This window comes from Aliivibrio logei (genome assembly GCF_001691055.1).
GTDB classification, from domain to species: domain Bacteria; phylum Pseudomonadota; class Gammaproteobacteria; order Enterobacterales; family Vibrionaceae; genus Aliivibrio; species Aliivibrio salmonicida.
On sequence record NZ_MAJU01000008.1, the window covers coordinates 1 to 115343 of the forward strand.

At 39.9% G+C, this 115343-nt stretch carries 109 protein-coding genes and 1 pseudogene; 72 read left to right on the top strand and 38 right to left on the bottom strand.

The window, feature by feature from the left end:
• Nucleotides 1-1938, bottom strand: a 1938-nt coding sequence (locus A6E04_RS04170) for a VCBS domain-containing protein (protein ID WP_244886242.1), incomplete at its 3' end; no start/stop codon positions are given.
• A 368-nt stretch (nt 1939-2306) separates the two neighbouring features.
• Between A6E04_RS04170 and udp the strand changes: the two genes are divergently transcribed.
• Nucleotides 2307-3065 (top strand): uridine phosphorylase, encoded by a 759-nt coding sequence (gene udp, locus A6E04_RS04175; protein ID WP_012550410.1) that lies wholly within the window; start codon nt 2307-2309, stop codon nt 3063-3065.
• Between the two features lie 152 nt (nt 3066-3217).
• On the opposite strand, the gene A6E04_RS04180 is transcribed toward udp, so the two are convergent.
• Nucleotides 3218-4369, bottom strand: coding sequence for a DUF1887 family protein (locus tag A6E04_RS04180; protein ID WP_012550409.1), 1152 nt, complete (start codon nt 4367-4369; stop codon nt 3218-3220).
• Nucleotides 4370-4564: 195 nt separating this feature from the next.
• Here A6E04_RS04180 and A6E04_RS04185 point away from each other — a divergent pair, with 195 nt between their 5' ends.
• A complete protein-coding gene (locus A6E04_RS04185) occupies nt 4565-5038 on the top strand; it encodes a DUF2947 domain-containing protein (RefSeq protein ID WP_012550408.1) in 474 nt (157 codons plus the stop codon).
• 63 nt (nt 5039-5101) lie between these two features.
• On the opposite strand, the gene A6E04_RS04190 is transcribed toward A6E04_RS04185, so the two are convergent.
• The 4 genes from A6E04_RS04190 to A6E04_RS04205 all read right to left on the bottom strand — a co-directional run bounded on the left by A6E04_RS04190 (nt 5102) and on the right by A6E04_RS04205 (nt 10931).
• Nucleotides 5102-5404, bottom strand: a complete 303-nt coding sequence (locus A6E04_RS04190; protein ID WP_012550407.1) for a hypothetical protein — start codon at nt 5402-5404, stop codon at nt 5102-5104.
• Nucleotides 5405-5523: 119 nt separating this feature from the next.
• Nucleotides 5524-8340: an Hsp70 family protein gene (locus tag A6E04_RS04195; RefSeq protein ID WP_065610074.1), complete on the bottom strand. Its 2817-nt coding sequence runs from the start codon at nt 8338-8340 to the stop codon at nt 5524-5526.
• 138 nt (nt 8341-8478) lie between these two features.
• Nucleotides 8479-10299: an Hsp70 family protein gene (locus A6E04_RS04200; RefSeq protein WP_012550405.1), complete on the bottom strand. Its 1821-nt coding sequence runs from the start codon at nt 10297-10299 to the stop codon at nt 8479-8481.
• The gene (locus tag A6E04_RS04205; protein ID WP_065610076.1) at nt 10299-10931 is read right to left on the bottom strand and encodes a DUF2760 domain-containing protein; all 633 of its coding nucleotides are present in this window, start codon (nt 10929-10931) and stop codon (nt 10299-10301) included. The genes A6E04_RS04200 and A6E04_RS04205 overlap by 1 nt, the downstream gene beginning before the upstream one ends.
• A gap of 250 nt (nt 10932-11181) precedes the next feature.
• Here A6E04_RS04205 and A6E04_RS04210 point away from each other — a divergent pair, with 250 nt between their 5' ends.
• Nucleotides 11182-12699: a sensor domain-containing diguanylate cyclase gene (locus A6E04_RS04210; RefSeq protein ID WP_026025519.1), complete on the top strand. Its 1518-nt coding sequence runs from the start codon at nt 11182-11184 to the stop codon at nt 12697-12699.
• Between the two features lie 92 nt (nt 12700-12791).
• The gene (locus A6E04_RS04215; RefSeq protein WP_023603466.1) at nt 12792-13322 is read left to right on the top strand and encodes a 3'-5' exonuclease; all 531 of its coding nucleotides are present in this window, start codon (nt 12792-12794) and stop codon (nt 13320-13322) included.
• A gap of 333 nt (nt 13323-13655) precedes the next feature.
• Here A6E04_RS04215 and A6E04_RS04220 read toward each other — a convergent pair whose 3' ends face one another.
• Both A6E04_RS04220 and A6E04_RS04225 read right to left on the bottom strand, forming a co-directional pair.
• Entirely contained in the window at nt 13656-15674 is a 2019-nt protein-coding gene (locus A6E04_RS04220; RefSeq protein ID WP_065610078.1) for a methyl-accepting chemotaxis protein, read from the bottom strand.
• 172 nt (nt 15675-15846) lie between these two features.
• Nucleotides 15847-17217, bottom strand: a complete 1371-nt coding sequence (locus A6E04_RS04225) for an L-cystine transporter (RefSeq protein WP_065610080.1) — start codon at nt 17215-17217, stop codon at nt 15847-15849.
• Nucleotides 17218-17473: 256 nt separating this feature from the next.
• Here A6E04_RS04225 and A6E04_RS04230 point away from each other — a divergent pair, with 256 nt between their 5' ends.
• The 4 genes and pseudogenes from A6E04_RS04230 (at nt 17474) to glpQ (ending at nt 21909) form a co-directional block, all read left to right on the top strand.
• The gene (locus A6E04_RS04230; protein WP_065610082.1) at nt 17474-18115 is read left to right on the top strand and encodes a thiopurine S-methyltransferase; all 642 of its coding nucleotides are present in this window, start codon (nt 17474-17476) and stop codon (nt 18113-18115) included.
• A 282-nt stretch (nt 18116-18397) separates the two neighbouring features.
• A pseudogene (locus A6E04_RS04235) lies at nt 18398-19157 on the top strand (5'-nucleotidase C-terminal domain-containing protein); the annotation flags it as partial.
• A 199-nt stretch (nt 19158-19356) separates the two neighbouring features.
• The gene (gene glpT, locus A6E04_RS04240) at nt 19357-20721 is read left to right on the top strand and encodes a glycerol-3-phosphate transporter (protein ID WP_065610084.1); all 1365 of its coding nucleotides are present in this window, start codon (nt 19357-19359) and stop codon (nt 20719-20721) included.
• Between the two features lie 129 nt (nt 20722-20850).
• Nucleotides 20851-21909: a glycerophosphodiester phosphodiesterase gene (glpQ, locus tag A6E04_RS04245; RefSeq protein ID WP_017022479.1), complete on the top strand. Its 1059-nt coding sequence runs from the start codon at nt 20851-20853 to the stop codon at nt 21907-21909.
• A 114-nt stretch (nt 21910-22023) separates the two neighbouring features.
• On the opposite strand, the gene A6E04_RS04250 is transcribed toward glpQ, so the two are convergent.
• Entirely contained in the window at nt 22024-22374 is a 351-nt protein-coding gene (locus A6E04_RS04250; RefSeq protein ID WP_012550323.1) for a DUF2750 domain-containing protein, read from the bottom strand.
• A 222-nt stretch (nt 22375-22596) separates the two neighbouring features.
• Here A6E04_RS04250 and A6E04_RS04255 point away from each other — a divergent pair, with 222 nt between their 5' ends.
• Nucleotides 22597-36507: a retention module-containing protein gene (locus tag A6E04_RS04255; protein ID WP_065610086.1), complete on the top strand. Its 13911-nt coding sequence runs from the start codon at nt 22597-22599 to the stop codon at nt 36505-36507.
• An 86-nt stretch (nt 36508-36593) separates the two neighbouring features.
• On the opposite strand, the gene A6E04_RS04260 is transcribed toward A6E04_RS04255, so the two are convergent.
• Entirely contained in the window at nt 36594-37784 is a 1191-nt protein-coding gene (locus A6E04_RS04260; protein WP_017021260.1) for a class I SAM-dependent methyltransferase, read from the bottom strand.
• Between the two features lie 194 nt (nt 37785-37978).
• Entirely contained in the window at nt 37979-39382 is a 1404-nt protein-coding gene (locus tag A6E04_RS04265) for a methyl-accepting chemotaxis protein (protein WP_017021261.1), read from the bottom strand.
• A gap of 85 nt (nt 39383-39467) precedes the next feature.
• On the opposite strand from A6E04_RS04265, the gene yccX reads away from it, so the two are divergent.
• Complete coding sequence (gene yccX, locus A6E04_RS04270; RefSeq protein ID WP_017021262.1) at nt 39468-39740, top strand: acylphosphatase; 273 nt, start codon at nt 39468-39470, stop codon at nt 39738-39740.
• 18 nt (nt 39741-39758) lie between these two features.
• On the opposite strand, the gene A6E04_RS04275 is transcribed toward yccX, so the two are convergent.
• A complete protein-coding gene (locus A6E04_RS04275) occupies nt 39759-40085 on the bottom strand; it encodes a TusE/DsrC/DsvC family sulfur relay protein (RefSeq protein ID WP_017021263.1) in 327 nt (108 codons plus the stop codon).
• 284 nt (nt 40086-40369) lie between these two features.
• Between A6E04_RS04275 and hrpA the strand changes: the two genes are divergently transcribed.
• Both hrpA and A6E04_RS04285 read left to right on the top strand, forming a co-directional pair.
• Nucleotides 40370-44296 carry an ATP-dependent RNA helicase HrpA gene (gene hrpA / locus A6E04_RS04280; RefSeq protein WP_280513398.1) on the top strand — a complete coding sequence of 1309 codons (3927 nt, stop codon included), beginning with the start codon at nt 40370-40372 and terminating at the stop codon, nt 44294-44296.
• 106 nt (nt 44297-44402) lie between these two features.
• Nucleotides 44403-44876: an outer membrane beta-barrel protein gene (locus A6E04_RS04285; protein ID WP_023603452.1), complete on the top strand. Its 474-nt coding sequence runs from the start codon at nt 44403-44405 to the stop codon at nt 44874-44876.
• Between the two features lie 109 nt (nt 44877-44985).
• Here A6E04_RS04285 and A6E04_RS04290 read toward each other — a convergent pair whose 3' ends face one another.
• A complete protein-coding gene (locus tag A6E04_RS04290) occupies nt 44986-46089 on the bottom strand; it encodes a phosphoribosylaminoimidazolesuccinocarboxamide synthase (RefSeq protein WP_065610088.1) in 1104 nt (367 codons plus the stop codon).
• A 192-nt stretch (nt 46090-46281) separates the two neighbouring features.
• Between A6E04_RS04290 and A6E04_RS04295 the strand changes: the two genes are divergently transcribed.
• The 4 genes from A6E04_RS04295 to A6E04_RS04310 all read left to right on the top strand — a co-directional run bounded on the left by A6E04_RS04295 (nt 46282) and on the right by A6E04_RS04310 (nt 49780).
• Nucleotides 46282-47028: a DUF2884 family protein gene (locus tag A6E04_RS04295; RefSeq protein WP_017021267.1), complete on the top strand. Its 747-nt coding sequence runs from the start codon at nt 46282-46284 to the stop codon at nt 47026-47028.
• A gap of 67 nt (nt 47029-47095) precedes the next feature.
• On the top strand, nt 47096-47383 hold the full coding sequence (locus A6E04_RS04300) for a glutaredoxin (RefSeq protein ID WP_026025374.1): 288 nt from the start codon (nt 47096-47098) through the stop codon (nt 47381-47383).
• 79 nt (nt 47384-47462) lie between these two features.
• The gene (locus A6E04_RS04305; RefSeq protein WP_026025375.1) at nt 47463-49145 is read left to right on the top strand and encodes a flagellar assembly protein A; all 1683 of its coding nucleotides are present in this window, start codon (nt 47463-47465) and stop codon (nt 49143-49145) included.
• Between the two features lie 251 nt (nt 49146-49396).
• A complete protein-coding gene (locus tag A6E04_RS04310; protein WP_012550311.1) occupies nt 49397-49780 on the top strand; it encodes a hypothetical protein in 384 nt (127 codons plus the stop codon).
• Nucleotides 49781-49783: 3 nt separating this feature from the next.
• Here A6E04_RS04310 and A6E04_RS04315 read toward each other — a convergent pair whose 3' ends face one another.
• On the bottom strand, nt 49784-50167 hold the full coding sequence (locus tag A6E04_RS04315; protein WP_026025376.1) for a SulA-like leucine-rich domain-containing protein: 384 nt from the start codon (nt 50165-50167) through the stop codon (nt 49784-49786).
• Between the two features lie 224 nt (nt 50168-50391).
• Between A6E04_RS04315 and miaE the strand changes: the two genes are divergently transcribed.
• Entirely contained in the window at nt 50392-51159 is a 768-nt protein-coding gene (gene miaE / locus A6E04_RS04320; RefSeq protein WP_065610090.1) for a tRNA isopentenyl-2-thiomethyl-A-37 hydroxylase MiaE, read from the top strand.
• Nucleotides 51160-51256: 97 nt separating this feature from the next.
• On the opposite strand, the gene A6E04_RS04325 is transcribed toward miaE, so the two are convergent.
• A complete protein-coding gene (locus A6E04_RS04325) occupies nt 51257-52021 on the bottom strand; it encodes a hypothetical protein (RefSeq protein WP_012550309.1) in 765 nt (254 codons plus the stop codon).
• 277 nt (nt 52022-52298) lie between these two features.
• On the opposite strand from A6E04_RS04325, the gene cysB reads away from it, so the two are divergent.
• Both cysB and A6E04_RS04335 read left to right on the top strand, forming a co-directional pair.
• On the top strand, nt 52299-53273 hold the full coding sequence (cysB, locus tag A6E04_RS04330) for an HTH-type transcriptional regulator CysB (RefSeq protein ID WP_017021271.1): 975 nt from the start codon (nt 52299-52301) through the stop codon (nt 53271-53273).
• Nucleotides 53274-53307: 34 nt separating this feature from the next.
• Nucleotides 53308-54498, top strand: coding sequence for a methyltransferase (locus tag A6E04_RS04335; RefSeq protein WP_017021272.1), 1191 nt, complete (start codon nt 53308-53310; stop codon nt 54496-54498).
• A 121-nt stretch (nt 54499-54619) separates the two neighbouring features.
• On the opposite strand, the gene A6E04_RS04340 is transcribed toward A6E04_RS04335, so the two are convergent.
• Both A6E04_RS04340 and purT read right to left on the bottom strand, forming a co-directional pair.
• Nucleotides 54620-55810, bottom strand: a complete 1191-nt coding sequence (locus A6E04_RS04340; RefSeq protein WP_026025377.1) for an amino acid aminotransferase — start codon at nt 55808-55810, stop codon at nt 54620-54622.
• Nucleotides 55811-56007: 197 nt separating this feature from the next.
• Nucleotides 56008-57183 carry a formate-dependent phosphoribosylglycinamide formyltransferase gene (gene purT, locus A6E04_RS04345; protein ID WP_012550305.1) on the bottom strand — a complete coding sequence of 392 codons (1176 nt, stop codon included), beginning with the start codon at nt 57181-57183 and terminating at the stop codon, nt 56008-56010.
• A gap of 218 nt (nt 57184-57401) precedes the next feature.
• Between purT and A6E04_RS04350 the strand changes: the two genes are divergently transcribed.
• Nucleotides 57402-58565 (top strand): amidase family protein, encoded by a 1164-nt coding sequence (locus A6E04_RS04350; RefSeq protein WP_017021274.1) that lies wholly within the window; start codon nt 57402-57404, stop codon nt 58563-58565.
• A 54-nt stretch (nt 58566-58619) separates the two neighbouring features.
• On the opposite strand, the gene cdd is transcribed toward A6E04_RS04350, so the two are convergent.
• From cdd to A6E04_RS04375, 5 genes are all read right to left on the bottom strand, one after another.
• Nucleotides 58620-59528, bottom strand: coding sequence for a cytidine deaminase (cdd, locus tag A6E04_RS04355; protein WP_023603444.1), 909 nt, complete (start codon nt 59526-59528; stop codon nt 58620-58622).
• Nucleotides 59529-59678: 150 nt separating this feature from the next.
• Entirely contained in the window at nt 59679-60353 is a 675-nt protein-coding gene (locus tag A6E04_RS04360) for a CidB/LrgB family autolysis modulator (protein ID WP_065610092.1), read from the bottom strand.
• The gene (locus tag A6E04_RS04365; protein WP_065610094.1) at nt 60353-60703 is read right to left on the bottom strand and encodes a CidA/LrgA family protein; all 351 of its coding nucleotides are present in this window, start codon (nt 60701-60703) and stop codon (nt 60353-60355) included. Before A6E04_RS04365 ends, A6E04_RS04360 begins: the two co-directional genes overlap by 1 nt.
• Complete coding sequence (sbcB, locus tag A6E04_RS04370; RefSeq protein ID WP_065610096.1) at nt 60700-62124, bottom strand: exodeoxyribonuclease I; 1425 nt, start codon at nt 62122-62124, stop codon at nt 60700-60702. Before sbcB ends, A6E04_RS04365 begins: the two co-directional genes overlap by 4 nt.
• Nucleotides 62125-62291: 167 nt before the next feature.
• Entirely contained in the window at nt 62292-62714 is a 423-nt protein-coding gene (locus tag A6E04_RS04375; RefSeq protein ID WP_023603441.1) for an Arc family DNA-binding protein, read from the bottom strand.
• A gap of 111 nt (nt 62715-62825) precedes the next feature.
• Between A6E04_RS04375 and A6E04_RS20890 the strand changes: the two genes are divergently transcribed.
• The 5 genes from A6E04_RS20890 (at nt 62826) to A6E04_RS04395 (ending at nt 67756) form a co-directional block, all read left to right on the top strand.
• The gene (locus A6E04_RS20890) at nt 62826-62984 is read left to right on the top strand and encodes an Arc family DNA-binding protein (protein WP_083198895.1); all 159 of its coding nucleotides are present in this window, start codon (nt 62826-62828) and stop codon (nt 62982-62984) included.
• 9 nt (nt 62985-62993) lie between these two features.
• Entirely contained in the window at nt 62994-64151 is a 1158-nt protein-coding gene (locus A6E04_RS04380) for a tyrosine-type recombinase/integrase (RefSeq protein ID WP_065610098.1), read from the top strand.
• A 118-nt stretch (nt 64152-64269) separates the two neighbouring features.
• Nucleotides 64270-65490 (top strand): hypothetical protein, encoded by a 1221-nt coding sequence (locus A6E04_RS04385; protein ID WP_065610100.1) that lies wholly within the window; start codon nt 64270-64272, stop codon nt 65488-65490.
• On the top strand, nt 65487-65924 hold the full coding sequence (locus tag A6E04_RS04390) for a three component ABC system middle component (RefSeq protein WP_065610102.1): 438 nt from the start codon (nt 65487-65489) through the stop codon (nt 65922-65924). Before A6E04_RS04385 ends, A6E04_RS04390 begins: the two co-directional genes overlap by 4 nt.
• The gene (locus tag A6E04_RS04395; protein WP_065610103.1) at nt 65921-67756 is read left to right on the top strand and encodes a DUF3732 domain-containing protein; all 1836 of its coding nucleotides are present in this window, start codon (nt 65921-65923) and stop codon (nt 67754-67756) included. The genes A6E04_RS04390 and A6E04_RS04395 overlap by 4 nt, the downstream gene beginning before the upstream one ends.
• 80 nt (nt 67757-67836) lie before the next feature.
• Here the strand turns inward: A6E04_RS04395 and A6E04_RS04400 are convergent, their stop codons facing one another.
• The 6 genes from A6E04_RS04400 to A6E04_RS04425 all read right to left on the bottom strand — a co-directional run bounded on the left by A6E04_RS04400 (nt 67837) and on the right by A6E04_RS04425 (nt 70758).
• On the bottom strand, nt 67837-68121 hold the full coding sequence (locus tag A6E04_RS04400; protein WP_083198897.1) for a helix-turn-helix transcriptional regulator: 285 nt from the start codon (nt 68119-68121) through the stop codon (nt 67837-67839).
• Between the two features lie 76 nt (nt 68122-68197).
• Nucleotides 68198-68581, bottom strand: a complete 384-nt coding sequence (locus A6E04_RS04405) for a hypothetical protein (RefSeq protein WP_065610106.1) — start codon at nt 68579-68581, stop codon at nt 68198-68200.
• Complete coding sequence (locus tag A6E04_RS04410) at nt 68578-68817, bottom strand: hypothetical protein (protein WP_065610108.1); 240 nt, start codon at nt 68815-68817, stop codon at nt 68578-68580. The genes A6E04_RS04405 and A6E04_RS04410 overlap by 4 nt, the downstream gene beginning before the upstream one ends.
• A gap of 148 nt (nt 68818-68965) precedes the next feature.
• The gene (locus tag A6E04_RS04415; protein ID WP_065610110.1) at nt 68966-69652 is read right to left on the bottom strand and encodes a hypothetical protein; all 687 of its coding nucleotides are present in this window, start codon (nt 69650-69652) and stop codon (nt 68966-68968) included.
• Nucleotides 69653-69684: 32 nt separating this feature from the next.
• Nucleotides 69685-69942 (bottom strand): hypothetical protein, encoded by a 258-nt coding sequence (locus tag A6E04_RS04420; RefSeq protein ID WP_060990846.1) that lies wholly within the window; start codon nt 69940-69942, stop codon nt 69685-69687.
• 159 nt (nt 69943-70101) lie between these two features.
• Complete coding sequence (locus A6E04_RS04425) at nt 70102-70758, bottom strand: helix-turn-helix domain-containing protein (RefSeq protein ID WP_065610112.1); 657 nt, start codon at nt 70756-70758, stop codon at nt 70102-70104.
• A gap of 95 nt (nt 70759-70853) precedes the next feature.
• On the opposite strand from A6E04_RS04425, the gene A6E04_RS04430 reads away from it, so the two are divergent.
• From A6E04_RS04430 to A6E04_RS04635, 43 genes are all read left to right on the top strand, one after another.
• The gene (locus A6E04_RS04430; RefSeq protein WP_065610115.1) at nt 70854-71078 is read left to right on the top strand and encodes a helix-turn-helix transcriptional regulator; all 225 of its coding nucleotides are present in this window, start codon (nt 70854-70856) and stop codon (nt 71076-71078) included.
• Nucleotides 71079-71143: 65 nt separating this feature from the next.
• Nucleotides 71144-71689 (top strand): toxin YdaT family protein, encoded by a 546-nt coding sequence (locus A6E04_RS04435; RefSeq protein ID WP_065610117.1) that lies wholly within the window; start codon nt 71144-71146, stop codon nt 71687-71689.
• A 12-nt stretch (nt 71690-71701) separates the two neighbouring features.
• Nucleotides 71702-71833: a hypothetical protein gene (locus tag A6E04_RS21540; RefSeq protein WP_280513399.1), complete on the top strand. Its 132-nt coding sequence runs from the start codon at nt 71702-71704 to the stop codon at nt 71831-71833.
• Nucleotides 71830-72069, top strand: a complete 240-nt coding sequence (locus tag A6E04_RS04440) for a hypothetical protein (protein ID WP_065610118.1) — start codon at nt 71830-71832, stop codon at nt 72067-72069. Before A6E04_RS21540 ends, A6E04_RS04440 begins: the two co-directional genes overlap by 4 nt.
• Nucleotides 72062-72682 carry an HNH endonuclease signature motif containing protein gene (locus A6E04_RS04445; protein WP_065610120.1) on the top strand — a complete coding sequence of 207 codons (621 nt, stop codon included), beginning with the start codon at nt 72062-72064 and terminating at the stop codon, nt 72680-72682. Before A6E04_RS04440 ends, A6E04_RS04445 begins: the two co-directional genes overlap by 8 nt.
• Nucleotides 72679-73386 carry a helix-turn-helix domain-containing protein gene (locus A6E04_RS21465; protein WP_083198900.1) on the top strand — a complete coding sequence of 236 codons (708 nt, stop codon included), beginning with the start codon at nt 72679-72681 and terminating at the stop codon, nt 73384-73386. Before A6E04_RS04445 ends, A6E04_RS21465 begins: the two co-directional genes overlap by 4 nt.
• Nucleotides 73387-73395: 9 nt before the next feature.
• Nucleotides 73396-74124, top strand: a complete 729-nt coding sequence (locus tag A6E04_RS04455) for an ATP-binding protein (RefSeq protein WP_065610121.1) — start codon at nt 73396-73398, stop codon at nt 74122-74124.
• The gene (locus A6E04_RS04460) at nt 74121-74315 is read left to right on the top strand and encodes a hypothetical protein (RefSeq protein ID WP_045102187.1); all 195 of its coding nucleotides are present in this window, start codon (nt 74121-74123) and stop codon (nt 74313-74315) included. The genes A6E04_RS04455 and A6E04_RS04460 overlap by 4 nt, the downstream gene beginning before the upstream one ends.
• Nucleotides 74312-74860, top strand: a complete 549-nt coding sequence (locus tag A6E04_RS04465; protein ID WP_065610123.1) for a hypothetical protein — start codon at nt 74312-74314, stop codon at nt 74858-74860. The genes A6E04_RS04460 and A6E04_RS04465 overlap by 4 nt, the downstream gene beginning before the upstream one ends.
• 95 nt (nt 74861-74955) lie before the next feature.
• Nucleotides 74956-75807 (top strand): phosphoribosyltransferase-like protein, encoded by an 852-nt coding sequence (locus A6E04_RS04470; RefSeq protein ID WP_065610125.1) that lies wholly within the window; start codon nt 74956-74958, stop codon nt 75805-75807.
• A complete protein-coding gene (locus A6E04_RS04475) occupies nt 75807-76163 on the top strand; it encodes a hypothetical protein (RefSeq protein ID WP_065610127.1) in 357 nt (118 codons plus the stop codon). Before A6E04_RS04470 ends, A6E04_RS04475 begins: the two co-directional genes overlap by 1 nt.
• 228 nt (nt 76164-76391) lie before the next feature.
• The gene (locus tag A6E04_RS04480) at nt 76392-77429 is read left to right on the top strand and encodes a reverse transcriptase family protein (RefSeq protein WP_065610129.1); all 1038 of its coding nucleotides are present in this window, start codon (nt 76392-76394) and stop codon (nt 77427-77429) included.
• Between the two features lie 152 nt (nt 77430-77581).
• Nucleotides 77582-77794, top strand: coding sequence for an HP1 family phage holin (locus A6E04_RS04485; RefSeq protein WP_065610132.1), 213 nt, complete (start codon nt 77582-77584; stop codon nt 77792-77794).
• A complete protein-coding gene (locus A6E04_RS04490; RefSeq protein WP_065610134.1) occupies nt 77775-78302 on the top strand; it encodes a lysozyme in 528 nt (175 codons plus the stop codon). Before A6E04_RS04485 ends, A6E04_RS04490 begins: the two co-directional genes overlap by 20 nt.
• Before the next feature lies 1 nt (nt 78303).
• Nucleotides 78304-78672: a hypothetical protein gene (locus tag A6E04_RS04495; protein WP_065610136.1), complete on the top strand. Its 369-nt coding sequence runs from the start codon at nt 78304-78306 to the stop codon at nt 78670-78672.
• Nucleotides 78665-78865: an Rz1-like lysis system protein LysC gene (gene lysC, locus A6E04_RS04500; protein WP_244886243.1), complete on the top strand. Its 201-nt coding sequence runs from the start codon at nt 78665-78667 to the stop codon at nt 78863-78865. Before A6E04_RS04495 ends, lysC begins: the two co-directional genes overlap by 8 nt.
• 6 nt (nt 78866-78871) lie before the next feature.
• The gene (locus A6E04_RS04505) at nt 78872-79348 is read left to right on the top strand and encodes a DUF1441 family protein (protein ID WP_065610140.1); all 477 of its coding nucleotides are present in this window, start codon (nt 78872-78874) and stop codon (nt 79346-79348) included.
• Nucleotides 79323-81410: a terminase gpA endonuclease subunit gene (locus A6E04_RS04510; protein ID WP_065610142.1), complete on the top strand. Its 2088-nt coding sequence runs from the start codon at nt 79323-79325 to the stop codon at nt 81408-81410. The genes A6E04_RS04505 and A6E04_RS04510 overlap by 26 nt, the downstream gene beginning before the upstream one ends.
• On the top strand, nt 81407-81625 hold the full coding sequence (locus A6E04_RS04515) for a hypothetical protein (protein ID WP_023603417.1): 219 nt from the start codon (nt 81407-81409) through the stop codon (nt 81623-81625). The genes A6E04_RS04510 and A6E04_RS04515 overlap by 4 nt, the downstream gene beginning before the upstream one ends.
• On the top strand, nt 81618-83096 hold the full coding sequence (locus A6E04_RS04520; protein WP_065610144.1) for a phage portal protein: 1479 nt from the start codon (nt 81618-81620) through the stop codon (nt 83094-83096). Before A6E04_RS04515 ends, A6E04_RS04520 begins: the two co-directional genes overlap by 8 nt.
• Nucleotides 83074-85059, top strand: coding sequence for a ClpP-like prohead protease/major capsid protein fusion protein (locus A6E04_RS04525; protein ID WP_065610146.1), 1986 nt, complete (start codon nt 83074-83076; stop codon nt 85057-85059). Before A6E04_RS04520 ends, A6E04_RS04525 begins: the two co-directional genes overlap by 23 nt.
• A gap of 57 nt (nt 85060-85116) precedes the next feature.
• Nucleotides 85117-85452: a DUF2190 family protein gene (locus A6E04_RS04530; protein ID WP_065610147.1), complete on the top strand. Its 336-nt coding sequence runs from the start codon at nt 85117-85119 to the stop codon at nt 85450-85452.
• Nucleotides 85453-85464: 12 nt separating this feature from the next.
• A complete protein-coding gene (locus tag A6E04_RS04535) occupies nt 85465-85767 on the top strand; it encodes a hypothetical protein (RefSeq protein ID WP_065610149.1) in 303 nt (100 codons plus the stop codon).
• A 1-nt stretch (nt 85768) separates the two neighbouring features.
• The gene (locus A6E04_RS04540) at nt 85769-86296 is read left to right on the top strand and encodes a hypothetical protein (RefSeq protein WP_065610151.1); all 528 of its coding nucleotides are present in this window, start codon (nt 85769-85771) and stop codon (nt 86294-86296) included.
• Nucleotides 86259-86714, top strand: coding sequence for a hypothetical protein (locus A6E04_RS04545; RefSeq protein WP_083198902.1), 456 nt, complete (start codon nt 86259-86261; stop codon nt 86712-86714). The genes A6E04_RS04540 and A6E04_RS04545 overlap by 38 nt, the downstream gene beginning before the upstream one ends.
• Before the next feature lie 6 nt (nt 86715-86720).
• Nucleotides 86721-87383 (top strand): phage baseplate assembly protein V, encoded by a 663-nt coding sequence (locus tag A6E04_RS04550; RefSeq protein WP_065610153.1) that lies wholly within the window; start codon nt 86721-86723, stop codon nt 87381-87383.
• Nucleotides 87383-88054, top strand: coding sequence for a DUF7217 family protein (locus A6E04_RS04555; protein WP_065610155.1), 672 nt, complete (start codon nt 87383-87385; stop codon nt 88052-88054). The genes A6E04_RS04550 and A6E04_RS04555 overlap by 1 nt, the downstream gene beginning before the upstream one ends.
• Complete coding sequence (locus tag A6E04_RS04560; RefSeq protein ID WP_023603408.1) at nt 88051-88383, top strand: GPW/gp25 family protein; 333 nt, start codon at nt 88051-88053, stop codon at nt 88381-88383. Before A6E04_RS04555 ends, A6E04_RS04560 begins: the two co-directional genes overlap by 4 nt.
• On the top strand, nt 88380-89357 hold the full coding sequence (locus A6E04_RS04565; RefSeq protein WP_065610157.1) for a baseplate J/gp47 family protein: 978 nt from the start codon (nt 88380-88382) through the stop codon (nt 89355-89357). The genes A6E04_RS04560 and A6E04_RS04565 overlap by 4 nt, the downstream gene beginning before the upstream one ends.
• Nucleotides 89341-89871, top strand: a complete 531-nt coding sequence (locus tag A6E04_RS04570) for a phage tail protein (protein ID WP_065610159.1) — start codon at nt 89341-89343, stop codon at nt 89869-89871. The genes A6E04_RS04565 and A6E04_RS04570 overlap by 17 nt, the downstream gene beginning before the upstream one ends.
• Nucleotides 89868-91001 (top strand): phage tail-collar fiber domain-containing protein, encoded by a 1134-nt coding sequence (locus tag A6E04_RS20900; protein WP_083198905.1) that lies wholly within the window; start codon nt 89868-89870, stop codon nt 90999-91001. Before A6E04_RS04570 ends, A6E04_RS20900 begins: the two co-directional genes overlap by 4 nt.
• Entirely contained in the window at nt 91001-91942 is a 942-nt protein-coding gene (locus A6E04_RS04580) for a hypothetical protein (RefSeq protein ID WP_065610161.1), read from the top strand. Before A6E04_RS20900 ends, A6E04_RS04580 begins: the two co-directional genes overlap by 1 nt.
• Before the next feature lie 72 nt (nt 91943-92014).
• A complete protein-coding gene (locus tag A6E04_RS04585) occupies nt 92015-92203 on the top strand; it encodes a hypothetical protein (protein ID WP_026469714.1) in 189 nt (62 codons plus the stop codon).
• Nucleotides 92203-93378: a phage tail sheath protein gene (locus A6E04_RS04590; protein ID WP_065610163.1), complete on the top strand. Its 1176-nt coding sequence runs from the start codon at nt 92203-92205 to the stop codon at nt 93376-93378. The genes A6E04_RS04585 and A6E04_RS04590 overlap by 1 nt, the downstream gene beginning before the upstream one ends.
• A complete protein-coding gene (locus A6E04_RS04595) occupies nt 93371-93862 on the top strand; it encodes a phage major tail tube protein (protein WP_023603401.1) in 492 nt (163 codons plus the stop codon). Before A6E04_RS04590 ends, A6E04_RS04595 begins: the two co-directional genes overlap by 8 nt.
• A 59-nt stretch (nt 93863-93921) precedes the next feature.
• Entirely contained in the window at nt 93922-94494 is a 573-nt protein-coding gene (locus A6E04_RS04600; protein WP_065610165.1) for a phage tail assembly protein, read from the top strand.
• A gap of 115 nt (nt 94495-94609) precedes the next feature.
• Complete coding sequence (locus A6E04_RS04605; RefSeq protein WP_065610167.1) at nt 94610-97315, top strand: phage tail tape measure protein; 2706 nt, start codon at nt 94610-94612, stop codon at nt 97313-97315.
• Between the two features lie 11 nt (nt 97316-97326).
• Nucleotides 97327-97692 (top strand): phage tail protein, encoded by a 366-nt coding sequence (locus tag A6E04_RS04610; RefSeq protein ID WP_065610170.1) that lies wholly within the window; start codon nt 97327-97329, stop codon nt 97690-97692.
• Nucleotides 97689-97892: a hypothetical protein gene (locus A6E04_RS04615; protein ID WP_065610173.1), complete on the top strand. Its 204-nt coding sequence runs from the start codon at nt 97689-97691 to the stop codon at nt 97890-97892. Before A6E04_RS04610 ends, A6E04_RS04615 begins: the two co-directional genes overlap by 4 nt.
• Nucleotides 97883-98860, top strand: a complete 978-nt coding sequence (locus A6E04_RS04620) for a hypothetical protein (protein WP_065610174.1) — start codon at nt 97883-97885, stop codon at nt 98858-98860. Before A6E04_RS04615 ends, A6E04_RS04620 begins: the two co-directional genes overlap by 10 nt.
• Nucleotides 98861-98868: 8 nt before the next feature.
• Nucleotides 98869-100098, top strand: a complete 1230-nt coding sequence (locus tag A6E04_RS04625) for a tyrosine-type recombinase/integrase (protein WP_244886244.1) — start codon at nt 98869-98871, stop codon at nt 100096-100098.
• A 75-nt stretch (nt 100099-100173) separates the two neighbouring features.
• The gene (locus tag A6E04_RS04630; protein ID WP_065610179.1) at nt 100174-100479 is read left to right on the top strand and encodes a MarR family transcriptional regulator; all 306 of its coding nucleotides are present in this window, start codon (nt 100174-100176) and stop codon (nt 100477-100479) included.
• Between the two features lie 73 nt (nt 100480-100552).
• Nucleotides 100553-101155 carry a hypothetical protein gene (locus A6E04_RS04635; RefSeq protein WP_065610181.1) on the top strand — a complete coding sequence of 201 codons (603 nt, stop codon included), beginning with the start codon at nt 100553-100555 and terminating at the stop codon, nt 101153-101155.
• 129 nt (nt 101156-101284) lie between these two features.
• On the opposite strand, the gene A6E04_RS04640 is transcribed toward A6E04_RS04635, so the two are convergent.
• A complete protein-coding gene (locus A6E04_RS04640) occupies nt 101285-103609 on the bottom strand; it encodes a hypothetical protein (RefSeq protein WP_065610183.1) in 2325 nt (774 codons plus the stop codon).
• A 632-nt stretch (nt 103610-104241) separates the two neighbouring features.
• Between A6E04_RS04640 and aqpZ the strand changes: the two genes are divergently transcribed.
• Entirely contained in the window at nt 104242-104931 is a 690-nt protein-coding gene (gene aqpZ, locus A6E04_RS04645; protein WP_012550297.1) for an aquaporin Z, read from the top strand.
• 93 nt (nt 104932-105024) lie between these two features.
• On the opposite strand, the gene A6E04_RS21100 is transcribed toward aqpZ, so the two are convergent.
• A complete protein-coding gene (locus A6E04_RS21100) occupies nt 105025-105195 on the bottom strand; it encodes a hypothetical protein (protein ID WP_012550296.1) in 171 nt (56 codons plus the stop codon).
• Between the two features lie 130 nt (nt 105196-105325).
• Complete coding sequence (locus A6E04_RS04650; RefSeq protein WP_017021279.1) at nt 105326-106342, bottom strand: J domain-containing protein; 1017 nt, start codon at nt 106340-106342, stop codon at nt 105326-105328.
• 192 nt (nt 106343-106534) lie between these two features.
• Between A6E04_RS04650 and A6E04_RS04655 the strand changes: the two genes are divergently transcribed.
• Nucleotides 106535-107143 (top strand): DNA-3-methyladenine glycosylase family protein, encoded by a 609-nt coding sequence (locus A6E04_RS04655; RefSeq protein ID WP_065610185.1) that lies wholly within the window; start codon nt 106535-106537, stop codon nt 107141-107143.
• Nucleotides 107144-107289: 146 nt separating this feature from the next.
• Here the strand turns inward: A6E04_RS04655 and dnaK are convergent, their stop codons facing one another.
• The 4 genes from dnaK to A6E04_RS04675 all read right to left on the bottom strand — a co-directional run bounded on the left by dnaK (nt 107290) and on the right by A6E04_RS04675 (nt 111120).
• Nucleotides 107290-109188, bottom strand: a complete 1899-nt coding sequence (dnaK, locus tag A6E04_RS04660) for a molecular chaperone DnaK (protein ID WP_065610187.1) — start codon at nt 109186-109188, stop codon at nt 107290-107292.
• A 214-nt stretch (nt 109189-109402) separates the two neighbouring features.
• A complete protein-coding gene (locus A6E04_RS04665; RefSeq protein ID WP_012550292.1) occupies nt 109403-109822 on the bottom strand; it encodes an Hsp20 family protein in 420 nt (139 codons plus the stop codon).
• A 483-nt stretch (nt 109823-110305) separates the two neighbouring features.
• Nucleotides 110306-110788, bottom strand: coding sequence for a hypothetical protein (locus A6E04_RS04670; RefSeq protein WP_023603386.1), 483 nt, complete (start codon nt 110786-110788; stop codon nt 110306-110308).
• Entirely contained in the window at nt 110785-111120 is a 336-nt protein-coding gene (locus A6E04_RS04675) for a DUF805 domain-containing protein (protein WP_023603385.1), read from the bottom strand. Before A6E04_RS04675 ends, A6E04_RS04670 begins: the two co-directional genes overlap by 4 nt.
• A 184-nt stretch (nt 111121-111304) precedes the next feature.
• Between A6E04_RS04675 and A6E04_RS04680 the strand changes: the two genes are divergently transcribed.
• Both A6E04_RS04680 and A6E04_RS04685 read left to right on the top strand, forming a co-directional pair.
• Nucleotides 111305-112366, top strand: a complete 1062-nt coding sequence (locus tag A6E04_RS04680) for a helix-turn-helix domain-containing protein (RefSeq protein WP_065610189.1) — start codon at nt 111305-111307, stop codon at nt 112364-112366.
• Between the two features lie 61 nt (nt 112367-112427).
• Nucleotides 112428-113099 (top strand): hypothetical protein, encoded by a 672-nt coding sequence (locus A6E04_RS04685; protein WP_065610191.1) that lies wholly within the window; start codon nt 112428-112430, stop codon nt 113097-113099.
• Nucleotides 113100-113182: 83 nt separating this feature from the next.
• On the opposite strand, the gene A6E04_RS04690 is transcribed toward A6E04_RS04685, so the two are convergent.
• From A6E04_RS04690 to A6E04_RS04700, 3 genes are all read right to left on the bottom strand, one after another.
• Nucleotides 113183-113665, bottom strand: coding sequence for a CIA30 family protein (locus tag A6E04_RS04690; RefSeq protein WP_065610193.1), 483 nt, complete (start codon nt 113663-113665; stop codon nt 113183-113185).
• A 23-nt stretch (nt 113666-113688) separates the two neighbouring features.
• On the bottom strand, nt 113689-113964 hold the full coding sequence (locus tag A6E04_RS04695) for a DUF3081 domain-containing protein (RefSeq protein WP_065610195.1): 276 nt from the start codon (nt 113962-113964) through the stop codon (nt 113689-113691).
• A gap of 167 nt (nt 113965-114131) precedes the next feature.
• The gene (locus tag A6E04_RS04700) at nt 114132-115259 is read right to left on the bottom strand and encodes a zinc-binding dehydrogenase (RefSeq protein ID WP_065610197.1); all 1128 of its coding nucleotides are present in this window, start codon (nt 115257-115259) and stop codon (nt 114132-114134) included.
• Nucleotides 115260-115343: the final 84 nt, after the last annotated feature.

Below are 115343 nucleotides of genomic sequence, written 5' to 3' on the forward strand. Positions count from 1 at the left end.
CGCTTGAACGGTTGGGTTAGTATTATCTAGATCGTATGTCCAATTACCATTATCTGTTAGGTGGAGAGTACCTAAAGTCCCAACAATGTTGGTATTAGAAAAGTGCGCTTCACCGGTATCGACATCCGTAACAGTCAGTGTTCCTGAAGCTTGAAGTTGTGATTCTTCGGTCACCGCGCCGGTATTTGATCCTGATATTACAGCAGCGTCATTAGTGCCATTAACGGTAATAGTAATTTGATGAGGAGTACTATCGACCGAATGCACGGTGATGGTATCGGTTGCTGTCGCGCCTTTACCTAACGCTTGAACGGTTGGGTTAGTATTATCTAGATCGTATGTCCAATTACCATTATTTGTTAGGTGGAGAGTACCTAAAGTCCCAACAATGTTGGTATTGGAGAAGTGCGCTTCACCGGTATCGACATCCGTAACAGTCAGTGTACCTGAGGTATGAAGTTGTGTTTCTTCTGTCACCGCACTAGTATTTGAGCCACCAATTACCGCTTTATCGTTAGTGCCATTAACCGTAATTGTTACTTGATGAGGTGTGCCATCGGCTGAATGAACGGTGATGGTATCGGTTGCTGTCGCGCCTTTACCTAACGCTTGAACGGTTGGGTTAGTGTTGTCTAAATCGTAAGTCCACGCGCCATTATCTGTTAGGTGGAGAGTACCTAAAGTCCCAACAATGTTGGTATTGGAGAAGTGCGCTTCACCGGTATCAACATCAGTCACAGTCAGAGTGCCTGAGGTTTGAAGTTGTGATTCTTCAGTCACCGCGCCGGTATTTGATCCTGATATGACAGCATTATCGTTAGTGCCATTAACCGTAATTGTTACTTGATGAGGCGTGCCATCGGCTGAATGAACGGTGATGGAATCGGTAGCAGTGGAGCCTTTACCTAATGCTTGAACGGTTGGGTTGGTGTTATCTAAATCGTATGTCCACGCACCTGAATCAGTTAGATGTAACGTGCCTAGTGAGCCGATAATATCTGTGCTTGAGAAGTGCGCTTCGCCAGTATCTATGTCAGTTACAGTCAACGTACCTGAGGTATGAAGTTGAGATTCTTCCGTCACTGCGCCAGTATTTGAGCCCCCAATCACTGCTTTGTCATTAGTGCCATTAACCGTGATTGTTATTTGATGCGGCGTGCCATCGGCAGAATGAACGGTGATGGTATCGGTTGCTGTCGAGCCTTTACCTAACGCTTGAACTGTTGGGTTAGTGTTGTTTAAATCGTACGTCCATGCGCCATTGTCAGTAAGGTGAAGCGTACCGAGTGTGCCGATAATATCAGTATTTGAAAAATGTGCCTCACCACGATCAAAGTCTATTATTGTCAGCTTTCCGGAAACATGAGTTGTCACATCTTCGGTTGTTGTCGCAGAGTCTTTTCCTGAAATAACAGCTTGCTGCTGTGAGTGTTGTGGTGGAGGGGTGCTTAATGTCGTAGGGTGTGTGACCAACATAGCAGGAGCTTGGTTAATTGTATGGTTTTGCACTGGCGTAGGAAGGATTCCAATGGGAGTTATTGCGTGCGAAGCTAAATGGGAACTACTTCGTGCGCTTGGAGTTACTATTGGTGTGTGCTCATTCGTATCATCTGGATTAGGTTGAATATTGCTCATTTTGTTTTCGACAATAGGATCTAAAGGTGAAATGAGTGATTCATTATGATGAGGATTTGACTCTTCTAATGTACCGCTTTCTATATTTGAGTATTTTTCTTCGAGGAATTCTTCTGGTGTAAATGTTTTAGAAAAAGAAAAACTTGGCAAAATTAGCATCAATTGAGGATAGAGAGAGATCCTTCTAGCTAAATAACGTTGGCTTTTATTTTTTTTATTTTTAATCGGTGATTTTTCTTTTCCCGAATCTGAAAATGATTTAGTTTTATTATTTGAGTTTGTTTTATCTGACTGCTTATTCATCCATGACCTCAATGCATAATATGTAACTTATTATAAGTTAAGGATATGAAAGGCTAAAAAGCCAATATTAAGGCTCATAATTATTTAAAAGTGGACTTCCATTTTAATAAAAATAGCCGTCATCAATTATATCGATTGAATTTGAAATGATTGTAAGGTCATGTAAGTCGCGTTAATCTTGAGTATAAGTTAACCAAAGGTCTCTATTTCTGTGATGCCAATCGGTTTTCCGTGCAAGAGTGTAATCTATCATCATTCCTTTCGGGATCTTAATCACACTAATGCTTTAACCGTTTGGGTAAAGTAACTTCATCGAATCAAATATAACTATTTAATCAACGCGACCCTACAATCGCAAGGAGTTAACCATGACAGCAGCAGTATTCCATTTAGGTGTTACCAAAGACGATCTTCAAGGCGCAGAAATGGCTATCATTCCAGGTGATCCAGCACGTGTTCAGAAAATCGCAGAACAAATGGAAAATCCTAAGTTTTTAGCAAGTCACCGTGAATACACTGTGTACCTAGCAGAATTAGAAGGCAAAAAAATTGTTGTTTGTTCTACTGGTATCGGTGGTCCATCAACGTCTATTGCTGTTGAAGAGTTAGCTCAATTGGGTGTGCGTACCTTCTTACGTGTTGGTACTACTGGTGCAATCCAACCGCATGTAAATGTAGGTGATATGATTGTAACGACAGGTTCAGTTCGTTTAGATGGTGCGAGCTTGCATTTTGCTCCAATGGAATTCCCAGCCGTTGCTGATTTTGATGTTGCAACAGCAATGCGTAAAGCGGTTGTTGACCAAGGTGCGACAGTACATACCGGTGTTACTGCATCAAGTGATACATTCTATCCAGGTCAAGAGCGTTATGATACGTTCTCTGGTCGTGTTGTTAAGCGTTTCCAAGGGTCTATGCAAGAATGGCAAGACATGGGCGTGTTAAACTTTGAGATGGAATCTGCAACGCTATTAACTATGTGTGCAAGCTCTGGTTTACGGGCTGGTTGTGTTGCTGGCGTTATTATTAACCGTACTCAAAAAGAAACACCTGATCACGTGACATTAAAAGAAACAGAAGCTCGTTCAATTAAAGTTGTGATTGAAGCGGCTCGTAATCTTCTATAATTACAGAAGCAAATAGATATAAAAAATGCCGCTGATTCTTAACGAATAAGCGGCATTTTTATCGCTATATATTGATGCAATTTAAAGTCCCGATAATAAAAAAGATCAGTTAATCGGTCTTTTTTATTATCGGGTCATTAATTACAAAGAGGTTAATGACCGCCAGCGGCTAAGAACCAGTTTAAGAGATGCTTTTTAAGATCGCCTAATTCATCAGGACCAATGATCGCTAAGCCTAAATCTTGTGCTCGCATAATGTCATTATTACGTAAAGGTCGGAAACTAACTAACATTGCTCGTGCTTGTAAGCCGCCAAGAAGGTCACGTAATGACTCTAATTTATAAAGCGTATCATCGCCATCATCACGCATGCCTTTGGTCTTACATTCAATGATATGCAGCTTGTTATTCACGATACTAACCACATCAAGTTCATTACGAACGTCTTTTGTGCCAATTTCACGGTGAACTTGTACATTCAATGAGTGATCTTGAAGCGTCGGTAAATATTGTTGAATATCGACGACGGTATTATGAACAAGAATTTCTAACCATTCTCCATTCGCTAAACGTCGAGCTTCTTCACAATCAAAAGTTAATGTGCCGTTTTCGTAGGTAGCTAATCCTGTTTCAACAAGATCAGTTAGCAACATATTAAGCTCTTTGTAGCTTTGTTGTTTCTCCGTAACTTCTACATCTAAACGTTGTTCTTTTCGACAGGTTGTTGCTAAATAGTTTAGCGTCGCAAGACCTGGGCCCAATTCAAGGGCGTTACTTGCCCAGCGTTGACATAATTCACGCAGACGCTTATCCATGCTTTCAGGAAGCTCTGTTTCAGAGAACTCACAACGAGCACCAAAAATAGCAAGATAATCACTTAATCGAATATTATCAGCAACGTGTTTTTGTTTGCGACCATCAGGATAAACCCAGCATAGTTTGTCACTGAAAGGTTCAACCACAAAAATAGGCCAATGGTATGAACGAAAAACTTCATAAGCAGAAAGAAGACGGTGACGAAGGCCACAGCTTGCGTTCAGTTTTACTTCGCTGTATCTATCTTTAATATCGGCCGCAAGCGCTTGTAGAGATTGCTTGATGAGATGAGTATCTACGATATTAGGGATTTCGTAAAACTCAGAGCTAATGCCTTTGTATTGAAGAATAGATTCTAAACGAACGAACATGTCTTTTTGATTTTCATCCCCAATGAAAATCATATGTTCGCCTTTTACAGAAAGGTCGAGAAGTGGAGTCACAAGACGGACAGGGTCTTGATCCATAATGCCAACATGAGTGATCATTTAATAATCCTTGTAATGTAATAACTACACATATAATGGTAATAAGAAGGCATGTGTAATTCATTTTTTCTATTTGATACAACAGTTATGAGGGGGGGGATGATAAAAATCAACCTATTATGAAATATTCTTATTTGGGCTTAAGTAAGAAAGACGATAGAATAGAGTCAATGTATGTAATTATAGAATGAATTTATGAGTTATTTACCGTTAGATGAATATAATCGCAAGTGGATATTCACTCATCAATCGATGCCTGTTAATGATGAACTGCTTCCATTGATCAAACCGTTTACTCAAGCGGAATCGGCTCAGGTTTGGAATAATTTTATTAGTGCGAATAGCCCAACAGCAGACCATTTTGACTCAAAAGAATGGCCGATGAAGAAAACCTCGTGGGTTAATGAAATTGATTGGCAACACCGTTGGGACAGTGATAATGAATCACTTCCTGATGAAGTACTCGAATTTATCGATTGGTCTGATGATGTGACAGTGTATTTCTGTTATGAAAAATACAATTTGATTGAAACATCATGGGGAACGTTTAAAAAAACGTGGAAGAATTTTTTATTCTATGATGATTTACCGATGCTGATCGGTAAGAAAAAATCACAAGCATTATGGTTTAACTCAAAAGGTAAAGTTAAGTTAGGCTCTCGCGGCTAAACCGTAATTTTAGATTGGTTAGATACAATAAAGGCCCGTTAAATGATAGCGGGCCTTTATCTTTTATGTGTAACTGATAGAAGAGACATGCTCAGGAGCATGGATTTCGAGATAGTGAGAAAAACGATCTAATTCAGTTTTTAAGTCGTCTATGCTTGCTTTATTTAAATGGATGATAAAACGTTGAAACTCATTGATATCCATTATCTGCTTGTTATACATAATCCATTCAACAATTAGCTCTTGGGGAACCGTGACAATATCACCGATCCGTTTAGCTGCTTTGCGTAACTCTCGAGTGCCGAAGCGAAACCAACCAACAAAATAAAGTAACACAGCAATAGCTAAAAAAGCGCTATATGCCATAAAGGTTTACCTTCAAATTGTGATAACGCTAGTATACGCATTTCATTCTATTTTTGAAGGTAAAAACAGCAACCTGACAGCTTTTTGACAAAATTGATTAATATGTCATCTGTTTTTTGCTAGTTTAATAAGCGAAGACCAGCAGGAAGTGCATCACCAAAGAGGCGTTTAGAATCCGCATCGGTTAGTGCTTGTTGGCTTGAAACCAAATCAATCCAACTCTGTGGAGAGCGACTTTTTTTCAATTTATCGATGATGCTTTCGCGTAATTCATCGGATACGTCGAGTGTTCTGTCGCCTGTTAATCGAGCCATCATGACGGCTGCAAACCCTGCCATTGGTTGAGCTTTCCAATCTTGTTCCAATAAAGTAGGAAGCCATTGAGTGACTTGATTCGCAGGGATCAAATTATGTTGGCTGCCATAGAAAGGGGAGCGAGAGCAAATACGTCCTAACGCCCACCAATGAACTTGAGCTTGATTGCCATTTTTGGCATGCCCCAGCATCCATGTAGACAGTAATGTTTTATCTTCGACATCTAAATGCTCAAGAGCGGCGGCTAATCGAACCATCGCTTCGTAACTTTTATTGGTCGCATCTTCTAATGTTTTTGGGTTGCGCAGAGAACCCGGGTGTAAGTATTTAGCAATGTCACCCAAAATAGTTTCTTGTTGTTCTTGATTTAATCCACCCGAAATTCGACGCCAGAACGTCCACCAATCATTCCAAGACTGCTTAGATTCAAACTGAATCCCTTGTTGATAGGTTTCCCACGCTTGGCCAATTTTCCATTCATCCGCAGGGTAACCAAAGCCCGGACGCAGCGTAAACCCCGTCATCTTTAGCCAATTCTGTTCGTGTTTATCTGAGCGGCGACGACGTTTTTTACTGTCTAATAAAGCGGCCGCTAATTCGCGAGAGGTGATTAGATCCCATGACTCTCGTTTACCAATCAGTTTTTCAATATTTTTAGAAAATGCTTTAATTGCATTCGGATTTTGTTTACTGCCGCCATACGCTTCTTTAATGTTTGCGATGGCATTAGGTAAACGAGGAGGAAGGGCAATTTGTTCTGCTAGATGATGACTTTTATTTGAAGCTTGATTTCTTACTTCAAATTCAACTAACCAACGTTGTGAATCGTCTTCTACAGAAACACATTCAATTTTGATGGTTCCCACTTCAGTAAATTGACAAGCCAAGGTCACTTCAACGCGATCTTTTTGATTCGCATGCAGCGTCTCTTTTTGTTTGCTGGATTCAAGTGTAACGACATAAGGTGGTAGACTTACAAAGCTTGAATCGGCTAATTCCGTGATCATACCAGAAGTAGCAAGTTGGTCTTTGGTGGTCGATAACAAGTTAAAACGAACGGGCTCGCCTAAAGTAAGAGAGAAACGACGACTCGTCATACGAATTTCTTCGGCTTCTTCACTGCCTTTTGCTAATAAACATAAACCATGAGGTTGCTTGTTTTTTTCTTCTAACTGTAAATAGAACGAACGAGCGGAGCCACCACCAATTTTAAGCTGTGCACCATGACGAGCTTTACCATAAGCCACGGCACCATAAGCTACCGCTAAATCTGGATGAGGATTAGATAGTTGAGTTACACTGTCACCTTTCCAGGTGTTCAACAATTCAACTGAACGATTAGCAAGAAGAGGGCTGTTAAATACTCCGCCATTTAATAATAAGCCGACAGGGATTGCTCGATCTTGGTGGTTTGCCAAATCTGAATCATTCCAACCTAATGCTTTCGCCGACACTTCTTTGTGATTATCTAAAAACTGTGCAAGATGTTTACTAATAGCAGGATCGGATGCGTAAGGCAGACCAAATTCAACTACTGCCGCCTGACGTTGATTTGGGCGGTCATTAAAATCGGTTAATGGTAAAAAACCATCCAGTGCGATGTCATGAACTTCTTGTTTGCTTAATTCAACCTTACGGCTACCACCTAATAATTTAGAACCCGATCCGAGAAGAGTAATATGACCTGATTCTGGAGCGTTAGCTGACAATAAGCGTTCTTTGGTTTTTCGAGTCTGCTGAATAAGTTTCGTTAAGGCAGCAGCAGTCATTTTTTTGCCACTCTCTAAACGTTGCTCCGCTAAATGCGCTAATGCGAGATCGATGTTGTCACCACCAAGCATAAGGTGATCACCGACACCGATGCGATCAAGTGATAATTCATCTTTATCGAACCGCGCTTGGATCAAACTTAAGTCTGTGGTTCCGCCACCAACATCGCACACCACCATTAATGGTACGTTTTTCAGGATATCTTTTGCTGTATCTTGATGATGGTGATACCAGTCATAACATACCGCTTGTGGCTCTTCTAAGAGAATGACTTTATCAAGACCTGCGAGTTTTGCGGCTTGAATAGTAAATGAACGGGCACTTTCATCAAAAGAGGCGGGAACAGTTACCACCACTTCTTGTAATTCCATTGGTGCGTCTGGATTATGGTAATTCCAAGATTGGCGAACGTGATTTAAATAGCTCGCACTGGCAACAATAGGAGAGATTTTTTCAACGTCTTCTGCTCCAGCCCAAGGTAGGATATCAGAAGTGCGATCAACTTTAGTATGTGATAGCCAACTCTTGGCACTTACAACTTGACGGCCTTCGACTTTCGAACCTAACTCACGCGCCCATTCACCAATAATCGCATTTTTTATTTCACCATCAAGCGCTTTTACATTCCAAGGCAGTGTTAGATCATTATCACTGACTTGACTGTTTGAGGCATGATAACGAAATGAAGGGAGGAGCGGTTTACGAGCGACCTCACCAGGCCCAATTAATTGATCAATATTGAAGATGTTAATCGGGCTGGTTTCTATACCAAGAGAGATATCGGTATAAGCAACAACGGTATGGGTTGTACCAAGGTCAATACCAATTAAATAGCGATTAGACGAACTCATAAAAACTCCAATATGATTAGCATGACTGTGAAATAAAAGGCGACAGCGATAAAGAAACAAAGAGCATATAGTAAAAGAGTTCAGCCCCCATAATGGTGACTGAACTCTTAAGTAACGTATTAATGAAGAATAATAGAATTACGCTTCACGAACATTAAACTCAACATGCCATTTTTCACCACTATCAATGGCAATGGCTTCAAGATACAAAGTACCAAGTTCAGTCACTTTTGACGCAAGACGAACAGGAACCACTTCACCCGCAGAGCGACCTTCTGTGACCGGTAGCGTGACTTGAATTGCGGGCAATTCGTCTAGTTCTTCTGGCATCCAGAAATCAAGGTGAGTGCCTGCTTGATCATCTCGACGAGTCGTTGACCCATAGAATTTGAATTGTACAGGCTGCCCTATAACCAAACCAAATTGTTGGCTAGGAACATCAGCGTTAGAACCTTCTTCCATACCAAATGGGGCAACACATAATGCTTCCATTGGTGGTTCCATTCCTGGAATTGCAGGCATAGAACTTTCAATTCCAACATAATAGCTTGATGCGATACCACCACGGATACGAACGCCTTTACCTGTACGAACCGAGCCATAATAAGATGCGCCAGAAGCAACCGCTAAGTCAAGGTCTAACCCTTCAAGTAGTTTTGCGTCCTCAGCTTCTGCATCAATTAGCCAATCATTAATAATGCCCAACAAGCGTTCTGCAAGCAGGTTTGATTTTAAAACCCCACCGTTAAGAAGTATTGCAGTTGGCTTAATAAAGTCAGATTCATTTTGCTGACCAAATACATCATCCGTTGCCGCTTGTTGACGAGTTAAAAAGCTTGCAAGGTGGCGAGTGACAGCAGCATCTTGAGCGTAAGGCAGACCCATTTGAGTTAATGCGCCACGCGCAGATTGCACAGGATGTTCAGTAACAGGAACGACAGGGAAGAAACCCTCAACCAATGTTTGTTGAACTTCTTCTTGAGTCAGTTCTGTTTGAAGTGTACTACCTAATAATTTAGACCCACGGCTAGGAACCACAATTGGCACTGAGCGTAACTCTGAATCGTTAAGAAGGGCTTCTTTTGCATCACGACACGCATGTGTCATGACTTGAATTTGCCAGGGTTGAAGTTGCTTACCTTCTTGCGCTAGCTTCATCTTTAGACGATAAGCCAGAGCCAAATCCATATTGTCACCACCAAGAAGAATGTGGTCACCTACCGCAACACGGTTTAGGCTCAAATTACCTTCTTCTTCAGTTACGGCAACTAAAGATAAATCGGTTGTACCGCCGCCAATATCGACCACAAGGATAACATCGCCGATCGATACTTGTTCACGCCATGATTCACCGTTGTTCTTAATCCAACTATAGACTGCGGCTTGCGGCTCTTCTAATAACGTAAGATTACGGAAACCAAGATTGTTTGCTGCTTCTGCTGTTAAATCACGAGCAGCAGGGTCAAACGATGCAGGAACCGTAAGCGTAATGTCTTGTTCATTTAGAGGGTGCTCAGGGTTTTGGTAATCCCACGCATTTTGAAGATGCTCTAAATAACGTTTAGTGACTTCAAGAGGTGACGCTTTGATCACTTCTTCTGGGCTGTTTAATGGCAAGAAAGCGTCACGACGATTCACACCGGCATGACATAACCAACTTTTTGCACTGGCGATTAAACGAATAGGGGTTTTGCTACCAAGGTTACGAGCAATATTACCAACGATTGCATTTGGCTTTGTTGTCCAAGGAAGGCTTGTATCGCCTTCAAGCAATTCTGCGTCATGCGCCTGATACATAAATGAAGGCAGTTGTGCTTTTTCTTCTACTTGACCTGGCGCTGTCAATTGTGGAATTGGCATGACTTGAACACTTGCGCCTTCATCGTGTAAATCAACATAAGAAAGCACACAGTGAGTTGTACCTAAATCGATACCAATACTGAATTTAGCTTGTTCCATTACAGTTCTACCTCTGCTGGAGCAACAATTGTTACATCATAACCGTCAGCGAGTTTAGGCAGTTTTATTTCTGCCACTTTCCAGCCTTTGTGGATTAATGTGCCGTTAAATGGTGCTTCACCAACCACATTTCCTGTTAGGCGAATTTCTGATGGATTAAAGCCAACAGGAATTGATAAACGAGATTCTTCTTCTTCAGTACGAATAGGAACGAGAGTGAAATATTCAGACAATACTTTTTGGCCACCTTCGTGAATAACACGAGCAGCAGCGCCGACTTCTGCATCAGCAAAGCCTTTAAGATCTTCTTGCATAAAGTCAATGAAACGCGCTTCTTTTTGCAGAAGAGATAATAATTGCAGAGCAGATTCTGGTGTCGTTGTTTTTACTTTTGGTTCTACTTCGACAATTTTCTCAATGATCTTTTCTACTTCAATGATTTTTTCGATTTCAATAATTTTCTCAACTGGTTTTTCTACTTCAATCACTTTTTCAATTTCAACAATTTTTTCAACTTCTACGTTTTTGCCTTTTTTCGTTGCATACAACAACGCAAATAATGCCGATGTACCAAACAGGACAATGTGGCCTAGATCAAAGGTAGAAGGAATGGCATTTAAGTCAAAATTCATAATTCTTTCTCTATATTTATAGGGTGCGAAGCACCGAACGTTTCTAACTAAGTTGTGGTCAATAGTAGCATATTCAAGGGATAAGATAGAAAAAGAACCGAGTTCAAAGAGAAGAACTGATGCCGTTTGATGGTATTTTAAACATATTTAAATGGTTTTGAGACAAGGCTTTTATCAGAGAATGATTTTGTTTCTCTATTTGGTATTTTTGATTAGAATATGACGGCTTACTGAATTTAGAGGTTGAAGAGTGTTTAAGAATAGTTCTATTCATATAATAACCAGTTTTATGCTGGCACTGACTTTAAGCTTGTTATGTATGCATTTTGTATATAATTCAAATTTAGAAAGCAATCGTCAGCTTTTTAGCAAAGAAGCGGAACGTGAATCAACCTTACTTACTTTATTAATAGAAAAAGACATCGATTTTATTGGCGCGGGCGCAAACTTCTATCAGGCGGGCTCCAAACAAGACTGGCAACAATTCCCCTTATTTGCTAATTCATTACTCTCTCGCTCACAAAGTTTAATTTCCCTTCAGTGGATGCAAAAAGTAGAAGAAAAGGACATTGAGAAGCACAGTAAAGAAGTTAAAAAAATCTTTCCGTCTTTTTCTATTTATACCGTACCTCAAGATAAGCCTAAAACGTACGATTACGTATTTAAAAATCATGAACCGATTTATGTTGCGACAGATATTTATCCAAGAGATAAGAAAAATATAGCACTATTAGGTTTTTATTCAGCACAAGAACGCTTTCAACGAGTGGTTGATGAATCAATTAACGCGGGCCGCCCAAGCATTTCGGATAAAGTTCGCCTTTTACAAGACGGTTTAGATAAAAGCACACCCAAAACGGGCTTGTTAGTCTATCATCCGGTATTTACTGCGGACAAAAAAGCACTGAAAGGCATTATGGTTGGGGTGCTTAGAGTCACAAGCTATTTTGATAAGTTGGTCGAATCCACATTGCTTGGAGAATCTTTAGTCGTAAAAATTATCGATACTGGGTTTGATGCAGAGGATGACCCTATCATGTTTGAAAGCCCACAATGGGATGACTTTAATGGCTTACGTATTACCAACTCTATAAATATTGAAAATAGAATTTGGCATGTTGAGTACAAAAGTAAGAACGATTTAAGTGATAGCCAACAACTGAGTTTATTATGGATGTTTATTGGGGCTCTTATTTTATCTAATTTGATTGCCGTCATTACTTTTATGGTTACTCGAGATAAAAAACGTATTGAGAAATTACTAGAAGCTCGGACGGAAGAATTGCATTACATGGCAATGCATGATGATCTTACGGGGTTATTGAATCGTCGTTCAATGACAAAAGTAGTGAATCGATTTATTGAAGAAGACAAACCATTTGCATTGATCTGCTTTGATATCGATAACTTTAAAGACATTAATGATACCTATGGGCATCCGGAAGGGGATGAGGTTTTGCTTCATATTACTTATCTTGTTTCTGATCTTTTAGGAGAAGCTACGCCAATAATACGGTTGGGTGGCGACGAGTTTGCTGTTCTGCTTGAAATAGGCGATCTTCAGCAATTATCGCATGTGGCGAAGAAAATTCATCAGGTTATCGAAGAATCGCCAACCATCATCCCTGATCTTATTATCGAACAAACCATCAGTTTAGGTGCCGTACTCTGGAGAGGTGAACCGAAAGAGGTTTTACTTAAATTGGCAGACCAAGCGTTGTACGATAGTAAAGACAGAGGCAGAAACCAAGTAACTATTCGTGGCTGATTTTTCATCAAACGAATAGCAGAGTCTCGCGTAAGCGCTTTTGATTTAGTAGAATACCCATCTACTAAATGTTGAGTCACCAAAGGAACACCATGAACTTTAATCGTATTGTCTGTTTTGATTTAGAAATGTGCTGTTGGAATGAGAATGGCAAAGGCAGAACAGGAGAAATCATTGAAGTCGGTTTGGCTGAAATTGATCTGCAGACAGGCGAAGTGGTTAGACGCGCTCAATATTATGTAAAGCCTGACGAAGATGAAATTTCACTTTTTTGTGTTGAACTTACGGGGATCACTCCGCGTAAAATTGAGAAACAAGGCAGACCTTTAGAAGGTGTTTTGAAATCAATGATTAAAAACTTCGGTGGCACAAATAAAATTTATGCTGCTTGGGGTCATGATGAACTGATTTTAAAATCTGAGTGTGAAGCGAAAGGTATTGAATTTCCATTTGTTGAATTTATTAATCTAGCGACTCTTTATCGTATTAAATCGCGTAAGAAAAATGATCGTATGGGTCAACGCAGAGCAATGGAAGAGCTTCATATCGAATGGGAAGGGCGACAGCATTCAGGTTATGTTGATGCGTATAATTTAGCTCAATTAGCCTTGAAAATACTATAATAACCAAAAGGTTAAAATGTTTAGATAACAAAAAAGGAGCTGATTATCTCCTTTTTTCGTTTAATTTTAAAGCGTTATTTATTATCACGTTTGTATAGTTCAACAAATGAGCGCTGATAAGCTGTTGCGATTTTAGTTATGATATTCTTAGTCATAGCGACACCGTGGAATGAGTTAATAATGAGTGATAATTTAAGAGTCAACCTCTTGAGTTGCGCGCATTATAAATAAAAATACGGGTTATAAAAGCAAGATAAATTGTATTTTAAGATTAGAATAACTAATGCGATTTATTACGGTATACATCCCATCAGTTTCCCTATTTGTTCTGCCTTAATTCAGTCGATAATTATCCAATAATTGTTGCTGTTGGGAGGCAATATTTGCCACTTCTTCTGTTGATTCGACAAAGGCACTTAACTGTAATTCAATCGTTTTACCTTGCTCGTTAATGTGGTTGATATTATTGGTTACCTCGGTTGCTGCGTAAGCTTGTTCTTCCGTTGCTACAGAGACTTGCGAGACACGATCGCTAATATGATTGATGGTGGTGGAGATTTGTTCGAAGGTAGTACTGACATCCATGCTCGATTCTAAAGCAAGTGTCATTTCTGATTGACTGATTAACACCGCTGATTTTGCTTCTTCTGCCGCAGCGAGAAGAGATTGCATCGTATTTCTAATATTATTCGTTTGCTCTGATGTGTTTCCTGCTAATTTTCTTACTTCATCCGCAACAACAGCAAAGCCTCTGCCTTGTTCACCTGCTCGCGCTGCTTCTATTGCGGCATTTAGAGCCAGTAAATTTGTATTTTCAGCAAGATTCGCAATAACACTGACCATTGAACGAATTTTATCTACTTGAACATCAAGAGTATTCATGGCATTAACATTTTTTGACAAGGCATCATTAAGGTGCGTTAAGCGTTCGTTGTTTGTATGTAAAACAGTTAACCCAAGATTTGCAGCTTGTGTCGCGTTACTGGTTTCGCTATGTGATTCTTGGGTTAATTGAGCAATGTCGTTAATTGAGGATTCTAGTTGAGTAACAATAGAGGCCATTGCCCCTAATGAGTCATTTTGTTGCGTTAATCCTTGCTCAATTTCGTTTGATACCTCTTTTGTTATTTCCGAGGTTTGATAGAGTACATCACAATTACGGGACATATTTTTCACGGAATCAGTGGTGGAGTTGATGACTTTATTCAGCTTACCTGCAATGAGCTGCATTTCTTTAGGGCCAAGTTCGGGAATTGAATGTTGATAATTGTGCTCAGACAGCTGTTTTAAATGAGTGATGATATTGTTGAGGCCTTTTGTTGTCCAACGTCGGATCAAAAATGCACTAATCCATACCGTAATAATGAGAATGACGCTAATGACGACAATGATGTGTTTGAACTCGGTGATAGCCTGAACAACCCACTGCGAATCTTGTGTGATTTTAGTTTCAGCCGAAAGAGAAATAGCGTCAAGCACATGAATAATAGACAGTGACGTTGTGGAGGCAGTATTGATCAATTCGTTTTGTTGTTCGATTAAAGACAGCTTAGTAAGAATAAAATGAGGAATCGAGTGATCGCTTTTTAGCTCATTGAAAACAATGTCTAATGGGGCCATTAAACTCATGTAACTATTAATATCAGGATACCACTGAGAAAGATCATCAAACGCCAACTCTAAAGCAGAAATACGGTTATAAATTTCTTTATATAAGCGTTTCGCTTCGGCCGTTTTTTCTTCTGCCATTAACATCAAAAATGTGGTTTCTAATGCCATTGCACTTGCTACAAATCGATTGGCCGCATCGTCAGCGTCACTATTGTTTGAAATCAAAAACTGACTAATACGATTCATTTCAGGGCCAATAGAGCTTAATCCATAACGTAATCCCTGTAATGAATGGTCGATGGCGTCATTAATAGTAAGCGTTTCTTTTTGAATGGTTAAGATCTGTGACGATTGAGAGGTTAGTTGCACTAAATATTGTTTTAGCTGATGGTGTTGTTTTCTCGTGACTGTATTTTTATGTAGACTTAATGAATCTAGATTGATATTTGCTTGTTTGATGCGTTCTTCAATGGAGTTTTGAACATACTCTAATGTCTCGATTTTATTTGCTTGTAGCCCTTCATTCATAAGCTTTACTTGTTGCAGGACATTCTTTGTTAGTTGGGCGTTAGTGAGTGCGAGGGGGAAAGTGTGAGTGCTTAATTCTGTAAATTGCTCACCAACCCGGTCGATACCTCTACTGCTAATTAAAGAAAGAAAAATTAAACAAAGTACGATGCCAGTAAGAAGTGCGGTAAACGCTTGGATCAGAGAAATAGAACGTCGTTGTTTAAATATCATCTATAACCTACACAAATAATAATGAGTGACTAAGTGGTAGATGCTAAATGGATCAAATGACAACGGTGTTACATCCATATGTCACTTTTATGTCATGAAAGGTTATTTTTTTTAAGCAAAAAAATAGGAAGCCCGCAGGCTTCCTATTGAAAATGAATAGGGCTATTTAGAATTACACTTGCGCGCTTTCTACTTGTTCATCGGTACTTTTTTCACCAAGTACTCGGCTTGTGATGGTTCCGGCTGTCATCGCGCCACTGACGTTAAGTGCAGTACGAGCCATATCAATAAGAGGCTCAATTGAAATAAGCAGTGCGGCGATGGTTACAGGTAAGCCCATAGCAGGAAGAACGATTAATGCCGCAAATGTTGCACCGCCGCCGACACCAGCAATACCAAATGAACTGACAGTAATAATCGCAACCAGAGAAAGAATAAAGTGAGCGTCAATTGGAATACCCATTGTTGGCGCAACCATTACCGCTAGCATTGCAGGGTAGATACCTGCACACCCATTTTGGCCAATCGTCGCACCAAACGTAGCTGATAAATTTGCAATCGCAGGTGGGACGCGCAGCTTAGTAATTTGAGCTTGTACATTCAATGGAATCGTTGCCGCTGAGCTGCGAGAGCTGAATGCAAATGTTAATACAGGCCAAATTTTCTTGAAGTAATCAATTGGGTTTACGCCAACAAAAGAAACCAATAAACCGTGTACTGCAAACATCAATAAGATCGCGACATAAGATGCCACGATAAAGCCAAGTAAGTTTAAAATATCTGCAGCGTTTGATGTTGCGACGACTTTAGTTAATAACGCTAAAATACCGTAAGGCGTTAGTGCCATGATCATTTTAACTAAACGCATGACTATTGATTGTGCAACTTCAACAAACGTATTGATTGGTCCGGCGAGTTCTTCTTTTTCTTGGCTGACTTTACGCGCAGCAATACCCGCTAAAATTGCAAAAATGACGACGGCAATAATAGAGGTTGAGCGAGTGCCAGTTAAATCGGCAAAAGGATTGGTAGGAATAAAACTAACTAACATTTGAGGGATGGTTAAATCACTGACGCTGCTAATGCGAGATTCTAATACGGCAACGCGAGCGGTTTCACGAACGCCTTCTGTTAAGCCTGCCGCTGTTAAACCAAAGGCTTGAGTTACCCCGATACCGATAAGGGCAGAAATCATAGTGGTAAATAGAAGTACGCCAATCGTGACGCCACTGATCTTACCTAAAGAGCCTGATTTATCCAGTTTCACTACCGCAGAAAACATAGAGACTAATACTAATGGCATGATAACCATTTTTAGTAAGCCAACATAACCGCTGCCAACAACATTCACCCAATCAAGCGTGGTCTTAATGACGGCACTGCCTTCACCATGAATAAGTTGAAGTGCTAACCCATAACCGCTACCCGCAATTAAGCCAATAAGCACAAGACGGGATAAGGTGTATTCTTTACGCTGTTGCGTATTAAGAAAAAAGATAAGACCGATAAAGACGATCAAATTGATGATAACGGCTAATGACATACTGCTTTTCCTGTTTATTTATGTGCTCGTTATTTTGTCGATTTGACACAAGCTCTTTATATTTAAAATCATAGTAACGATAAGCTACTCAGTATGATAATTAGAAAAAGTTATTCTATATAACCAAATGGAATATGAATCATTTATTAGGTTATATTTAAGTCAATAAGCTCCCTGAAATAGAGAATCTATAGAACAGAAGGAGGGGATGAGTTACCCTTTCTAAATAATAAAAAGTTATCAAAAAGGAAAACAAATGGATCAAGAATTTTGGCAAAAAAAATGGGCGAGTAACGTCATTGGTTTTCATTTACCAGATACCAATCCCGTCTTGTCGGAGTTTTGGAAAGCCTTAAATCCCACTGGTGAACAAACAGTGTTTGTACCATTATGTGGCAAATCAATGGATCTAGATTGGCTTGCAGAGAGACACAATTCAGTTTCTGGTGTTGAGTTAAGCCAAATTGCAGTACGTGCATTTTTTGCAGAGCGTTTATACACACCTACGGTGACGACATTAAGTAGTACGCTTGAGCTGTATGATTTTGACGAATTTACTATTTTTGCTGGCGATTATTTTACTGCACCCATTGAGGCGACCGATCTAATTTATGATCGTGCAGCCTTAGTGGCGTTGCCTAAAGAGATGCGATCTGAATACGTGCAAGTATTACGTTCTCGTTTAAAAGAGGGAGGGCGTATCTTGTTAGTGACATTAGATTATGACCAAAATGAAATGTCAGGGCCTCCTTTCTCAGTACCAGAGGATGAAGTACGTTCGTTGTTTTCAGGTATGAGCATCACAAAATTACAACGTGATGAAGCAGATGCTGAGCATCCTAGAATTAAAAAAGGATTAACTCGCTTTGCAGAAGAAGTGTGGTTGATTAAGAGTTAGAAAACGAAAAACTCTTGAACAATAAAAAGCCGTCAGATGATTAATTTGACGGCTTTTTTAATAAGTATTTTTAATATAATTTAACGTTTATTTTTTCGATAAGCAGTATTCATTTATTATGTTATTAAGAAAGTCTTTTAATAAATGATTCATATTGTCTGTCGCTGTGCTCACTATTTCTGCTGGGTTTTGAATGAACTGATGAAGCTCCAAATTCGAAACATCATTCGTACTGTAATGAATGAGATCCGTGAGGTTATCAGTTAAAAACTCTAAGTGGCATTGAAAGCCAAAGACATCGCGTATAACTATCAATATGCAGGCAGGCGGAGAAATTACAGTTTATAAGATGACCGGCAAAGACTTGAAAGCATATATGGAGTGGTCAGCTGGTTACTTTAATAGCGTAAAAGAAGGGGATGTGACTTACAGCTTCAATCTTGATCGCCGTTCATCTAAATATTCTACCAATGATTTTTTTGCAGGCGTAACGTATACCATTGATCTCACTAAATCTGCAGGATCACGTATTACAGACCTTCACTTTGCTGATGGAAAACCCATAACAGACACAACGCCTATTCGCATAGGAATGAACAGCTACCGTATGGGACATTTAACCAAAGTCGGCGGTGTGCTTGAAGGACGTTCTTTCCCTGTATTATTTGATACTGAAGAAGAGTTTGGCGAAGATGAAGGAACTATCCGTAATTTAACCATTCGTTATCTAAGTGAAGTGAAAAATGGTAAATACGAAGGTAAACCAATGAACCGTTGGGCATTAAGTGGTCTTGAGGGATATGAAAAAGAGCGTGAAATCATAAAAAATTTGATCAACAGTGGTGAAATTAGCGTACCTAAAAGTAGTGATGGTCGTTATACCAATGTGGCATCAATTAATGTTAAAGACAAAATGTTCCAAAATGAAGAAGAATTAGCGGTTTATTTATCTCAGTTAGAAAAAGAGTTTAAAATAGTAACGACAGAATCAGAAAAAGCACGTATTCAACGTGATCAGATAATAGCTAACGCATTGAATTAATCCAACCTTCCTCCCATAAAGGTGATCGATAAAGGTCACCTTTGCCTATTAAATAAACTAATTAGTCAACTTGTAATATTTGTCACAGAAATAGATTCGTTTGAACAGCACAATGCGCATAACTTTCGAACGAAATGTTTTATTTGATCGTTCGAGCTTTATGTTGTTCACCATCGCAAATATAATAACGGAGTTAACTATGTTTGGTATATTTAAACCCCAAGCGCATATAGCACGCCTCGCTTCTAATCAGATAGATGGCACCTATACTCGCTTACGTTGGCAATTGTTCCTCAGTATTTTCGTCGGTTATGCCGGTTACTACCTAGTTCGTAAGAACTTCAGTTTAGCAATGCCTTATTTGATTGACCAAGGTTTTAGCCGTGGGGATCTTGGTGTTGCTTTAGCGGCGGTATCTATTGCTTATGGGCTGTCAAAGTTCTTAATGGGCAGTGTGTCTGACCGTTCTAATCCTCGATATTTTCTCAGTGCGGGCTTATTGATGTCTGCCGCTGTTATGTTCTGCTTTGGTTTTATGCCTTGGGCGACAAACAGTATTACGGCAATGTTCATTTTATTATTCTTGAACGGTTGGTTTCAAGGCATGGGGTGGCCTGCATGCGGTCGAACGATGGTGCATTGGTGGTCACGTAAAGAACGTGGTGAACTGGTTTCGGTTTGGAACGTTGCACACAATGTGGGGGGCGGGTTAATTGGTCCTCTTTTTTTATTAGGCCTTTGGGCATTTAACGACGATTGGCGCTCAGCATTTTATGTACCAGCCATTTTTGCCACGTTAGTTGCTGTGTTTATTTGGGCTACATTGCGTGATACGCCTCAATCTTGTGGTTTACCAGCGATTGAAGAATACAAAAATGATTATCCAGATGATTACGATAAGTCTCATGAAAATGAGATGACAGCAAAAGAGATTTTCTTTAAATACGTGTTCAATAATAAGCTGCTTTGGTCTATCGCGATTGCAAACGCGTTTGTTTATCTGATTCGCTACGGTGTGCTTGATTGGGCTCCTGTGTATTTAAAAGAAGCGAAAGGTTTCACCGTTGATAAATCGTCTTGGGCGTATTTCTTATATGAGTGGGCTGGTATCCCTGGTACATTGTTATGTGGTTGGATTTCAGACAAAGTATTTAAAGGACGTCGTGCACCTGCTGGCATCTTATTTATGGTGCTTGTAACTGCTGCGGTATTAGTTTATTGGTTTAACCCTGCGGGAAATCCAACGATTGATATGATTGCATTAGTGGCTATTGGATTCTTAATTTATGGCCCTGTGATGCTTATTGGCCTTTATGCACTTGAGCTTGTTCCTAAAAAAGCAGCAGGTACTGCGGCTGGCCTTACTGGGTTGTTTGGTTATCTTGGTGGTGCCGTTACCGCAAACATTGTATTAGGTTATACCGTAGACCACTTTGGTTGGGATGGTGGCTTTATGATTCTGGTTGCTTCTTGTGTGTTGTCTATCGTGTGCTTGTGTTATGCCTTCTTAGGAGAGCGTGCACATCATAAAGCTAAAGATAAAGAGCAAGCGACGATAGCGTAATCGTAATCAAAACATCATAAATATGAAGTTATATGAGTTTAGTTTTTGTATACACAAACTGTGATTATCAGTAACTAAATTATAATGGCTTTCCCCCTACCGTTGTAGGGGGCTTTAAAGGATTAAATAATGAAACGTAAAGCTCTCACTTTTTCAATTCTCACTTTGGCTTGTTCTGCATTGGCTCACGCAGATCCTCTTGTTATTGCACATCGCGGAGCGTCGGGTTACTTACCTGAGCATACCTTGGAAGCAAAAACGCTTGCCTATGCGATGAAACCGGATTACATCGAACAAGATGTCGTTATGACTAAAGATGATCAACTTGTGATGTTGCATGATCACTATTTGGATCGTGTGACTGACGTTGCTGAACGATTTCCCGATCGTGCTCGTGATGACGGTCGTTATTATGCGATTGATTTTACGTTGGCAGAGATAAAAAGCTTACGCGTAACTGAAGGTTTTAACGTTGATGATAAAGGGAATAAAGTGGCAGGCTACCCAGATCGCTTTCCGATGTGGAAATCGAGCTTCACAGTGCCTACTTTCGCTGAAGAGATTGAATTGATCCAAGGATTAAATCAAACATTAGGATATGACATTGGCCTCTATCCTGAAATTAAAGCACCTTGGTTTCATCGGCATGAAGGGAAAGACATCAGTAAAGCGGTGTTAAAAGTATTAAAAGATTACGGTTACGACAGCAAAGACGACAAAATCTATCTGCAATCTTTTGATCCGATAGAGCTAAAACGAATTAATGATGAGTTATTACCTGCCATGAATATGGATTTGAAACTCGTTCAATTGATTGCCTATACGGATTGGGATGAAACTATGACGTACAATGGTGAGCTCGCACAGCCTTACAGTTACGATTGGATGTTTAAGTCGGATGGAATGAAAAAAGTTGCCGCTTACGCTGATGGAATTGGTCCTTGGAAACCAATGTTAGTTGACGATGCATCAACCAAAGATAACATTATTATCAAGCCATTAATGAAACAAGCTAAAGAGGCCGGATTGGTGGTTCATCCATTTACTTTCCGTGCTGAACCTGATCGTATTGCACCTTACGCGACGAGTTTTGAAAATATGCTAGATGTGTTTTATAACACAGTGAAAGTCGATGGGGTATTTACGGATTATCCAGATAAAGCGGTGAAATTTTTGGACAAACAATAATTAATATACATTGGTGGTTGTTTTGAATTTATAACGTGCTCTCAAGTGAGTAAGCACAAAAAAGGCAGTAATAAATACTGCCTTTTTACTACCTATCAAATGATAAGTGGTAGCTTAAAGGTATAGTTTTGCAAGCTCAGTCGCTTCTATTTCTTTACCTTCAAGTTGTTGGTTCCAGTTAGTACCAACTAAAACACCATCTTCAGATAAAGTCACTAACCAATCTTCAGCGAAGATATCTAGTGGGATTTCTGTGACTTCAAAATCAGCCCATTCTTCAACATTATGAAATGCGGCATCTTCTTTGTTCGACCAAAATGGCATTACTTCAGCGTTTTCAAATTCAGTAGATTCAACAGAAATCCAACCTTCATCGTTATAAAGGCTCCAAACTAGTTGAGTTTCTTTTGTTTCAGCAATGAAAAGATCTAGGTTTGCTTGAGTATCTGACGTTAATTTGCTCATGATGATGTCTCGATTAAAATAAACACGTAAAGAATAAAGGATTATGAGAAATTTGATACTTAAATTTAGAAAAAATTATGTTATAAAACTATCAGTTAATAATTTTATAACAATAAATTAACCGGCTAGTGTTTTGGGTGTTTGTGAATTTTTATTCTATGCTTAGACTACTAAAGTAAAAGTTAATTTGTTGATGCGGTTAAATGGATTTTAGGTGGTTACATGAAAGAAACAGTTATTCCTTCTCAAATAGAAATAAAAACAATAGAAGGTGAAGCTTATTCACTGAATAAAGACGGTGTACCAACAAAAGTAGCTGTTGGTCAAAACATTGATCGTGATTCAGTATTGTTTACTCCTTATAATGCCAAAGTCGTGGTTCAAATTAATGGTAAATTAGTTACCATCGATAAAAACTGCGTCAGTTGTCTTGATGAAACAAAAGAAAATGATCCATTAAAAGTTCAGCAAGTGGATGGTGCTATTAAAGTTGATCCAGAGCAATCGACGGATAATGTCGATGTTGCTGCGATTCAAGCCGCCATTCTATCTGGAGAAGATCCTACTGAAATTCTAGAAGCAACCGCTGCGGGTGAAGGGGGTGGTTCTGCTAACAATGGGTTTGTTAGTATTGATTACGCCTACTATTCCTCGATCGCGACCACTAACTTTACGACGTCAAATGCCTTTTCTTATGACAATCAAGATGAAATAGATAATTTAAGTGGTAATGACTCAAGCTCTCAACCTGAAACGCCTGATGTTACAAGGCAGACTCCTGGGTTCACGGTTGAAGATGTTGATACTGAAGCAAGCGGGCAACTTATTGTGTCTAATGCGGGAAGTAGCCAAGTCTACACATGGACAATTAATGGCAATACAACGAGTGAGTTCGGTACATTATCTATCAATGAGTTAACGGGGGCGTGGGAGTATGTACTTAATAATGACGCACTCTCTGTTCAATCATTAGCTAATGGTCAGGTTATTACTGATGTTTTTGAGATCACTGTTACGTCAAGTAATGGATTAAGCAGTGTTCAAGAAGTTAGTGTAATCATTGTTGGTACAAATGATGAACCTATTATTTCTGGTATTTCTACCGGTAACTTAACTGAAGGGGATGTGTTAGACGCAGACTCAACAGTGAGTGAAACCTTAATCGTTACTGATATAGATGCTTCAGATACCCACACTTGGACAATTGTCGAAGGCGGTAACGCAACTTATGGTGTATTAACTCTTAATGATGGTGTTTGGGAATACACATTAGATAATTCTCGTGATGAAACCCAAGCATTAAGTGCCGGAGAAACGGTAACTGAAACATTCACGATTCAGGCTGATGATGGTAACGGAGGCATAGCTCAAAAAGAAGTTGTGATCACGATTACTGGTACCAATGATGATCCCGTCGTTAATGGTACAAGCTCAGGACGAGTTGTTGAAGATCTTATTGCGTCTGCTGAAGGCCAATTAGATGCCGTTGATCCTGATGCGGGTGATGTAATTACGTGGGCCGTTTCTGATGGTGCGGGCGCTTTCGGTTCACTCACTATCGATGGGTCTGGTAAATGGACATATAGCTTAGATAATGGCTTAGTTTCGACCCAGGCTCTTTCTAGTGGAGAAACACAAACGGAAACGTTTGAAATTGTTGTAGATGACGGAAAAGGTGGCACTGTAACTCACACTATTTCTGTTGATGTTACAGGTACAAATGATACGCCTGAAATAACCAGTTCATCAGTGGTTTCTGGGGATGTGAGTGAAGTAAGTATTGATGCTGTTGGTGATTTGGTTTTAGAAGACGTGGATACATTAGATAGCCATACATGGACGGTTGAACCAAACAGTAATGCCGATTTAGGTACGTTTAATGTCGATAGTACTGGTAAATGGAGTTTTGGATTAAACTCAGCTGCCGCCGCTTTTCTTGCTCTTGGTGAGGGGGATTCAATTGATGTTATTTATGTTGTTCAAGTGGCAGATAATAATGGTGCAATTGATACTCAAGAAGTGACGATAACCATAACGGGTTCAAATAATGGCCCAATTATTGGTGGAACAAGTACTGGTTCCGTTGTTGAAGATACAGTAGAAGAAGCATCGGGATCATTATCTTCTGCGGATGTTGATTTAGGTGACACGGCAACATGGTCTGTACTGGCGCCTGATACTGGTGCATTTGGTTTTATTAGTGTTGATGCTGATGGTAAGTGGACTTATAAAATAGATAACACGCTTTCTGCAACTCAATCGTTATCACAAGGCCAAACTGAAACGGATACATTTACAATTATTGTTACTGATGGCAGCGGTGCTCAAGCAACTCAAGTGGTTACTATTGATGTTACAGGCACCAACGATCTCCCTGAAATCACCGATACGTCAGTGATCTCAGGGGCGGTTGAGCACAGAGCAACAGAAAGTGCGACCGGCGATTTAGTCCTTGAAGATGTCGATACACTAGACACGCATACGTGGACTGTTGAAGCAAACACAAATGATGATTTAGGTACATTTACGGTTGGTACCGATGGTAAGTGGACGTTTAATTTAAACGCTGCATCAGGAAGTGTGATTGCATTAGGCGTGGGCGAAACTCTTGATATCGTGTACGTGGTTCAAGTGGAAGACAATCACGGCGGAATAGACACACAAGAAGTCACGATCACGGTGACGGGCTCGAACGATGGCCCGACCATCAGTGGTACCGATACGGGCTCCGTTGTTGAAGACACGGTGGCCGAAGCGACAGGTCAATTGGATGCAACGGACGCCGATGTTACCGATACACACACGTGGTCAGTGACGGATGGTACAGGTGTCTTTGGCTCATTGGCAGTGGATGCGACGGGCAAATGGACCTACACGCTAGACAATACACTGGTAGGAACGCAAGCCATTTCAAATGGTGAAGTCAAAACTGAAACGTTTGAAATCGTTGCGGATGATGGCAATGGCGGGACTGTCACGCATACCGTCACCGTTGAAGTGACAGGCACCAATGATCTCCCTGAAATCACCGATACGTCAGTGATCGCCGGTGCGGTGGAGCACAGAGCAACAGAAAGTGCGACTGGTGATTTAGTCCTTGAAGATGTCGATACACTAGACACGCATACGTGGACCGTTGAAGCAAATACAAATGATGATTTAGGCACATTTACGGTTGGTACCGATGGTAAATGGACATTTAATTTAAACGCTGCATCAGCGGGTGTTACCGCGTTAGGGGTGGGTGAAACCCTTGATATCGTGTACGTGGTTCAAGTGGAAGACAATCATGGCGGAATAGACTCACAAGAAGTCACGATCACGGTGACGGGCTCGAACGATGGCCCAACCATCAGTGGTACCGATACGGGCTCCGTTGTTGAAGACACGGTGGCCGAAGCGACAGGTCAACTGGATGCAACGGACGCTGATGCTACCGATACACACACGTGGTCAGTGACGAATGGCGCAGGTACGTACGGTGAATTAACGGTCGATGCGACCGGGAAATGGACCTATACGCTAGACAATACGCTGCCGGGAACCCAAGCCATCTCCAATGGCGAAATGAAAACAGAAACCTTTGAAATCGTTGCGGATGATGGCGAAGGCGGGACTGTCACACATACCGTCACCGTTGAAGTAACGGGCACCAACGATCTCCCTGAAATCACCGATACGTCAGTGATCGCAGGGGCGGTTGAGCACAGAGCAACAGAAAGTGCGACCGGTGATTTAGTGCTTGAAGATGTCGATACACTAGACACGCATACGTGGACAGTTGAAGCAAACACAAATGATGATTTAGGTACATTTACGGTTGGTACCGATGGTAAATGGACATTTAATTTAAACGCTGCATCAGGAAGTGTGATTGCATTAGGCGTGGGCGAAACTCTTGATATCGTGTACGTGGTTCAAGTGGAAGACAATCACGGTGGAATAGACACACAAGAAGTCACGATCACGGTGACGGGCTCGAACGATGGCCCAACCATCAGTGGTACCGATACGGGCTCCGTTGTTGAAGACACGGTGGCCGAAGCGACAGGTCAATTGGGTGTAACGGACGCCGATGTTACCGATACACACACGTGGTCAGTGACGAATGGCGCAGGTACGTACGGTGAATTAACGGTCGATGCGACCGGAAAATGGACCTATACGCTAGACAATACACTGGTAGGAACGCAAGCCATTTCAAATGGTGAAGTCAAAACTGAAACCTTTGAAATCGTGGCTGATGATGGCGAAGGCGGGACTTTCACACATACCGTCACCGTTGAAGTGACGGGGACCAATGATGCACCAGCAGTTTCAGGTTCATCTATCATTTCTGGTGCTGTTGTCGAAGAAACAACACTTAGCACCAGTGGCGATTTATTTGTTGATGATGTGGACACATTAGATTCGCATACTTGGACATTACTTTCTTCAAACACAGATCCTTATGGTTCTATCATCGTTTCGACTAATGCTGATGGCTCTGGTAAATGGGAATACACCCTTAATAATACCGCTGCGCAAGTTCAAGCTTTAGCAAATGGTGAAACACATACTGTTGAATATCAAATTCAAGTTGATGATGGGGAAGGTGGCTTAACTACTGAAACTATTTCGATTGAAGTAACGGGCACAAACGATGAACCTGTGGTGTCAGGTCAGTCTACTGGTCTAGTGAAAGAAGATACCGCAACTCAATCAGAGGCCGAAGGTCAACTAACCGTTGATGATGTTGATCTCATAGATGTTCACGCTTGGAGTGTTGGTAGTAATACGGGTACTTATGGCTCGATTACGATAGATCCTGCTACGGGTAAATGGGTTTACACCATCGATAACGCACTAGCAGCAACACAAGGATTGACCGAAGGTCAAAGTGTCGAAGATAAATTTACCGTTACTGTGGATGATAACCAAGGTGGTACAGATTCCATCGAAATAGTGATTACGGTTGTTGGTACTAATGGAGTACCAGTGATCGGAGGCGATGTTGTCGGTGCAGTAACAGAAGATACAATACTAACGACAACGGGAACATTAACGGCATCAGATGAAGATACGACGAGTGCGTTTAATTGGGATATCGTTGGCTCAGATACTGGGACTTATGGCAAATTCACATTAGATGCAAGTACCGGTATTTGGCTCTACACCTTAGATAATGATGCCGCTCAATCTTTAGGTGCTGGAGATGCGCCAATAAAAGAATATTACACCGTTGAACTAAGTGATGGTGCAGGTGGTGTTATTACAGAAACCGTTGAAATTACAATTAATGGGACTAATGATGATCCTGAGTTATCAGGGCAATTATTAGGTTCCGTAAAAGAAGATTCAATAGAAACAACAGAAGGTCAGCTCATTGTTGATGATGTAGACCTTTCAGATACCCATACATGGGAAGTTCAGCCGGCAACTGGCTCTTATGGTTCAATTACGGTAGATGCAAATGGTAAATGGACTTACACCATTAACAATGCCTTAGACGAAACCCAACAGCTCGCAGAAGGAGAATCAGCCGAAGATCGCTTTATTGTTACGGTTGATGATGGACAAGGTGGCACCGATCAAAAAGAAATCATTATTTCATTAGAAGGTACCAATGATCTACCAAGTGTTGTCGACAGTAATGACACCGGAACCGTTAAAGAGGACGAGATCTTAACTATTTCAGATACATTAACGGTTGATGATGTTGACTTATCCGATGTGCATAATTGGTTTGTGATTGGGGCCTCTGAATCGAAATTAGGCAGTTTTTCAGTAGATTCAGTAACAGGTAAGTGGACATATACGCTTAATGGAACTGAATCGCAAGTTCTCGCTGCTGGAGAAAGCGTTGTTGAACGTTTTGTTGTCGTTGTGGGCGATGGAAATAGTGGTTTTGCACAACATACTGTTGAAATTACAATTGAAGGGACGAATGATCGTCCTGTTATCACGGGTCGAACCACAGGCACTGCCGTCGAAGATATTATTCCCACAGCGACTGGTGCATTAACTGCTGTCGATGTTGACTTTAATGACACGCATACTTGGGTTGTTGATGGTGGGGGCGCTGGTAAATACGGTAATATGACTGTCGATGCAGATGGCAATTGGTTATATACACTGGATCCATTAAATTCAGATACACAATCACTAGCAGAAAACCAACAAGAGTTTGAAACATTTACTGTTATTGTCGATGATGGACATGGCGGAACTAATGCCATTATGATTACCGTTGAAGTTCTTGGTACTAATGATATTCCCGATATTGGTGGTGTTAATACTCAAACAATTACTGAAGATGATGCTCTCTCTGTTTCTGGTGAATTAACCGATGGTGATGTTGATACAACAGATACTCATGAGTGGACATTATTAACAGATGCACAAGGTGTATATGGGTCATTATCTTTAGATGAAAATGGTAAATGGACTTATACGATTGATAATGCGTTAAGTACAACGCAAGGATTACTTTCTGGTCAAGTTGAGACTGAAAAATATATTATTCAGGTAGAAGATCAATATGGCGCGATAGATACAGTTACCGTTACTGTTACTGTCGAAGGTACCAATGATGTACCGGAATTATCAGGTAAGCTAACTGGGATTATCGAAGAAGATTCCGTTATTACTGAAATAGATGGACAACTGTACCCAGATGACCAAGATATTGGTGATACTTATACATGGAGCTTGGATTCAAATACCGGTTCATATGGTACGTTGTCATTAGATCCTAATGGGAAGTGGACCTACACTCTGAGCAACAATAAAGATTCAGTACAGTCTTTATCTGAAGGGGAAAAAGTTCAAGATACCTTTACGGTCACTGTTACGGATGGTTTTGGTGCTTCTACTTCTAAAGAAATTACGATCGATGTTATTGGCGATAATGATCTACCATCAATTGCGGGAGCAACAACAGGCAGCACGATTGAAGGCACGACAGGAAAAGACATCGCGACAGGTGAATTAACGGCAGTTGATATCGATCACTTAGATGACCATACATGGTCAACGCTTACTCCTAATGGTATCTATGGTTCATTAAGTATTGATCCTAATACTGGTATGTGGACTTATCAGTTAGACAATTCAAGACCGGCAACGATAGGTATCTCATCTGGGCAAGTTGTTCAAGATAAGTTCATTGTTGAAGTGGATGATGGGAAAGGTGGAACGAGCCAAATAGAAGTTGTTATTGATATTGCAGGTACCAACAGTTCACCGGGAATTATTGGTGATACGACTGGTGAGATTAAAGAAGATGCAGCAATAAATGAAATATCAGGTGATTTATTGTCTGGCGATTTAGATTCTCAAGATACCTTAGTATGGGATATTGTTGGTTCTACCGGACAGTATGGGCAGTTTACACTCGGTCAAGATGGGCATTGGACTTATGTTCTTAATAATAATAACAATACAGTTAATGGACTAAAAGAAGGTGCTGAAATTGTTGATACCATTACCGTAAAAGTAACGGATTCATTTGGTCAAGTGTCTGAAAAAGAAATAGAAATAACCATTGAAGGAACGAATGATGCCCCTTCATTAAGCGGCGCATTATCTGGAACCGTAATCGAAGATCAAACAACTACTATTAATGGTCAGTTAAACAGTTCAGATCCTGATGTTGGTGACATTCATGCGTGGAACCTGGATAACGGAGTTGGGCAATACGGTTCGCTTACCATGGATTCAAGTGGTCGATGGACTTACATATTAATGAACTCTCTCGCTGCTGTTCAAGCACTTGGTCCTAATGATACTTTCACAGAGACGTTTACGGTAACCGTAACGGATTCAATGGGAGAGTCTTCGACTGATGATATTGTTATTACAATCCAAGGTACTAATGATCTTCCTGAAATTACAGGCGGAGCAACTGGAGAGTATAAAGAAGATCAAGCGACAGATATTGTTACTGGTCAATTGATTGCTACAGATGTAGATGCTGGAGATGCAACGTCTTTTGAAGTTCGAACCTACGTAGGTAATTATGGTACGTTTTATCTTGAAGCTGACGGTTCATGGCGTTATGAAATTGATAAAAATTCGACGGCGATTCAGTCTTTAAATGAAGGGGAAACCATCTCTGAAACTTTTGCTGCTGTTGTGCATGATTCTAACGGTGGTTTTACTACAGAGCAAATCGATTTTACTATTGTGGGCACGAATGATAAACCTGTCGTTTCTGGTGATAGCTCTGCAACGGTCATTGAAGATGCTTACGAATTTGTTCCAGATGGCCAATTTAATGGTCAATTTACGAAAGTAACCGGTAATGTAATTGCTGATGATATCGATTTAGGTGATGAGGTAGTCAGCTGGCAGGTTGAAAATGGATCGGGAACATATGGAATATTAACCATTGATGAAAATGGGCAATGGACCTATTTGTTAGATAACTTTGATCCAGATACTAATGCACTTAATTTTGATGAGATTGGAATTGATTCTTTCTGGGTTAGGGCTACGGATAAGCACGGTGGTGTATCTGAACCGTTTGAAGTCACTATTACTGTTAAAGGAAATACGGATCCTGATGGAGGAGGTGGTGGCTCATATGATGAAATTATTGATATTGAAGCAAAAGAAGAAGGTGTAGACGCGAATGGAGACCCTATTGGTGGTGATGGAAGTGGGACAATAACCGCTGGAGATTTAGGGCTACCTTCTGGTTGTACTATTAATAGTGTTTCAGGAGCATCTTCTGTTGATGGTGGCTTATTTGGGGATCTTGTCGTTAATCCTGATGGCACCTGGGTTTATGATGTTGATGACTCTCAGCCTTATGTCGACTCATTGTGCGAAGGTGAGAGTGTTACTGAGAAGTGGACAGTAACGGTTACGGATAGCTGTGGTAAAACATCAACGGTTCTTATTAATGTGACCATTGTTGGGACTAATGATATACCAATGATAATTACTGACTCTCCATTATTTGGTGAACAGGGTGAAGTGATTGAAGATGAAAGTCTTGAAGTCTCTGGGCAGTTAACAGTAAGTGATCCAGACAGTTGTGATACACATACTTGGTATATCGTGGATGCGAGCGGTAATAAGCGTACCGATGAAGATGGTGATGCAAATAATGGCTCTATCACGATTAAGGGAACTTATGGTTGGTTAACATTAGATGAAGCGACAGGCCAATGGACTTATGTATTAGATAACGCAGATCCTGCGGTACAAGCGTTGACACCTGAACAAATTGAACGTGATTTCTTTAGAGTTGTCGTCGAAGATAATCATGGAGCCAAGAGTACTGATTCTCTTATTACGATTAAGATTACTGGTGTTGCCGATGATGTTGAAACGGTTCTAATTATTGAAGAAATAGATTTCATGGAGGATACCACTCCATTAGAGCAAACCGGTAAATTAAATGATGTTGATGGCCTAACTCCTGACCTTACTTGGAATCTAGTTTCTGGCGATGGTACATATGGCACACTGGTTTTAGATAATGATGGCAATTGGACTTATGTACTTGATAACGATGCCTTAGAAGTACAACAATTAAATCAAGGTGAATTAGTCACTGATACTTTCAGTGTTACGGTTGTTGATAAATTCGGTAAAACGGTTGTTGATGAGCACGGCAATCCCGTGATGATGATCTTCAAAGTTGATGTTACAGGCACAAATGATGCTCCTGATATTTCAGGATCATTAACTGGTAGTATTTCAAACACAGATTCTGATAGCCAAATTTCAGGTAACTTAAATGATGGCGACGTTGATGCCGGTGATTTTCATGCATGGTCAATTACTGATAATGGAGGGACTGTCGATCTTGGTAATACAGAAGCAGGGACATATGGTGAATTAGTTCTTAATGAAAATACTGGGCGATGGACATATAAGTTAAACACCTCGCTAGATGCAGTTAAATTCCTTGGTGTTGGTGAGACATTATCAGACACTTTTGAAGTGACGGTTACGGATCTTTATGGTGCAACCTCAACAGAAACCGTGACGGTTACTATTGATGGCTCCAACTTGCCACCAGAAATTACCCAAAACGATCAAATCATCATGGAATTGAAAGAAGATGATAAGACGAGCGATTCTAATGCGTTAATAGCAACTGATCCAAATGGTGATACGGTAACCTTTGATGCAAAAACATTAACGGGTACGTACGGTACGTTTACTATTGATGAAAATGGCGTATGGACTTACACCTTAGATAATGATGCCGCTCATATTCAAGGATTAAAAGAAGGTGAGGTTGTTTCTGAAGTCTTTACCGTATTTGCCGTTGATGTCCATGGAGCCACAACAGCACAAGAGGTAACGGTCAATATCACAGGTACAAATGATATTCCACAAATTTCAGGGATGGACACTGGTGTCGTTAAAGAAACTGATGGCAGTACTGCATCAGGTAACTTTGTAACCAATGTAACTGATATTGGGGATAGTATTACCGTTAGTCCGGGCGTACAAGGGAGTTATGGTGTCGTCAGTGTCGATGAAGCTACGGGTAAATGGACCTATACAGTTGATGGTAATGATCCTACAGTAAATAGTTTATCAAAAGGCGAAACATTAACGGATACAGTAACGATTACAGCAACCGATGAATTCGGCGCTTCTACTGACATGACGATAACCATAACCATTAATGGTGAAAATGATGCACCAAGCCTAGTCGTTACCGTCCCCCCAGAGCTAACTGAAGACAGTGGTGTAAGTGGAACGGATACCATTGAAGTTACCGGTAATTGGGATGATGGAGATCCAGATACGGCAGATACTCATGAGTGGGAAGTAGTAAATGCGGATGCACTTGGTACACTGACTTTTGAACCAAATGGTGACTACAAATTAGTCATTGATAACTCTGCACTAGAAATTCAACAACTTGGTGTCGGTGAAACAGTAGAATTGACGTATACCGTAAAAGTGACTGATGAACATGGCTTAAGCAGTACACAAGACATTACCTTTACAGTGAATGGTACTAATGATGATCCTGAAGTAATTAATACAAGTATTCTTTCTGTTGATGTTGCAGAAGACGGTGTATTAACAGAATCAGGCCAGCTAGATATTTCCGATATCGATATTAGTGATACAACGTTTGCGTTTGATGTGATTACTTCTCCAACAGATGCCTATGGCGTCGTTACTGTTGATGAGTTTGGTAAATGGACCTATTTGCTTGATAACGAGAAAGCACAAGATATTGGTGATGAAACCATTACAGAAACGTTCACTATTCAAATTGATGATGGTAACGGTGGGGTCATCACACAAGAGGTTACGGTGAATATCACCGGTACTGATGATGATCCTATTATTGACACCAACGTAACACAAGTTGTAACCGGAAATGTTGCTGAAGATGGAGTCCTGATTGCGGAAGGACAAATAGCTTACATTGATCCCGAAGGCGATACGATAGAGTATAACGTTGTAAATGGATCAACGCCGTCTTATGGTTCATTCAGTGTCGATCCGGTAACGGGTCAGTGGACGTATACGTTAAATGATACTCTGGCTCAAGAACTGAGTGCATCAGGCGCTCAAGAAACCTTTACGATAGAAATGACAGATCAAACTGGTGGCACAATTCAACAAGTGATCACCATTGATATTGCGGGTGTCAATGATGATCCAACCATTGATGTAACTAGTGTTCTTATCGGAAATGTTGAAGAAGACGGAACGGCATCAGCCATTGGTCAACTGGATGTTTCGGATGTAGATTTATCGGATACGACTTTTAGCTATAACGTAATTTCAGGGCCAAATACAAGTACAACACCGGGTGATGTCGAAGGGCTTTATGGTGCATTAACTGTTGATATAAATGGTCAGTGGACCTATGAACTTGATAATGCTAAAGCACAAGTTCTTGGTGATACGATTGTAACGGAAGCATTCACCGTTGAAGTTAGTGATGGTAAGGGTGGAACGGTTACTCAAGATATTACGATTAGTGTAACAGGACACGACGATCAGCCAATTATTGATACATCGGTAACACAAGTCACTGATGGTACTGTTGTTGAAGGCGGTACCTTAATTGCGAATGGTGAGATTGCTTATATCGATCCAGAAGGTGACACCATAGACTACAGTGTCGTTAGTGGCACTACGTCATCTTATGGGACGTTCACTATTGATGCGGCCACGGGACAATGGAATTACGAACTTGATGATGGATTAGCTCAAGATATCGGTGTATCGGGTGCGCAAGAAACATTTACCATAGAGATTAAAGACCAAACGGGAAGTATCGTTCAGCAAGTGATTACGATTAATATCACGGGTGAAAACGATGCACCAACGATTAATGCGAGTAGTGTTCTTATTGGAAGCGTAGAAGAAGATGGAACCGCCTTCGCCGTTGGTCAACTTGACGTTTCAGATGTTGATTTAGAGGATACGACGTTTGGTTATACTGTCATCTCAGGACCGAACACAAGCACAACCCCTGGGGATGTTGAAGGACTCTATGGCGCGTTAACCGTTAATGCAACTGGTGAATGGACCTATGAACTTGATAATGATAAAGCGCAAGTTCTTGGTGATACGATGGCAACCGAAGTCTTTACTATTGAAGTTAGTGACGGAAACGGTGGGACGGTTAGTCAAGAGATTACCATTAGCGTAACAGGGCATGATGACAAACCAATTATTGATGCCTCTGTAACGCAAGTGACTGAAGGGACTGTTGAAGAAGGTGGAACCTTAACGACTAGCGGCGTGATCACCTATGTTGATCCTGAAGGTGATACTGTCGATTACAGTGTCGCAAGCGGTACTGCACCATCTTATGGCATATTTAATATTGATGCAGTAACAGGACAATGGACCTATGAACTCAATGATACGTTAGCTCAAGATCTCGGAGCATTGGGAGCTCAAGAGACCTTTACGATTGATATAAAAGATCAAACTGGAAATACGACTCAGCAAGTCATCACGATTAATATCACCGGTGAAAATGATGCGCCAGAGATCTCAGGGGTAACCACCGCCGATGTTAAAGAAGGGCATGTTGAAGCGGTTAGTGGCCAATTGAGTGCAACAGATGCTGAAAATGATAATTTATCATGGCAATTAACGTCAGCAGCGAATGGTACTTATGGTTCGTTAACTATCAATGCAACCACTGGATTATGGACATACATATTACTTGAAAATAGCACCTTAGCTCTTGCGGCCGATGCAACAGATACTGATTCGTTTACAGTAGAAGTTAGTGATGGAAAAGGTGGAGTGAAATCCGAAACGGTTGTCGTGACGGTTACTGGAGCGAATATTGTTCAAGGTGTGTTTGGTTCAGACATCCTAACCGGAACCACAAATGATGAGCTTCTATTTGGTAACCCATTAGATTTATCTGATGTGGGTGGTGCAGATACTTTTACATGGACAAATGCGTCTATTGGTGGCGATCTTGCTCGAGATGTCATTAAAGACTTTGATGTAGACAGTGACCGAATTGATTTAAGTGATATTGCTAATATTACAACGGTTTGGGACACGGCAACGTTAGCGTCTCAAATTCAAATCACAGAAGTTGATGGAAGCACTGAAATTTATATTAATGAAGCAGGAAGTACGGTTCAAACCATTATTATTGACGGTGTTACTGTTGATGAGCTAGCTGGCGAACCAACCGCAGGAATGACAGACGCAGAAAAACTAAATTCATTAACTAATTCAGGCCATCTCGTTGTCTCTGATAGCTATGGTAATGAAAGTGATAATACCTTATATGCCTCTGGTCAGAATGACATATTAACGGGGGGGGCTGGTGATGATATGTTCTATTTTGCAGAAGAAAACGCGGGAGATACAGTAACGCCATCTCAAAGCAACATCAGTGATTTCACGTTAAATGAAGATACATTAGATATCGCAGAACTATTGTCAGGTACCGGTGTTGATACGAATGATATGATGGATTTATTAAATTATATCAATGTAGATATAGATGATGTGGCATCATCTACTACAGTAACCGTGACCGATAATGCAGGGAAGCAAACTGACATAACATTAAGTGGTATTGACAGTGATGCCTTAGGTATCACAGGACAAGGTTTGTCTGATGATGCGATCTTAACTAAATTGTTTGATGATTTTAACGCGTTTAAAGTCGATTAAGTTACTGTGTAAATAGAAAAGGCGAGAGGGGTTAACCTTCTCGCCTTTTTTTATTTCGTTTTATATGTCCGGTTTAAGCTAATTGCTTATATAACGCGACAAGCAAAACCTTTTAGGTAGAAACCTTCAGGGTAAGCAGAATCAAGTGGGTGATCCGCTGCTTGTTCAAAACGTTCAATAAATTGAACAGTACGTTTTGCATCAAGAGCCGCATCAGCAACAATTTTTTGGAACAAACCTGTATCCATTAAACCAGAGCAAGAGTACGTTAATAGCGTGCCGCCTGGGTTCAAAATTTGCATCGCAAGCATGTTGATGTCTTTATAACCACGACATGCACCAACTAACTGATTTTTAGATTCAGCAAATTTTGGTGGATCCATAATAACAACATCAAACTTAGTGCCGTTATCACGGTATTCACGAAGCAATTTAAACACATCAGCGTTTAAAAATTCCGCTTTAGATAAGTCAAATCCATTAATTTCAGTATTGTTTTTCGCGTTGTCTAATGCCAGTTGAGATACATCAGCATTGATAACGTGTTTTGCTCCACCTTTAAGGGCGTATAGACCAAAACCACCAGTATAAGAGAAACAGTTCAGTACTGATTTATCTTTTACGTATTTGCACGAACGCTCACGGCTATCACGCTGATCAAGATAGAAGCCTGTTTTATGACCATTAACGATATCAACACTAATTTTTACGCCATTCTCTTCAATGATGACAGATTCAGGTGGCTCTTCACCGTGTAATACACCAGTGCGTTGTTTTAGACCTTCTTTTTTACGAACAGAAACATCAGAACGCTCGTAAATATTACAGTCTGGGTAACATTCAATTAAGGCTTCAACTAATTGATCTTTGTTTGCTTCTGCGCCAGCACTTAATAATTGGCAAACAAAATAGTTTTGGTAACGGTCAATCGTAATACCTGGTAGGCCATCTGATTCAGCCGCGATTAAACGATAACCCGTTAACCCTTCACGCTCAGAAAGAATATCGCGTAAACCTTGTGCTTGGTTTAGTTTGCGAACAAAGAAATCTTTATCAATTGCTTCATTTTTGTCAAAAGTCCAAACACGAGCACGGATTTGAGATTGAGGAGAAAAAGCACCACGAGCAAGCCACTCACCGCTGTTTGAATAGATTTCTACTGTTTCACCAAGCTCTGGTTTGCCGTCCATTTTTTCAATGCCGCGAGAGAAAATCCAAGGGTGACGACGACGTAATGCTTTGTCACGTCCTTTTACAAGGTAAATTGAAACAGTCATATTGATGCTCTGATGAGTTAATTAGGGGGCTATTCTCTTTGAAGTCACAAGGAAAAGCAAATAAGAAAGAATGAAGACGATAATAATGCGAAAGAGGAAGGAATAGGACGAAGAGGCCATAAAAAGAATGCAGTAATAAAATAAATTATTACTGCATGATATTAAGGCTATTGAAAGGTAAGAATCGATCCGGTTTACGCTTTTAGTCCATTTAGAAGCAATTCTAAATCTTGTCCTTTTAAACGTAATTGTTCGATGTTGGATTCTGAATTCTTGATCATTTGATGAACTTGATTTGATTGAGTTCGAACGTCTTCAACGGTCGCTGCGATACTTGAGGCGACTTCACCTTGTTGTGTCGCTGCGGTTGCGATTTCATTGTTACTTTGTGCAATCGTGTGGTTACGGTCAGCAATATTCGCAATGTCGTTGTGTACTTCGTGCATCAATTTTTGACCAGTTTCTGCATTACTTACCGTATTTGATGTTAACGTTAGCAATGATTTACTGTTATTTTGAAGCGCTTCAATCATGGTTTGGATCTCAACGGTGGCTTGTTGAGTACGGCTTGCCAGTGTTCTTACTTCATCTGCAACCACCGCAAAACCTCGTCCTTGTTCACCAGCTCGAGCGGCTTCTATCGCGGCATTCAATGCTAATAAATTGGTTTGTTGTGAAATACCATTAATGGTCGTGACGACTTCATCAATTTTTGCAGCATTGTTATCTAATTCTTGCACAGCATGCGCTGCCTGATTAATTTCTTCAGACAAGGCTTGAATTGCTTGTACTGCTGAATCGACTTGAGATTGACCAAGGCGAGCAGAATCCATTGCATCCGTTGATTGAGAAGAAGCTTCATGGGTGTAATTGGCCACTTCTTGAATTGATGTTGCCATCTCTTCGGTTGCACTTGACAGTAAATCGAGTTGAGCAAGTTGCTTGTCTGAAGCATCAGAGCTTTTGTGGCTATTTTGACTTAACTCTGAACTCATTTGTTGAATAAGAGCGACAGACTCTTGCATTGCCAACACCAATTTTTGCTCACGATCAGCGAGCTTATCAATGGTCATGGCAATCGTACTGAATTCGTCTCTTACAGGAAAGAAGTTCAAACGTTGTGTTAAATCACCCGATTCCAATGTTTCTAATGAGCGATTCATGGTAAACATGGCACCACCAATAAACGTCATGATGTAATAAACACCAATTGCCATCATCAGTAAAATCGCCGTTAAAATGGATATTTGAAGTGTGGTTAATGAAGACCATAAGGTGATGTCTGAATTCGCACTAATGGTATAATTACCGGAATTTATATAGGCACTGTGTTCACCAGTATTAACGGTAAATTCAGCAGATTGAGATAATAAAGTTACCGCTTCTTCGCGAGATATGTTTTGTTGATCTAACACAGAGGCAACGAATTGGACTTCGTGCTCAAGAGTTTCGGCCATCATGGTATTCGCTGCCGAATTCATAATAAAAGCTAAACTGATAAGAGCCAAAAGAGGTAAAAAGAAAAGGAGATAGAATTTTTCTTGGATTTTTAAGTGAATAAGATATTGGTCTATCCAACGGAATGCACTTTCTTTCATAATAAGTCCGTATAATATGAGGTAAGCGCGCATAATATCTTATGATTAAGAATTTCTTATTATAATCAGCATTTATAGGTGAACTATGTCACAAAAATCGTTTAAATTTTCAGTGAAGGGAAAGGTACAAGGGGTTGGCTTTCGCTTTCATACTGCACATGAGGCAATAAAGTTAGGATTAACGGGCTATGCACGTAATCAACAAGATGGTTCTGTTGACGTACTTGCCTGCGGTGACGAAGACAATATTGAGAAACTAGCTATATGGCTAAAAAAAGGACCTCAGCTTTCAAGAGTGGATTCAATCGAGAAAGCTGCTGTAGAATGGCAAGAATTAAGCGATTTTAAAATGTACTAATCGTGCCTGAATTTATTGTTATAAGCATTTCGCAGGCTTTGGTAAGCCAGCCAGTTTTGTTGCTTGCTTCGCCGGGCCTAATTTGAATAACTGGAATAAATACTTACTGTTGCCTTTTTCTGGGCCGTGTTCTTTTTCCATTGCTTTAACAAGCATGCGAACCGCGGGTGAAGTTTTGAATTCTTCATAAAATGCACGAACAAAGCGAACGACTTCCCAATGTGCATCAGTCAGTTCAATGTTTTCTTCCTGTGCGAGAAATGGCACTAACTCTTCACTCCAATCAGTGTGATTCATTAAATACCCTTGAGCATCGCGTTCAATGTGCTTACCGTTAAATTCCATACAACTTATCTTAATGATGAGGACTGATGTATCAGTTTAGCAAACAGATCTCTATTCCGGCAATATAATCCCAATCGTTTACCATCGTTAATGTTCTTATCCCTATTAAACGCTTAACTCAATGGTTAATTTAATGCGAATAGCTTATTTGAGAGTGTTCATTTCTATTTATCTGAGTTGGCATAAGCGTGTATTTAGAAAGAAGATTATTACGCATAGGTAAAAGAGATTTTTACTCCTCTGCGGTCGATAAAGTAAAGAATGTGATAGAATTAGCGGAGTTAATGAATAATAAAAATTCAGTAGGATATATTTTGAGTCAATCAAATCAAAACTCAGCAGGTGCACTTAGAAAAGCACTGAGTGAATGTATGATCCGTGATCGTTTCCGCCTAAGCAAACGCATTCAAGGCGCATCACGCATTAAAAATGAAGAAGCAAGAAATGCGGTGTTTGATGAAATCGCATTAGACATCGCAAAATCAATGCAAATCGCGAATAACCGCGAAATGGATCGCCCAACAATCCAGTACCCAGAACAATTGCCAGTCAGTCAGAAAAAAGATGACATTGCTGAAGCGATTGCAAATAACCAAGTAGTTATTGTTGCCGGTGAAACTGGTTCGGGTAAAACCACTCAGTTACCAAAGATTTGTTTGGAATTAGGTCGTGGTAAGTTTGGTAATATTGGTCACACTCAGCCACGTCGCTTAGCGGCACGTTCAGTTGCGGATCGCATTGCCGAAGAAATGGAAACAGAGCTTGGTAGCCATGTTGGTTATAAAGTTCGATTCAACGATAAAGTATCAGAGCGTACGCAAGTTAAATTGATGACTGACGGTATCTTACTTGCTGAGATTCAAAGTGATCGTTATTTAAATCAATACGATACGATTATTATCGATGAAGCGCATGAGCGTAGTTTAAATATTGATTTTATCATGGGCTATTTACGTGAATTATTGCCAAAACGCCCAGATTTAAAAATCATCATTACGTCAGCAACCATTGATCCAGAACGCTTTTCAAAACATTTTAACAATGCACCTATCATTGAAGTATCGGGCCGAACCTTCCCGGTAGAAACGCGTTACCGTCCCATCGTTGAAGACGGAGATGATACTGACAGAGATCAATTAGAAGGCATTTTTGATGCAGTTGATGAACTGTGTGCAGAAGGGCTAGGGGACATTCTCTTGTTCATGACGGGTGAGCGAGATATTCGTGATACCGCAGAAGCGTTAGAGAAACGTAACTTACGAGACACTGAAATTGTGCCTCTATACGCACGATTGTCTTCTCAAGAGCAAAATCGAATTTTCCAGCCTCACGCTGGTCGTCGAATTGTATTGGCAACCAACGTGGCAGAAACGTCGTTAACCGTTCCTGGTATCAAGTATGTGATTGACCCAGGTACGGCCCGTATTAGTCGCTATAGTTACAGAACAAAAGTTCAGCGCTTGCCGATTGAAGCGATCTCTCAAGCCAGTGCGAATCAGCGTAAAGGTCGTTGTGGTCGTGTGTCGGAAGGTGTATGTATTCGTCTGTATTCAGAGGAAGACTTTGTTGCTCGCCCTGAATTTACCGATCCTGAAATTTTACGAACTAACTTAGCCTCTGTTATTTTACAAATGACGGCGTTAGGTTTAGGTGACATTCAAGCATTCCCATTTGTAGAAGCGCCTGATAATCGAAATATTCAAGATGGTGTGAAACTCCTTGAAGAGCTAGGTGCGATTAATGCTGAGATAAGTGATCCTAAAAAACGCTTAACGAAAGTCGGTCGTGAGTTGGCGCGTTTGCCTATCGATCCACGTTTGGCTCGAATGGTACTTGAAGCGCCGAATCAAAATGCATTGCAAGAAGTGATGATCATTGCGGCGGCACTATCGATTCAAGATCCACGAGAGCGTCCAAGTGATAAGAAACAAGCGTCGGATGAAAAGCACAAACGTTTTAATCATGAAGATTCTGATTTCTTAACATTTGTAAATATTTGGCAGTATGTAAAAGAGCAACAGAAAGAGCTATCTAGCAACTCGTTTAGAAAGCAATGTCGCAAAGATTACTTAAACTATTTACGTATTCGTGAATGGCAAGATGTGCATTATCAATTAACTCAAGTAATGAAAGAGCTTAATTATAAAGTGAATCAAGAGGCTGCAGGGTATCAAGGTGTTCATACCGCTATTTTAGCTGGCATGCTTTCTCATATTGGTCAAAAAGATCAAGAGAAGAATGAATACCAAGGTGCACGTAATGCACGCTTCCATATATTCCCAGGATCTGGTTTATTTAAAAAGCAGCCTAAATGGGCAATGGTGGCAGAGCTAGTTGAAACTTCAAAGTTATGGGGTCGAATTGTTGCAAAAATTCAACCTGAATGGATTGAACCTCTAGCACCACATTTAATTAAACGCAGTTACAGCGAGCCACATTGGTCGAAAAAATCTGCCGCAGTTATGGCGTATGAGAAAGTGACTATTTACGGCATTCCAATTGTCGTGAAGCGTCAAATTAACTACGGTACGATTGATGCGCCAGTGTGTCGTGAAATCTTTATTCGCTCAGCGTTAGTTGAAGGGGATTGGAATACGAATCATAAGTTCTTTAAGCAGAACCGTAAATTGTTGCAAGAAGTTGAAGAGCTAGAGCATAAATCTCGTCGTCGCGATCTATTGATTGATGATGATCAGCTTGCCGAATTTTATGACCAACGAGTAAATACGGATGTGGTTTCTGGCCGCCATTTTGACTCGTGGTGGAAAACCGCCCAAAAAGAGACACCAGATTTACTTAATTTTGAAAAAGAGATGTTGTTCCGCAATGATGCAAGTCATGTGACGGATCTTGATTATCCAAATTTCTGGCATCAAGGTAACCTAAAGCTGAAGCTAAGCTATCAATTTGAACCGGGACAAGATAGTGACGGTGTCACGGTTCACGTGCCGTTACCGATTTTAAATCAAGTGACGACCGAAGGGTTTGATTGGCAGATCCCCGGTTTACGTCATGAAATGATCGTTGCTTATATTAAATCGTTACCAAAAACACTTCGTCGTAACTTTGTGCCTGCGCCAAATTATGCTGATGCATTTTTATCACGTATAACACCATTTGATATGCCATTACTCGACAGCCTTGAAAAAGAGCTGCGTAGAATGACAGGTGTTGCTGTATTGCGTGAAGATTGGAAACTAGAACAAATCCCTGATCACTTGAAGGTGACTTACAGAGTGGTTGATCACCATAACCGTAAGTTAAAAGAAAGTCGTGATCTTTACGATTTAAAAGATGGCTTAAAAGATAAAGTACAAGAAACGTTATCTCAGGTCGCTGATGACGATATTGAGCAAGCGGGTTTAAAAACGTGGAGCTTTGGTGAACTACCTGCACTTTATACTCAGAAACGTGGTGGCTTTGAAGTTAAGGCGTACCCTGCGATTGTAGATAGTAAAGACAGTGTTGGGATTAAGTTGTTTGAAACAGAAGAAGAACAACATAATGCAATGAAAGCAGGGCAACGCCGATTGATCTTGTTGAATGTTCCGTCACCGATTAAATATTTACGTGACAACTTGCCAAACAAGTCAAAATTAGGCCTATACTTCAATCAGTATGGTCGAGTCTTGGACTTAATTGATGATTGTATTGCGTGTGGCGTTGATAAATTAATTGACGATAAAGGTGGCCTTGTTTGGGAACCTGAAGCGTTTGATAATATGAAAGAACACATTCGAGCGGAACTGGGCGATACGGTTGTGGAGATCGCTAAATTAGTCGAAACGATTTTAACGACGGCTTTCCAAATACAGAAGAAGCTAAAAGGTCGTGTTGATCTAAGTATGGCGTTTGCGTTGTCTGATATTAAATCTCAAATTGAAAACCTGATTTTTAAAGGCTTTGCAACAGAATGTGGTTGGAAGAGATTGACGGATATCCATCGTTATATGAAAGCGATCGAGCGTCGAATGGAGAAGTTACCGATTGATCCAACTCGAGATCGTGCTCATTTATTGAAAGTTGACAGTGTTAATAATGAATACAAAGAATTGTTAAACAAGATCCCGAAAGGGCAGCCAATACCCGATAAAGTAAAAGACATTCGTTGGATGATAGAAGAGCTTAGAGTGAGTTATTTTGCTCAACAACTTGGTACACCATACCCTGTTTCGGACAAACGAGTGAAAAACGCCATTGCTGATTGTTAGTGTATAGAATAATATATAACAATATCGGCATACAATTTGCTTTAATATAATTAATATTAAAAAGAGCGGCAAAGATTGCCGCTCCCTTTTGAAAATAGGATTGAAAATGAAAAAGACACTTTTAGCGTTAGTTCTAGCGAGCGTTTCTACAACAGCGGCTGCTGATTCTTGGATTTACGCTGGTGCACAAGTGGGTTCAGCTGATTACAGAGGCGAAAGTTCAACAGTATACGGTGCGCACGTTGGTACTGGTATTTTGCCTTTCATCGGTGTTGAAATGGGTGCTTGGAACCTAGGTTCTTACGATTACGGTAGCCAATCAACAGATGTAACGTCTGTAAACTTTGCAATTAAGCCAAGTATCGATTTCGGTCCTTTACATGTTTACGGTAAAGCAGGCATGCACAGCTGGGAAGCTGATGGTTACCGTAAAGATGACGGTGTTGATCCATTCTTTGGTTTAGGTGTTGAATACAATATCTTCCCAATGTTCACTGTTGGTGCTGGTTATAACAACTTCACAGTAGGTGACGAAAACATTGATTTCGCTTCACTTAACCTAACGGTTCATTTCCTATAATCACAACATTGTTTGTTTTTATTTGAAATAGAGAGATACAAAAATGGCGACCAATGCGGTCGCCATTTTTATTAGTAATCAATAGAATCGTTAGTTACGATTATTGGTATTAATCAACCAGTTGATACTGCTCTTTTAATACTTTAATTATTTCTGCTTTTGGATTATCACTTAACATAATTGGCGCACCAGTGATTTTAGCTGCAATGTCTAAGTATGTTTTTGATAAGTCCATCATTGCTTCGAGTGGCAATGAGTTCTCAGTTGCTAACGCAAAGCGCTCATTCATACGGTTCTTATTCAAAAGAATGTCAGGTTCAGGGAAGTGGTTCAACAAGAACTGACGGAAACCTTCTTTTGAATTTTCAATAATATGACCAGAACGGTAGGCGTTTTTATCCCAAATACGTGATGAATCAGGCGTACCAACTTCATCCATGTAAATTAATTTTTCGTTGCCTTGTGCGTCATTAACATAACCAAACTCAAATTTTGTATCAACAAAAATTTGGTCAATGTCATTTAAGGCTTTAGAGATAACCGCAAAACCTTCTTTTAACAGTTTTTCGTATAAGGCGATATCTTCAATCGAAGAGAAGTTGAAAGCATTAAAATTGTTTTCAATGTCCTTACGGGTAATGTTTACATCATCAACTTCAGGAACACCTTCAATGCCTTTTAAAACGCCTTTTGTTGATGGCGTTAATAAAAGATCAGCCAGTTCTTCGTCTTTTTCTAGGCGTTCAGGGATCTGAATACCACAGAATTCACGTTCACCATTGGTGTAAGCGCGCCACATTGAACCCGTAATGTATTGACGGCAAATCGCTTCAATCATGACTGGTTTTGCTTTTTGAACAATCCAAACAAATGGATGAGGAATATCTAAAATATGGCTATCCGCTAAATTATTATCTTTAAATAATTGGAACCAATGGTTAGAGATAGCATTTAGAGCCGCGCCTTTCCCCGGAATCCCTTTAAGTCCGCCTTCACCGTGCCAAATACAATCAAATGCTGAGATGCGGTCACTGATCACCATAATAGCAAGAGGGGCGTCAGGTGCCACGTTATAGCCTTTCTCTTTGATAAGACGACGGCTATCTTCCTCTGTTAACCAATAAACTGAACGGACTTTACCGCTATGCACCGGCTTGTCCGTACGGATTGGTAAATCATCATTCACGGCAAGTACTTGTTCGGAAAGGCTCATTATAGAATTCCTATATAAACTTATGTGTAAAAACAGAGAGCATCATACCAGAACTCTGGAGCTCTGCCAGTATAAAAAGCAAACGATTGCTTTTTATGCTTGTTTTTTTCTATTGTCGAAAGGATGTTGAGCAATAGAGTCGGTATCAGTTACACTGTCTGATTAAGAAAAAATAGTTTAAAAGAGGCTAAAATGTCATCAAATAAATTACTAGCAATGGCGATGCTATTCGTATCAAACAGCAGTTTCGCTAGCATGTGTCCAGTGACGATCGAAAACGATGTTTTGTTAACTCCTAAAGGAGAAATAAAAGTCGAAAAAGCGCAAGATAAATTACGCATTGATGGCAATGGTAACGTATTTGTTAATGGTGATAAGTTAGCGCTTTCTTCAGAGCAAAAACAAGCGATCGAAGAATATCAGAAGCAGGTGTCTGGCTATATTCCAGAAGTGGTTGATTTTACAGATAAAGGCATTCTTGCTGCTCAAGATTTTGTTAGCGAAATTGAAACGTCATTTAATGCAGAAGGATCATTTGATTCTGTTAAAACGAAAATTAATGATTACGGTGATGTTGCAAAACAAAAATTCTATCGTGGCAAAGATATGATGCTAGAGCATGACTTCTTTAAAGAAGTGGATACGTCATGGAAGCAAGATTTTGAGGTCATGATTAAGAGCTTAGACAAAGAATTGTTTGCAAGCGTGTTTAACTCTTTGTCAGATAAAATGCAGAATGGCGAACTTAATTTCACAGAGTTACAGCAACAATTTGTTGATGTTCAATCGTCAATTAAGATGAAGATGGAAGAACATAAAGTCGATATTAAGAAAGATGCGCAACATTTATGTGATTCTGCAAAAGACATTGCGATGGACGAAGAGCAACTACATAAAATTGTTCCTGAGCTACAGTTGTATCCAATGTTTTCTATTTAGTGTTAATTCATCGAATAAATAGTGATGAATGACGGCCCCTTATTTATATAAAAAGACGAGTAAACACATGTTAACTACCTATCAAAATATTATGTTCTCTAAAACAGTATGCCCATTTTGTGTTAAAGCCAAAGCGATTTTGGACGATAAAGGCATTAAGTATAAAGTATTAACCGTTGGTGTTGATTTAAGCAAAGAAGAAATGGTTGGCTTGATCCAAGATAAAGAGGGCATTTTAGTTAATACTGTGCCTCAGATCTTCCTTGATGGTAAATTTGTTGGTGGTCATGACGATTTAGTGGCGCTTTTTGAACGTCAAGACACCGACATGGATTTAGATGATTTTGAACTGTAGAATGTCGTTCAATTAAATACGAAATAAAGTCACAACAAGATTTTTTGTTGTGACGATATAATATATAAGAGTGATGAATATGTGGGCTTCTCTTTTAACTTTAATACAGGATGACGGCACAGTAGTGTTATGTTTTCCTGATAGCTTTCAGCCGGATGCTGAACCCACCTTAAAAGGGTTTAAAGATTCTTTAGAAGAGATTGGGGCATTGGATTTTTTCTTTGATGAAAAAATCATAATGACGATCATTAACGATGTTAAAAGTGGCATCGTTGCTCATCACCAAAATAGAAAAATTGCAGAACGTCGTAATGCCGAAGTGTTCCTTGCTGTAGAAGAGCGCGATATGAAAGCAACGATGTCTGTTATTGGTGCCTATGGTGGTCGAGATGTACAAAGTACGGACATCATAGCGGCATTAACCAGCATGGAAGTGACTCGCGGTATCAGTCGAAATGCCTTAAAGAAAATAATGGTACTAGGTCGAAACTTAGCTGCTGGAGAGCGAATTTCTCAATTGGTCGCAAAAGGCAAAGAGCCTATTGATGGTTCTAACGCTATTTTTACTGCACTGGTTGAAGATTTTCGTGAACAAGCTTTACAGCCTCAAGAGAAAGAGGGTGAAGAAGATAAAGTTGATATGCGCGATCTTGGTGAGACAATCACGGTGGTTGAAGGTGATGAATTAATCCGTCGAACGCCTCCCACAAAAGGCATTGATGGTTTTACTGTAAAAGGTGAAGTGATTCATGCGACGGCAGGAAAAAACAGCAAATTACGAGCAGGAAAAGGTGCGGGGATTTCTCCTCAAGATCCTGAATTGTTAATTGCAACAACCTCTGGCATGCCTTGGGTAAATGCAGAAGGTGCTGAAGTTGATAATGCGCTTTGTTTAAATGCGGTTGATATCTCAACGGGCCATGTCAAGTTTAAAGGGTGCGTGATTATCAGTGGTGATATTGCACCGGAGATGATTGTTAGAGCGACAGGCAGTATTACCGTTGGCGGGTTTATTGAATCTGCAGATGTGCAAGCTCATGGTGATATTATTGCGATGAAAGGGATCATTGGTCATCAAGTAGAAGCTGGTGAGGACTACTCTTGTTTTGTTAAAGCCGGTGGTAAAATAACGGCTAAGTTTGTTCAATCGGCTAATTTACAAGCGTCTGGCGATATTGAGTTAGGTTTACACGCCATTCAGAGTTTTATAAAAAGTAAAAATGCAGTTTCCGTAATGGATAGCTCTGGGCGTAATGGCTCTATTGTTGGTGGAGAGATTTATGCAGGTTCTACAATTACAACTGTGAATCTTGGGGCTACCGCTGGCACTGAAACGTTAGTAAAAGCATTTACACGTTTTGATAAATACAAAGAAAACATTGCAGATTTAAATGCGAAATATAAAGCAGCGCAAGAAAACACAATGAAAGTCGTTCGTGCTGAAATGGAGCTAGCAAAGATCCCTAAATCAGAAAGAACAGAAGAACAGACAACGCGTGTTAAAACGATGAAAGAAGAATCAAGTAAAGAGATAACACAATCAATGACTCGATTCCAATCAGCAGAAGAAGAGCTAAGAAAGCAATTAGCAGAGAACGTTGTTAAAGTTACTGAGCGAGTGTACCCAAGAGTGACCATTCAATACTCAGATGAACAAGTCACAACGAAACGTGAACATAGTCCATGTAAAATATATTTTAATGAATATGAAATTAAGATAGATCCGATTATCTCAAAAAATCCCCATTTAATGGACAGTTAATTCAATATTAACGATAAAAATAATAATAAAGTCGCTCATTGTAGCGGCTTTTTTGTTGCCAAAATGTATGTGTGTAAACCATGTGTTATCACTATGATAACGATAAGAGTTGATAATTCCTAACTGTGATCTGCATCGATTTTTCTACTTGCGATAGGCTTAATATTGGGGATACTTATAATAGTTAGTTTGAAAATCGTGCTTTTCAATAGGATGTTGAAGGTCGATGTTGGAATATATCGAGGGCAATTATGAGTAATGTTATTGAGTTTAATTATGGTTCATTTCTCGTTGACTCAAGTAATCAAAAATGGACGTTTTCTCAAGCGTTAAAAAGTATTATTCCCACGTTCGGAACAGTTTGGAATGCATCTGTACATGACAAAACACCATTAAAAGAACGATTACGTTTAGAAGCATTAAACGTACTCTCGACACACATAAATGATGAATCGAATATTATTCGGTTAATCCGTTTAGCTCGAATTGAAGGTATTTCTGATTTGAGAGTCATGCTTCCTTATTCTTTAGATGAAGAGCAGATCAACTATATCCTTGCAAATACACACACGACTATTTCCCAGAAGGGAGAAGGGATTGATCTTCTTATCATTCATCTTAAAGAAAAAGAATAAAGGTTAATGTAAAATTGTTAATTTTCGATTTAATGTTAACCATTGTTCATCTGTAAAATAATAGCAATTATTGTTTGATATAATGGCACTTGCGGTGCCTAATTGTTGAGCTTTATTGATTGTTTCTTGCTCTGTTAAATTACTTGAAGCCTTTAAGCGGATGAGTCTGTTTAACTCAACCCCATTTTGTAATAACACATCACAGCTCGGCATCATCGTATTTGCTGTAATAAAGATCCATTTCTTCTGTTTAGATAAACTTTTAAGTAATTGAATGAAGTGCTGCTCGCATTGTTCATTAGTCTCTTGCGCGATGTGAGAAATACGCTGTGCAATATGTTGCGCGTATGAGTTTGAGCGAGTTGTGAATGCCATCGTTACGTTCATAATATTTACCTGTTTATCCATACAGTGTGTATTTATACAGTACTTTTATTTTGATTAACGATCAAGCTATTTTTGATTTTTTAATCGATTTATACACTCGTGAAGTAGAGCTAAGCCAAAGAAAATAGCCAATAGCTAAGCAGGGTAGGCTTTTAATCAAACAGAATGTGTTTCATTTGGTATCATAGAAAGCATACGAGTTTAAAACTGATAGAAACTAAATTATGTATGAGACGTCATTGCTAGAACCCATTTATGCATTTCTACACTGTGAAACGCCTGATGAATGGATTGATGAAGCGAAGAAGCCAGAGAATTTATCGATTATTCTTCGTGATCATTTATTGTGTGAATTGAAAGCGGCACAAAGTGCGATGTATTTAATTCGTAAATACGCAGTAGATAAAGAGAGTGCAGCCACGTTATTGGAATGGTTTAAACCTTATGAAGAATTCGTTTATAAGAAAGTAGGATCATTAGAGAGCTTGAAAGGCAAAAGTAATATATCAAAACGTATTACGGCACGGGCAGATGCAGTTTATAGCCAAGAGCTTATTGATAAAATGGTGTTATTGATAAAAGAAGAATTGCATCATTTTTATCAAGTGCTAGAGATAATGGAAGAACGGAATATCCCCTATGAAGCAATTACAGCCAGTCGTTATGCTAAAGGGATGCTAAGTAATATTATTACTCATGAACCGCATACGCTTATCGACAAGCTTATTATTGGTGCTTTTATAGAGGCACGTTCATGTGAACGTTTTGCTAAGTTGGCACCTTATTTAGAAGATGATTTGGCTAAATTTTATATTTCACTATTACGTTCAGAATCTCGTCATTATCAAGATTATCTTTCCTTGGCAGAACAAATTTCAGGGGGGGATATCAGTAAGAGAGTTGCTGTTTTCGCAAAAGCTGAAGCCGATTTAATTCAGTCACCAGATCATGATTTTAAATTTCATAGCGGAAAACCAATAATAATAAATTAATAATCTTATTGTTATTAATAAATAACAGATAATAAAAAAGGTCGCATTGTGCGACCTTTTTTATTTGATGTATGTTTCGGCCATTAGCGTGTGGTTATTACCATTTCTTTTTCGGTTGAAATAAGACATCAATCTCATCATCTTTATTTTTATCTAATTGGTCTTGAAGTTCTTTATCTTGTTTTCTCTTTGTTTTGTTATTCAATTCATCAAGCATATCTTGCAGTTGAGTTCGTGCTTTATTTGAATAACCATCATTTTTACTTGATAGGGCATCAATCCCTTTTTTAAGTAATTGACGAGCAGTACCTGCTTGGCCACGTTGAGTTGCTTCTTTGGCTCGCTTTACTACGTTTTCGATATTAATTCGAACTTGAATTGATTCAAGACGCGCGTTTTCAGCAACAAAGACTTGGGTATTTACACGGCCTTTTTTATGTTCCGCACGAAGCGTATCTCGTAAACGTTTAACTAACTTCAACATAACGATGGCTTGTTTATCATTGCTTGGCACTTTGAAATTCGTGCTGTCGCCGCCAGTATAATTTGTTTTTAGCTGTTGAAGTTGTTGTTCCATGTTTTCAATGCGCGCAGGGTACGAACGATCAGTGGGTGATAATTCAGCTATTGAGCGTAAAGCGTCTAGAATTCGTTGATTTAAGCAGACTAATAACTCTTTACTGTAAGGTAAATGGTGGGCATTACTGATTAACTCTTCGGTAGAATCAATAATCATCATGTGTTTTGCAGATTCTTGTTTTTTAGCGGATTCAATTTTTGTTCTGTACTGAACAATAACATTATAGCCAATAATCAAGGTTAGTAGAATTGCAAACAGTCCAACAATAAGAGCAATATTCATAGTTTAATCATACATCCAGTAGTAATAGTTGCCAGTGTAACACCTTGTAAACTAAATGAATAGAAGGCGGCTAACTCCAAATAACAAATTAGCGCAAAGGGCTTTTAGATACTAGGAGTACATTAAGATTTATCGACATGGGATGGTATTTCTTTAATGAATTGTTATTAAACAAAAATTAAAGTTGATAAGGCTTTGAAAATAGGACTAAATAAGGATATAACTATATCGAATAAGTGACATAATTTTCGATGTAAAGGATTACAGGAATAAAATAATGAAATTACAACAACTGAAATACATTGTTGAAGTGGTTAATCACAGCCTTAATGTGTCTTCAACCGCAGAATCTTTGTATACCTCTCAGCCTGGTATTAGTAAGCAAGTTCGATTGTTAGAAGATGAACTGGGTGTGCAAATCTTTGAACGAAGTGGCAAGCACCTTACTCGAGTTACGCCATCGGGTGAAGAGATCGTAAAAATATCTCGCGAGATTTTATCCCGAGTTGACAGTATCAAAGCGGTGGCTGGTGAGCATACTCACCCAGAGAAAGGGTTGTTGAACATTACGACGACACATACTCAGGCTCGTTATGCTTTGCCGGATGTGATTAAAGGTTTTACTTCTCGTTATCCTCAAGTTTCTTTGCATATGCACCAAGGCACGCCAACGCAAATGTCAGATGCAATTGCAAAGGGCACGGCGGATTTTGCAATTGCAACAGAAGCGCTTCATTTATATCACGATGCCATTATGTTGCCTTGTTATCACTGGAACCGCTCGATAGTAGTAAATAAAGATCATCCACTGGCACAGAAAAAACACGTGACAGTTCAAGATCTTGCTGCTTATGAATTGGTTACTTATGTGTTTGGTTTTACTGGACGCTCGGAGTTAGACAGTGCGTTTAATAAAGCAGGGTTAACACCTAAAATTGTCTTTACGGCTACCGATGCTGATGTCATTAAAACTTATGTTCGTTTAGGTATTGGTGTTGGTGTTATAGCAAGCATGGCAATGGATCCTGAAAGAGATTCAGATCTAGTTGCTATAGATGCAAGTCATATATTTGATGCAAGTACAACAACGATTGGCTTTAAGCGTGGTTCATTCCTAAAGAGTTATATGTATGACTTTATGGAACGTTTTGCACCACATCTCACTCGCCCAATCGTAGAACAAGCAACCATGCTTAAAAATAATTATGAAATAGAAGAGATGTTTAAAGACATTAACCTTCCTGTCCGTTAAGATCGCCTCGATTTAATTTCTAGGGTGTCATCGGATGCAATCTCAGTTTTTACATATCGACCGTTTGTTAACTCAGACGGTCTTTTTTTGGCAATTTTCTGCGTTTCATTGCGCTGATTATCCATGGAGAGAATCACACCCAACACTTGTTGAATGGTTAGAGTCACTTTCTTTAGAAGAAATACGACACCTAAAAAACACCCCCTTAGCGCTTGCGCTTGCATTATCTCACTATATTCCTGAAGTAACGGAATTATCTCATTTTACTCAATTTCCTCTTTTGGCTGCGCCATCACAATGCATACCTAAAGGATTTAATTCAGGAATAAATGGTCGTAAGTGGCAGCAAATAACCAATTTAAGTGCGTTAAGTTCTGATTTTTACTCTCCAGAGTCTGAATGGCTAGAGTGGTGCGGTGGTAAAGGCTATTTAGGTAGAGTATTAAGCTCTACAACGAATAAAAAAGTAACTACATTAGAATGGCAACAAGAGCTCTGTGATAGCGGCCAACATTATGCAGACAATCATTCCCTTTCTATGCGTTTTATTCAAGGGGATGCGTTATCTAAACAAGCATATTCATTGATTAAACCTCAACAACATGCGGTTGCTTTGCATGCTTGTGGTGATTTGCATTTGAGTTTAATCGAAGCAGGCATAGAGAATAACATTGAGGCATTGACGATTGCGCCTTGCTGCTTTCATTTAACTGAAAATGAAGAATACCGCCCATTATCTTTCTCTGCTCAAGATTCATTATTACGATTAAGCCGTGTTGATTTGCGTTTACCATTGCAAGAAACGGTGGTTGCAGGGAAGCGAACGCAACATCATCGTGAACAAGAGATGTGTTTTCGTTTAGGGTTTAATGAATTACAAAAATGGGTAACAGGAAGTTCGGAATATATTACGGTTCCGAGTATTAAAAAATCACTACTTGCCGAAGGGTTTGAAGCGTTTTGCCATTGGGCTGCGGCGCACAAAGGCATTAAGCTAGTAGATAATATTGATTATTCAATCTGGTTAGAGAAAGGAGAGGCTGCTTTTATTCTGATGGAAAAATGTGACCTTGTTCAGCATCTTTTTAAAAGACCATTAGAAATGTGGTTGTGTTTTGATAGAGCGTTGTATTTAGAAGAGTCAGGTTATGAAGTAAGAATTGGGGAGTTTTGTTTGAAAGAAGAAACGCCAAGAAATATCGTGATCCAAGCAAAGTTAGGATGAGAGCCACTCCTGTCATTATCTATTCATTTTTATTGGTTGAATGATAATAAAAAAAGGCGCTAAATACCTTGTTTACACAAACGTATTTAGCGCCTTTTTTGATATTTACTCATCGTTAGACTTAAAGAACAGCAGCAATGCCTTTACATAATGGCAGCATGTTGTCTTTCGTCATACCAGCAACACTGATTCGACCTGAACCAACGATGTAAATTGCAAACTCATCTTTTAGGCGATTCACTTGTTCTTTAGATAGACCAGAGAAAGAGAACATGCCATTTTGACGTTCAATAAAGCTGAAATCAGCGTCTACGCCTTGCTCTTTTAGAGTCGTAACAAACAGAGTTCGCATCTCTTGAATACGAGCTCGCATTTCTTGTACTTCTTGCTCCCACTCAGTACGCAACGCATCATCATTTAAGATGTAAGTAACGACAGCGGCACCATGAGCTGGTGGGTTAGAGTAAATAGAGCGAATAATTGCTTTCACTTGTGAGAACGCAGTAACAGAAACTTCAGGGTCTTTAGCTACCAGCGTAAATGCACCGACACGTTCATTGTATAAACCGAAGTTTTTAGAGAACGAACTCGCAACAAGTAATTCTGGGCAGTATTGAGCAAAAGTACGAAGACCAGAAGCATCTTCTTCAACGCCTTTAGCAAAACCTTGGTACGCAAAATCAAACAGTGGTAATAATCCTTTATTTGCACATAATTTTGCTAGTTCTTCCCATTCAGCATCTGTTGGATCAATACCTGTTGGGTTGTGACAACATCCGTGCAGTAATACAACATCACCAGATTCTGCTTGTTGTAAATCTGCCATCATTGCAGCAAAATCTTTCGATTTAGTTTCTGCGTTGTAGTAGCTGTATTGTGCAGTTTCGATACCAGCAGCAGTAAATACACCAATGTGGTTTGCCCATGTTGGGTTACTGATCCAAATTTTCACATCGCCTAATTGGCGTTTAATAAATTCACCAGCTACACGAAGTGCACCAGTACCACCAGGCGCTTGTGCTGTTTGAGTGCGTTTTTCTGTAATGACATCAGCGTTATTGCCAAACAACAGTTTTTGAACAGCTAGGCCGTATTCTGCAGTACCTTGGATGGTTAAATATGACTTTGTTTTTTCAGTATCAAGCAATACAGCTTCTGCTTTTTTTACTGTTTTCAATACTGGAGTCTGACCCGCTTCGTTCTTATAAATACCAACACCTAAGTTGATTTTTTCAGCACGAGGGTCATTTTTAAATTCATCAGTTAGGCCAAGAATTGGATCAGCTGGAGCGGCAGAGATTTTTTCAAACATAGTCATCATCCATGGTGAGATTAAAATAAAAAGTTTAAGAACGGTTTAGTTATTTATACCCGTTTACCTTGTAAGTTTGCAACGATTAGATAACGAAAAAAGTGATTTTTAATCGTAAAAAGGAAAAAGAGAGGCAGAATGGTAATAAATGACAACAGAACGGCATTTAAATACCGTTCTGCTGAATGAAAGAAAGGTTAGTAATTGATTTTAATTTTGTTTGACGCTGCGATAGCATCTTCAATTGCCGACTCAAGATTGTCTCTGCGTGTTATGGCGACCCCTAAGCGACGACGCCCATCAATTTCAGGTTTACCAAATAATTTTATTTGAGTTTGTGGTTGGCTCAATGCCTCTGCCAGTCCATCAAAACGAATATTTGTAGAGGTACCTTGGCCTAAGATCACAGAAGAAGCAGAAGGACCATATTGAACGATGTTATTGATGGGCATTCCCGTAAACGCACGAACATGCAGAGCAAATTCAGACATTTCTTGAGAGATTAACGTTACTAATCCAGTATCGTGTGGGCGAGGTGAGACTTCATTGAAATAAATATCATCGCCTTTAATGAAGAGCTCTACACCAAATAAACCATAACCGCCTAATGCGTTAACGACTTTTTCTGCCGCGTCTTGTGCTTGTTGTAATGCCGCTTCCGTCATTACTTGAGGTTGCCAAGACTCGCGGTAATCACCATCTTCTTGGCGATGACCGATAGGATCACAGAAATGAATGCCATCAACCGCACGGATAGTTAACAGTGAAATTTCGTAATCAAAATCCACAAAACCTTCAACAATAACGCGACCTGCTCCCGTTCGTCCGCCATCTTGCGCGTAGTCCCATGAGGTTTTAATATCATCCTCGGTCTTGATAACGCTTTGTCCTTTGCCTGATGAACTCATTACCGGCTTAATTACACACGGCATACCTACAAATTTAACGGCGTCGACCAGTTCTTCATAGCTGTCTACAAAACGATAAGGAGACGTCGGTAATTTTAATTCTTCAGCGGCTAATCGACGAATGCCTTCACGGTTCATGGTCAATTTAGTCGCGTTAGCGGTTGGAACAACGTTAAGGCCTCGTTTTTCTAATTCAACGAGTTTGTCTGTGGCAATGGCTTCAATTTCAGGCACGACATAATCTGGTTTTTCTTTTTCAATGACTTCTTGAAGTGCATCAGCATCTAACATATCAATGGCATAGCTACGGTGTGCGACTTGCATTGCTGGGGCATTTAAATAGCGATCAACCGCAATAACTTCCAAACCAAGGCGTTGGCATTCAATAGCCACTTCTTTGCCTAATTCACCGGAACCAAGCAATAATACTTTTGTAGCTGAAGACGATAGAGCAGTACCAAACATAATGAATTCTCATGATAGATAGTGAAATATGCCGCTATCATACTAAAATTAGATAGATACGCAAACGATTGCTTTTGATTTTTTATGGGTCTTTTATGCATCAATGTGGAAGAGAGCTCACACTACTGATTTGTTTATTGATACTGTGAATACCTTGGGTTGTATTCACTACCTCTACTGGTATGCTATTTTTTTTATATTAGCAGCAGTACTTCATTATGGATGTTCAAACCACTTATGTGCCTCACTCAGGACCTGTACAGCAATGGGCTTTTTATGGACTTTTAGAAAATAAGAAATTTGTTGTAAGCGATTGTATTGATATTAAAGATACGCCAAATGGCTTAGGTAATCCGGTATGGTTAGCGCAACAGAAAGTGGCCAAAGATAACGCGCCAGTGGTGGATCTTTTATTAAAGAAAGGGGCTATATTTGTGGGTAAAACTCAAATGGATGAGTTTGGTTTTGGACTTCATGGTAATAACCCACATTACGCTGCGATTAAAAATCCAAACAGTGAAGGGCGATTAATTGGTGGATCATCTTGCGGAGCCATTGCGGCGGTCGCGAATGGCTTGGCTGATATCGGCTTAGGCACGGATTTAAGTGGTGGAATACGAGTCCCTGCGGTATACGCTGGTTTATATGGTTTTAAATCGTCTTCTTGTGCCGCTAATATGAAGGGGGTTTATTGCATTGCAAAAGAAGAAACCTCTTTAGGCTGGGTTGCGAAGAGTTTGTCGGACATTAGAAAAGTCGCAACGACATTAACTCCGATGTCTCCATTAATGACGGTCGATCGTATTGTCGTGCTAGACAGCTTGTTTCTTGATGTTCCAGAAGAAGCAAAGGCAAAACTAGAACAATTACTTGAGGCATCCCCTTATAAAGTCGTTCGTAGTAAAGCGATCAGTAAAATAATAACCATGAAAGCTGCCGAAAGTTTTAAAGTCATTACCGCGACAAGAGGGCTACGTAACATAGAACCGTGGGTTGAAAAAAACCACCCAATGCTCAGTAATGAAATTAAAATGCAACTTAAATGGTTATCTTCATTAAAGTACAAAGATGAGCGAATTGCCCTAGAGCAAAGGGATCTTGTTAAATCGGTTTTAGAGTCACTTTTAGATGAAAAAACACTGTTGCTACTGCCAACGACCGCTAACATTGCCCCACCAGAAACGGCAACGGATGAGCAGTTATACAAACTTAACTCATTGATATTAAAATACACATCACTAGCCAGTTTAGCTGATTTACCTCAATTGCATCTTCCGTGGTTTACTGTGAATAATTCACCTTGGGGAGTGTCATTAATCGGTAAAAAAGGAATGGATAGACAATTAATTGATGCGGCTATTCGATGGAAAGGGAACCAATAAACAGAGATAAAAATAGAGGAGGCTGATGCATCCTCTATTTTTTTAAGTCAAAATCTATAAAGACACGTATTCTAATATCATGTTTGGACTCAGATCTTTAAGAGTACAGGTCGTAATCGCTAAATGACTGATTGCCCCTTTGTGATCTTCAACCAATGCCGCTTTTTTGATTTCAGACAAGGCTTCGCGAGACATATTCGCGTGAACTAATGCCACTTGAAGTGGGGGTAAACTCGGGTTAAATGCTGCGTTTTCCGCGTACATACCGTGGTAGATATTACCGTTATTCATTTCTAAAGCGACACCACTAAAGTTTTTTGAATAAGGGGCGTGGCTACGATTTGCAGCATCGAATGCTTGCATTAGTAATGGAGATGTCGATTCAAAGCTCAGTTGATGTGATGTTGTGGCTAACAAACCACCTTCAACACCTAAGTCTTTAGGACCAAACGATTCTGGTAAATACGCTTGCAGAGATTTTTCATCACGTTCTGGTAATTGCACCATTAATGAATCGGCCGTTGTTAGCTCATTCATAAATTGACGACAATGCCCACATGGGCTGAAGTTGATCGTGATGTCTGAAATCCCTGTTTCACCATGAATCCATGCATGACTGATTGCAGATTGCTCAGCATGAATGGTTTGGCCTAATTGAACATTACTGAATTCCATGTTGGCACCAAAATATAAGTGTCCAGAGGTGCCGCGAGCAATCGCTCCAACATAGAAATTAGAAATAGGAGCAACAGAAAATGCCGCGGCTAAGGGAAGCAGCGCCAATCTTAATTCTTTATCCGTTAATTGACTTTGAGCCAATAATGCTTGGAATTTATCTTTAGTGATAACACCAGTGAATTGGTCATTAACTAAAGGGGTGATCGCTGTATTGAGAGAAGAAGGAAGGGCATCCATGGCTTCTTGTAAGCGTTGTTGTAGGGCGTTCTTATGTAGAGTGGTCATTTGTATGATCCTTCTTAAGTTTTATGGGATCATTTTAGAGGGAATAAGAAATGAAACATAGATCAATCTCACACTCAATGATGCAATTTTTCATTAATTACATCATTGAGAGAGAGGTCACACCATATTTGGTGATATTTTACTCAGTAGTTACTGCATCATTAGCATTAATGAGTAAATGATTGGAGCCACAAGCGAAGTAATTATCCCGCAGATAACCAAGGCCAACGAGCTAAATGCCGCATCTTGATGGTTGACTTCAGCCGCTTGAGCCGTGCCTAGCGCGTGAGACACGTTACCCATGGTAAGGCCACGGGCCAGTGAACTTTTTATGCCAATTAAGTTGTAAATTGGGTAAGCGAATATAGCGCCCATTAAACCTGCTAACAAAACCAAAATAGCAGCAATAGCGGCTTCACCTTGAAGTTGAGATGAAATAGCCATCGCAATCGGTGTAGTCACCGATTTAGGAAGAATACTTGCCACTAGCTGCATATCAGCGCCCATCCATACTGCCAAAAATGCACCAGACAGCATAGAAAAAAGAGAACCAACACTACAAGCAAGTAGAATGATTTTCCAATTTTCGCGTATGTGCGGAAGCTGCTCATACAATGGATAAGCGAGCGCGACAACAGCAGGTTGAAGCAAATAACTTAAAAACGCATTATCAGCATAGTAAGTTTCATAAGGCACTTTTAATGCCATTAAAATGGGAATAACAATCATAACACTCAACAATAGAGGGTTATTTAATGGGTGAGGGTAGCGCTTTGCAAACCAACGAGCAGAATAGAAAACAATAACAGTCAGAATTACCCACATTAGTGCTTACCTCTTTCAAGGCGATCAATAAATAATGAAAGACAAACGAGCACTAATAGCGAACCACCAGCAGTGCTGACAATAATGGGTATTGCATTGGTCAGCAGTAAATCGAAATGCGTCATTAAACCAACCGAAATTGGAATAAATAAGATTAACATATTACGCATAAAGAACTGACAGCCAGTGGCCGTCCAATCTGGCTTACAGACACCAACCACCATGGCGGTAAATAATATCAGCATCCCAATAATGCTGCCGGGTACCGATATGGATAACCAAGATTGAATGCCATTTCCTGCAAACAAAGAAGCAAAGATCCAAGCAAAAGAGTAAATATATTTAATCATGATACTAACTGTTGTACGTAATTATAAACGGCGCGAAGAATCGCAGTCTTTTTCTCATTACCTTCAGACTCAAGGTATAAGCTTTCAAAGCGTGTTTCGTAATCAGACATGTGCGTCTCAAAATAATCTTGTAGATGCGCTTGCCAACGTAGTTGTTCTGATTCATTTAACGTGTGCGGGAAGTTACGAGCACGATAGCGGAACAATAATGGCTTGATACGAGGATCACTCACATTCGGTTCAAAATCAATAAGCTGTTCAGGCGTTGATTGACGGATCATATCAATGGCTGTTTTATCTGCATGAGAGAAAAAGCCATCATAAAGTAAAGTATCTACATTTGACGATTTCTCATAGCCAGGATCAATACTGTATAAGTCGATCAACTTTTGGCGAATTTCTGGGTTTTCACGAATCACTTTCAAGTTTCGCAAACACGCTTCACGATCAACATTAAGCGCGATAGCATTTTCAGCCGTTAACGTTTTTGCTGGGGCAAGAATAGGGCATTTGTTAAGATGAACAAGCTTAACAGGGACCGGTAATTCATCAGGACCCAATTCAGAACGCTTGGTATACATACGTTGGTGTAATTGTTCTGCATCTAGTTCAAGAAAAACCGCAGGGTCTAACGCTAAATCAATCGTGATCACCGCATTGTTGTTGGTTGGATGCCAAGCAACAGGCACAATCCAACTGATGTTTCCTCTATCGACGCCGAACATACCAGATACGTGCATCAATGGCGTCATTTCAATAATGTCGATTAATGTCGCCGCTTTCTTTTTATGGCGCATAGAAAGTAGGTAGTTAAACATTTTAGGCTGTGCTTTTTTCACAACTTTAGCGAGCTCAATTGTCGCAATAACATCGGCCATCGCATCATGGGCGTTTTCATGCTCAATGCCGTTTGCTTGAGAGAGTTTTTCTAATCTAAAGCTTGGCTTGCCTTCTTCGTCTTTTGGCCATTCAATACCTTCAGGACGTAGCGCATAAACAGCACGCATCACATCAAGTAAATCCCAACGTGAATTACCATTTTGCCAGCTCCAACCATACGGTTCGAAGAAGTTGCGATATAAGGTGTAGCGAGAAACTTCATCATCAAAACGAATGTTGTTATAACCTAAAGAACAGGTGTTTGGTTTTGATAGCTCGTTATGGATTTGAGCAATAAACTCAGGCTCAGACAGACCTTTACTGACCGCCGTTTGCGGAGTAATGCCAGTAATCAAACATGCTTCAGGAGAAGGTAAGTAATCGATAGGAGGGCGACAATAAATGACTAATGGCTCACCAATAATATTAAAGTCTTCATCGGTTCGCACACCTGCAAATTGGCAAGGGCGATCTAAAGAGGGACTTGTTCCCCACGTTTCATAATCAAAGAAGAAGAAGGACGGGGCATTACTACTATTCATGGCTATATTCCAAAAGTATCGTGTTCATATTATACGCCTAATTAAACAAGGGGTTAAAGTATTAAAAGTCTATCTATTCAATGTGCCATATATAGATAAATAGCGTTTAATATTCGCACTTTCGTCCAAATCGGTGTCCAATTTTGACTTTCAATGCGTCCAAAAAATCACTTAAACTCAACAAAAATACTGTCCGAATTTAATTCACTAACCACATAACCCAGCTCAATCAGCAATTGGCGTAATGGTTGTACTAAAGCATAGACTGCTTGGTCTGTTTCATCTTCTATTTCAAGATATGAGATATCAATCACAGTGTTTAGTTTACCAAGCTTTATTGCATCATTAATAGCAGTAAACGAACGAATTTTTAAATTTTCAAATAAATGCTGCTGTGCTTGCAAAGCCATTAGCTTGGCTTGCTGTGCAGTAATTAACCTTTCAGGTTCGCTATGCAAGATCAAACTCTGCTCTAAGCGGTTCACAATCTCAGAGTTAACCGAGCGGCCATTAAGTTCTGCAGCTTTATGAATTTGATCTTTAAGTTCAGTAGGGACACGAACATTAATCTGTGGTGGTCTTGCCGTCATGATTTAACCCAATTTATAGAACAATTTGACAATGGTAGCCAATTGCTACCATAATTCAATAGTAGCCAAATGGATACTATTTGAGATCAAGTTAAAGATTGGGGTGGAGCAATGAATAAAAAGACAGCAAAAAGACCGAATCCATACGGATTAAGATTATCGGATGACTTAAAAGCAGAGCTAAAGGGAAAAGCAGCAGAATCACAACGCTCACTGAATGCTGAAATAATCTACCGACTAACGCAGTCACTCATCAAGCAATCAATTTAGGGCAATAACATGGCGATTTTAGATAAACAATTGAAAGCCATTCATAAGCAAGACTACACAGGAACGCCAGAACTCAGTGATGGTGAAGGCTTAGTGGCGCGTATAACTCCAAAAGGGAAGATAACCTTTCAGTATCGATGTCGATTCAATAAGAAAAACCTAAGAATTAGAATCGGACGTTACCCAAACATCAGCATTAAAGAAGCGCGACGCATTCACCATGAGATGATTGAGTTAAGAGAGCAGGGTAGAAATCCAGAAATAGCGCTAACAGGTGACACCGATTTTGTAACTTTAAATCAGTGCCTAGATTATTGGTTTGAGAACCATGTAAACCGATTAAAGAAAGGAACGGTTGATCTGTATGTATCAGTAGCTAAAAACTACTTCTATGATGCCTTTCCAGATAAGAACGTAGAAACCATAACAGCTCGAGAGTGGATGATGTGGTTAGATAAGATCGCAGACAAGAACCCTAAAATGGCTAATTCAACCTTTGCCAAGATGCGAGCATGTCTAAATTACTGCAAACATAAGTTCTTAATCAATAATACAAATTTTGATCGACTAAAGCAGCGCCATGTAGGAACGCCATCAGAAGTAGGAACAAGAGTGCCAACATGGGACGAACTCAGAGAAATTTGGATAGCCATTGAACGAACGCAAGCAAGTACCGCCAATAAGACGCTACACCAGCTGACTATGTTATGGGGTAATCGACTTTCAGAGCTACGGTTAGCAAGAAGAAGCCATTTTGATATGGAAAGAGGGATTTGGACAGTACCTAAAGAGCTAAGTAAAACAGGTAAGCCAATTCGTCGCCCAATACCAACCAAAGTGAGGTCAATATTAGAACGAGTAATGGCAACGTATGATGATGTGTTATTCCCTGGCTTTGATTTGAACATACCAATAACCATCTCAGCCGCGAATAAATACATTCGTCGTTTACGAGCGACTTTAAAGCTTGAGTATTGGCGAACGCATGACTTCAGACGTTCGTTATCAACAGGCGCTTCAGAGCTTGGTGTTATGCCTCATGTGGTGGAGAAGATGCTAGGCCATGAATTAGGAGGTGTTTTATCCGTATACAATAAGCATGATTGGTTAGATGAGCAGTTAAAAGCGTATGAGTGTTATGCGACAAAGTTAGTAAATAAAATGTAAAACTCAGTTTTTAATCGGTACTTTGCTTCATTATTCACATATTAGAGCAATTTTACATGCAATTTACCATAACTTAAAATAGCATACGCATACTTCCTGTATTTTTGAGATAGTTATAATGGTTTCTACTGAATGTTATTCTGACGCTACAGCTGCTGATAAAAGTAGTATTGGTTTTGATTATCAGTACTATTTTTTTCTTTGGAAAGTACTATGTCTTCAGCCTGGGCAAAGTGCTGGTTTAGAGTGTAAAGATGATGTTCACACGGATTTGGATAATGATATTCAAGTGCTCTATCAGTTAAAGCATACGATAAAAAAATCCAAGGTTACAACTGAGCCTGTCAATTTAACAACTATGGATGATGATTTATGGAAAACACTTTCAAACTGGGCTAAGTTAATTAAAAACCCTATTTCAGGAAGGGGGCTCCCTTATGAGCAGTTAGAGTTTATTAACAAAACTTTATTTGTTTTGGCATCGAATAAATCGGAAACTAAAAAGAATGAAGTAGCATTGTTAATTAACAAAACTATTAATGGAGAAGTGGGCGCGCCAGATTTAAAGTCATTCATTCAAGCCATTAGTGATAAATCTACGTCGAAATCAATAACGAAGTATTCAGCAGAAATATTATCTCTTTCTGAAGATGTCCTATACCAATTTATAAAGAAAATTAGTTTTGAATTAGGTGAAGAATATATAATATCTAAATGTCATAATGCAATAAAAGCTAAGATGATTAATGATAAAGATTTAAGAAATGCATTTAAATTAATAGATTCATCTATTAGAGAAGATAACTTCTTTAGTGTAAAGGGAAATAATAAAATTATTATTTCTTTTGACGATTTTCATAAAAAATATAGAAAGCATTTCCAATTCTTTCAAAATTCAAGTTTGAAAATATATCATTTTGATGAGGCATTACCTGATGAACTTCAACAGTTAACCTTCATAAAACAATTAATGGAAATTGGTGATATACCAGACGATGATTTAGGTATTATGGTTGATTATACATCAAAAATGCTTAAAGCTAAGAGTAATATTAACACATGGCAAGCTGATGGTGACATTACCGATTTTGAATTTGAAAATTTAAGAGGTAATACTATATTGATGTGGGAGAATAAGTGGAAAAGAAAATATAGGAAAAGTTTTGATGAATTATCTCACAATGATTTAGCTCTTGATATTATAGATGATATGAGAGAAAACCCGATAAGTTTTGATATATTACCTAATGACTTGTCAATTTCAAATGGTTACTTGTATCACTTGTCAGATATTCCATGTTTAGGCTGGAGAAAAGATTGGGATAAATATAAAAAATGAACAATCAAATAAATTTGGCAAATTGTGTTTTTGCTATTAATTCAGTGCTTACGATATCGAAAAAATTATCGTTAGACAAAGTTATGTTAATATATCCTTTTGTATATCAAAAGAAAATGTTAAATGAATTATCAAGGAAAGCAAAGTTACCTAAATCTATAGAAAAGTTGATAATAAGCCATCCTGAGTTATTTTCTAATTTTGATAATGTATATAATAGTAATTTATCATTAGCTATAAATGCAATTCAGTATATGTATGAAATGGAACATATATCTATTGTTGATGGTGAGGTGATCTTACTAAAAGAAATTAAATACGAAAAAAGAATGGGCAATAATATAGAAAAATACTATAAATCAGCCGCTTGCATTTCAGAAATATTAAATAAGTCATCGGACTATCTATATTTGCATTTAAGGATCTATTTATGAAGTTTCACATTAGTAAACTTATCATTTGGTTTAAGAATGGTACTAGCAGAGAATTAGAATTTTTACCTAATAAAGTAAATATAATTACAGGTCGTAGTCATACAGGTAAAACAGCCATTACTGAAATCATTGATTATTGCTTTTTTGCATCTTCCAGCAAAATATCTGAGAGTACTATAAATGAAAATGCTGCGTGGTATAGCCTCGTTGTAAAGCATAATAGTGAGCAGTTTACGTTTGCGAGAAGAGCGCCGAAAGTATCCAAAGTATCTGAAGATTATTATTTTACAAATGAAATTTTAGAAACGAATAACAAACCATATGTGAATTCAGATAAAAAGACATTGAAGTTGTTATTTGATTCTATTTTTTCGATTAACTCAAATGCAAAAATAAAAATTGGTGGAAATTTTCATAAACCAAATTCTAAAATATCTCTTCGTTACTTTCAGATGTTTAATACAATTTCAGGAAATATAATTGAAAATGATTCAGGTGTATTTTTTGATAAACAAACGGAAGATAGATATAGAGAAGCACTTCCAAGAATATTTGATCTTGCTGTAGGTATTGAAAATGTTGAAAATGTTGTAAAAAAAGACAGAGTAGAACAATTAATATCAAAATCAAAAAGAGTTGAAAGGAAAAATAATAAACTTTCTAGTAAATCAAATACTTTTAAAGAGGAACAACATGAAATAATCAAACTTGCAAAGAAATACTCTATAGTAGAATCCGATGTTGATGATGTTACTGCTTGGGAGTTTATATCTAACTTAACTATAGATAATATTTTTAACGAAGACGAAACTGATAATAGAAATAAAATAGAAAAAGAACAATATAAGATATTTAATGAAATTAGAAAGTTAAAGTTATTTGATTTACAATATAAGTCATATAAAAAATCGTTAACTACTTTAGAGGATAAAATAAAGCCTATAGAGTATTTAAGAGAAGTTGATAATGAGATTATTAAAACTTCAATTTTTGATGTGATAACAAGTCAGTTATCTGAACAATTAGCTATAATAAAAAAAGAAAGACGAAATAAAACACCATTGACTATTCAAGTTGATGATAAAATCAATGAACTTGAAAGTAAGCTAAAAGAGATTAATTTAAAATTAGAAAGCTATCCTGCTGAGAAGTTTGATTATGCATCTTCAAAAGAGAAGTATTATTTCCTTGGCCAAGTCGAAGCGAAAGCCAAAATATTTAGTGAGTTTGATGTTAATGAAAAACTTGAAGATATCAGCTTAATAAAAGATGAAATCGACCGTATAATAATTGAAGATACTAGTATTAAGAAAGAGTTAACCTGTAGAGCGATAGAAGAGTTTGTTTCAGAATATATGGAAACTGTAGGTGAATCTTTAGAGAACTATCAGAATTACCTTCCTGTATTCGATTACAAAAACAAAAGTTTGGGCTTAAGAAAGCCTAGAACTACATATATAGAAAATGTTGGTAGTAGTTCTAATCAAATGTTCTTACATTTATTTTTTACACTAGCAATGCATGATATTATTGAGCAAAACAAATCGCCATTTATAGCGCCATATTTGATTATTGATCAACCAAGTAGGCCATATTATGGTGATGAGTCAGAAGAAGAGAAAAAGTTAAGTAGTAGTGATCAAGCAAAAATAAAAAGTGCTTTCAAATTGTTAGATAAATTTATTAGCGATAAAGTAGTGAATAAAAATGATTTTCAAATGATTGTTTTAGAACATATCCCCGTAAGTATTGTTCATGATATGAAAAATGTTCATATTGTTGAAGTCTTTAGGGGAGGAAATGCACTTGTAAAAGCTGAGAATATAAGCTGATTATTACTTTTTTTGAATTATAAATGTGAAAAGGACAATAAGTTCAACGCTTCTTGTCCTTTAAAACATCAGCCTCTCCACTAACTCCCAATCTTCAGCTTCCACTCTTCAACAGCAGAACGTAACCATCTAAGCGGCATTCTTGTTACTGGTGGTGGAAAGCCTCGGTTCTTGCGCCACATATACACTGTTGCTTTACTGGTAAGACAAAACATATCTAAAACCTCATCATGGCAGATCAACTGCTTCGATGATTTAGGATAATCAGCACCAAGTTCTTCTTCTATTTCTTTGCTTGGAGCTGCCGATGGTAAAGGCTTTACTGAATACGAAAAAGCCATGCTTGCAGGATAGTTATTCTCCATAATTAACCCTTATTCTTTGTTGAGAATGAATAACACACATAAAAAATCAAACAGCCAATGCCATAAATTGTTAAGCTCATTGTGAAGCCTCCTTGCTTGGTTCAAATATTCGTACACGGTTAATTGTATGGAAACAGTTGCTATCGCCTTTAAAAAGGCCGCCTTCTTTCAACTTGGCGCAACCTTGTGGTAATTGCTCACCACACATTTCACACGTACCAAGATCCGCTTCAATCTTTGGTATCTCGGAATAAACCCGATGAATTAACGATTGGAGAGCTTCTTCACTGCTATACGCTTTATCAGGAAGGGCGAAGAACTCACAAATCTTGTCAAGTTTGTTCTGCTCAACAGAGTGCAAAGGAACACGAAGATCAACCACACCGTGTTTCTTTTTTTTATCTCTTAACTTTTTTGCGCGTCTACGGTTCTGCTCTTTGATTTTGTCATTCGAATTCATGCTGCTTTACCTTTCTTTTTTTCCTTTTTAATTGGTTTAAGAAGGTTGCGAGCTTTTGTTAAGCATGAATCAAACACTCGGCCTTTGGTGAAAGTACAAGTGGTGCGATAGAAACGAAGAGCTTCTTGAATGCCTCGGTTAATATCAGATGTTTCATAGCCGTCAGTTTGTAAAGCGGCATGTATATGTTTGCCAATAAACGCTTCGTGACTGTTTTGATAAGTTAATAGACTCATTACACATTTCCTTTTGGGTGAAACCCAGCAATCAGCATAAGTACTTGTAATTGGTGGTCAGCCAGTTATATACTGATTGCGAGTTGAAAGACTCATTGCACAAAGTTAGCCCTTATTGGTTTGGTCACTAATAGGGGTTTTCTTCTTTTTAATCCCAGCCAATATAAACGCTCTCACCATAAACAGCATCAAAGCCAGATATCGTTGTCCCAGCACAATACAATTTATATAAATATCCACGTAAACCATTATTATGAGTTGCTCCATTTAGTGTTCCAGATAAACAACCTGATCTTTCTTCAGATAGATATCCGATACTGAAAATGCCTGTATCTCGATGGTCGTAACAGCTGATTTTTATTGTTTCCCAATCATACTCAGGATGCTTAATCTTAAGATGCATTCCATGACTATCACTCCACTCAATCTCTATTTCTTCATGACCTTCTTCATTACAAGTCTGTCTCCAGTACTCAGCAATCTTATCTAGTAGATTTTCAGCCGTTATTTCTTTAGGAGTTGGTTCTAAGTACTTCTTAATTGTTTCTGTAACTTGAGGTTTAGTTTGTTCATTTAAAACGTCGGTATAAGCCTGTATTGCAACGTCACTTACAAACTTGTTGTATTCAGGGAAGGTGACATTTTCAAGTGCGTGATTTAGAGATGCATTCATTTTCTCTTTCAATGCTTTGCCAAAATCACCGTATGAACGCATTGAATCATCAACAGATTCTTTGATTGCTTGATTAAGTCGCTCGGCGATTATGTCGTTCAGTGCACCATTTTCAATCATCGATGTGATGTGTGAATTAACAACTTCGTGTAGTTCTTTCATGGTTTAATCCTGCTTTGGGTAAATGGGTGGTATCAATAACTCAATCTGCTATTAATATTCTCAGCGGTGATTTGTAGCTTCTCAATTTTCGAGATCAGCTCATCACTTACTTCTGCTGTGAATGTTTCTAACAGCGACTTTGCCTCAACTTCAAAAGCCTTAAACTCATCGCGGATTGGGTGGTTTTGTGCTGTCTGGCTTACAGCGATATTGCCTAAAGTAATACTCTGGCGAACTTGCTCAGCCGTAGAGGCAAGTTTTGATAAATGGATTAAAGAAAGTGTTTTCATATTCAGTCCCGTGTTTGAAGTTGAATTAATAATACACATATCGTGTATTTAATGTCAAACACGAAATGTGTATTTATTTAAATTAAAGTCATGGACAGAAAATTTAGATATAAAAAAACCGCCACGAGGGCGGTTTGATAAAGAAAGAGTTTTTACTATTTAAAATAATTTAAGTTTAGCGTCAACAACAACACCAATAATCTTACAGCTCCCGTTTATAAGTAGAATAGGGAACTCTGTATTTAAAGGTTTTAGAAAGCGTCTACCACTATCAATGACTAATTTCTTGAATGTAGCTTCATTGACATCAATTAATTTTGCAACAACAAGCTTTCCATTTTCAGCTTCAACATTAGGATCGACTAAAATCATAGTATCAGGTGGAAAGCTAACGCCAGTTGCTGACATCATTGATTCACCTTCAACTTTTAACCAAAAACTACAATCACTTACGCGCTCTGTAGTTTCAATGAAACTGTCTATTTCATCTATGTTATATGGCTCAACAGCTTCTTTCCACATTCCAGCTTGAACTGAGCTAATTACAGGATAACTCGCTTTAAAGGAGGGTTGAGTCGTTTTAATTGCTGATGTGTTCGATAACTCATTTACATCAAACAATATTTGATAGGGCGCAATACCTAGATGTTCAGCTAAAGTCTCCGCATCATCGAGGTTTATGCTTCTTACCCCGGCCTCATAGTTACCCACACGCGAAGCTCCCCAGCCACATAACTCGGCTAAGACTTTTTGGCTAATGCCTTTAATTTCACGGAAATGCTTTAAGCGTTTTCCGACTTCTTGTTTTTTATTCATATTATTAAATTAACACGTTCCGTGTACATAGTAAGCACACTTTTTGTGTTTACAGTTAGACACAAAGTGTGTATGTTTATTTTCAGGAGGTATACATGAATAAAATTTCTGAACATAGAAATAAGGCAAATTATAGCCAAGCTGCATTTTCTAAGTTGATTGGTGTTACTACGTCAACTATTGGAAATTATGAGCAAGAAATTCGTACACCGCCATTACTTACGTGTTGGAAAATTATCAATGCATTTAGACGTATAGGTATTGAATGCTCTTTTGAAGATATTTTTCCTAATTCATTAACGAGTGAATTTAAAGAATAGCAGTGATTCTTGATAGCTGGTGAACCATAACACTCTGTATAAATAACCAGTACTAAGGACAAACCATGATAACCAGTTTAAAAGGCGTTATGCGTAACGCCATCGAAGGGTGGCGATGCGAAGTAAGCAAAGAGTTTATTGCTCAGAAAGTCGCAAGCGCGTATTTCAAGATGGGCTTACCGCAAGAAGTCGATGCACAGCGTAAAGAGCTGCTGAAAGTTCCTGGTGCGGATGACAAGAACAACACTCAAAACTTCTTTCGCTATAACGAACGAAGCAGTGTTGAAGCCAAAGCAACCATTATGGATTTATTGCCAGCCATTATCAGCGTGATGCCAGTGGATAGGGCGTGTACTGCATTAAACCAATTTTTTAATCCACTTGGGTTCTCTGTTGCTGCCATTGGAGCAAATCAAACTCAAGTCAGCCGAGATCAACTCTTGGCACAATTTAGTAAAGAATCGGGTGAGGCACTTCGTTCTGTACTTCTGTTAAGCGAAAACGCAAGCATTGACCAGCTTCGCGCTGCTTTCAAAGAAGTTCAAGAAAGCGAGGGCGCTCATGAGCCAATTTTAAATTATCTAGAAACTTTAATTTCTAATAAGAAATAAGGACTTTGTGCAATGAGTCTTTCATATCAAAACTACTACGGCCAGATGTTATGGATCGCTAACAATGGGCACTGCCGCTTTGTTGTTTCTCGTAGCAAAGCATTCGATATTTTTGAAGCAAGCAAGGCGAGGGCGGCAAAATGAAAAATCAACTGATTGATTTGAATAATCACTTATTCGCTCAAATAGAACGGTTATCTGATGAAAGTCTTTCTGATAAAGAGATACAGAAAGAAATTCAGCGCTCCAAAGCGGTGGCCACGGTATCAAAACAAATTGTCGATAATGCAAGGCTTGCGCTCGATGCTCAACGGTTTAGAACAGAGTATGCAGGCAGAACAGAATTACCAGAAATGATTGGAGGTAAATCTCATGCCTAAAGGACAAAGCCATTCATACAATGATGAAGAGAAAGCCTTTTTAAAAAACAACTGTGTATTGCCTAGAAAGGAACTCGCAGACTTGTTTAATCAAAAGTTTGGTGCACAAGTAAATATTTCTGCCATTTCCTCTTTTTGTAAGCGTCATGGTTGGCTGACAGGCCGTGATGGCAAGCTTAAAAAAGGCAACCAACCTTGGAATACGGGCACTAAAGGAGTGTGTAAACCGAATTCAGGCAGTTTTCAAAAAGGAGTAAAACCTACCAATCAAAAACCATTGGGGCATGAGCGAATTTGTTCTAAGGATGGGTTTGTTCTGATTAAAGTTGCAGAGAATAATCCATACACTGACGCTGAAACACGGTATCGATATAAACATCATGTGGTGTGGGAGCAACATAATGGTGCGATCCCGGTTAAGCATGTGATCAGATTTTTCGATGGTGATCCGTTAAATTCTGCCATTGAAAACCTTTGCTGCGTGACTAAATTCGTCAACATGAGAATGAATCAAAATCGAGTGAATGATCTCCCTATAGAGCTAAGACCAACCGCCAAAGTGATAGCAGAGCTCGAAGTGATGTTATTTGAAAAAGTGAGGGCTAATCAATGAGTATGATCTTAATGGCAAAGGCCATGAGCATTAAAGTGGGTAATCCTACTCGTAAGCTCGTTTTACTTAAATTGGCCGATAACGCGAACGACAGCGGTAAGTGCTGGCCATCGTATGATCACATTGCTGAGATGTGTGAAATCGACCGTCGAACAGCCATGCGTCACATCAAAGCATTATCTGAATCTGGCTTAGTCACTCTGACTTATCGTAAGGGTGAAAAGGGCAATTCTAGCAACATTTATCACCTTCATTTAGATGGTGACAAATTGTCACCCCCTAGTGACACACAATCACCAAGGGTAGTGTCAGAGGATCACCAACCTAGTGATCCTGTGTCACCCAGAACCAGTCATAGAACCAGTCAATTAGAACCAGTAAAAAATATAAAAAAATCTTTGGTCGAAAATTCTGAAATTCCTGAAGAGTTAAATCTGGTTGCATGGCAGCAATGGCTTGAGTATCGAGAAACTATCAAGAAGAAATACAAAACTCAGCGTGGTGAGCTCAGTGGCATCACCAAGCTGCTTGAATTATCTCGCAACGATAAAAAACTACAGCAACGGATTGTCGATCAATCCATCGATAACGAATGGCAAGGGTTGTTTGAACTCAAGACGAACACAGCAAGTCGCATGAACGAGATTGCGGAATATTCACCAGATCTTGATGCGTCGCAGTTTGCCGCTCCCAAAGGTTACTAAGGAATTATCATGAATTTAATGGCTAGATTACAACAAATCATTCCAGCGCATATTGTTCCCCACACACCAGAACGCATGGCACAAATTGCGAAGGAGTGCGAGCAGAGCGCATCAGACAAAGCGCGTGACAGCTACCGAACAAGCCAAGTGCAATCCATCTTTGGTCGCAGCGGTATCAAAAAACGTCACCTAAATTGTAGCTTTGAAAATTACATCACTGAGAGCCAAGGCCAACGCCAAGCGTACAACCAAGCCAAGAACTGGCTAGTAAATTACCGCAAGGGCGCAACAAGCAGTTTTGTTTTTTCTGGTACACCAGGCACAGGTAAAAATCATTTGGCGTGTGCCATTGCGAACCGGTTAATGGCACGTAAAACCTCAGTGCTTGTGATCACCGTAGCGGATTTGATGCTTAAAATTCGTGACAAGTACAAACCAAACTCAACCACGACTGAAGCACAGTTCATGAAGTACCTCGGCAATCTGGATGTATTAATTCTTGATGAAGTAGGGCTGCAACGCATGAGCGACCATGAAAAACTGATGATGAATATGATCATCGATGCACGTTACACCAACGAGAAACCAACGGGCATTCTTACCAATCTGCAAACTGAAAACTTAACTGAGATGTTAGGGCCACGAGTGATGGAACGTTTGCTAGAAAATAACGGTGAGTGGGTAACGTTCTCATGGCCGAGCTTCAGAAAGAACAAGAAATTACAGGCGGTGTCATGAAAGGGATTTTTTACGACGCAGGTGGCCAAGCCGTCAACATGGAACCATTAGCATTAAGCGCTGATTGGGACCAAGCGATTGCAGAAGCCGCTAAACATATCAAAGGTGAGGTGATCACCATCGCAAACCGTTTTGCTCTTGTTGGTACTGGTAAAACAAGAGTGCTTATTGTGGATGAGAGTAACAAATGAATATTGAACGTGTAATCGCAAAGTTTGATTTAAAAGGGATTAACTACGAGCCATCAAAAGGCGGCAAAGCGTTAATGACATTAGAAGAGTATCTCGCCACAGTAGGGATAGCATGGAAGCAATCACCAGTAGGGTTCTTGGTGTTGTTTGTAGAATGTTTGAATGATGCGCAATCAGCAAAGCAGCTGTTCAAAGCAACGATGATTGAAGCAAATGAGATCATGAAAACATGGCGCGGAACCTATCCAGACAAAGCACTCAATGCGCTGTGCATCACTGCGATAGCAGAGGCAACTCAACCATTAGGCCAAATCTGCCCAGAATGTAATGGCTCAGGAAAGGTTAAGGCAAAGAACCGCGTTACACGTAAATGCCCATGTTGCGATGATGGTCGTATTCAGTGGACTCAAGAAACCCGTTTTGCATACTTTTGTTTAACTTTGAGGATTACGTATTCACGCTTTCGCCGCTACATGCCAGTTATCAAAGCCTTGGTTGATTGGCTTTCAGATAAGAGGAATGCAGCGGCGTTGTCTGTGCTTTAATTAAAATGTAATATAATCTTAAACACACCATTATATTCAATTGAAAATTATGATAATTTACGGGAAGTCTAAATCATATAATTTATGTTAATCGAATGAATGAGAAAACCTTCAAAATACTGTTTACTTTATGTAAAAGTCAACCATGGCTTTCTGAACGATATGATGAATTGGTGAAATTATTATTTACAGACTGCGAGACTGAGGACGAACGAACGTTAATTTTAGAGCTCTTAGAAAGGTTTGAGCACGTATCCGCAGAGCGATATAGTGAATTAACGAATGAGCTTGTAGAAACGATAGTAACAGAACCTGATTTATCCTCTGCGTCAACTCAAATAGTAGCAATGACTGGTGACAGTAATAGTGATAGTGCTCAATTTGTTTTATATGGTTTAAAACCATTATTAGAAAAGCACAACTGGAGAGAACATTTAGCTATTACAAATTTTCAAAAGGCATATTCATCTTATAAAAAACATGGACATGCACATAAAAATATTATTTTAATAGATGAGTTTGTTGGTAGTGGACAAACAGTTATAGGAAGAGTTAGAACGCTTAAGAAAACATTTGATGATGCAGGCTTCACTGATGTTACTATCAGAGTAAGAACTTTAGTATCGTCTACAGTCGGTGCAGAATTAATAAAAGAATCCGGCATTGATTTTAGTAGTCAAATTATTTTAGATAAAGGCATTTCGGATTTTTATTCTGATGATACGTTACAAAACAAATTAACGTTAATGAACAGGCTGGAGTCTATACTTTCAGTAACATATAATGATAGACCGTTACCGAATTTTGGCTATGGTCAAACAGAGTGTTTATACGCTAGGGATAATGGGAATACACCGAATAGTGTATTTCCTATATTTTGGTGGCCTTTTTTATTAACTGAAATAAGAAGAGATACTATTTTGATAAGAGCTATGGGGGATGCTTGATGAAAATGTTAGAAAATGAAATTGCAATTTTAAGTATTTTAATGAAATCAGCTAATGGATTAGATGCTTTTACGCTCTTTCGTCGAGCAAAAATATCGTTTACTGCATTCACTCCAATTATCAAAAATTTAACAGAAAAAGTGCTGATAATAGAAGAGAAAAGTGACTTTTTCAAAATTACAGAGGAAGGGAAGAGTCAAATACTTTCACAAAAAAAAACAAGGAATGAAAAACCTTGGCGGCAGGTTCCAGAACGTTTTCTTGGAAAGAAATTATTAGTAAATGAGCTGTATATCCCTAGTGTTAGTTTATTAGATAAAAAAACTTTTAATAATACAAATAATGAGTTAGAGTGACGTTAGCTTGCAGAAGCTAGTATGTAGGAGTGTAGTCGCTCTCAGGTTAAGGTAGATGTTAACCACAACTTACAATTTTCAAAAGAGCGCGAAAATTGTAAGTTGCCGTGAATAGCTTCGCTATTCATTCGGGCATTAAAGCTCAAATATCACGCAAGCGCAATATTCAAGCTTTAATGATAATGTGCAAAGTATAGAAGGTAGCTTCTGCAAGCTAATCCCACCATTATGAATAGTAAAAAGACAGAACAAGTAGTAAATGAATGGAAATTCTATTTTCTTGATAGAGGGATATCTGATCATTTAATTCCCCAATATTTATCATATGTTGAAAAATTAACAAACCAACAATTGCCTATAATATTTGAAGTTGAACATTTATCAGTCCTTATTGGTATTGAATATGGTGAATTAAACAAAATGGTTCACGATTCTTCTAAATTTTATCGAGAATTCGAGATACCTAAGCGAAGCGGTGGGAAAAGATGTATATCTGCACCTTATCCATCATTATTGATGTGTCAGGATTGGATTTATAATAATATACTTAAAAGCAGAAATTTACATTTTTGTGCTCATGCGTATAGAACAAAGAAGTCAATAGTTACTAATGCAAAAAAACACTTAGGTAAAAATGCATTATTAAAGATGGATATGCAGGATTTTTTCCCATCGATACCTATAAATTGGATAGTGAATTTTTTTTCAGGTTTAGGTTATTCTGATAATGTGGCATATTCGTTAGCATCTCTTTGTTGTTTAAATGATGGATTACCTCAAGGTGCATCTACAAGTCCAGCTCTTAGTAATATTTTACTTGTAAGTCTTGATAGCCGATTATATAAATTGTCAAAATCATATAACATATCATATACGCGATATGCGGATGATATGGCTTTTTCTGGTGATTATGTTCCTCATAAAATTATAGAGGTAATCACTGATATAATTTATGATTTTGGTTTTAAAGTTAATGAAAAAAAGACAAAGTTAATTATTGGCGATAAACAAAAAATAGTTACTGGGATATCAGTTCAAGGCGAGTTTTTAACACTACCTAGGAAAACAAGACGCTTAATTAAGCAAGAAATACATTATATTAATACATTTGGTTTGGTTTCTCATATTGGAAAAATGAAAATTAGAAAACCTAATTATTTATTATCGCTAGAGGGAAAACTACTTTTTTGGCGACAAATAGAACCAAATAACGAATATGTTTTGAATAATTTAGAGAAAATATCCTCTATAAAGTGGGGGTTGTAATTACTAGCCTTATGAATATGCATTGATTTATGCTTAATAATAAAGCATAATTACCACATTGAAGAACCTCGCCCATCCGGCGGGGTTTTTTTATACCTGCAATTTATGACGTTTACTGGCACCTTTCGAGGTGCTTTTTTTATGGGTGAAATATGCAAGAAAAGATAAGTTCTTTATCCGCGTATGTCTCTGGTTGGGCTTTTGTTTTGTTTGGTGCGTTCTCATTGCAAGATTGGATGAGCATCGTTGGTGGTGTGTGCGTGGTGTCTACCGTGTTCATTAACCGCCATTATAAAAAGAAAACGCTCGAAGAAATTCGCAAACGTCCCATCAGCGAGAAACTATATGAAAAGATTAGCGACTAAAGCCATTTGTTCAGTGGGTGTCATACTGGGCATTGTCTTTGGCATTGACTCCAATTTGGCTACCAGCGAACAAGGTTTATCGCATATCGCAAATTTGGAGGGGTGCCGAACACAGGCCTACCAATGCAGTGCCAATGTATGGACTGTTGGGGTAGGCCACACCAAATCAGTAAAACCCGATACTGAACTTTCAAACCAAGATATTGCGACCCATTTTGTAAACGACATTTCCTCTGCAGAAACCATTGTTAATAACAGCCTCACTGTGGATGTCACCCAAGCACAATACGATGTGATGGTGAGCTTTGTGTTTAACCTCGGTGCTGGCAACTTCCAACGCTCAACACTGCTTAAAAAATTCAATCAAAACGACATCACCGGCGCGTGCAATGAGTTACTTCGTTGGGTGTATGTCGATGGTAAAGATTGTCGAGTAAAAGAAAGCAATTGCGCTGGCATCGTCAAGCGTCGTCACATTGAACAACAAGCGTGTTTAAACGGGTGGTGAGATGGCATTTTCAATCAAGAACGTGGCGTTGTACTTGTCCCTTGGATTATTACTCGCTTGTGGGCTTTCTATTGCTTACTTATTTGATGTTGTTGAGAGCCAAGCCATTCACAACGGCAAACTAAAAACTGAGCTACTAGATACAGCAACCAAGAACCTGTCTTTGGCCTTAACCATTAGCAACTTAAACCAAGAAATCAAACAAGCTCAAGTGGCAGCTGATGCATTGGCGCTTGAGCAATCCAAACAAAAACAACAAACCATTCAAACGATAACCGTGATTAAAGAGGTGATTAAGCATGAAACTTGTCGTGATGTGCCTATCCCTAACGCTGATAAGTGGCTGTACTACCAAACAGGTGGTGACTGAATATCAAGATCGTTTGATTGTTCCACCATCCGCTTACCTTGTTCAATGCCAAATTCCATTTACATCACCACCCAAAACTTACGGTGAAGCGGTATTACGTGATCCAGTGTGGTTAGAAGCATGGCGCTTGTGTGCTAATCAAATTCAGCATTTACGCCGTTTTTATGGATACGGTGAGGACTCGATTCAGTGAGGCTTTATGAATAATGAAAAACGTCTGTGGAATCTCTCTGAGCTTGAAGGGTTTAATTATCACCGCTCAACCATTCGCAAGAAACTAAAACAAGCCGGTATCGAGCCCATCGCCAACAAAGGCAATACGCCACTGTATGACATCATTCAAGTGGCTCCGTATTTATGCAAAGCCCCAATGAAAGAAACCGATGCACCAGATCTAATGGGGTTCAAAACCGCCGCTGAGCTTCGTGCGTTTGTTCAAGCTGAGCGTGAAAAGCTAAACCTACAACAAGACGCTCATTTATTGGTACCAACAAATGAAATGGAAAGCCAACTCGGATTGGTGATTGCCTCGATGAAGACGTTCGCGGTAAACGCCATTACTCGAATTGAAACGGCCATTCCTAACGCACAGCCTGAAGAGTTGGAGCTGTTGGAAGATTTGTTTAATAAAGACTTAAAGCAGGTGTGTGATGAAGTTTCCTCCGTACCATCCTAAATTGGGTGTCGTGTTTGCTGATGCAGAAGCAATAAGAAAGTCCCTGGCGTATCTTTGTTTACCCGCAGATAAAACCCCCGTTGAAGCAGCAGATCATGGTTTGTGGGTGTCAGATGGCATAGATATTACCAAGTTCATGTCTTCTCAAGCACCTTATATGCGTGAGCCGATGAACTGTTTACATCGCCGTATTTATGAGGCGGTGATTGTGGTTGGTCCGGCACGTTCAGGCAAAACAAAAGCCATGATTGAAGGGTGGATTAATTATGCAGTAACTCAAGCGCCTGGTGACATGCTGCTCATCTACAGCACAAAAACCAAAGCCAATGATATGAGTAAGGTTGATTTGGCGCGTTGCTTTGCCGCCACTCAAGAGATTGCCAAGTTACGAACAGGACGAAAAGCCGACGATAACATTACTAGTAAGCGCTTTAAAAATGGCATGAACTTAAAGTTAGATTCAGCAACTGAAACCAGTTTATCCGCCGCAACGTATCGTTATGCCGGTTGTACCGATTATGATCGTGGCGACGATGCTGTGGGTGAAGAAGGCTCGAAGTTTCAGCTCATGTTAATGCGAGTTCAGAATGCTAAGAGTTCAGGTATGGCGATGGCCGAAAGCTCGCCTGGTCGTGTGGTTCGAATGCCAAAACGTATCGAGGATTTAAAACCGCATGAGGCGCAACCGTGTGGCGGCATTGCTGAGTTGTATAACCAAGGGGATAGACGCCGTTTTTATTGGTGTTGTCCTGATTGTGAAGCGTATTTTTTACCTCATTTTGAAGTATTAAAATGGGAGCCATTAGACGATTACCAAGAAGCCGCAAAAACAGCGTATGTTGAATGCCCTCGATGCAGTCATATGATCACTGAAAACAAAAAACGGGCATTAAATCTTGATGGACGATGGTTTCGTGAAGGAGAAGTGGATCAGTTTGGGGAAGTGGTTACGGATGAAAGCGAAATACGCAAATCAAAATGGGCTACGTTTTGGTTTGAAGGTATTATTGCAGCGTATGCGAGCTGGGATAAGTTGGTGTATCGTTTTTTAAATGCAGAGGAATTATATAATAACTCTGGTGATGAAGAGTCACTGAAAAGTTTTATGAACGTTAATATTGGGCGCTCTTACATCATGCAAGGTCGTGGCTCTGAGATTGGCGCTCATGAGTTGATGGAACGTGCCAGCAGTTATCCAAGAGGGGTTATTCCTCATGGTGGGCGTTTCTTAATAATGTCTATCGATGTTCAAGGAGGTAAATCAAACCCTCGCTTCATTGTTCAGGCGCAAGTGTTTGGTGAAGGGCTGCAACGTTGGATCATTGATCGCTTTGAAATTGTCATGAACCCACACCGAAATGATGATCGCATTAACCCTGCTATCTATGCTGAAGATTGGGATTTACTGATTGACCAAGTAATAGCAAAAACTTATCCCTTGGCGGATGAGTCAGGGCGCAGCATGAAGCCTGTTTTAACCTTGTGTGATTCTGGCGGCTCGGGGGCTGAGAAAGATGGTAAAGCCACCAGTGTGACGGAATTGTCCTATCAGTTCTTTAAGCGCTTAAAACACAAACGTCTTGAGCACTTATTTCGATTAGTTAAAGGCTCAAGCCACAACCAAAAAGACTTGGTCAAAGAAAGCTTCCCTGATGAGCGAAGTCAACATGCTCACGGTGAAATTCCTTTATTGCTGCTCAATACCAACCGATTAAAAAACCGTGTCTCATCTAGCTATGAGCGTGAAGAGTTTGGTGCGCGTTTCTTTCATCTTCCAGCTTGGGCTGAGCGCTCATGGTTTGATGAGCTAACCGCCGAATTTATTAATGAAAAAGGGCTGTGGGAGTGTCCACCCAAGGTGAGAAATGAATCCTTTGATTTATGTAACTACGCGGAAGCCGGAATGCATTACAAAGGTGGTGACAGTATCCATTGGGATAATCCACCGGCGTGGGCAGCCGAATGGCAATTTAACAGCAATGTGTGTGATTCAATCGAGCAGCATGAGTTTGTTCGTAAACCTAAACGTCGTTACAAACACTCAAAAGGAATTTACGGATGATAACAGCACCTACAACCCAAGAGCGTTTGTCGTGGTATTACGACGCTGAGCGCAAGATATTAAAAGGCCAAGCGGTTGAAACGGCGGATGGGGAGAAGTTAACCCGAGCCAATCTAGCCCACGTTCGTGCTGAAATCTTGCGTCTGGAAGGGCAATTGAATCGTTCTCGGCAAGGTGGTCGTCGCTCCATGATACGGAGAAATTATCTTGAGTAATTTAATCGATAAAATGGTGGGGTATTTTCACCCCAAATCTGGACTTCAACGGCAATACGACAGAAAGCTTCTCAACAAATACAACGCCTCACTTCCTAGTAATCCTCATACCAAACGACCTAATAAGAAATCATCCGGCTCTGCCAATAGCGTCAATCGTGGCGCAAAGGCAGTACGTGAGCGTGTTCGCCACATGGATGAAAACAATCCGTTAGTCACGGGTATTTTGGATGAGCTCTGCTCTAACGTGATTGGTCCTAATGGGATCATGATTGAACCACAACCACTCGATATGAAAGGAGAAGTCCACACCGAGTTTGCTCAGGTCATCAGTAAATGGTTAGAGCTATTTTCTCTGAATCAAAACATCGATGCTGAGCATTCTCGAAGTGAAACCGAGTGGTTAGCGTGTCGTACTTGGTTGCGTGATGGTGAAGTGTTTGGCCGTTTATACATGGGCAAGCATGCGGATCTGTTATATCCAACCAATACGCCGTTTGCCATTCAGCCGTTTGAGCCTGATTTTATTCCTCATCGAATTAATGAGCCTGAAAATGGCGTGTTAGAGGGGATTAAGCGCAACAAGTTAGGCCAAGCCATCAGCTATCTGATTCAGCAAGACGCGCATGGGTTTGAGTTTGTCGAAATCGATGCGGTCTTTATGGTGCACTTGAAGTTCTCACGGCGGTTACATCAAAACCGTGGCATTTCATTGCTTCATTCGATTGTGGATCTGATTGATGACATTGACGACTACGACCAATCCGAACGAGTCAGCGCACAAATTGCCAGCCGTTTTACTTACTTTATTAAACGTGATGCGGCCAGTGATGAATCACTAGAGCGTGATGGTGACATGTTCCTTGGCATGGGTAACAGCTTTGAGCTTTCACCCGGTGAAGATGCCGGCATGGTGGAGAGTAACCGCAAGGAAGCGATGAGTTCGCCATTTCGTGATGCTCAACTTCGTTTGGCAAGCTCTGGTGCGGGAGTAAATAACTCAAGCGTAACTCGAGATTACAGCAACGGCAGTTACTCATCACAACGACAAGAGCTGGTCGATAGCTATTCACGTTATCGAGTACTTCAACGCAAGTTCATTCTTAATTGGACCCGTCCTCAATACCGTCATGCGCTCAATATGGCAATCCTTTCTGGTGAAGTGAAAGTGCCAAAAGGCGTGGATAAGGATTCGGTTTTTAATGCGATTTATCAAGCACCGGTGATGCCATGGATTGATCCTGCAAGAGAGATGGCAGGGGTTGAAAAAGGCACTCGCTTATCGCTGTTCTCATTAAGTCAGGCACAACGTGAGCGAAACATCAGCCCACTGGCAACACGCCTTGAAGTGCAATCGGAGCGTAAGCAGCTCAATGATATGAACATCGTCAGTACATCCGATCCTGCTCATAGCTTGGTTTCATCTAACTCAAACAAAGAGGTTAATAATGCCAAAAGCAAGCAACGCTAAATCGTGGTTTACATTAAAGAACCAAGGTGATGCAGAGCCAGTGAAAGTCTGGATACACGGCGACATTGGGAGCTATGACATTGAGGCGATTGATTTAATTCGAGCGCTTCAGTCGGTTGGTACTCAAGACGTCGTTTTTCATGTGAAAAGCTTTGGGGGCTCAGTCTATGAAGGCTTAGCCATGTTTAACGCCATTAAGGCACATAAAGGAAAAACCACAGGGGTTGTGGATGGACTCGCAGCGTCCATTGCGACGTATTTCTTGATGGCATGTGATCACATTCAGATGCCAGAAAACGCGAGTTTTATGATCCACGATCCATCGATTGGGGCATGGGGAGGAGAGAAAGAACTTGAAAGCGCACTCACTCAGATTAAGAACGCCAAACAAACCATTGCGGATGCGTATGTTGAAAAGACAGGCCAATCAAATGAAGACGTATTGGCGGCAATGGCAAAAGAATCGTGGTTTACCGCAGACGAAGCGCTCGCGTTTGGCTTGGTGGACGAAGTCGTTGACCCCGTTAATTTAACCAACTGTTTTGAAGGCATTCCAAAAGACGCATTAAGCGCGTTTAAACATACGCCTGATGCACTGTTAAATGCCATTTCAGTGGAGCCAAAACCAAAAGCCGAGCCGTTATCCAATTTAATACCACCCTCTACCCAAGAGCCAAAACAGGTAAGTACTATGCCAAAATCAAATGATGCGCTGCAAAACGCAGTAAAGAAAGAAAACCAACGCCAAGCGGCCATTCGTGGGCTGTGCGCTCAACATAAAGTGAAAGATGAATTACTCAATGCGATGCTTGATGATATGGATTGCGATGAAGCCAATGCCGCGGCTCAAATCCTTGCGGCCATTGGTAATCAAAGCGCGACAGGCAAAGAAACCCCAACGCCTTCAAACGTCACACCAACACACATTCATGCTGGCAACGGCAACCACATCAAAGCGGAATTACAAAACGCCTTAAACGCCCGTTTAGGCACTGAAACGGTTGAGAAGGACAATTCATTCTCAAGTGATTCACTGCTTAACATGGCCAAGGCGTCACTAGGCAATGAAGGTAAAGGGCTGAGTAAGCAAGACTTGGTGGCACGAGCGTTTAATACCAGTGATTTCTCTGAGATTTTAACCGAAGGGGTTCGAACGGTTATCCGTGATGAAGTGAATGTAAAAGCGCCGTTGTGGCGTCAGTTTGCAAGCACTGAGCGTTTACCGAACTTTAAAGAAACCGAACTTATCACCATCAATGATGCACCCGATCTAATGGGTATTCAGGAAGATGGCGAATACAAACAAGCCCTAATCAAAGGAACGGGGGAGAAAATTCAATTGGCGACCTTTGGTCGTGAGTTTCGTATTACTCGCCAAGCCATCATCAATGATGAAATTTCCTTGCTGAGTAAAATTCCACGTAAGTTTTTCCAATCAGGCCGTCGTTTATCTGACAAGTTGATCTTCAATGCCATCCTTGCTGGAAAGATGAGTGATGGAAATTCGATTTTCTATGGTGATAACAATAAAACGGGTATTACTGCCGGTGATTATCAAGCGCTGATTCTTGCGATGCATAAAGCCCTGGCAACAACGGAAACCAGCGGTGGTGATGTTTTAGATTTAGAAAGCCAATTCATTCTGGCAAGTCATGATCATGCACCAATGATTGAAGCGGTATTGGCAACCGCCAGTAAGCCTGATGCCTTTAACCCTGCGTTCAATAAGTTCAAAGAAGTGATCAGCACCGGTCGCATGAAAGACGTGAATGGGGCGATTGGCTTAACCAGTAAAGACTTTGAAGCCGTCGTGATGGGCTTCTTGGATGGTCAAGAAGAGCCCTGGTTAGAAACGGGTGATGGCTTTACCTCTGATGGTGCCAAGATGCGTATCACTTATGACATTGTGGCGAAAGTGACAGATCGCCGTGGGTTATGTAAGGGCACATTTGCAACAAAATAAGTTGTTGGATTTTTAATTCATAGGAGCTTTTAGCTCCTTTTTTTATAGGTAATGATTATGCATTTATGTGATGGACACAAACTCAGTATTGCGGCACCTGCCGGTGGTTTTACTAAAGATGAGCCGTGTTTGGTCGGCGCTTTACTTGTTGTTCCAAGCTTTAGCGCTGAAGAAGGTGTCGTGGTGAGCTGCATGACTCGCGGTTTATTCGATGGTCCGATTAAAGCCGGTGATAACCCGTTGTTTAATTGCTCGCCCGCGTATTTTGATGGGGTTGAGTTTACAAAAACAGTGCCAAATGAAGTGGATGCCGTCATTCAACCGATTGGGGTGTTCGTTGATGGCGGTGTGCTGTTAACGGGTGGGTTAATCACTGAGATTAAAACGGCGTAATAAGGGGCGGTAATGTCTGATTTTGATGAAAACAGAGCGGATGCTTATGAAGCCATTTTGGATGCAATGGGCGATGAGAAAACGGTGATCTCTCCTAACGGAGAAACCTCAGTCATTACCGCTTATGTTAAGGCTCGCCAAAAAGAAGGGCTGCAGCGTCTAGCCATGATCACTGATAGCCAAATAGTGGAACAATCCACTGTCGAGCACAAAGGAAAAACCTATCGAGTGAGTTTTCAAAGCGGCTGCAATGGGATGTTTGACTATGCGTTGATGATGGAAAGTGCATCAAAACGTCGAGATTGGGCTGAATAATATGCTGAGTGTAGAAACGGCTTGGCTCAAGGAGTTGGCCTATCTTCCTGAGCACATTGAACAAGCGGCCATGAAGGCGGCGCGACGAACCAACCAGTGGCTTGCGGTGAAAACCAGAGCGGAGATGAAAACCGAATTAAAACTGAAAACACTCAATGGACGTTTGAAACCGTTTAATCGAGTTAAGAACCACAATTACACTGGCAAGCTTTGGATTGGTACCAATGATTTGGCGGCTCATCGTTTTGGTGAGCCTATTCAATTAGGGGGTTCAGTGGTTCGAGTGGGTAATAAAGAATATGACAATGCTTTTGTTCGCTATATCGGGAAGGGTCATACACCCGTGGTATTCGAGCGGTATGCGCCACATTCTGGCAGTGCAAAAGCAAGACGCCAGATACGAGCGGTTACCGAGCCCATCGATAAAGAAACGGCTGACCTCATTGCCACATTAACCCCTCAAGTGGATGCTCAATTTAGGAAGTTCTTTGATGAAGAGATCATATCAATTACTGCGAAATCCGTCTGATTATGTCAAGGCGGTGATTGATCATTTAGAAACGGCGTTAACCCTCAAGATCCCCAGTTCGTATAAACGGATGGCAAGCAGTCCTGAGACGGTTGAGATCACGTATCGATGTGGTCAATCCAAAATAATGAAAGAAGACACCAACGATGGCAGAGAAAAACACAGTATTGAGCTGATTTTTGCCATTACGGTAAACACCTCCAATGAGGACTTTGATTTAGAAGCCTTGGATGCATCATCTCGTATCGAGCGTGAATTTCAAAACAGTTATTTTGGGCTCGGTGAGTCGGTTGAATTGCCGGACTACATCGTTAATGAGCCTCAAATTATTGATGATGAGCATGGGTATCTCATTCGTGCAGTGACGGTGAGACAGTCGGTGTCCATTGGTGAGGTGGATGATTCTTGGTTGGAGTAAAAACCTATGTTCTCTCAAATCATGGAAAGGATCTTATCTTTAGAAAATAAAGTGCTTGAGCAAGGGGATGAACTTGAAGAGCTGCGAGGTAATACGGCGAATCTTATTCGTCTTGCTGTGGTTGATAAGGCCAGTAAAACCACTGTGGATATAAAAACGGGTGATAACGAGGTGAAAGACGTTCCGTTCTTTGTCTTTTGTAGCGGCAAGGTGAGTCATTATCGCCGTCCATCAAAGGGGGAATTATGCCTGTTGATTAATTTAGGCTCTGGCACCAATTTGAATAATGCGGTTGCCTTGATGGGATTGCCTTCTACCCAATACCCCGCGCCAACCACGAACGAGAATGAAGTGATGACCGATTATGGCAACGGCATGACGGAGCTTTATAACATCGAGAATGGAAAGCTTGTGGCCAAGTATCCTGGTGGTTATGAGATTCATGCGGACAGTAAACAAATTGGCAAGAATGAACTTGAAGGGGATTCGATTCAAAAGGGCAATCAACAAATCGAAGGAGACACCAAACAGAAAGGCAATATTGAAGCGACCAAAGAGATATCTGATGGCGTTCGCAGTATGTCTGAAGATAGAAACCTCTTTAATGCCCATGATCATGTTTGTTCAGGTCCAGGCTCACCCTGTTCACCTCCAGGAGTAAATCAATAATGGCGCTCAATCTTGATATCTATCAGCTCATCATGAGCAATGGTCTGAAAATTTCAAACCCTGCGGTGAATGCTGGGCGTGAAACCAGTAATCAATTAATGGCATTAGAAACGGCCTTAAACAATCCGGCGCTGGACTTACTGGGTGTTGATTTAACCGTACTCACTTCAGCCAGAGACAGCATAGCGAGCACCAATACCAATATAACTGGCAGCGTGAATGCGATGGCAACAACCGCGGATAATGCTATCCAGATGAGTTCGATGGCTCAACAAGTGAATCGATTGGATGCGTTGAGTGGGGCGGTTCCTGCCAGTTGCTCAAATACCACGGAATTGTTTGGTTCTATTCAAGGTGAAAATGATGCGGCCTTTGCGGTGATTAATAAGGCAGTGAGTGCGTTATTTCAAGCGATTAATGATTTCATAGGAGGGCTTATTGATGTTGATGCATTTGCAACATGGTTAGCCACCATCACCGATACGTTGTCACTGGCTGATAGCGACATTGCCGCGTTATTGAGCAAGGAATTAGCCAAAGCCAATGAGATAAAAAACAAAATTACCTCATCCGCCATCGCGCAAAATATTGCCATGCTTTGGGATAATCCGTGTTCAAAATCGGTGATGAACGATGTGTTACCCGATGACATAAAAAGGCTTTTACCATGATAGGGATTGACCCAAAGACAGGCAAGACGGTGACAGGATTTGAAGCGCTTAAACGGCGCTTCATTCGTATCTTAACCACGGAGATCTCAAGCCGAGTGAAACGTCGAAAGGTGGGTAATCCGGCGTTACGTTGTCTCGGTAAGCTGCAAACCCCACAAACTACGTTAATCATTCAAAACCTTACGTTGTCGGCCTTTACTCAACATCAAAACGGCTTGTCTGAGTTTAAGGCCACTCAATGTATCGCCCAGCCAACCGCGACGGGTTATTCCATTAAAGTGATTGGTAAGTGGAAAGGTAATCAACTCAAACTTGAAGGTGAATTATGAGTATCCCGAATGCATTTGAAGCCCCGTCGTTTGAAGCTTTGTTTGATGATTATGTGGCTTTTGCGGTTAATTACGTTCAAGAGTCGAACCCTGAAGTGGCGGTTCAACTTGAAGAGGCGTTTCGTAATGAAGGGGAAACCTTAGCGCAAGTGACGCAAGCCTTCATGCTAAAGCGATTGGCTGAAATTCGTGAGCAGAACTATTGGGCTCTGCAGATGTTCCGCAAGTTCGTGACTGAAACTGACATGGTGGATCTGTTAGCGGCGCAATATCAATTAAAGCGTCAGACCTTAATTCCAGAAGACAAGAAGGTGTTTCCACCAAAAGCGGCGGTGATGGAAGGCAATGACAGTTTATTGCAACGTTTTGATTTAGCGCCGTACATGTTTCACACCACAGGCACTCGCGCCGGTTATCGCTTTCATGCCTTAACTTTGGATGAGAGGCCAACCATAACGGTAAGCTCTGAATTAGACGCGGTCGTGATGCGCTTTGAGTTTCCAAAAGAGAGTCAACCGGCACAGGTTAAAGACGCCAGAGCCAAAATGTTGGTACCAAACAGCGGTCAAGTTCAGGTGGCGTTGGTCAGTCGCGAAAATCCTGATGGAACGGCAAGTCCTGAATTGATAAAACGCGCCAGTGATTATCTAAATCGTGATGACATTGCCCAAGAAACCGATGAAGTTACCGTGAAAAGCTGTGTGCCAAAACCGTATGTGATTGAAGCGACGTTATTCACAGGAGGCGATCCGGTGAATGATATTTCAAAAGAAGAAGCCCAAAGCGCCGCATTAGTTTTTGCAGATAAAAGCCAGTTACTTGAAGGACGAGTAGAGCGCTTAGAGCTTGGTCATGTTTTTTATTCACTGGGGGCAAAGCGTGTTGAGATAACCAAACCCTCAAACGATGTTTTATGTTTGTGGGATGAAGCGCCGCACTGCACAGAGGTGATCATCAATGTTAAAGCCCAATGAGTTTGTATCGGTTCAACCTGAGAATCGAACCTTGATTGAAGAGGGATTAGAGTTTGCCTGGCATAGCTTATTAAGTGCATCAGAAAACCCGTATCCAGAACTGAAACAACCCCTTTTAACCTCTGATGAATTTGTGTCACTGCTTGCCTCTGAGCGTGGTGTATTGGATTGGCAACCCAATGACACGATGAAACAGAGACGAGAAACCACAGAGCAAGCCTTTGCTATTCATCGAAAAGCAGGAACTCGTTTTGGTTTATCTCAAGCTTTGAGCGTGTTGAACATCACCACAGAAATGAAAAAAGGGGCATTGGCGTATTCACTAAAAATTGATGGTTATTTATCCGCTCTCCCTATTGATAAAGAAACCACAGCAAGGGTGGCGTCTCGAATTGATAACTACAAATCAGAGCGTGACACGGTGGATATTGCCCTTATCCGCTCTGCAGATTCATACGCCTTTATTGGCTCAACCATTCAAACGGGTGTTGTTATAGAAATAGGTGCCGCATGAGTATAGGATATTTAAATTACATTACATTGGCAGGGCTTGATGAAGAAGCGCTGGCCAAAGAAGAAGGCCGTAAAGTTACGATTGAAAAAGTGGTCATTGGCCTTGGGTTACTTCCAGAGAATGAACAACCACAAAATCAAACGGCGTTATTGCAACCTAAAGCGGAAGCGGTGTGTTTTGTAAAAGCGATAGATACGGAGCATGGTTTTTATCGTGTTGAAGCGGATATTCCTATTCCTGATGAGGGTTATAATTATTTTGAAATTGGTAGCTTAACTGATACCGGCGTTCTTTATTCATACGCACGCTCTCGCGGTGATTATGTGGCTGGAAGTGCCGATTCAGACGGGAAACTCACACGAATTAGACTCAACTTTAGAACGGATAATTCAGAATTAATTACCATCACGCAAGATGATTCGGTGCTCTATACACCCATTACGGATTTTGAAGCGCATGTTAACGCTGATAAAGCCCATGAGCAGTATGAGAGAAAAGACAATGCGTCAACCGATGCCGACATTGACTCTGAATCGAGGGAGAAAAAGCACGTTAAGTTGCCTCAGTTTTGGCGAGCATTAACCCCTCAACGATTGATTGATAAATTGTGGTTAGGTCTTGCTGCAAAAATATTTCCAGTAGGGGCTGCCATCCCTTGGTTTACTGATATTGCTCCAAATGGTTTTGCTATTATGAAAAACCAAGTGTTCGATAAAATAGCCAATCCACAATGTGCCTTGATATGGCCTGATGGCATCATTCCTGATATGCGTGGCTGTGGTGTTATTGGAAAGGAAGACGGCGAAACGATTGGTGTTTTTGAAGAAGGACAAGTAAAAGAGCATGGGCATGAAGGTTCAAGTGTTGGGTCAACTAATTTAGGAACGAAAACTACGAATACAGACACACATTATCATACGTATCAAAAAATGAGAGCAGCACAATCGAATCAACACGGTCATAATCCATGGACTACGTATGGAACCGAAACAAAAAATACGTCTTCAGATAGCCATAACCATACGGTAGTTATTGGATCTCATGTTCATACCATCATGATTGCTTTATTTGGTGCACTCAAAAATACGATAAACCACCGTAAAGTTAACTGGATAGTGAGGCTTGCATAATGAATAACATTCAAAAGAAATCAGTTACTTTACACGTATCACGAATTCATCCTGATGGTTGGTGGCTTGGTAATGGTGAAGAGCATGTTGCAGCAGGAACCGCACTAGGTGCTGATTGTACTGAAAACATTTATGAGCCAAGTACCAATGGAGTTATTGGTAAATACGATCACCAACTAAATACCTGGTTAGAAATTGAAGATAAATCAGCGTATGAATTTTGGTCTCCAATCGGTGAGGCTTTTGTTATTGGTGTTCCCGATGGGGATTATCCTGAATGGGTTGTGAAAGACGCACCGCCAAAATACGATAAAGAAATTCAAACCGTTCTTTATAAGGATGGTAAATGGAAAGTGTTTGGGATCTTACTGGGTGAAACTTATTGGGATAGTGAGACGAATGAGTTTGTTATCTCTGATTATAATTTCACATTACCAGATAAGCATTCTTTCACTAAACCACCAGAGTCAAAGGAAGGCTTTGCGGTTCGTTTAATCAATAATCAATGGAAGCAGCTTGAAGACCATCGTGAGAAAATTGCGTTTGCTAAAGATCGTGATAACGATGAGGAAGGGGATTATCAAGTTGAAGAGCTCGGTGTTATTCCTGAAACTCATACCTTACTAGAGCCTGAGCAATTTGATTCATGGAGTAAAGTACTTGGGGCTTGGCAATACGATAAAGCGCGTTATCGCCCTCATTGGATTGAAACAGAAAAGCAGTGGCAGCAAGACGTGTTAACTAATGTTGAAGCTCAATTGCTGTTTTATGCCCAGGACAAGCAAATCCCTGAGATCTATTCTGAGCTTCGTAAAACCAATTATACGGAAGATGAGTATTACCGACTCCTTGGTGATCGCATTCTCTTAAATGAATACGTTGAGCAAGACGATTTCCCTGAATGCGGCAGACCTCAATTATCAGGGGTAGTACCAAGCTAATCACATCAACCAATCACTTCAGAACCCAGCCATTGCGCTGGGTTTTCTTTTATCTAGCCACAGGAAAACCCTATGGACAAAAAGAGCAAAAGCGATGGGCGAATTGAATATCAAATTCTAAAGCCCTTTCGATTGGCCAAACGTTGGGTTCTGCTCAATGAAAAGACCATTCGTCTCCATCCACGACAAGCCAGCTTTCTTTTATTGAATGGAAAGATTGGAAAGCCGGTCACTCAACCAACGAAAGCCGAGGTGAAATAATGGCAGAAATGATCCCAATTCAAGATTTTGAATTAAACGGCGCTGAAGTTATTGCGATTGAGCCATTACCAAGTATGGGTCCATTGGCTCAGCATGTGGTGTGCTTAGTTGGAACCGCGCCCAATAAACATACCTCCATTGCTTACAATGAGCCGGTGCGTTTATTTGATTATCCGCAAGCCAAAATGATGCTCGATACGACTAATACCAGTGAAGGGACATTGCCGTTATTGGCGCGTTACCTATTGGGTTATGTTCGTGCGGTGTTCTATGTAATTGTGGTTGAAGAAGGCGTCGATAAACCAGCCACAGAAACCAAGGTGATTGGTGGTATTGATGCAGATACCGGCGCGACATCAGGCTTGTTTTCAATTAAAGGGTGCCCTGAAACTCCAACCTTGATTGGTGCACCAGGCTTTAATTCGATCCCATTTGTTCAGAAGCTTTGCACCGTGGCGCGTGATATTCATTGTCGTCCAATTGTCGATGGGCCAAACACCAATGATACAGAAGCCGCAGAGTTTGCCGGTGAATTTGGTGCTGAAGGAACAGGGCAAGATAAGCTCAGTATTATTGATCCGTGGTTTATTAAAACCTATGACGGCTTACCTACGGTATTGCCAGCGTCCATCGCATTGATTGGCGCAATGGCAGCGATTGAGGGGTATGAATCACCACAAAACCAGGGGGTGTTGTGTGATGAGCCTTGTCGCTTAGTGACTTACAAGATTGGGGATAAAACCACACAAGCGAACTTCTTGAATAAACACGGTGTTGTCACGATGGCCACAACGCGAATGGGTGGCGTGTCTATCATTGGTAATCGAACCAATACGGGGCGCTTTATGGCTCATGTGGGTTTGGAAGATCTAATGGTACGCAAACTAGAAGAAACCTCTCAGCCCTATATGGGCAAATTGCTCACCGAAGAGTTCATGGACAGTGTGGTTGAGCGCTTGAGCAACTGGGGACAATCCTTAGTGGCTGATGGCGTGATTCCCGTCTTTCGTGCGTATTTGCACCCAAGTAAAAACAACCTTGAAAACTACAACTCAGGGCGTTGGTTCTTGTGTGTGGATTATGGCCGTTATAGCCCGAATGAGCACATGGTGTATGAAATGTCGGTGGATAATGGATTGATTGAGCAATGGCTTGAGGAGACAGTAAATGGTTGATCGCGTTCGATTACGATTATCAGCGGTGGTGCAAGATGTGCCATTGGTGAATGAGATTGTGGAATTCAGTGCGCCAGAAGTGACGTTTAAAACCGCGGCGAATGAGGGGCAGTTTGTTCAAAGTGAAGACGTTGTTGGGATTGATTTACTTAAATGGTCAATGAAGATCCGAGGTAAGCACGCCGACTTGGTGATGTCATTGGGCCGTTATGCCTTATCTGAAGCGCAAGTGAATGTGACGGAAAAAGGCAAAGACAGCAACAATGGTGGGTATAAGGCGCAATACTCGCTCTATTCTACCATTGGTTCAATTAAGCAAGAGACCGTCAAGATGGGAGAAAAGCCGGTATGTACCATTGAAGGCACTTGTAAATCCTACAAGCTGATAGATAACGGTAAAACGGTGTATGACATTGATACCCGAACCGGAAAAACCACCATTGGCGGTGTCAATCTTATGGGTCAATACGGCGCGACGGCGTAACCACATTATGACATTACTTTTAATAGGAGCTTCGGCTCCTTTTTTTGATCGAGATAATTATGAAAAAGACCTCTGCATTGCCATTTTTTCGTTTAAATGACAGCAACACCCTGACTATTTCCTCCATGACGCTTGAGGTGTTTCGACAACTCCCATTCATTAATAAAGAGGGCAAGCTCTGTGATAAAGAACTGTTTGACCAACAAAAAGCGGTCATCCTTGCAACCACAGGGCTGAGTGAAGAGAAGTTTGAAGAACTCACCGCACCTGATTTTAATACGTTAGCCAATGATTGTACGGCTTACATCTTAACGGGCAGTGATGAACTCCAAGGTAAGAAACTGGCAAACGACTGTTATGAATTCGATTTACTTTTCCCGTTTGAAAATGAAGTGGGTGAGAAGATTGAGCACATCAAATTTACGGTACCGAAAGTGAAGCATTCACAAGCGCTGACAGACATCACTGAAAAGCAACTGCGTGAAGACTTTATGTTCCAAGTGGTGTGTGATTTGGATAAAGAAGATCTGCAGAAGATGTCGGTGAATGATTACTTAACGATTAAACCGAAGGTCGGTGATTTTTTTCTACAGTCGGCGGCTTACTTTCAAGTGACGACGTCGAAAACTTAATTGATGTGATCCCGATGTACCGCAACACTTCCGAAACCGAATTAAAGGAATGGCGGCAGGATTTAGCGGTGCATCGATACGAGCTGATTTTAACTAAGCTGGGGATTAAGAAGCGATGAGCAATCAAAAAAGCAAAGTGTCCTTACTGCTTGATGTGACCACCAAAGGCTTGGGTGATGTGGTATCAACCACCAATGCCACAGAGAAACTGAACGGAGCGCTTGAACAGCAACGGGGCGAAGTCTCTGGTTTAAACCGAGATTTAAAGAAAGTGGAGGGATATCAAGCCACAGAGCAATCACTGCAAAAAGTAAATGCGAAACTGGATGCCTCCAAAGTTAAGTTCTCAGGGCTTGGCTCTGAGCTGAATGACAGTCAAAAGAAAAGCCGAGTCTTAGCCCAAAGTTATAAAAGTACCGAGCTGTCTTTGGGATTGTTGCATAAAAAACTCGCCGATCCTTCAGCGTTTAACCTGTCTCAATCTGAAACGAAATCACTGGGTGTTGAGGTTGCTAAAACCGAATTACGGTTAGAAAAACTCTCCGATGAAATGGCTAGCAACGCCATTCACACCAACAAACTGCGCTCATCCCAATATCAAGCCAAGAAACAGATAGACCGTTATTCCTCAAGCAGTGATACCCAATCGGCTAAACTCAAAAAGTTGCAGAAGGAATTGAAAGGGGCTGGACTTAATACCGATAAGCTATCAGATGAGCAGCAACGACTAAAAACCGCGAGTGAGCGAGCCACCGGCGCGTTAGAAAAACAAGGGCGACAACTCAAAGAGCTCAATTCGATTCAAAGCCGAATAGATAAACGCAATGCTAAGTTAGGAGAGTTAAGAGGCCAAGCCTCTGGTCTTGCCATGGCCGCGGCTCCGATTGCCGGCACCATGTATGCAGCGATTAAGAATGAATCTTCTTTTGCGGATGTGAAGAAGGTGCTCTCTGATAAAAATGATCCTCAAGATGCGGCCAAAATGAAGGCGTTGAAAGACTGGTCATTGAAAGAGTCGGGTAATATGCCGATGTCAGCGAGTGAGATAAACGCGATGTTGGCGGCGGGTGGTCAAAGTGGCATTAAAGATCATGAAAAGCTCAAAGCGTTTGTGCTTGATTCGGCCAAGATGGGTGTGGCGTTTGATATGGAGGCCGGTGAAGCCGGTGAAATGCTTGCCACCTTTAAAGCCTCAATGGGGTTGGATCAAAAAGGGGCGGTGGGCTTAGCCGGTCTTTCAAATTATCTTTCTGATAACTCCAATGCAAAAGCCAAAGACATTGCCTCTGTCATGGCGCGTGAAGGAGCAACAGCTAAAACGGGTGGTTTTAAAATCAATGAATCCGCCGCGTTGGCGGCGTCCTTACTTTCAACGGGGATGAATGAAGAGCGAGCGGCGACAGCTCTGAAAAACATCTCAGGACGTTTGACGTTAGGTGATGCGGCCAGTGGTAATCAACAAAAAGCACTAAGCTCATTGGGGTTTGATTCAGGCTCGTTAGCCGCAGATATGCAAACTGATGCATCAGGAACCTTGTTAGAAGTACTTGATGCCTTAAAGAACGCGCCACTTGAAGAGCAAAGTGCGCTCATTTCTCAAATCTTTGGGGAAGAGGCCAAAGGTGCGGTGGCGGCATTAGCTGGCAACACCAAAAACTTCACCGATATTTTAAAACTTGCCAATGAAAGCCAAGAAGTACACGTTCAATCTTTGCAAAAAGAATACGATACTCGCGTCAATACAACGGGAAATAAACTTAAGCAGTTTGTGAATAAGCTCAATGCGTTGGCGGTGGTCCTTGGTGAAAAGTTATTGCCAGGCCTGAATTGGGTATTAACTCCATTAGGGGCCGTGGTTGATGGGGTTACCGCGTTTGCACAAGAAAGTGATGTGCTTGTGCCAATCATTATGGGCGGTATTGGGGCAATACTTGCGTTTAAAACCGCGTTAATTGCAGGGAAAGCGGCGTCATTACTCTTTGGTAATACGGTTGATAAAACCCGTTTGTTTAAAAAAGGGCTAAACCGAGAAACCAAAGAAAGTGGAAAAGCGGCCTCTTATGCGACTAGGGCGTTTAAAGGGTTAAATCAAGAGCTTCGACGTACTGGTGGTTCAAGACGATCACGCGGTGGCTCAGGTAAACGATCTGGACGGCGCTCTCGATCTAGAAATCCATTATCTCGTGTTGCTCGCTCATTCAGTCATTCCAAAAAAGGCATTCCATTGGCGTTGGCTGGCGGCGCAATTGCCAGTTTACCAGGAATGGCAATGGCACAAGATGCGATCGATATGGGGGCGGATATGGCGCAGTCTGCAGGGCGATTGGGACTCGCCAAAGTATTACGACCATTGAACATGGCTATCAGTGGTATTGATGCGGTTCAATCATTGTCAGAAGGAGACACGGAAGGGGCAGGCAGCTCACTTGGCAGCTTGATCGGTGGTATGGGGGGCGCATCATTAGGCGCGGCGATTGGTACGATGATTTTGCCTGGCATTGGTACCATGATTGGCGGTCTTGCAGGATCAATGATTGGGGACATGGGTGGTGAAATGCTAGGGGGGTGGTTTGGAAGTAAACTCGCCTCATCCGATGAAGTCAGTCAAAAGGTGGAAGAGAAAGCCAATAAAGAGACGTTGAATGCACAAAACGCGGGGGTTCACTTTGCTCCTCAAATCAATATTACGCCCTCTAAAAATCAAGATGAAGTGGCGATTGCTAAACACGTCACAGAACAAATGCAGCAACAATTCAGTTACCTCATGGGCGGTCACTCTATTGAGTCTCGCTTTAATTACGCCGGTATCGACAGAGGATAAGGAGTCATTACATGCATCACCTTGTTATTGGTGAGTTTGTGTTTTCTGTGGGGGATAAAACCCCCATTATGAAAATGAACCGCGTCACGACGGGCCGTTTTACTGAAACAAGTCTGGTTGATGGGGCGATGTCATCCCCCACGGGAAAACCTCTTGAAACCCTCTCTATTACGGCCAAATGGCTACGCCAAACCGCAGAAGGTAACGTCGAGCGATTACGAGAAATGGTCGATGAGCCACAACAAATCAGCAACGGTGGAGGGGTAAATCTTGGGCAGTGGACGATTAAAAGCATCAATGAAGGAAAATCAGAGTTGGTGCATAACGGCTCGGCGCAAGTGACCGATGTCACCCTTGAGTTATTGGAGTATCGATGAAAGTCACCGTACAGAAAGGAGAGATCATTACCGACGTTCTCTTTAAACACACTGGTCAAGATGATGACCAATTAGAAATCGACTTCTATCAATTAAATCCTCACGTTCGTGGGGATTTTTTTATGGAAGAAACCATGGTCACCATTCCTGAAGTCAGCTTTAAACAAAATATCAAAGAGGTAAACCGCTCATGGGATTAGAACTCAAAGGCAAACACGGTGAAATGATGCTCTCTTTATTGCAAAGCTGGACGCTACGTGATGAAAACGGCATTGATGGCGATGATCTAAAGTTAGTAATTCACTCATCAGACATTGATGGTTTGCCGCCAAAGGGCGAGAAGTATACCGTTTATCTTGATGAGATAAAACGAGGCGTGTTCCAAATATCAGGCCGTAATTTTTCAGTGGAGCCTAGAACCATCACGATCACCATGACGGTGTCACCATTCTCAATCAAAGATAACTCCGGCTTTAGAGAAAGAAAGAGCATGAGCTGGAACAAAGCAACGCTAGGCCAAGTGGTTTCCGATTGCGTGTCTCCACATGGGTTCGTTCCTTTTGTCGCACCTGAATTACAAAATATTGAAATCGAGAGCTTGCATAGACTCGATGAAAGTACATTGCCTTTTCTGCGTAAATTGGCCAAACGGTATGATGCGATTGCAAAGCTGGTGGAAGAGCGCTTTGTGTTTGTGCCTATTGGTCAACGCTCTACCTCAACGGGAAAAGACATTCAATCCATTACGTTGTCACTTCCTGATGAGAATAAAGCCCTCAACTCAAACTTTGTGAATGTTTCGGGTGATTTAGATGGTCGCAATGATTTCTCTGGGGTTAAAGCGTTCTATTTAGATCCTACAGACAGCTCAAGAAAAGAAGTAACGGTTGGATCGGCTCCGTTTAAACGTTTAGGCCAGGACAAAAACAATCAACAAGAAGCCGAGCAAGCGTGTCATGCCGAGCTTAGAAAAATACAAAGACAAGGACGTAAAATCACGATCCAAGCCCCCGCCATTGCCACGGCTTTTGCAGAAGGTCATGTGATTTTGGATGGGTCATTTCCAAGTGTGGCACAAGGGACGTATTCGATTGATTCGGTCAGTCTCAGTGGCGCAGGAAAACAGGCCACTCGAATGAGTGTGCAAGCCACATTATTGGGGGAATGATGATAGTAATGAATCAACACGCACTGTTTCAAACCACGGTGCGTTGCAAAATATCAGAAGCTCAGATCAAGAAATACAGCCGTGACAGCCAAGTTAGACAACTTAAAGATGAGCGTTATTCTCTGTATTTACGCTTTAAACAGAATCGAGAGCAGGGAAGTTGGATTTATTATGAATACAAAGATGGTAAACAAAAGAGCTATCGTATTGGTAAATATCCAGATTTAAACGCCAAGGGCGCATTTGAAGTGCTTAATGCGTTTATTGTTGAGCTGACAACAGGAAAACCCGTATCGGGTAATTTGTTCTCAACGGTGGATGAAGTGGTGTGTTGGTATGTAGAACGTGAGTACCAAACCAGAAATGTGTCTAAAAATCGTATTACGGGCATTAAATCGATGGCAGACAATCATCTTATTTCTAATTTACATTGCTTACCTATTCGAGAATTAACTCATAAAAGCGTGGATGAGCTTTTAATCAAACCACTATTAAAAGCCTGTTTTGCAAATAGCTATATCAGGACCATCTTTCAATTACTCAAAGTGTGTTTTACGCGAGCTAAAAAGCTTAATTACTTAACGTTTAACCCAATGGATGAAATGAAGTTTACTGACTTTGTTACTAAGCGAATTGATGTAAAGGGATCTCGTTTAAAGCCTGATGATGTGCCAGAGTTGCTTTCTAAAATCACTAAAGCCAATCCTATTGAGCGCGTTCTCTGTTCAATGATGCTTTGTCATGGCACACGGTTAGGTGAAACGCGTCTTGCAAAATGGAGGCATATTAATCTTAAACAAAAGAGATGGGTTATCCCTAAAGAGAATACGAAATCTAAAAAAGAGATCGTTTATCCATTATCTAATGACATGGTGACTTTACTGAGTGATTTTAAACAGTGGCAAACAAAGCATAACTACGCCATTAATAACGTATTCCCTTTAAACAAACGAGATTTGCATCCAATCCATTCAGTGAGAGCGTCTGAATTGGTGAGAGCGGTGAGTAACAAAGAATGGTCAGCTCATGATTTACGAAAGGTGGCCAGAACGGTATGGGCTGATTTGGGTGTTGATTACATGGTTGCAGAGACATTATTGAATCATGCAAAAGATAAGCTCGATCAAGCCTATATTCACACTCATTTGGAAATGAAGAAGAAAGAAGCCCTAAATACCTACCATCAATGGCTAAATAATTGCTGTTACCACTGTCTTAGTGCTGATCTTGTTGTTTAAGAGATCGTTTAAAAGATCATTCAAATCAAATCGAAAGTTCAATTCTCATTGTTAATTACAGAGGGTAGTAAAATCATGCCAAATTTAGCCAAAAATGAGCATATTTCAGAGAATTTATTGAAATGCGCACGTTCGGTTCCACACCAAGTTGGACTGCTTAAATTGAGCAAGACACAGTTAATTGTTCTGCAGTCGATTAAAGAAGGTGAAGAGGTGACGCCGTCACAGATTGCGGAGAGATGTGGTTTGTCATCAAGCTGGGCAAGTTCGTTGTTGAAAAGGCTGGCAGAGAAGTATTATTTAACTCGAAGTTGTATGCAGCAGTTAACGGGTGGGGTTGAGTACCGGTATATAAAATATAACTATGGCAATGAAATGTGACACTGATTTATGTAAACAATCAAAGATACTGTAAAATTCTTTGTTATCGTATTTTTATTTATATTTGAACTATATGGGAAATGATTTTTCTGTTGAAATTAAAATTATGGGTTCGACATTGGTACTGCTTGCACCATTGTTGTTTCTTTGTTGTATGGCACTTAGTAAAGGTAAAGAACTGAGTTCAAGAGATTGTATCTTTTATAGCATTTTTCTTTTTTTGGTATCGCTTGTTTCAGCTCTGCTTAATGATGGATATATTGAAATTATTAGAACCGCAACGCAAGATTTCTCTAATCATAAGTTAATGGATATTATAATAAGTAATCAACTCCTGTTGGCAGATGCTATAAGCAAGGGTTCGGTAGATGTACCATTAGAAGCGTTTAAGGAATTTATAACGAAAGATGAACAAAAAAGAATTGATCAGTTAATTATTTCGTTGAATGTTATTCGTATGATTATTTCATTCTTTGGTTTTTCATTAAGTGCAATTTTACTTGGTATTGGTTTAACTAAATCACCACCAGAAATAAATATGATAGTTCAAAATGAAGCTGCTGAGCGTTTGATTCTATTAGAAAAGAAAACAGATCGCTTATTAAAAGTATTGTATTGCATATTAGGTATGATGGTTTTGTTTGCAGTCTTTTATCTATTCGATAGGTACTTCTAGAGTCTAAATCCTTACCTACGGGGGGACACCCCGAGGAATGAAAATTTTTCGGGCTCTATGGTCACCACCAACAGGCTAGTAATATTGATGGCGGTCGCATTATTTTGACCTTTTCGTGATGCGTAACGGTTAATATTTTGCAGGCATAATATGCATAAGTGTCTCCCATTCTATCTTAGGACCTTTATCGATATAACTAACTTGAAATATAGGTGACAAAAGAGATGTGATCTTAACTAAGGTCTCGTTTGGAAGTATATTTACAATTGTTTGATTGCTAGATTGAATTTGCTTATATGGTGATGATGAACCATCCGGCCAGTAGATGTGATTATTTTTGAAGCTAAAACCATATTTTTTTAGCTCTTGAATTTGCTGCCATGGTAAAAGAACTAATCGTTGGTAATTAATCGGCCAAGTCGTATCAGCATTTAAACTTTCAGTATTTTCATATATGTAATTATATATAAGGTCAAAATGACCGTTAATAACCGATTGTCCAATGTTATCAAAAATCGTATGAACTCTTGGATCATCAATGAAAGTAGTGCGTTTAAAGCTAGATGTGTGTTTGAATTTTGCATTTTTTGAAATTAGTAATTTCTTTAAAAGTGGTTCATGATTTTCTATGACATCTTTATCTTTTGGAAATGAATTTAAAAATGTATTGATTTTTTCATGACTCAATTTACCAGATGACTTTAACTCGTCGATGTTTTTATTTATACCATCGCTGATTATCTCAATTATTTCGATTCTTTTATCTTTTACCTTATCCATAGCTAGAGAGTGGAGTAGGCATAAGTCATTGATTTTTTGATGATTAACTAAGTGACCTGTTATGTCTGAAATACTTTTAAGTAAATTGTTTATTTTATCTAAATCACTTAATTTATATTTTGACATGAAATCTAAATTAATGGTACTGCTGTCATCTTTTACTAAAACACACACCTTATATATGAATAGCATAGATAAACCCTTAATTAGGTATTGGTTATGCATTTCACCTGTGCGAGACATTAATAAGTCATCGCGATCTAGTGATATTAATGAGTTGAAAATATCTTGAATACTATTTGGCAGTAATTCACATGTTAGCATGTTTATTTCTGATGACATTGGGTTTTTAAGTTCGCAAATATCAATTAACAATCCTGTATCATATTTAGATATCTTTGAAATGAAAATGTGTATGTTTTTGAACGCCATTTTTTGAAAGTTATAATCATTTATTTTATTTTCAAATGATTTCAATATGTCATCATCATCACCTTTTTTTTGGGTAAATGACGCCGGAGCTATTTCTTTTATTTTTTTATAATCAAAAATTAAACTTTCATTATTTAATGTTTCTTCTATGTAATTTGATAACTCGATTAATTTTGAATATTCATGGTTATTAACTTTATAATCGTTAAAGTAATAAATAAGTTCATTTGTAGTGATAATACCAAACCCTAAACTGGATATTAATTCGCTATATAAATTAACGATGCTATCTTTATTATCACTATCAATGCATATATCTGTGAGCTGATTGAAATGTTCAATTAGAGCTTTACCTAGACCGCTAGGCCAAGTTGTTATATATGTAAAGTTCATATATATACGGCCAGTAAGTAAAGGTTTGTAATTGTCAGTTCTTCGAGATTCAATACTATTTGCTATATAACATATTGATTTTAAAAGATATGAATATTTTTCTTCCTTTACAACTAGTCCCTGGACAAAATGTATATACCAACAAGCCACATTTTTGTACTTATCGTCGTTAGATAAAATAGGGGTGGAACATAATATTTTTTCTAAACCATTAATGTATGTATTTATGATGTTTGTATCAATTGATTCTTGATTATTAATAATGCTAAATCCAAGATCAGTAAAATTATCACTTAAATCTAAATATGAAGAGTCAGATGCTATCATATAGGATTCATAATCGCTTAATATGGAAATTTCTAAATTTGAATATGTTTCATTTTTTAGGTCTATATTTTTGGATATTATTTTTTTTCTAATACCTTTAATACCTTTAGACATATCATAAGTATAACTTAAATATCTTAATGAAATATTAATGATAATTATAAATGTAATGAGGATAATAACTGTGGATATAATGAAGAAAAAGTCATTAAAAAGTGGGGTTAACACTTTGTAACAAAGTATACATATAAAATATATGAATATACTCTTGTTTAATAACTTTGGATGAATAGGTGAATTTGTTTCTATGAAGTCTATTAAATGGTCTGATTTGTATTTTTCAGAAGCCCATTGAAAAGTCTGCTGGGCAAGTGGCAATGCGATAGCTGCTAAAGCTGCAAAGATAGCAATCGTATCTGTAAGATGAGAAAAAATATTGCCTCGAAGTAAATGGATATAGGAATCAAATGAACTTCCTAGATAAAGGTCTTTAAAGATATCTATAGTTTTATTCAATGTCATACTTCTTTTGTTAGATTGCTATGAAGTTTATACACTAAAGTGTCCTGAGTGCGTCCTAGCTTAGATTGATTCTACTATTTTTCTTTATACATCAACATATTAATTTTTATGGCTCACAACCAAAGAAGAAGAAACTTGGTGCGTTATCCTGCGGCATAAATGTGTCCAATTAATAGCAATGCATTAATTATCAGAGATCTATCACATAATCGCAAGGCATTAGAAGAATAAGCGAGATGAAAATTTACAGAGGGCTTTGTTTGATTGATGTTCTATTTATTGAATAGATAGTATTGCGATATAAAACCACAGAAAGACTGTCATTTAACGCTTTGAATCCGCATGCAATCGCAAGGCATTCGAAAAATAAACTAAATAAAAGGGATTATTGAATTGATATCGAGGCGAGATCATAATCCTCGTAGGTTAATGATTAAGCAAATTGTTGTAATTTAAAGGTAATTTCTGTTCCATCTTTAAAAATTATGTCTTAAAAATGCAAATTTGAAATAATTTGAAATATTTAGGTGTCTAATTTGCAAATCATAACCTATATTTATGTTGAACAAGAACTTGGTTCGAGATAAAAATTTTCATTTAAATCAAGTAATAATAAGGATATAGGGATAATTATGAATAAATATATGGCAGAATTTATAGGCACGTTTTGGCTCGTGCTAGGTGGTTGTGGTAGTGCAGTATTGGCGGCGGGCTTTCCTGAGCTAGGTATTGGCTTTGTCGGTGTCGCACTTGCGTTTGGTCTAACAGTATTAACGATGGCGTTTGCTATTGGACATATTTCTGGTTGCCATTTAAACCCTGCCGTTTCTATAGGCCTTTGGGTTGGTGGACGTTTTGATGCAAAAGACCTCGTTCCTTACATTATCTCACAAGTTTTAGGCGGGATTGCAGCGGGTGGTATTTTATACTTAATCGCAAGTGGTCAAGCTGGCTTTGATTTGGCGGGTGGTTTTGCATCAAATGGTTTTGGTGAACATTCTCCTGGTGGCTACACAATGATGTCAGCACTGATTATCGAAGTTGTCTTAACTGCGATGTTCCTAATTGTGATTATGGGTGCGACAGATAGCCGTGCTCCAGCAGGTTTTGCTCCTATTGCGATTGGTTTATGTCTAACACTTATTCACTTAATCAGTATCCCTGTAACAAACACTTCTGTTAACCCTGCGCGTAGTACTGCTGTTGCAGTTTATGTTGGTGATTGGGCTACATCTCAACTTTGGTTGTTCTGGGTTGCTCCAATTGTAGGTGCCATACTGGGTGCGTTAATCTACAAAGTAATCGCTAAAGAAGAAGCATAATCTAGAACGTATTTTTTAGATGTAATATGTAAACACAAAAATGCCGATGTTTATCATCGGCATTTTTATATCTACTGCTTTATTTTCTGCACGTTACTTTTGATTCATCTGTTCCATTTCAGCTAAATCGTATTCTCGAATATCGATTTTAGCGTAATCATTGCAGTCCACACACGCGTAGTATTTCGCACCGTCACAATATTGATGCTGTAAAACCATTGCTGGCTTTTTACACCAGTCACAGTGACCTTCTAAGTTAAACATAATACCTTCTCTTTTTTATTCTTTGAATTTCACATGAATTATATTTTACATTTATTTAACATGTGAAAGTGTGGTGAATTATATAGAGAACTTATTGTTTGTAAAGGAACCTATGTGTTTATCGTCGGTTTCATTTCTTAATCTTTTTATACGCTTTGTTAATTTCGGTAAGCATCACACCATCGGTTCCGTGATCGGGGTGGTGGAGTTGAGCTAATTTTCGGTATTGTTTTTTAAGATCATCAAGAGAGCTTGAAGAAACAACCCCTAATAATTGAAAAGGAGTAAAGTGGGGGAATGAAGCTTGCTTTGAGGCATCAAGTTCAATGCTTAATCGTTTTATGGTGACTTCTTGTGCTTCAGCTCGGATTTTAAGGTTGTCGTTGCTGTCTTGCAGATGTTTGATTTTTTCATTATGGAGCGTTTTTTCAAATGTGCTGTTGGTAGGTACATTCTTTTTTTGTAATAGGAATGTTCGTCTTAGTTTTATGAGTAAAAATCCAAGAATAACGAGCATGATTGAAATTAACAGATAACCGGCCAACATGATCAATCTGGTTGGTTTTTCCATTTGTGTGATGATAATTGTTTTTGGTTCTGGAGTAGGTTCGGCAACTTTAGGTGCTATTGGCTCTGCGAGTGTCGGATCTGCAATTTCTTTAGTGGTCTTAGGATTATGCTGTTGTGCGGCTAATTCGGCTAGCACACGTTTATAGCCAAGCATGGCTTCACCGTGACCATTATGAGAGGCAATTTGGTACCACAGAGAGGCATTATATAAATCGACTTTGCCTGCTAAGCCGTATTCGTAAATCTCACCTAAATAGAATTGAGAAGGCGGGTGATTTTGTGTGGCTGCACGAGTAAACCAATAAATTGCTTGTTTGGAATCTTGAGCAATGCCATAGCCGTTCTTATAGATCTGACCAAGGTTAAACTGCGCTGTGGTGTTATCTTGCATCGCCGCTTGTTTATACCATTGAATGGCGTGATCAATATTGATAGGGCGGTTTGTTCCTGCTTCATATTCCATAGCCAATTTTACTTGTGCGCGAGCATCACCTAATTCAGCTTTTTCTTCGAGAGAGTCAGCATGGGCGGTAAAACTAAGCAGTAAAACAACAGTAAGTAGAATTGAACGGATCATAAATATAAAATTATTAACAATAAAAAGACGGCAACAGTGTAGCTATAGGGTGATAGGAAAGTAAAGATAAAAGGGTAAGTGAAGAGGCATGTCATTTATCGCTTTAGGATTATCAGCCATTGATGAAAGGCTATGGTAATGTATTTCTTTAAGAAAAATACAATCTAACGGCAATGTAGAGGTAGAGTAAATATGGATGAGCAGACAATAGAGCAGGGATTAAAAGCACTCTGTCTGATAGATAAGGATCTTGAAGCCGCAGTAAAAACTCAAGGTTACCCATCGCCAAGAGTGAATCCTCATGGATTTGAGGCTTTTTTATCTATTATTGTCAGCCAACAACTGTCAACTAAAGTGGCGGCGGTGATAATGGGTCGTTTGGTTGCGTTATTAAAAGAAGTCACTCCAGAAAAGCTCTTGAGTATTGAAGATCAAAACCTTCGTGATGTTGGTTTATCTTGGCGCAAGATTGAATATGCAAAAGGGCTAGCCTTAGCCGTTCAATCGGGAAACCTTGATATTGATGGCTTAGAGTCATTAAGTGATGAAGATGCTATCAGTGCTATAACCAGTTTAAAGGGATTTGATCGTTGGAGTGCTGAGATTTATTTGATGTTTTCATTAGGACGACAAGATATTTTCCCTGCGGATGACTTAGGGGTATTGATTGCATTAGGAAGACTGAAAGGACTTACTGGTAAACCAACACCAAAACAAGCGAGAGAAATGGTAGGGCATTGGCAACCATGGAGAAGTGTCGGTTCGTTATTTCTTTGGCAGTATTATCATCAAGATGCTTAAATCTCCAAGCAAATAATAGGACGGCTAAGTGTAGGCGTTTTTTGTGGGGAGAGTAGGTTGAGCGGTAAGAAAAAGGGCGTATGAGTTTCCTCTATACGCCCTAAATTCACTTCTTGTTTAGTGAGCCTTTATGTTGAGTTAAGGTATTATTTTACCTCTTCAAACTCAGCATCAATGACATCATCTTCTTGCTTGGGTTGTGCTCCTGCGTCAGCACTTTGTTGTGCTTGGGCTTTTTGCTGAGCGATTTCCATTAGCTTTTGTGCTGCTTGACCTAGCTCTTGAGTTTTCGTATCGATTGCGTCTTTATCATCACCAGATTTAACGCTTTCTAGTGCTTTGATTGCCGCGTCGATTTTTTCTTTCTCGTCAGCTGGAAGTGCATCGCCTGCTTCTTCAACTTGTTTCTTAGTACCGTGGATCATCTGATCCGCTTGGTTGCGAGCAACAACTAATTCTTCGAACTTTTTGTCCGCGTCTTTATTCGCTTCGGCTTCTTGTACCATTGCTTCGATTTCTTCAGGTGTTAGACCGCCAGACGCTTGGATAGTGATCTTTTGTTCTTTACCCGTTGTTTTATCTTTTGCTGATACGTTTAAGATACCATCTGCATCTAGATCGAAAGTGACTTCGATTTGTGCCATGCCACGCGGTGCTGCTTGGATCCCTTCTAGGTTAAATTGACCCAGAGATTTGTTGTAGGTCGCCTGCTTACGCTCACCTTGAAGTACGTGAATAGTTACCGCACTTTGGTTATCTTCAGCCGTTGAGAACGTTTGATCCGCTTTCGTTGGGATCGTTGTGTTTTTCTCAATAAGCTTCGTCATAACACCACCCATCGTTTCGATACCGAAAGACAGAGGAGTTACATCTAGAAGAAGTACATCCTTAACATCACCAGACAATACGCCAGCTTGAACGGCTGCACCCATTGCGACGGCTTCATCAGGGTTTACATCACGACGCGCTTCTTTACCAAAGAATTCAGCCACTTTAGCTTGAACCATAGGCATACGTGTTTGCCCGCCAACGAGAATAACATCAGTGATCCCATCGATTGATAAACCCGCATCTGCTAGAGCCACTTTTAGCGGTTCAAGCGTACGAACCACTAAGTCTTCAACTAGAGATTCGAGTTTTGCACGAGTCACTTTAACATTCATGTGCTTAGGACCCGTTGCATCAGCCGTAACATAAGGAAGGTTTACGTCCGTTTGTTGAGCTGAAGACAATTCAATCTTCGCTTTTTCTGCCGCTTCTTTCACTCGTTGCATAGCCAGCGGATCAGTTTTAAGGTTGATACCTTGTTCTTTTTTGAACTCGTCAACTAAGAAATTGATCATACGGTTATCGAAATCTTCACCACCTAGGTGAGTATCGCCGTTTGTCGCTAACACTTCGAAAGTTTGCTCGCCATCAACATTATCGATTTCAATAATTGAAATATCGAAGGTACCACCACCAAGGTCGTATACCGCGATAGTGCGATCTCCGCCTTTTTTGTCTAGACCGTAAGCTAATGCTGCTGCTGTTGGTTCATTGATGATACGTTTCACTTCAAGACCGGCAATACGACCTGCATCTTTCGTTGCTTGACGCTGAGCATCGTTAAAGTAAGCAGGAACCGTTATTACGGCACCAGTGACTTCTTCACCTAGGAAATCTTCGGCTGTTTTCTTCATTTTCTTCAGAATTTCAGCAGACACTTGAGGAGCCGCCATTTTTTGGCCTCGCGCTTCAACCCAAGCATCACCGTTATCAGCTTTAACGATTTTGTACGGCATGATTTCGATATCGCGTTGTACTTCTTCGTCTTCAAAACGACGACCGATAAGACGCTTAATCGCAAATAATGTATTTTGTGGATTAGTAATGGCTTGACGTTTTGCAGGTTGGCCTACAAGTGTTTCGCCATCTGTGTAGGCAACTACCGATGCAGTTGTGCGTTCGCCTTCCGCATTTTCTAAGATACGTGGAGTGTCGCCATCTAAAACCGCAACACAAGAATTCGTTGTACCTAGGTCGATACCAATGATTTTACCCATAATAATTTTTCCTTTTGATTCGCATTAGTTATTTTAATGCAAATAATTTAAATTTGATGTTTTTAATAAACGTAAACCGAGTGTGTATTTACGGGGTTACGCTATTCTCAATGAAATATGATGATGCTAATTAGCGTTAATCAATAGGTGAGGGCTGTATTTTTAATTGTAAATACAATGCGTTATTACTGCCTACGATTAACGGAAATAGGTGTTATTTGTTGATTGAAATCTTACGTGCTTGCATCGGCTCTGGAACTTCTCGAACAAGATCGATATGAAGCAATCCATTTTCCATGCTTGCGGCAGAAACAGTCATATAATCAGCAAGTTGAAATTTTCGTTCAAAGTTGCGCTCTGCAATGCCTTGATAGACGTAAGTGGGTTTTATTTCAGATGAGGTAATTTCACCTGACACAATCAGCATATGTTCATTTTGAGAAATCGTTAACGAATCTTCAGAGAAACCAGCAACAGCCATTGTAATACGGTAGTTGTTCTCGTCTTTCTGTTCGATGTTATAGGGTGGGTAACCACTTTGAGATGGTTTGTTAGCGCTGTTCTCTACAAGGTTAAACAGGCGATCAAAACCAATGGCATGACGGTATAGGGGAGAGAAATCGATATTACGCATAATACTATCCTTTTAAATAAGCAATAGTTCTCGACGCACTAAGCGAAGAGAAAGAACACATATTCAGAGTCTGTATATGACTCATTAATGACATATGGTTCAACAGTTAAATTGTAGAAACCTCATCTCTGTTTTATCAGTATGAGTGTTTCAATCTGATAACGTTTTGTTCCCTGTATAAGGCGAACCTGTTATCAATGAACTCCAAATGGCAATTCATGTAATTAATATATGCTTCCGAAGTTTGGGTGTCAATACTTAGATTAGAAAATTTAATGATTATTTCAAAGTAAATTATCGATGAAGGGCGGAGGGCAGGGTAGGAAGAGGTATTTATAAGTAGAAAACGGGACTTGAATAGGCCCGTTTGTGATTTAGTTGACGTCATGACTAAATAAAAAATATTATGATTCATACGCCTAACTCAAGTAAGTCATTTTATCTGTGTGTTTTAAATACCAACGCTTTAAAAGAGCATTAAGATTAACGACAAACTGGACTGTTTTTATCCCCCATAAACCAAGAGATCCATCTTCTCTTTGAGTTTAGAACAAAGCCCTCTTTCGGTGCGACTCCATTGATAATCAGGCCATCGATGCTATCATCGTTTTTTTGTGTTGTGAGATGCCAATCTTCACTGGTTATACGTTTCCCTTGTATAAGGGCGTCATTAAGTTGCTGGCTTACAACAACGATAGTTAATCCTTTCGTTTCACTAATGCCTAAATTGGACTCTGAAATACTGCCTACGGCAACGGCAACGTTAATGGTACACGTTCTTTTGTCTTGGTGAATGAAAGTATAGCGACCTTCTCCGACTCTGCCTTTAAGCCAAAGGAATTCTCCTTGCATCATATTATCGACAGTGAGAGTTCCAAGCGTCTCTGACGGTGATGCTATTGAGGGATAACTGAATATTGAGATAAAGAAGGAAAAGAACAGATTAATACATAGTCTCTTCTTCATGCAAACCCCGCCTCATTTTCGAGGCTATTACTCGATTGGGCCAATAAATACAGCAACCAAAACTGGCCGATTATCGGAATAAAAAAGATAAATCCCCAATAACCAGACTTATTGATATCGTGTAGTCGACGAACAATGGCTGAAAGCATCGGAATGAAACTGATAACACCATAAATGGCATCAAACCAAGTGGTCATATCCATCATAATATCTGCCACAATACAGCCAATAGTCACGAATGTATGAATTAGTATAAAGAGCCAGAATGCTTTTTTAGATGAACGTCCCGAAAAGTGTAAGCTTTGTTTCCACGCGAGAAAATAGAACTGCATAAATGTAACCTCTGTAATTAATTAGAGGTATATTTTGCTATCAATAATAGGAATAAACGTCCTTAAACCTGTTTTAGGGCGCCCTCAAACTGGTATTTGTCTATATTTAGGTTTGAATTATATTTCATAGAGTTATCCTTACTAATACTCAATAACATACCACTTTCTTAATTTTGGATCAGATATGCTTGCGATTCCCGTTCCGTTTATTGTCTCTATGCTAATTGGATTATTGGCGATAACACTTTATGTCCGATTCTCACAGCAAGTGAAAGCCACTTGTTTATTTTTAGGGTTATGCTCTGCGACAACAGCAATGGTCGGTTTGCGTTGGACATTTGATCTTGGAGTTTTTAGTATCGTACCGCTTATTTTGGCGTCTATTATTCCTATTGTTGCGTGGTATACGTTTGTACACACAAGTCGAGACCAAGGTTTTTTGTCAATAAAACATTTTGTTGTTCCATTATTTGTTGTTGGTAGTGCTGTTACTCAGCCTTGGTTCGCGCTTCCTCTTGATGAAGTCCTAACCTTAATGTATGTCGGTTATGGAGTTGCACTGATTCGTTTTTCGACGAAAGAAACAACACTGATAAATATTTCATTAGGAAATTGGGAAGCGGTTCAGAAGGCGGAGTGTATTGCTGGATGGACACTGATCTTTTCAGCATTGGTCGATACATTTATATCTTTGGATTTTACGTTTAATCAAGGTGAGTTTTCAGTTTACATACTCACAGCCACACACTTGATTCTTTTACCTGTATTATCGGTCGCGGTTGTCGTGGTAGGTATTAATACGCCAGTTTCTGAGGCGTCATCATCGGTCAAAATAGAGAAAAGCAGTGAAGACACAGTTAACCCCTCTGTCATGACGAAGGTGCGAGCTCAAGACATTACATCGATGCTAGATGTTTTAATTCGCCGCCATTCACTTTACCTTGACCCTGAATTAACCCTTTCTAAATTGACTCGTAAATTGGGTGTGCCAGCTAAACAGATTTCGATAGCTGTTAACCAAATCCATGAAAAGAATATTTCTAAGTTGATTAATGAGTATCGTATTGAGCATGCCAAGCATTCGTTGATTACATCACAAGACAGCATTACTCAAATATTTATGAACTCAGGCTTTCAAACTAAGTCTAATTTCAATCGTGAATTTTTAAGAATAACGGGAATGGTGCCGAGTGAATATAGAAAGAGTAACTTGGATCATTCTAAATCATTAAGTTCAGCTCTGTAGAGCCTATAAATATTGCTCATATAGTTGTACCGATATTACTTTTAAAACGTAAGGATAATTTATGACAAGAAAAATAGTATTGGTGATTTTAACTGTTATTTTGTTAGTTGTAGCGGCTGGGATTTATCGTTTTAATTTCACTAATGATGATATTTATGTAGTGCAAGCTGATGATCAAGTTGTTCTTTTTGATACAACAAATAACGTAGATCCGGAGAATAACGTCATGCTAATGTTATTTAGCTTTGATATCGATCGCTACTGGCAGATCCAATTGCCTGATTCTGATTCTGAAGCGAAAGCGCCTTTAACCGACCTCAGAGAGTATGACGATGTTCACCTTGCTACAGGGAAATACCAAGATGGTGATGAGCATGGCTTAGTCAGTTTAGATTACTATAACATCACCCCTTTACATCTTGGTAATATTGGCTATGAGATGGTTTTCTCTGCGCCATTTTCTGTTTCAAACCAAGGTTCTGGAATATTTTGGTACTTGGGGCTATTTAACTTAAATACGAATACAGGCGAGATTGAGCAAATAGACACCTTCTTTCTTGGAGACAGAATAAAAGTGAATGAATTGAAAACAGATGAACCGTTTGATGTGACTTCGAGCCTTTATGTCTCCTATTTTAAGCATGATCAAAAACAAAGCATGGCAGAGAAACCAAGTGAAAAAGTAGAGCAGCGTATAAGAGTATCCATTGAAGGCTTTCAGGATAAACCGTGAATGTAATGTCAGATACTAGGGGTGATTAAGGTAAGAGTTAAGTGTGGCGTAAGAGGGATGTAGCTCATTTACTGAGTTTTCTGTCACGTTGTAAACTGAATCTGGACTAAGTTCAGCGTAAAGGGCTGCGTCTGCTTATCCGCAATTAAAAAACCGACTTGTTTTATCTCGTCTGCAGCAAGTTCAGGCGCTTCGCTGAGTAATCGTCCTCTAAAGACCGCCTGAAAGTCTTGTAAGTTAAAGACCTTCTTCTGCGGCTTTCCCTTTATGGTGGAAAACTCGTGTTTGTAGTGAATGGGTGAGCCGTCTTTCCACATTGTGAGCCTTAATTGGTAGGATCGCCCATCACCAACAACCACAAGTTCTACAGTGTTTACTTCTTTGGGTAGTGGTTCAAGCGAGCGTTTTATCGAACTGAAGCCACCATTATTGACTCGCGATAATTCCCCTTGAAATTGACTTGATTCGCCGGCATAAGTGAATCGTCCAATGGAAATTCCGCTCATCACATTGTCATTTACCACTAACCACTTTTGATACTCTGTAGGCTTTGTAAAATCAATCATGCGAATTCCTCGTCCATTTATCTCTAACTCTCTTTATCACAATGATTTGCTGTAATCATTGCCAAGCATTGTTTAGTAAAATCAGAGTAGTTTGATGACTTGTCGAATTCTATTTTAAGTGAGCCATGGAACATTAGCGTGACGGTAACATCTCTGTAGCCTAACCAGCAGGTGTAACCATCATAATCATGCCACGCATACACTTCGCCGACGAAATATTTATCATCCAGTAGGTCGCCAGATGAACGAATACAATCGAATGCTCTGAGAAATTCTTTCGTGGTAAGTTTGCTGTCCATAGGCAACTCCTGTCTCGTATGTGATTGGAACAATATGTTGTTCTAAACTAACTACGATTGATCGCCATATTTAGATCACCAAGAGTATGTAGGTTACTAATAAAAAAATGGATGCTGTCTAATCAACGGCATCCATTACTATTTAAAATTACAGGTACGTATTTAGGCTATTTCTGAGGCGTAATTAAGTACTTTTCACCTGTCGCTTGTTTAGAATAAGCGGCCAATGATTGTAATTGTAATACTTCAGCTAATGACACTTCATGTGTGTAGTTACTAGCAAATGTGGTGGTGATTTCATCTGCAACACGTTTACGCATTGCCATTGCTGTTGTCGTCCCTAATTTACCTAACGCATTGAATAGTAAGAATCCATTGACACCCCAAGCAAAACCAAAATTACGATGTAAAGTAATAGGGCCACGGTTTAATGCGCCATAAATATACACTTGTTTGAAAGTGGCAGAACCATAAACGCTGTGTTCTTTCATATCACGAGCCGCAGCAACTTCCATGCAGTTAAGAATATCACTGGTTAATTGACCGCCACCAATGGGATCAAACGCAATCGTTGCACCCGTTTCAATAATCGCAGCCGTTAAATCAGCAAGGAAAGTTTCACTGCTTGAGTTAACAACATACTTTGCGCCCATGTCACGTAATAGCGTTTCTTGTTCTTCTTTACGTACAATGTTAATTAAATCGACGCCATCGGCAATACAAATACGGTTTAACATTTGACCAAGATTAGACGCAGCAGCGGCATGGATGATGGCTTTATGACCTTCTGCACGCATTGTTGCAACCATTGCTAATGCAGTAAGCGGGTTAACAAAAGACGAGGCACCTTCTTTCGCTGTCGTGCCTTCTTTTAGTTCTAAGCAGCTTTTCACATTCGCGCAGAGAAACTGACGGTAAGTTCCGCCGCCAATTACCGCAACGGTTTTACCCATTAACGCTTGTGCTGCAGGTGATGATCCCGCAGCTATAACGGTTCCTGCGCCTTCATTTCCAACAGGAATTGCTTTACCTACACGTTTTGCAAGCGATGGCATAAATTGAGCCGGAACATCAGCAGTAATCACAGGATGTTGAGAAGTACCTGATTGCTCTGCGGTAGTCATATCAGCGGCACTGAATAAAACGCCTAAATCAGATGGGTTTAATGGTGCAGCTTCAATGCGAATAACGACTTCATCGGCATTAGGTTGTGGCATGTCGATGTCTTGTAGGGAAAGCGTGAGCTTATTGTCTTCGCTAATGGTTGAAATAAGTTGGATATTTGTATTTGTCATGGGGTTTCTCCGGCAAAGAAGTAAATTTGTTGAGTCAATAAGGTAGCTGCATTGACCATAGTGTGTTCGTAGCTGAATTCAAGT

Bases quoted from the DNA above. Each gene is read 5' to 3' on its own strand.
- A6E04_RS04315 (WP_026025376.1), bottom strand. From the start codon at position 50,167: ATGAACGTAACGATGGCATTCACAACTCGCTCAAACTCATACGCGCAA.
- A6E04_RS04220 (WP_065610078.1), bottom strand. From the start codon at position 15,674: ATGATATTTAAACAACGACGTTCTATTTCTCTGATCCAAGCGTTTACC.
- A6E04_RS04625 (WP_244886244.1), top strand. From the start codon at position 98,869: ATGAATCAACACGCACTGTTTCAAACCACGGTGCGTTGCAAAATATCA.
- A6E04_RS04580 (WP_065610161.1), top strand. From the start codon at position 91,001: ATGAATAACATTCAAAAGAAATCAGTTACTTTACACGTATCACGAATT.
- A6E04_RS04670 (WP_023603386.1), bottom strand. From the start codon at position 110,788: ATGAAGAAGAGACTATGTATTAATCTGTTCTTTTCCTTCTTTATCTCA.
- A6E04_RS04555 (WP_065610155.1), top strand. From the start codon at position 87,383: ATGGCGCTCAATCTTGATATCTATCAGCTCATCATGAGCAATGGTCTG.
- A6E04_RS04680 (WP_065610189.1), top strand. From the start codon at position 111,305: ATGCTTGCGATTCCCGTTCCGTTTATTGTCTCTATGCTAATTGGATTA.
- A6E04_RS04255 (WP_065610086.1), top strand. From the start codon at position 22,597: ATGAAAGAAACAGTTATTCCTTCTCAAATAGAAATAAAAACAATAGAA.
- A6E04_RS04565 (WP_065610157.1), top strand. From the start codon at position 88,380: ATGAGTATCCCGAATGCATTTGAAGCCCCGTCGTTTGAAGCTTTGTTT.
- A6E04_RS04490 (WP_065610134.1), top strand. From the start codon at position 77,775: ATGAAAAGATTAGCGACTAAAGCCATTTGTTCAGTGGGTGTCATACTG.
- A6E04_RS04415 (WP_065610110.1), bottom strand. From the start codon at position 69,652: ATGAAAGAACTACACGAAGTTGTTAATTCACACATCACATCGATGATT.
- A6E04_RS04465 (WP_065610123.1), top strand. From the start codon at position 74,312: ATGAATATTGAACGTGTAATCGCAAAGTTTGATTTAAAAGGGATTAAC.
- A6E04_RS04640 (WP_065610183.1), bottom strand. From the start codon at position 103,609: ATGACATTGAATAAAACTATAGATATCTTTAAAGACCTTTATCTAGGA.
- A6E04_RS04445 (WP_065610120.1), top strand. From the start codon at position 72,062: ATGCCTAAAGGACAAAGCCATTCATACAATGATGAAGAGAAAGCCTTT.
- glpQ (WP_017022479.1), top strand. From the start codon at position 20,851: ATGAAACGTAAAGCTCTCACTTTTTCAATTCTCACTTTGGCTTGTTCT.
- yccX (WP_017021262.1), top strand. From the start codon at position 39,468: ATGTCACAAAAATCGTTTAAATTTTCAGTGAAGGGAAAGGTACAAGGG.
- A6E04_RS04590 (WP_065610163.1), top strand. From the start codon at position 92,203: ATGGCAGAAATGATCCCAATTCAAGATTTTGAATTAAACGGCGCTGAA.
- A6E04_RS04295 (WP_017021267.1), top strand. From the start codon at position 46,282: ATGTCATCAAATAAATTACTAGCAATGGCGATGCTATTCGTATCAAAC.
- A6E04_RS04360 (WP_065610092.1), bottom strand. From the start codon at position 60,353: ATGTGGGTAATTCTGACTGTTATTGTTTTCTATTCTGCTCGTTGGTTT.
- A6E04_RS21540 (WP_280513399.1), top strand. From the start codon at position 71,702: ATGAGTCTTTCATATCAAAACTACTACGGCCAGATGTTATGGATCGCT.
- A6E04_RS04675 (WP_023603385.1), bottom strand. From the start codon at position 111,120: ATGCAGTTCTATTTTCTCGCGTGGAAACAAAGCTTACACTTTTCGGGA.
- A6E04_RS04665 (WP_012550292.1), bottom strand. From the start codon at position 109,822: ATGCGTAATATCGATTTCTCTCCCCTATACCGTCATGCCATTGGTTTT.
- A6E04_RS04605 (WP_065610167.1), top strand. From the start codon at position 94,610: ATGAGCAATCAAAAAAGCAAAGTGTCCTTACTGCTTGATGTGACCACC.
- A6E04_RS04225 (WP_065610080.1), bottom strand. From the start codon at position 17,217: ATGTCATTAGCCGTTATCATCAATTTGATCGTCTTTATCGGTCTTATC.
- A6E04_RS04685 (WP_065610191.1), top strand. From the start codon at position 112,428: ATGACAAGAAAAATAGTATTGGTGATTTTAACTGTTATTTTGTTAGTT.
- A6E04_RS04455 (WP_065610121.1), top strand. From the start codon at position 73,396: ATGAATTTAATGGCTAGATTACAACAAATCATTCCAGCGCATATTGTT.
- A6E04_RS04385 (WP_065610100.1), top strand. From the start codon at position 64,270: ATGGTTTCTACTGAATGTTATTCTGACGCTACAGCTGCTGATAAAAGT.
- A6E04_RS04635 (WP_065610181.1), top strand. From the start codon at position 100,553: ATGGGAAATGATTTTTCTGTTGAAATTAAAATTATGGGTTCGACATTG.
- A6E04_RS04305 (WP_026025375.1), top strand. From the start codon at position 47,463: ATGTGGGCTTCTCTTTTAACTTTAATACAGGATGACGGCACAGTAGTG.
- A6E04_RS04400 (WP_083198897.1), bottom strand. From the start codon at position 68,121: ATGGAGAATAACTATCCTGCAAGCATGGCTTTTTCGTATTCAGTAAAG.
- A6E04_RS21465 (WP_083198900.1), top strand. From the start codon at position 72,679: ATGAGTATGATCTTAATGGCAAAGGCCATGAGCATTAAAGTGGGTAAT.
- A6E04_RS04250 (WP_012550323.1), bottom strand. From the start codon at position 22,374: ATGAGCAAATTAACGTCAGATACTCAAGCAAACCTAGATCTTTTCATT.
- A6E04_RS04335 (WP_017021272.1), top strand. From the start codon at position 53,308: ATGCAATCTCAGTTTTTACATATCGACCGTTTGTTAACTCAGACGGTC.
- A6E04_RS21100 (WP_012550296.1), bottom strand. From the start codon at position 105,195: ATGTTTAACTTAGAAGGTCACTGTGACTGGTGTAAAAAGCCAGCAATG.
- A6E04_RS04620 (WP_065610174.1), top strand. From the start codon at position 97,883: ATGGGATTAGAACTCAAAGGCAAACACGGTGAAATGATGCTCTCTTTA.
- A6E04_RS04275 (WP_017021263.1), bottom strand. From the start codon at position 40,085: ATGGAATTTAACGGTAAGCACATTGAACGCGATGCTCAAGGGTATTTA.
- A6E04_RS04480 (WP_065610129.1), top strand. From the start codon at position 76,392: ATGAATAGTAAAAAGACAGAACAAGTAGTAAATGAATGGAAATTCTAT.
- A6E04_RS04410 (WP_065610108.1), bottom strand. From the start codon at position 68,817: ATGAGTCTATTAACTTATCAAAACAGTCACGAAGCGTTTATTGGCAAA.
- A6E04_RS04505 (WP_065610140.1), top strand. From the start codon at position 78,872: ATGAATAATGAAAAACGTCTGTGGAATCTCTCTGAGCTTGAAGGGTTT.
- dnaK (WP_065610187.1), bottom strand. From the start codon at position 109,188: ATGGGTAAAATCATTGGTATCGACCTAGGTACAACGAATTCTTGTGTT.
- A6E04_RS04540 (WP_065610151.1), top strand. From the start codon at position 85,769: ATGCTGAGTGTAGAAACGGCTTGGCTCAAGGAGTTGGCCTATCTTCCT.
- A6E04_RS04180 (WP_012550409.1), bottom strand. From the start codon at position 4,369: ATGATCACTCATGTTGGCATTATGGATCAAGACCCTGTCCGTCTTGTG.
- miaE (WP_065610090.1), top strand. From the start codon at position 50,392: ATGTATGAGACGTCATTGCTAGAACCCATTTATGCATTTCTACACTGT.
- A6E04_RS04510 (WP_065610142.1), top strand. From the start codon at position 79,323: ATGAAGTTTCCTCCGTACCATCCTAAATTGGGTGTCGTGTTTGCTGAT.
- A6E04_RS04525 (WP_065610146.1), top strand. From the start codon at position 83,074: ATGCCAAAAGCAAGCAACGCTAAATCGTGGTTTACATTAAAGAACCAA.
- A6E04_RS04200 (WP_012550405.1), bottom strand. From the start codon at position 10,299: ATGGAACAAGCTAAATTCAGTATTGGTATCGATTTAGGTACAACTCAC.
- A6E04_RS04380 (WP_065610098.1), top strand. From the start codon at position 62,994: ATGGCGATTTTAGATAAACAATTGAAAGCCATTCATAAGCAAGACTAC.
- A6E04_RS04485 (WP_065610132.1), top strand. From the start codon at position 77,582: ATGCAAGAAAAGATAAGTTCTTTATCCGCGTATGTCTCTGGTTGGGCT.
- A6E04_RS04495 (WP_065610136.1), top strand. From the start codon at position 78,304: ATGGCATTTTCAATCAAGAACGTGGCGTTGTACTTGTCCCTTGGATTA.
- A6E04_RS04655 (WP_065610185.1), top strand. From the start codon at position 106,535: ATGGATGAGCAGACAATAGAGCAGGGATTAAAAGCACTCTGTCTGATA.
- A6E04_RS04535 (WP_065610149.1), top strand. From the start codon at position 85,465: ATGTCTGATTTTGATGAAAACAGAGCGGATGCTTATGAAGCCATTTTG.
- A6E04_RS04190 (WP_012550407.1), bottom strand. From the start codon at position 5,404: ATGGCATATAGCGCTTTTTTAGCTATTGCTGTGTTACTTTATTTTGTT.
- A6E04_RS20890 (WP_083198895.1), top strand. From the start codon at position 62,826: ATGAATAAAAAGACAGCAAAAAGACCGAATCCATACGGATTAAGATTA.
- udp (WP_012550410.1), top strand. From the start codon at position 2,307: ATGACAGCAGCAGTATTCCATTTAGGTGTTACCAAAGACGATCTTCAA.
- A6E04_RS04365 (WP_065610094.1), bottom strand. From the start codon at position 60,703: ATGATTAAATATATTTACTCTTTTGCTTGGATCTTTGCTTCTTTGTTT.
- A6E04_RS04615 (WP_065610173.1), top strand. From the start codon at position 97,689: ATGAAAGTCACCGTACAGAAAGGAGAGATCATTACCGACGTTCTCTTT.
- A6E04_RS04430 (WP_065610115.1), top strand. From the start codon at position 70,854: ATGAATAAAATTTCTGAACATAGAAATAAGGCAAATTATAGCCAAGCT.
- A6E04_RS04185 (WP_012550408.1), top strand. From the start codon at position 4,565: ATGAGTTATTTACCGTTAGATGAATATAATCGCAAGTGGATATTCACT.
- A6E04_RS04420 (WP_060990846.1), bottom strand. From the start codon at position 69,942: ATGAAAACACTTTCTTTAATCCATTTATCAAAACTTGCCTCTACGGCT.
- A6E04_RS20900 (WP_083198905.1), top strand. From the start codon at position 89,868: ATGAGTATAGGATATTTAAATTACATTACATTGGCAGGGCTTGATGAA.
- hrpA (WP_280513398.1), top strand. From the start codon at position 40,370: ATGAATAATAAAAATTCAGTAGGATATATTTTGAGTCAATCAAATCAA.
- A6E04_RS04205 (WP_065610076.1), bottom strand. From the start codon at position 10,931: ATGAATTTTGACTTAAATGCCATTCCTTCTACCTTTGATCTAGGCCAC.
- A6E04_RS04630 (WP_065610179.1), top strand. From the start codon at position 100,174: ATGCCAAATTTAGCCAAAAATGAGCATATTTCAGAGAATTTATTGAAA.
- A6E04_RS04610 (WP_065610170.1), top strand. From the start codon at position 97,327: ATGCATCACCTTGTTATTGGTGAGTTTGTGTTTTCTGTGGGGGATAAA.
- sbcB (WP_065610096.1), bottom strand. From the start codon at position 62,124: ATGAATAGTAGTAATGCCCCGTCCTTCTTCTTCTTTGATTATGAAACG.
- A6E04_RS04545 (WP_083198902.1), top strand. From the start codon at position 86,259: ATGAAGAGATCATATCAATTACTGCGAAATCCGTCTGATTATGTCAAG.
- aqpZ (WP_012550297.1), top strand. From the start codon at position 104,242: ATGAATAAATATATGGCAGAATTTATAGGCACGTTTTGGCTCGTGCTA.
- glpT (WP_065610084.1), top strand. From the start codon at position 19,357: ATGTTTGGTATATTTAAACCCCAAGCGCATATAGCACGCCTCGCTTCT.
- A6E04_RS04690 (WP_065610193.1), bottom strand. From the start codon at position 113,665: ATGATTGATTTTACAAAGCCTACAGAGTATCAAAAGTGGTTAGTGGTA.
- A6E04_RS04560 (WP_023603408.1), top strand. From the start codon at position 88,051: ATGATAGGGATTGACCCAAAGACAGGCAAGACGGTGACAGGATTTGAA.
- A6E04_RS04375 (WP_023603441.1), bottom strand. From the start codon at position 62,714: ATGACGGCAAGACCACCACAGATTAATGTTCGTGTCCCTACTGAACTT.
- A6E04_RS04650 (WP_017021279.1), bottom strand. From the start codon at position 106,342: ATGATCCGTTCAATTCTACTTACTGTTGTTTTACTGCTTAGTTTTACC.
- A6E04_RS04475 (WP_065610127.1), top strand. From the start codon at position 75,807: ATGAAAATGTTAGAAAATGAAATTGCAATTTTAAGTATTTTAATGAAA.
- A6E04_RS04215 (WP_023603466.1), top strand. From the start codon at position 12,792: ATGAACTTTAATCGTATTGTCTGTTTTGATTTAGAAATGTGCTGTTGG.
- A6E04_RS04395 (WP_065610103.1), top strand. From the start codon at position 65,921: ATGAAGTTTCACATTAGTAAACTTATCATTTGGTTTAAGAATGGTACT.
- A6E04_RS04195 (WP_065610074.1), bottom strand. From the start codon at position 8,340: ATGAGTTCGTCTAATCGCTATTTAATTGGTATTGACCTTGGTACAACC.
- A6E04_RS04550 (WP_065610153.1), top strand. From the start codon at position 86,721: ATGTTCTCTCAAATCATGGAAAGGATCTTATCTTTAGAAAATAAAGTG.
- A6E04_RS04460 (WP_045102187.1), top strand. From the start codon at position 74,121: ATGAAAGGGATTTTTTACGACGCAGGTGGCCAAGCCGTCAACATGGAA.
- A6E04_RS04300 (WP_026025374.1), top strand. From the start codon at position 47,096: ATGTTAACTACCTATCAAAATATTATGTTCTCTAAAACAGTATGCCCA.
- A6E04_RS04440 (WP_065610118.1), top strand. From the start codon at position 71,830: ATGAAAAATCAACTGATTGATTTGAATAATCACTTATTCGCTCAAATA.
- cdd (WP_023603444.1), bottom strand. From the start codon at position 59,528: ATGACCACTCTACATAAGAACGCCCTACAACAACGCTTACAAGAAGCC.
- A6E04_RS04230 (WP_065610082.1), top strand. From the start codon at position 17,474: ATGGATCAAGAATTTTGGCAAAAAAAATGGGCGAGTAACGTCATTGGT.
- A6E04_RS04260 (WP_017021260.1), bottom strand. From the start codon at position 37,784: ATGACTGTTTCAATTTACCTTGTAAAAGGACGTGACAAAGCATTACGT.
- A6E04_RS04350 (WP_017021274.1), top strand. From the start codon at position 57,402: ATGGATGTTCAAACCACTTATGTGCCTCACTCAGGACCTGTACAGCAA.
- purT (WP_012550305.1), bottom strand. From the start codon at position 57,183: ATGTTTGGTACTGCTCTATCGTCTTCAGCTACAAAAGTATTATTGCTT.
- A6E04_RS04600 (WP_065610165.1), top strand. From the start codon at position 93,922: ATGAAAAAGACCTCTGCATTGCCATTTTTTCGTTTAAATGACAGCAAC.
- A6E04_RS04435 (WP_065610117.1), top strand. From the start codon at position 71,144: ATGATAACCAGTTTAAAAGGCGTTATGCGTAACGCCATCGAAGGGTGG.
- A6E04_RS04470 (WP_065610125.1), top strand. From the start codon at position 74,956: ATGAATGAGAAAACCTTCAAAATACTGTTTACTTTATGTAAAAGTCAA.
- A6E04_RS04265 (WP_017021261.1), bottom strand. From the start codon at position 39,382: ATGAAAGAAAGTGCATTCCGTTGGATAGACCAATATCTTATTCACTTA.
- A6E04_RS04325 (WP_012550309.1), bottom strand. From the start codon at position 52,021: ATGAATATTGCTCTTATTGTTGGACTGTTTGCAATTCTACTAACCTTG.
- A6E04_RS04340 (WP_026025377.1), bottom strand. From the start codon at position 55,810: ATGTTTGAAAAAATCTCTGCCGCTCCAGCTGATCCAATTCTTGGCCTA.
- A6E04_RS04695 (WP_065610195.1), bottom strand. From the start codon at position 113,964: ATGGACAGCAAACTTACCACGAAAGAATTTCTCAGAGCATTCGATTGT.
- A6E04_RS04570 (WP_065610159.1), top strand. From the start codon at position 89,341: ATGTTAAAGCCCAATGAGTTTGTATCGGTTCAACCTGAGAATCGAACC.
- A6E04_RS04405 (WP_065610106.1), bottom strand. From the start codon at position 68,581: ATGAATTCGAATGACAAAATCAAAGAGCAGAACCGTAGACGCGCAAAA.
- A6E04_RS04290 (WP_065610088.1), bottom strand. From the start codon at position 46,089: ATGAGCCTTTCCGAACAAGTACTTGCCGTGAATGATGATTTACCAATC.
- A6E04_RS04595 (WP_023603401.1), top strand. From the start codon at position 93,371: ATGGTTGATCGCGTTCGATTACGATTATCAGCGGTGGTGCAAGATGTG.
- A6E04_RS04425 (WP_065610112.1), bottom strand. From the start codon at position 70,758: ATGAATAAAAAACAAGAAGTCGGAAAACGCTTAAAGCATTTCCGTGAA.
- A6E04_RS04515 (WP_023603417.1), top strand. From the start codon at position 81,407: ATGATAACAGCACCTACAACCCAAGAGCGTTTGTCGTGGTATTACGAC.
- A6E04_RS04585 (WP_026469714.1), top strand. From the start codon at position 92,015: ATGGACAAAAAGAGCAAAAGCGATGGGCGAATTGAATATCAAATTCTA.
- A6E04_RS04310 (WP_012550311.1), top strand. From the start codon at position 49,397: ATGAGTAATGTTATTGAGTTTAATTATGGTTCATTTCTCGTTGACTCA.
- cysB (WP_017021271.1), top strand. From the start codon at position 52,299: ATGAAATTACAACAACTGAAATACATTGTTGAAGTGGTTAATCACAGC.
- A6E04_RS04390 (WP_065610102.1), top strand. From the start codon at position 65,487: ATGAACAATCAAATAAATTTGGCAAATTGTGTTTTTGCTATTAATTCA.
- A6E04_RS04530 (WP_065610147.1), top strand. From the start codon at position 85,117: ATGCATTTATGTGATGGACACAAACTCAGTATTGCGGCACCTGCCGGT.
- A6E04_RS04700 (WP_065610197.1), bottom strand. From the start codon at position 115,259: ATGACAAATACAAATATCCAACTTATTTCAACCATTAGCGAAGACAAT.
- A6E04_RS04285 (WP_023603452.1), top strand. From the start codon at position 44,403: ATGAAAAAGACACTTTTAGCGTTAGTTCTAGCGAGCGTTTCTACAACA.